This window comes from Flavobacterium longum, assembly GCF_965137575.1.
GTDB lineage: Bacteria > Bacteroidota > Bacteroidia > Flavobacteriales > Flavobacteriaceae > Flavobacterium > Flavobacterium longum.
The window spans coordinates 173,015-288,357 of record NZ_CBCRZJ010000004.1 but is presented as its reverse complement, the minus strand read 5'-3'; the positions used below and the strand labels follow the sequence as shown (position 1 = coordinate 288,357).

General features: G+C 48.3%; 107 protein-coding genes, 1 tRNA gene, 1 other RNA gene and 1 riboswitch (2 of these 110 running past the window's edge). Of the genes, 63 read left to right on the top strand and 46 right to left on the bottom strand.

The window, feature by feature from the left end; translation table 11 throughout:
• Positions 1–279, bottom strand: partial view of a YncE family protein gene (locus ACM9J1_RS09360; protein WP_415581768.1) — the start only. The gene continues 816 nt to the left of window position 1, outside the view; only the first 279 of its 1,095 coding nucleotides appear in the window; it begins with the start codon at positions 277–279; its stop codon lies off the left edge, out of view.
• A 3-nt stretch (positions 280–282) separates the two neighbouring features.
• Positions 283–2,115 (bottom strand): TonB-dependent receptor, encoded by a 1,833-nt coding sequence (locus ACM9J1_RS09355; RefSeq protein ID WP_415581767.1) that lies wholly within the window; start codon positions 2,113–2,115, stop codon positions 283–285.
• Positions 2,116–2,144: 29 nt separating this feature from the next.
• Positions 2,145–2,337, bottom strand: a riboswitch (cobalamin riboswitch).
• A 65-nt stretch (positions 2,338–2,402) separates the two neighbouring features.
• Here ACM9J1_RS09355 and ACM9J1_RS09350 point away from each other — a divergent pair.
• From ACM9J1_RS09350 to ACM9J1_RS09335, 4 genes are read left to right on the top strand one after another with little or no spacing between them, the layout of a single operon-like run.
• Positions 2,403–3,530, top strand: coding sequence for an ABC transporter substrate-binding protein (locus ACM9J1_RS09350; protein ID WP_415581766.1), 1,128 nt, complete (start codon positions 2,403–2,405; stop codon positions 3,528–3,530).
• Positions 3,530–4,552, top strand: coding sequence for an iron chelate uptake ABC transporter family permease subunit (locus ACM9J1_RS09345; RefSeq protein WP_415581821.1), 1,023 nt, complete (start codon positions 3,530–3,532; stop codon positions 4,550–4,552). The genes ACM9J1_RS09350 and ACM9J1_RS09345 overlap by 1 nt, the downstream gene beginning before the upstream one ends.
• Complete coding sequence (locus ACM9J1_RS09340; RefSeq protein ID WP_415581765.1) at positions 4,549–5,334, top strand: ABC transporter ATP-binding protein; 786 nt, start codon at positions 4,549–4,551, stop codon at positions 5,332–5,334. Before ACM9J1_RS09345 ends, ACM9J1_RS09340 begins: the two co-directional genes overlap by 4 nt.
• Positions 5,335–5,374: 40 nt before the next feature.
• Positions 5,375–5,863 carry a hypothetical protein gene (locus ACM9J1_RS09335; protein ID WP_415581764.1) on the top strand — a complete coding sequence of 163 codons (489 nt, stop codon included), beginning with the start codon at positions 5,375–5,377 and terminating at the stop codon, positions 5,861–5,863.
• On the opposite strand, the gene ACM9J1_RS09330 is transcribed toward ACM9J1_RS09335, so the two are convergent.
• The 5 genes from ACM9J1_RS09330 to ACM9J1_RS09310 are packed head-to-tail and all read right to left on the bottom strand — an operon-like array spanning position 5,854 to position 10,638.
• Positions 5,854–7,458: a class I SAM-dependent methyltransferase gene (locus ACM9J1_RS09330; RefSeq protein WP_415581763.1), complete on the bottom strand. Its 1,605-nt coding sequence runs from the start codon at positions 7,456–7,458 to the stop codon at positions 5,854–5,856. The two genes, ACM9J1_RS09335 and ACM9J1_RS09330, sit on opposite strands and share 10 nt — an antisense overlap.
• A 60-nt stretch (positions 7,459–7,518) precedes the next feature.
• Positions 7,519–8,334 carry a hypothetical protein gene (locus ACM9J1_RS09325; protein ID WP_415581762.1) on the bottom strand — a complete coding sequence of 272 codons (816 nt, stop codon included), beginning with the start codon at positions 8,332–8,334 and terminating at the stop codon, positions 7,519–7,521.
• Complete coding sequence (locus ACM9J1_RS09320) at positions 8,334–8,783, bottom strand: tRNA (cytidine(34)-2'-O)-methyltransferase (RefSeq protein WP_415581761.1); 450 nt, start codon at positions 8,781–8,783, stop codon at positions 8,334–8,336. Before ACM9J1_RS09320 ends, ACM9J1_RS09325 begins: the two co-directional genes overlap by 1 nt.
• Complete coding sequence (locus tag ACM9J1_RS09315) at positions 8,783–10,075, bottom strand: hypothetical protein (protein ID WP_415581760.1); 1,293 nt, start codon at positions 10,073–10,075, stop codon at positions 8,783–8,785. Before ACM9J1_RS09315 ends, ACM9J1_RS09320 begins: the two co-directional genes overlap by 1 nt.
• Complete coding sequence (locus ACM9J1_RS09310; protein ID WP_415581759.1) at positions 10,072–10,638, bottom strand: pseudouridine synthase; 567 nt, start codon at positions 10,636–10,638, stop codon at positions 10,072–10,074. Before ACM9J1_RS09310 ends, ACM9J1_RS09315 begins: the two co-directional genes overlap by 4 nt.
• A gap of 337 nt (positions 10,639–10,975) precedes the next feature.
• Between ACM9J1_RS09310 and ACM9J1_RS09305 the strand changes: the two genes are divergently transcribed.
• The 10 genes from ACM9J1_RS09305 to ACM9J1_RS09260 all read left to right on the top strand — a co-directional run bounded on the left by ACM9J1_RS09305 (position 10,976) and on the right by ACM9J1_RS09260 (position 23,961).
• Positions 10,976–11,311, top strand: coding sequence for a hypothetical protein (locus ACM9J1_RS09305; protein ID WP_415581758.1), 336 nt, complete (start codon positions 10,976–10,978; stop codon positions 11,309–11,311).
• A 154-nt stretch (positions 11,312–11,465) separates the two neighbouring features.
• Positions 11,466–12,887: an MATE family efflux transporter gene (locus tag ACM9J1_RS09300; RefSeq protein WP_415581757.1), complete on the top strand. Its 1,422-nt coding sequence runs from the start codon at positions 11,466–11,468 to the stop codon at positions 12,885–12,887.
• A 124-nt stretch (positions 12,888–13,011) separates the two neighbouring features.
• A complete protein-coding gene (locus ACM9J1_RS09295; protein ID WP_415581756.1) occupies positions 13,012–15,165 on the top strand; it encodes an N-6 DNA methylase in 2,154 nt (717 codons plus the stop codon).
• Positions 15,165–16,589 carry a restriction endonuclease subunit S gene (locus ACM9J1_RS09290; protein WP_415581755.1) on the top strand — a complete coding sequence of 475 codons (1,425 nt, stop codon included), beginning with the start codon at positions 15,165–15,167 and terminating at the stop codon, positions 16,587–16,589. The genes ACM9J1_RS09295 and ACM9J1_RS09290 overlap by 1 nt, the downstream gene beginning before the upstream one ends.
• Before the next feature lie 475 nt (positions 16,590–17,064).
• Positions 17,065–17,328 (top strand): hypothetical protein, encoded by a 264-nt coding sequence (locus tag ACM9J1_RS09285; RefSeq protein WP_415581754.1) that lies wholly within the window; start codon positions 17,065–17,067, stop codon positions 17,326–17,328.
• A gap of 116 nt (positions 17,329–17,444) precedes the next feature.
• A complete protein-coding gene (locus tag ACM9J1_RS09280) occupies positions 17,445–18,815 on the top strand; it encodes a DNA recombination protein RmuC (RefSeq protein ID WP_415581753.1) in 1,371 nt (456 codons plus the stop codon).
• A 101-nt stretch (positions 18,816–18,916) separates the two neighbouring features.
• The gene (locus ACM9J1_RS09275) at positions 18,917–20,056 is read left to right on the top strand and encodes a hypothetical protein (protein WP_415581752.1); all 1,140 of its coding nucleotides are present in this window, start codon (positions 18,917–18,919) and stop codon (positions 20,054–20,056) included.
• A gap of 64 nt (positions 20,057–20,120) precedes the next feature.
• On the top strand, positions 20,121–21,242 hold the full coding sequence (locus ACM9J1_RS09270; RefSeq protein WP_415581751.1) for a hypothetical protein: 1,122 nt from the start codon (positions 20,121–20,123) through the stop codon (positions 21,240–21,242).
• A 24-nt stretch (positions 21,243–21,266) separates the two neighbouring features.
• On the top strand, positions 21,267–23,303 hold the full coding sequence (locus tag ACM9J1_RS09265) for an FG-GAP-like repeat-containing protein (protein WP_415581750.1): 2,037 nt from the start codon (positions 21,267–21,269) through the stop codon (positions 23,301–23,303).
• Between the two features lie 124 nt (positions 23,304–23,427).
• Positions 23,428–23,961, top strand: coding sequence for a YceI family protein (locus ACM9J1_RS09260; protein ID WP_415581749.1), 534 nt, complete (start codon positions 23,428–23,430; stop codon positions 23,959–23,961).
• 2 nt (positions 23,962–23,963) lie between these two features.
• On the opposite strand, the gene ACM9J1_RS09255 is transcribed toward ACM9J1_RS09260, so the two are convergent.
• The gene (locus tag ACM9J1_RS09255) at positions 23,964–24,926 is read right to left on the bottom strand and encodes an ion channel (RefSeq protein ID WP_415581748.1); all 963 of its coding nucleotides are present in this window, start codon (positions 24,924–24,926) and stop codon (positions 23,964–23,966) included.
• Between the two features lie 231 nt (positions 24,927–25,157).
• On the opposite strand from ACM9J1_RS09255, the gene ACM9J1_RS09250 reads away from it, so the two are divergent.
• The 6 genes from ACM9J1_RS09250 to ACM9J1_RS09225 all read left to right on the top strand — a co-directional run bounded on the left by ACM9J1_RS09250 (position 25,158) and on the right by ACM9J1_RS09225 (position 34,876).
• Positions 25,158–27,077 (top strand): tetratricopeptide repeat protein, encoded by a 1,920-nt coding sequence (locus ACM9J1_RS09250; protein WP_415581747.1) that lies wholly within the window; start codon positions 25,158–25,160, stop codon positions 27,075–27,077.
• Between the two features lies 1 nt (position 27,078).
• Complete coding sequence (locus ACM9J1_RS09245; protein ID WP_415581746.1) at positions 27,079–27,840, top strand: LytR/AlgR family response regulator transcription factor; 762 nt, start codon at positions 27,079–27,081, stop codon at positions 27,838–27,840.
• 27 nt (positions 27,841–27,867) lie between these two features.
• Positions 27,868–30,672: a DUF7619 domain-containing protein gene (locus ACM9J1_RS09240; RefSeq protein WP_415581745.1), complete on the top strand. Its 2,805-nt coding sequence runs from the start codon at positions 27,868–27,870 to the stop codon at positions 30,670–30,672.
• Positions 30,673–30,690: 18 nt separating this feature from the next.
• Positions 30,691–33,897, top strand: coding sequence for a DUF7619 domain-containing protein (locus ACM9J1_RS09235; protein ID WP_415581744.1), 3,207 nt, complete (start codon positions 30,691–30,693; stop codon positions 33,895–33,897).
• 121 nt (positions 33,898–34,018) lie between these two features.
• Complete coding sequence (locus ACM9J1_RS09230; RefSeq protein WP_415581743.1) at positions 34,019–34,447, top strand: hypothetical protein; 429 nt, start codon at positions 34,019–34,021, stop codon at positions 34,445–34,447.
• A 9-nt stretch (positions 34,448–34,456) separates the two neighbouring features.
• Positions 34,457–34,876, top strand: a complete 420-nt coding sequence (locus ACM9J1_RS09225) for an SRPBCC domain-containing protein (protein ID WP_415581742.1) — start codon at positions 34,457–34,459, stop codon at positions 34,874–34,876.
• Between the two features lie 157 nt (positions 34,877–35,033).
• Here ACM9J1_RS09225 and ACM9J1_RS09220 read toward each other — a convergent pair whose 3' ends face one another.
• The 3 genes from ACM9J1_RS09220 to rpmH all read right to left on the bottom strand — a co-directional run bounded on the left by ACM9J1_RS09220 (position 35,034) and on the right by rpmH (position 38,617).
• On the bottom strand, positions 35,034–35,252 hold the full coding sequence (locus ACM9J1_RS09220) for a hypothetical protein (RefSeq protein ID WP_415581741.1): 219 nt from the start codon (positions 35,250–35,252) through the stop codon (positions 35,034–35,036).
• 66 nt (positions 35,253–35,318) lie between these two features.
• Positions 35,319–38,171: a carbamoyl-phosphate synthase large subunit gene (gene carB / locus ACM9J1_RS09215; RefSeq protein WP_415581740.1), complete on the bottom strand. Its 2,853-nt coding sequence runs from the start codon at positions 38,169–38,171 to the stop codon at positions 35,319–35,321.
• A 284-nt stretch (positions 38,172–38,455) separates the two neighbouring features.
• Complete coding sequence (rpmH, locus tag ACM9J1_RS09210) at positions 38,456–38,617, bottom strand: 50S ribosomal protein L34 (protein WP_026979292.1); 162 nt, start codon at positions 38,615–38,617, stop codon at positions 38,456–38,458.
• 721 nt (positions 38,618–39,338) lie between these two features.
• Between rpmH and ACM9J1_RS09205 the strand changes: the two genes are divergently transcribed.
• Positions 39,339–39,854, top strand: a complete 516-nt coding sequence (locus ACM9J1_RS09205; RefSeq protein WP_415581739.1) for a DUF2892 domain-containing protein — start codon at positions 39,339–39,341, stop codon at positions 39,852–39,854.
• A 150-nt stretch (positions 39,855–40,004) separates the two neighbouring features.
• The gene (locus ACM9J1_RS09200) at positions 40,005–40,739 is read left to right on the top strand and encodes a TlpA family protein disulfide reductase (protein ID WP_415581738.1); all 735 of its coding nucleotides are present in this window, start codon (positions 40,005–40,007) and stop codon (positions 40,737–40,739) included.
• On the opposite strand, the gene ACM9J1_RS09195 is transcribed toward ACM9J1_RS09200, so the two are convergent.
• The 3 genes from ACM9J1_RS09195 to ACM9J1_RS09185 are packed head-to-tail and all read right to left on the bottom strand — an operon-like array spanning position 40,740 to position 42,725.
• Positions 40,740–41,114 (bottom strand): sulfite exporter TauE/SafE family protein, encoded by a 375-nt coding sequence (locus ACM9J1_RS09195; protein ID WP_415581737.1) that lies wholly within the window; start codon positions 41,112–41,114, stop codon positions 40,740–40,742.
• A gap of 1 nt (position 41,115) precedes the next feature.
• Entirely contained in the window at positions 41,116–42,015 is a 900-nt protein-coding gene (locus tag ACM9J1_RS09190) for a lytic transglycosylase domain-containing protein (RefSeq protein ID WP_415581736.1), read from the bottom strand.
• A 44-nt stretch (positions 42,016–42,059) separates the two neighbouring features.
• Complete coding sequence (locus ACM9J1_RS09185; RefSeq protein ID WP_415581735.1) at positions 42,060–42,725, bottom strand: alpha/beta fold hydrolase; 666 nt, start codon at positions 42,723–42,725, stop codon at positions 42,060–42,062.
• Positions 42,726–42,857: 132 nt separating this feature from the next.
• On the opposite strand from ACM9J1_RS09185, the gene ACM9J1_RS09180 reads away from it, so the two are divergent.
• The 4 genes from ACM9J1_RS09180 (at position 42,858) to ACM9J1_RS09165 (ending at position 45,112) form a co-directional block, all read left to right on the top strand.
• Positions 42,858–43,142, top strand: coding sequence for a GNAT family N-acetyltransferase (locus ACM9J1_RS09180; RefSeq protein ID WP_415581820.1), 285 nt, complete (start codon positions 42,858–42,860; stop codon positions 43,140–43,142).
• 132 nt (positions 43,143–43,274) lie between these two features.
• On the top strand, positions 43,275–43,610 hold the full coding sequence (locus tag ACM9J1_RS09175) for a hypothetical protein (RefSeq protein WP_415581734.1): 336 nt from the start codon (positions 43,275–43,277) through the stop codon (positions 43,608–43,610).
• A complete protein-coding gene (gene nudK, locus ACM9J1_RS09170) occupies positions 43,610–44,188 on the top strand; it encodes a GDP-mannose pyrophosphatase NudK (protein ID WP_415581733.1) in 579 nt (192 codons plus the stop codon). Before ACM9J1_RS09175 ends, nudK begins: the two co-directional genes overlap by 1 nt.
• 6 nt (positions 44,189–44,194) lie before the next feature.
• Positions 44,195–45,112: an OmpA family protein gene (locus ACM9J1_RS09165; RefSeq protein ID WP_415581732.1), complete on the top strand. Its 918-nt coding sequence runs from the start codon at positions 44,195–44,197 to the stop codon at positions 45,110–45,112.
• Here the strand turns inward: ACM9J1_RS09165 and mtaB are convergent.
• Complete coding sequence (gene mtaB / locus ACM9J1_RS09160; RefSeq protein WP_415581819.1) at positions 45,109–46,437, bottom strand: tRNA (N(6)-L-threonylcarbamoyladenosine(37)-C(2))-methylthiotransferase MtaB; 1,329 nt, start codon at positions 46,435–46,437, stop codon at positions 45,109–45,111. The genes ACM9J1_RS09165 and mtaB overlap by 4 nt on opposite strands.
• A 306-nt stretch (positions 46,438–46,743) precedes the next feature.
• Between mtaB and ACM9J1_RS09155 the strand changes: the two genes are divergently transcribed.
• Positions 46,744–47,172: a PepSY-like domain-containing protein gene (locus tag ACM9J1_RS09155; RefSeq protein WP_415581731.1), complete on the top strand. Its 429-nt coding sequence runs from the start codon at positions 46,744–46,746 to the stop codon at positions 47,170–47,172.
• Positions 47,173–47,191: 19 nt separating this feature from the next.
• Here ACM9J1_RS09155 and ACM9J1_RS09150 read toward each other — a convergent pair whose 3' ends face one another.
• From ACM9J1_RS09150 to ACM9J1_RS09140, 3 genes are all read right to left on the bottom strand, one after another.
• On the bottom strand, positions 47,192–48,589 hold the full coding sequence (locus ACM9J1_RS09150) for an RCC1 domain-containing protein (RefSeq protein WP_415581730.1): 1,398 nt from the start codon (positions 48,587–48,589) through the stop codon (positions 47,192–47,194).
• Positions 48,552–49,727, bottom strand: coding sequence for a GlmU family protein (locus ACM9J1_RS09145; protein ID WP_415581729.1), 1,176 nt, complete (start codon positions 49,725–49,727; stop codon positions 48,552–48,554). Before ACM9J1_RS09145 ends, ACM9J1_RS09150 begins: the two co-directional genes overlap by 38 nt.
• Positions 49,728–49,867: 140 nt before the next feature.
• Positions 49,868–50,119, bottom strand: coding sequence for a type B 50S ribosomal protein L31 (locus tag ACM9J1_RS09140; protein WP_415581728.1), 252 nt, complete (start codon positions 50,117–50,119; stop codon positions 49,868–49,870).
• 222 nt (positions 50,120–50,341) lie between these two features.
• Between ACM9J1_RS09140 and ACM9J1_RS09135 the strand changes: the two genes are divergently transcribed.
• The 5 genes from ACM9J1_RS09135 to ACM9J1_RS09115 all read left to right on the top strand — a co-directional run bounded on the left by ACM9J1_RS09135 (position 50,342) and on the right by ACM9J1_RS09115 (position 56,425).
• Entirely contained in the window at positions 50,342–50,887 is a 546-nt protein-coding gene (locus tag ACM9J1_RS09135) for a DUF4199 domain-containing protein (protein WP_415581727.1), read from the top strand.
• Between the two features lie 3 nt (positions 50,888–50,890).
• On the top strand, positions 50,891–51,847 hold the full coding sequence (locus ACM9J1_RS09130; protein ID WP_415581726.1) for a glycosyltransferase family 2 protein: 957 nt from the start codon (positions 50,891–50,893) through the stop codon (positions 51,845–51,847).
• A 147-nt stretch (positions 51,848–51,994) separates the two neighbouring features.
• Positions 51,995–53,722, top strand: coding sequence for a phospho-sugar mutase (locus ACM9J1_RS09125; protein WP_415581725.1), 1,728 nt, complete (start codon positions 51,995–51,997; stop codon positions 53,720–53,722).
• Positions 53,722–55,554, top strand: coding sequence for an ABC transporter ATP-binding protein (locus ACM9J1_RS09120; protein ID WP_415581724.1), 1,833 nt, complete (start codon positions 53,722–53,724; stop codon positions 55,552–55,554). The genes ACM9J1_RS09125 and ACM9J1_RS09120 overlap by 1 nt, the downstream gene beginning before the upstream one ends.
• Positions 55,555–55,726: 172 nt before the next feature.
• The gene (locus ACM9J1_RS09115; RefSeq protein WP_415581723.1) at positions 55,727–56,425 is read left to right on the top strand and encodes a hypothetical protein; all 699 of its coding nucleotides are present in this window, start codon (positions 55,727–55,729) and stop codon (positions 56,423–56,425) included.
• Here the strand turns inward: ACM9J1_RS09115 and ACM9J1_RS09110 are convergent, their stop codons facing one another.
• The 4 genes from ACM9J1_RS09110 to ACM9J1_RS09095 all read right to left on the bottom strand — a co-directional run bounded on the left by ACM9J1_RS09110 (position 56,426) and on the right by ACM9J1_RS09095 (position 61,654).
• On the bottom strand, positions 56,426–56,644 hold the full coding sequence (locus ACM9J1_RS09110) for a putative signal transducing protein (protein ID WP_415581722.1): 219 nt from the start codon (positions 56,642–56,644) through the stop codon (positions 56,426–56,428).
• A gap of 30 nt (positions 56,645–56,674) precedes the next feature.
• On the bottom strand, positions 56,675–57,385 hold the full coding sequence (locus ACM9J1_RS09105; RefSeq protein WP_415581721.1) for a hypothetical protein: 711 nt from the start codon (positions 57,383–57,385) through the stop codon (positions 56,675–56,677).
• A 48-nt stretch (positions 57,386–57,433) separates the two neighbouring features.
• On the bottom strand, positions 57,434–59,845 hold the full coding sequence (locus ACM9J1_RS09100) for a TonB-dependent receptor (RefSeq protein WP_415581818.1): 2,412 nt from the start codon (positions 59,843–59,845) through the stop codon (positions 57,434–57,436).
• A gap of 123 nt (positions 59,846–59,968) precedes the next feature.
• Positions 59,969–61,654: a M23 family metallopeptidase gene (locus ACM9J1_RS09095; protein WP_415581720.1), complete on the bottom strand. Its 1,686-nt coding sequence runs from the start codon at positions 61,652–61,654 to the stop codon at positions 59,969–59,971.
• A gap of 226 nt (positions 61,655–61,880) precedes the next feature.
• Here ACM9J1_RS09095 and ACM9J1_RS09090 point away from each other — a divergent pair, with 226 nt between their 5' ends.
• The 4 genes from ACM9J1_RS09090 to rny all read left to right on the top strand — a co-directional run bounded on the left by ACM9J1_RS09090 (position 61,881) and on the right by rny (position 64,263).
• Complete coding sequence (locus ACM9J1_RS09090) at positions 61,881–62,171, top strand: hypothetical protein (RefSeq protein ID WP_415581719.1); 291 nt, start codon at positions 61,881–61,883, stop codon at positions 62,169–62,171.
• A gap of 1 nt (position 62,172) precedes the next feature.
• Complete coding sequence (locus ACM9J1_RS09085) at positions 62,173–62,466, top strand: cell division protein ZapA (protein ID WP_415581718.1); 294 nt, start codon at positions 62,173–62,175, stop codon at positions 62,464–62,466.
• Between the two features lie 48 nt (positions 62,467–62,514).
• Positions 62,515–62,621: non-coding RNA, 6S RNA (ssrS, locus tag ACM9J1_RS09080), on the top strand.
• A gap of 76 nt (positions 62,622–62,697) precedes the next feature.
• Positions 62,698–64,263, top strand: a complete 1,566-nt coding sequence (gene rny, locus ACM9J1_RS09075; protein ID WP_415581717.1) for a ribonuclease Y — start codon at positions 62,698–62,700, stop codon at positions 64,261–64,263.
• Between the two features lie 223 nt (positions 64,264–64,486).
• On the opposite strand, the gene xerD is transcribed toward rny, so the two are convergent.
• Positions 64,487–65,386 (bottom strand): site-specific tyrosine recombinase XerD, encoded by a 900-nt coding sequence (gene xerD, locus ACM9J1_RS09070; protein WP_415581716.1) that lies wholly within the window; start codon positions 65,384–65,386, stop codon positions 64,487–64,489.
• Positions 65,387–65,474: 88 nt separating this feature from the next.
• On the opposite strand from xerD, the gene ACM9J1_RS09065 reads away from it, so the two are divergent.
• Complete coding sequence (locus ACM9J1_RS09065; protein WP_415581715.1) at positions 65,475–66,095, top strand: porin family protein; 621 nt, start codon at positions 65,475–65,477, stop codon at positions 66,093–66,095.
• 66 nt (positions 66,096–66,161) lie between these two features.
• Here ACM9J1_RS09065 and ACM9J1_RS09060 read toward each other — a convergent pair whose 3' ends face one another.
• Positions 66,162–66,752, bottom strand: a complete 591-nt coding sequence (locus tag ACM9J1_RS09060) for an outer membrane beta-barrel protein (protein ID WP_415581714.1) — start codon at positions 66,750–66,752, stop codon at positions 66,162–66,164.
• A gap of 301 nt (positions 66,753–67,053) precedes the next feature.
• Here ACM9J1_RS09060 and ACM9J1_RS09055 point away from each other — a divergent pair, with 301 nt between their 5' ends.
• The 3 genes from ACM9J1_RS09055 to ACM9J1_RS09045 all read left to right on the top strand — a co-directional run bounded on the left by ACM9J1_RS09055 (position 67,054) and on the right by ACM9J1_RS09045 (position 70,589).
• Entirely contained in the window at positions 67,054–67,593 is a 540-nt protein-coding gene (locus ACM9J1_RS09055) for a porin family protein (protein WP_415581713.1), read from the top strand.
• A 108-nt stretch (positions 67,594–67,701) separates the two neighbouring features.
• Positions 67,702–68,121, top strand: a complete 420-nt coding sequence (gene aroQ / locus ACM9J1_RS09050; protein ID WP_415581712.1) for a type II 3-dehydroquinate dehydratase — start codon at positions 67,702–67,704, stop codon at positions 68,119–68,121.
• The gene (locus ACM9J1_RS09045; RefSeq protein ID WP_415581711.1) at positions 68,118–70,589 is read left to right on the top strand and encodes a DUF5686 and carboxypeptidase regulatory-like domain-containing protein; all 2,472 of its coding nucleotides are present in this window, start codon (positions 68,118–68,120) and stop codon (positions 70,587–70,589) included. Before aroQ ends, ACM9J1_RS09045 begins: the two co-directional genes overlap by 4 nt.
• Before the next feature lie 75 nt (positions 70,590–70,664).
• On the opposite strand, the gene murA is transcribed toward ACM9J1_RS09045, so the two are convergent.
• The 3 genes from murA to ACM9J1_RS09030 are packed head-to-tail and all read right to left on the bottom strand — an operon-like array spanning position 70,665 to position 72,991.
• Entirely contained in the window at positions 70,665–71,972 is a 1,308-nt protein-coding gene (gene murA / locus ACM9J1_RS09040; RefSeq protein ID WP_415581710.1) for a UDP-N-acetylglucosamine 1-carboxyvinyltransferase, read from the bottom strand.
• A gap of 36 nt (positions 71,973–72,008) precedes the next feature.
• A complete protein-coding gene (locus tag ACM9J1_RS09035) occupies positions 72,009–72,704 on the bottom strand; it encodes a DUF4290 domain-containing protein (protein WP_415581709.1) in 696 nt (231 codons plus the stop codon).
• Positions 72,705–72,706: 2 nt separating this feature from the next.
• Positions 72,707–72,991, bottom strand: coding sequence for a DUF493 family protein (locus ACM9J1_RS09030; protein ID WP_415581708.1), 285 nt, complete (start codon positions 72,989–72,991; stop codon positions 72,707–72,709).
• Between the two features lie 190 nt (positions 72,992–73,181).
• Between ACM9J1_RS09030 and ACM9J1_RS09025 the strand changes: the two genes are divergently transcribed.
• The 5 genes from ACM9J1_RS09025 to ACM9J1_RS09005 all read left to right on the top strand — a co-directional run bounded on the left by ACM9J1_RS09025 (position 73,182) and on the right by ACM9J1_RS09005 (position 77,714).
• Complete coding sequence (locus ACM9J1_RS09025; RefSeq protein ID WP_415581707.1) at positions 73,182–73,724, top strand: AAA family ATPase; 543 nt, start codon at positions 73,182–73,184, stop codon at positions 73,722–73,724.
• A 55-nt stretch (positions 73,725–73,779) separates the two neighbouring features.
• Complete coding sequence (locus tag ACM9J1_RS09020) at positions 73,780–75,666, top strand: RecQ family ATP-dependent DNA helicase (RefSeq protein WP_415581706.1); 1,887 nt, start codon at positions 73,780–73,782, stop codon at positions 75,664–75,666.
• A gap of 3 nt (positions 75,667–75,669) precedes the next feature.
• On the top strand, positions 75,670–76,617 hold the full coding sequence (gene fmt, locus ACM9J1_RS09015) for a methionyl-tRNA formyltransferase (RefSeq protein ID WP_415581705.1): 948 nt from the start codon (positions 75,670–75,672) through the stop codon (positions 76,615–76,617).
• 138 nt (positions 76,618–76,755) lie between these two features.
• Entirely contained in the window at positions 76,756–77,034 is a 279-nt protein-coding gene (locus ACM9J1_RS09010) for an HU family DNA-binding protein (protein ID WP_415581704.1), read from the top strand.
• Between the two features lie 119 nt (positions 77,035–77,153).
• On the top strand, positions 77,154–77,714 hold the full coding sequence (locus ACM9J1_RS09005; protein ID WP_415581703.1) for a YqgE/AlgH family protein: 561 nt from the start codon (positions 77,154–77,156) through the stop codon (positions 77,712–77,714).
• A gap of 45 nt (positions 77,715–77,759) precedes the next feature.
• Here the strand turns inward: ACM9J1_RS09005 and ACM9J1_RS09000 are convergent, their stop codons facing one another.
• The gene (locus tag ACM9J1_RS09000) at positions 77,760–78,599 is read right to left on the bottom strand and encodes an aminotransferase class IV (RefSeq protein WP_415581702.1); all 840 of its coding nucleotides are present in this window, start codon (positions 78,597–78,599) and stop codon (positions 77,760–77,762) included.
• 45 nt (positions 78,600–78,644) lie between these two features.
• Positions 78,645–79,037, bottom strand: coding sequence for an START-like domain-containing protein (locus ACM9J1_RS08995; RefSeq protein ID WP_415581701.1), 393 nt, complete (start codon positions 79,035–79,037; stop codon positions 78,645–78,647).
• 145 nt (positions 79,038–79,182) lie between these two features.
• Here ACM9J1_RS08995 and ACM9J1_RS08990 point away from each other — a divergent pair.
• Positions 79,183–79,256, top strand: a tRNA-Met gene (locus ACM9J1_RS08990).
• 85 nt (positions 79,257–79,341) lie between these two features.
• On the opposite strand, the gene ACM9J1_RS08985 is transcribed toward ACM9J1_RS08990, so the two are convergent.
• The 7 genes from ACM9J1_RS08985 to ACM9J1_RS08955 all read right to left on the bottom strand — a co-directional run bounded on the left by ACM9J1_RS08985 (position 79,342) and on the right by ACM9J1_RS08955 (position 83,900).
• Positions 79,342–81,114 carry a sensor histidine kinase gene (locus tag ACM9J1_RS08985; RefSeq protein ID WP_415581700.1) on the bottom strand — a complete coding sequence of 591 codons (1,773 nt, stop codon included), beginning with the start codon at positions 81,112–81,114 and terminating at the stop codon, positions 79,342–79,344.
• 3 nt (positions 81,115–81,117) lie between these two features.
• Positions 81,118–81,585: a response regulator gene (locus ACM9J1_RS08980; protein ID WP_415581699.1), complete on the bottom strand. Its 468-nt coding sequence runs from the start codon at positions 81,583–81,585 to the stop codon at positions 81,118–81,120.
• Between the two features lie 11 nt (positions 81,586–81,596).
• Positions 81,597–82,154 (bottom strand): helix-turn-helix domain-containing protein, encoded by a 558-nt coding sequence (locus ACM9J1_RS08975; protein WP_415581698.1) that lies wholly within the window; start codon positions 82,152–82,154, stop codon positions 81,597–81,599.
• A 201-nt stretch (positions 82,155–82,355) separates the two neighbouring features.
• Complete coding sequence (locus tag ACM9J1_RS08970) at positions 82,356–82,787, bottom strand: hypothetical protein (protein WP_415581697.1); 432 nt, start codon at positions 82,785–82,787, stop codon at positions 82,356–82,358.
• Position 82,788: 1 nt separating this feature from the next.
• Positions 82,789–83,142: a phage holin family protein gene (locus tag ACM9J1_RS08965; RefSeq protein WP_415581696.1), complete on the bottom strand. Its 354-nt coding sequence runs from the start codon at positions 83,140–83,142 to the stop codon at positions 82,789–82,791.
• 17 nt (positions 83,143–83,159) lie between these two features.
• Positions 83,160–83,450, bottom strand: a complete 291-nt coding sequence (locus ACM9J1_RS08960; RefSeq protein WP_415581695.1) for a YtxH domain-containing protein — start codon at positions 83,448–83,450, stop codon at positions 83,160–83,162.
• 174 nt (positions 83,451–83,624) lie between these two features.
• Positions 83,625–83,900, bottom strand: coding sequence for a hypothetical protein (locus ACM9J1_RS08955; protein ID WP_415581694.1), 276 nt, complete (start codon positions 83,898–83,900; stop codon positions 83,625–83,627).
• A 387-nt stretch (positions 83,901–84,287) separates the two neighbouring features.
• Between ACM9J1_RS08955 and ACM9J1_RS08950 the strand changes: the two genes are divergently transcribed.
• Positions 84,288–90,002 (top strand): choice-of-anchor D domain-containing protein, encoded by a 5,715-nt coding sequence (locus ACM9J1_RS08950; protein ID WP_415581693.1) that lies wholly within the window; start codon positions 84,288–84,290, stop codon positions 90,000–90,002.
• Between the two features lie 119 nt (positions 90,003–90,121).
• On the opposite strand, the gene hisS is transcribed toward ACM9J1_RS08950, so the two are convergent.
• The gene (gene hisS, locus ACM9J1_RS08945; RefSeq protein ID WP_415581692.1) at positions 90,122–91,492 is read right to left on the bottom strand and encodes a histidine--tRNA ligase; all 1,371 of its coding nucleotides are present in this window, start codon (positions 91,490–91,492) and stop codon (positions 90,122–90,124) included.
• A gap of 62 nt (positions 91,493–91,554) precedes the next feature.
• Here hisS and ACM9J1_RS08940 point away from each other — a divergent pair.
• Both ACM9J1_RS08940 and ACM9J1_RS08935 read left to right on the top strand, forming a co-directional pair.
• Positions 91,555–91,740, top strand: a 186-nt coding sequence (locus ACM9J1_RS08940) for a hypothetical protein (RefSeq protein ID WP_415581691.1), incomplete at its 5' end; no start/stop codon positions are given.
• A gap of 27 nt (positions 91,741–91,767) precedes the next feature.
• The gene (locus tag ACM9J1_RS08935) at positions 91,768–93,006 is read left to right on the top strand and encodes an ABC transporter permease (RefSeq protein WP_415581690.1); all 1,239 of its coding nucleotides are present in this window, start codon (positions 91,768–91,770) and stop codon (positions 93,004–93,006) included.
• A 13-nt stretch (positions 93,007–93,019) separates the two neighbouring features.
• Here ACM9J1_RS08935 and prmC read toward each other — a convergent pair whose 3' ends face one another.
• On the bottom strand, positions 93,020–93,898 hold the full coding sequence (gene prmC / locus ACM9J1_RS08930) for a peptide chain release factor N(5)-glutamine methyltransferase (RefSeq protein WP_415581689.1): 879 nt from the start codon (positions 93,896–93,898) through the stop codon (positions 93,020–93,022).
• Positions 93,895–94,377 (bottom strand): GNAT family N-acetyltransferase, encoded by a 483-nt coding sequence (locus ACM9J1_RS08925; protein WP_415581688.1) that lies wholly within the window; start codon positions 94,375–94,377, stop codon positions 93,895–93,897. Before ACM9J1_RS08925 ends, prmC begins: the two co-directional genes overlap by 4 nt.
• Positions 94,378–94,413: 36 nt before the next feature.
• Between ACM9J1_RS08925 and ribD the strand changes: the two genes are divergently transcribed.
• The 5 genes from ribD (at position 94,414) to ACM9J1_RS08900 (ending at position 99,732) form a co-directional block, all read left to right on the top strand.
• Complete coding sequence (gene ribD / locus ACM9J1_RS08920; protein WP_415581687.1) at positions 94,414–95,454, top strand: bifunctional diaminohydroxyphosphoribosylaminopyrimidine deaminase/5-amino-6-(5-phosphoribosylamino)uracil reductase RibD; 1,041 nt, start codon at positions 94,414–94,416, stop codon at positions 95,452–95,454.
• Positions 95,451–96,059: an HAD family hydrolase gene (locus tag ACM9J1_RS08915; protein WP_415581686.1), complete on the top strand. Its 609-nt coding sequence runs from the start codon at positions 95,451–95,453 to the stop codon at positions 96,057–96,059. Before ribD ends, ACM9J1_RS08915 begins: the two co-directional genes overlap by 4 nt.
• The gene (locus tag ACM9J1_RS08910) at positions 96,060–96,662 is read left to right on the top strand and encodes an IMPACT family protein (protein WP_415581685.1); all 603 of its coding nucleotides are present in this window, start codon (positions 96,060–96,062) and stop codon (positions 96,660–96,662) included.
• A 65-nt stretch (positions 96,663–96,727) separates the two neighbouring features.
• Positions 96,728–98,146, top strand: coding sequence for a M43 family zinc metalloprotease (locus tag ACM9J1_RS08905; protein ID WP_415581684.1), 1,419 nt, complete (start codon positions 96,728–96,730; stop codon positions 98,144–98,146).
• 11 nt (positions 98,147–98,157) lie between these two features.
• Positions 98,158–99,732, top strand: a complete 1,575-nt coding sequence (locus tag ACM9J1_RS08900; protein WP_415581683.1) for a T9SS type A sorting domain-containing protein — start codon at positions 98,158–98,160, stop codon at positions 99,730–99,732.
• Here ACM9J1_RS08900 and ACM9J1_RS08895 read toward each other — a convergent pair.
• The gene (locus tag ACM9J1_RS08895; RefSeq protein ID WP_415581682.1) at positions 99,707–100,129 is read right to left on the bottom strand and encodes an acyl-CoA thioesterase; all 423 of its coding nucleotides are present in this window, start codon (positions 100,127–100,129) and stop codon (positions 99,707–99,709) included. The two genes, ACM9J1_RS08900 and ACM9J1_RS08895, sit on opposite strands and share 26 nt — an antisense overlap.
• A 187-nt stretch (positions 100,130–100,316) precedes the next feature.
• Between ACM9J1_RS08895 and dnaA the strand changes: the two genes are divergently transcribed.
• The 3 genes from dnaA (at position 100,317) to ACM9J1_RS08880 (ending at position 103,019) form a co-directional block, all read left to right on the top strand.
• A complete protein-coding gene (gene dnaA / locus ACM9J1_RS08890; RefSeq protein ID WP_415581681.1) occupies positions 100,317–101,744 on the top strand; it encodes a chromosomal replication initiator protein DnaA in 1,428 nt (475 codons plus the stop codon).
• A 97-nt stretch (positions 101,745–101,841) separates the two neighbouring features.
• A complete protein-coding gene (locus ACM9J1_RS08885) occupies positions 101,842–102,309 on the top strand; it encodes a low molecular weight protein-tyrosine-phosphatase (RefSeq protein ID WP_415581680.1) in 468 nt (155 codons plus the stop codon).
• Positions 102,306–103,019, top strand: a complete 714-nt coding sequence (locus ACM9J1_RS08880; protein ID WP_415581679.1) for an SAM-dependent methyltransferase — start codon at positions 102,306–102,308, stop codon at positions 103,017–103,019. The genes ACM9J1_RS08885 and ACM9J1_RS08880 overlap by 4 nt, the downstream gene beginning before the upstream one ends.
• Before the next feature lie 126 nt (positions 103,020–103,145).
• Here the strand turns inward: ACM9J1_RS08880 and ACM9J1_RS08875 are convergent, their stop codons facing one another.
• From ACM9J1_RS08875 to dapF, 5 genes are all read right to left on the bottom strand, one after another.
• Entirely contained in the window at positions 103,146–103,808 is a 663-nt protein-coding gene (locus ACM9J1_RS08875; RefSeq protein WP_415581678.1) for a peptidoglycan-binding protein LysM, read from the bottom strand.
• Between the two features lie 71 nt (positions 103,809–103,879).
• Entirely contained in the window at positions 103,880–104,773 is an 894-nt protein-coding gene (locus ACM9J1_RS08870) for a DUF2279 domain-containing protein (protein ID WP_415581817.1), read from the bottom strand.
• A 26-nt stretch (positions 104,774–104,799) separates the two neighbouring features.
• Positions 104,800–105,840 carry an endolytic transglycosylase MltG gene (gene mltG, locus ACM9J1_RS08865; protein ID WP_415581677.1) on the bottom strand — a complete coding sequence of 347 codons (1,041 nt, stop codon included), beginning with the start codon at positions 105,838–105,840 and terminating at the stop codon, positions 104,800–104,802.
• A 9-nt stretch (positions 105,841–105,849) separates the two neighbouring features.
• On the bottom strand, positions 105,850–106,380 hold the full coding sequence (locus tag ACM9J1_RS08860) for a GNAT family N-acetyltransferase (RefSeq protein WP_415581676.1): 531 nt from the start codon (positions 106,378–106,380) through the stop codon (positions 105,850–105,852).
• Positions 106,377–107,159: a diaminopimelate epimerase gene (gene dapF / locus ACM9J1_RS08855; protein ID WP_415581675.1), complete on the bottom strand. Its 783-nt coding sequence runs from the start codon at positions 107,157–107,159 to the stop codon at positions 106,377–106,379. Before dapF ends, ACM9J1_RS08860 begins: the two co-directional genes overlap by 4 nt.
• A gap of 126 nt (positions 107,160–107,285) precedes the next feature.
• Here dapF and ACM9J1_RS08850 point away from each other — a divergent pair, with 126 nt between their 5' ends.
• The 3 genes from ACM9J1_RS08850 to ACM9J1_RS08840 all read left to right on the top strand — a co-directional run bounded on the left by ACM9J1_RS08850 (position 107,286) and on the right by ACM9J1_RS08840 (position 111,054).
• Positions 107,286–108,677, top strand: coding sequence for a trypsin-like peptidase domain-containing protein (locus ACM9J1_RS08850; protein ID WP_415581674.1), 1,392 nt, complete (start codon positions 107,286–107,288; stop codon positions 108,675–108,677).
• Between the two features lie 134 nt (positions 108,678–108,811).
• Entirely contained in the window at positions 108,812–110,254 is a 1,443-nt protein-coding gene (locus tag ACM9J1_RS08845) for a glyceraldehyde-3-phosphate dehydrogenase (RefSeq protein ID WP_415581673.1), read from the top strand.
• A gap of 89 nt (positions 110,255–110,343) precedes the next feature.
• Complete coding sequence (locus ACM9J1_RS08840) at positions 110,344–111,054, top strand: DUF4328 domain-containing protein (RefSeq protein ID WP_415581672.1); 711 nt, start codon at positions 110,344–110,346, stop codon at positions 111,052–111,054.
• 8 nt (positions 111,055–111,062) lie between these two features.
• On the opposite strand, the gene ACM9J1_RS08835 is transcribed toward ACM9J1_RS08840, so the two are convergent.
• Positions 111,063–112,490 carry an APC family permease gene (locus ACM9J1_RS08835; RefSeq protein WP_415581671.1) on the bottom strand — a complete coding sequence of 476 codons (1,428 nt, stop codon included), beginning with the start codon at positions 112,488–112,490 and terminating at the stop codon, positions 111,063–111,065.
• 176 nt (positions 112,491–112,666) lie between these two features.
• On the opposite strand from ACM9J1_RS08835, the gene ACM9J1_RS08830 reads away from it, so the two are divergent.
• The 3 genes in view from ACM9J1_RS08830 to ACM9J1_RS08820 are tightly spaced (at most 15 nt apart) and all read left to right on the top strand, a layout consistent with a single transcriptional unit that may run on beyond the window.
• The gene (locus tag ACM9J1_RS08830; protein ID WP_415581670.1) at positions 112,667–114,742 is read left to right on the top strand and encodes a pectate lyase family protein; all 2,076 of its coding nucleotides are present in this window, start codon (positions 112,667–112,669) and stop codon (positions 114,740–114,742) included.
• A gap of 15 nt (positions 114,743–114,757) precedes the next feature.
• Positions 114,758–115,165: a T9SS type A sorting domain-containing protein gene (locus ACM9J1_RS08825; protein ID WP_415581669.1), complete on the top strand. Its 408-nt coding sequence runs from the start codon at positions 114,758–114,760 to the stop codon at positions 115,163–115,165.
• Between the two features lie 14 nt (positions 115,166–115,179).
• Positions 115,180–115,343: the 5' portion of a right-handed parallel beta-helix repeat-containing protein gene (locus tag ACM9J1_RS08820; protein ID WP_415581668.1), read on the top strand. The gene runs 1,909 nt beyond the window's last position; 164 of the gene's 2,073 nt are visible here — the first part of the coding sequence; its start codon is at positions 115,180–115,182; its stop codon lies beyond the right edge, outside the window.

Below are 115,343 nucleotides of genomic sequence, written 5' to 3'. Positions count from 1 at the left end.
GATAATGTATGCTTTATCGCCATCCATGAAGATCGACTGGGTATAACCGCCGATGGATTGGCTGCTGCCGTTGACGTTTGTAAAAACATCTTGTTCTACCGTGGCCAGATCATTTGAGATGTAGGTTATTGAGCCGGACACCGCGTCGCCTTCATTGAGGACGAGCACGCCATTGTCATATTGCCCGAGCGGTTCATCGCTGCCGCCGCCATCATCGCTGCTGCACGACCAGAGCAGCGTGATACAAAAAGCCGACAGGAATAGTTTGTTGATTTTCATGAGTTAAAATTTAAGGTTCAAAAATACATTATAATTTCGTCCCGGAAATGGCCGTCCGGCCACAACCTGGTAATTTTCGTCGAAAAGGTTCAGGACACGCGCACCGACACGAACCATCTGCTGCTTCCCGAAACCATAGGAAATACCGATATTGGAAACGGTATACGCATTAAGATTGTAGCGCGCATCATTGTCAGACCGGGTAAACACTTCGCCCACATACAAGATTTGATAGTCGGCTGAAATATTTCGCCAGGTATACGCCAACGCACCGGTGGTTTTGTGGAATGGCACATAAATCAGTTGCTTGCCGGTGCGGTCGTTTTCGGAAATCGTGTAGGCGTACGTGCCGAAGATTTTCCAATGCCCGGACGCGGTCTTCCGTTCCCATTCCAAGGTGTTTTCCACGCCGTATGACGTTACTTTGTTGACATTCTCCGGGCGCCAAGTCGTCACCGTGCCAGGCAGCCACTGGATCATGTCGTCGATGACGATGTAGTAGCCCGTGACGCGCAGCTTCCAGTTGCGGTAGCTGAATTGGTTCCCGATTTCACCTTGCAACGAAGTTTCCGGGCGTAGCGCCGGGTTTCCGCCATCGAACCAATACAAATCGTTGAACGTTGGTATCCTGAAATTTTTGGACCCGCTGATTTTCAAGCCATAGCACCGAAAAACTTGCCACTCGATGCCTGCCGAAAACAACAATGGGCTGTCATAATTCGCTGTGATTTCCTGTCGCAAACCCGCTTCGAACAGCCATTTTTTCCAGGGGCGGCTTTTCACAAGTACGGCCAGTGATGATATCTGGCGCGATGGTTTCCCGACATCTGAACCTGTTGCATCGGTTTGCGTGAAATCGGCCGAGGCGTTGATTTGGGTCGATGCATTGAACGCATATCGGCCATCGTATTTCGCAACGAAAGTCTGCGCCTGCCCATAATTGCTTGCAGGATTGTCAATCTGTCCGAAATAATCGTAGCGCTCGGTAAGGAAAGCCGCTTTCAACCGAGATGAAAAGGCACCGGAAACGTTTTGCCATTCCAGCATCGTCCTAGTGTTGAAATCGTGGTATTTCGTACGGGTATCGGTAGGCGAAATCAACGAAAAATAGCGGTCGCCATCAAAAATGACACTGTGCAGATACACGAGATTGTCTTCGTTTATTTTATAGCCGAGACTGAACTGGCCCGACGTATTGTAATATTGTCCGTTCTCATTGCGGCGGCCTTCCTGCGGAAACTCAAAATCGTTGCTGGATTGCTGGCGCGATATTCCGGCCTGCACCGCCCAACGGTTCGAGCCTGTGGCAATCCTGTAGTTGGCCCCAACCGTACTGAAGCTGCCGTACGAACCTCGAAATTCGTTCGTAAAACGTGTTCCGAACCTGAGGGCATTGTCCAGATGCACACTGCCGCCAATCGCACTGCTGCCGTACAACACGCTGCCACCTCCGGGACGCACGATGACGCCGTCGAAATTCTGTGTGTTCACCGCGTTGAAATCGGTTTGGCCGTTGAACTGCGAATTGATGTTAAGCCCGTTCCAGACGACGGCCGTATGTTGCGCCGTTGTCCCGCGGAACGACGGTGAGGCCACCATGCCCAGGCCGTTTTCCTTAAAGTAAATCGTTGAATTATAATTGAGTAACGACACCAGCGCAGAACCGTTCTTCTCTATGACCGAATCGTTTAGGACCAAAACGGATTGGGCTGTTGTATATTCCCGCAATTGCCGGTCAGAGACAATGACTTCGCGCAGCGCGAACAGGTCGCCTTGTGCAAAAATACAATGGCACCAAAAAAAGATGCCCAATAAAAGATAGTTTTTCTTTGTCATCCAGTCAACATCTTTGTCCCCGAAGATGTACTCGTTTGTGCGATAAGGCAGGTCTCCTGGCTTGCGTCCTGCCGCGGCCTTCCCGTTTTTCACAGTGGCATTGCGGAGCGGCAGTCTTTGTAGCTTACAGTTGCGGGTACAGCCCAGGATTTCCACCTGGTTCCCTTTTCATGCGGTCCTGGATAATGAGGCAGGACGGCAACCTTAAGGCGATGCAAATATAGGCCAAATATTGTTCACCCGACGACAAAAACATACTTTTGCACTTCGCATCCAAAACCATGTCCATGACCAGACTACTGTTTTTGTTATTCGTCTTACCGACCGTCATCGGGTGCCGACAGGATATTTCGAAAGAGCCGGACACGAAGACTAACGGAAGGAATGAGGTGCGTTTCGCGTCCGGTTTTTCGATAGTGGCCTACAAAGATTATTCACTGCTTACGGTCACGCAGCCTTGGCCTAACGCCGAAAAAACATTTGCTTACGTCCTGAAAAAAAAGGATGCCATCGTGCCGGATAGCCTCAAAGGTTTTCCGTCGGTCGTTGTCCCAATCAACAAAATCATCGTCACCTCGACCACGCACATCCCGTCGCTGGAAATGCTCGGTGTGGCGCAGACGCTTGTGGGGTTCCCGAACCTGAAATACATTTCGTCCGAAAAAATACTTGACCGCGCGGCTGCCGGAAAAATCCGCGAACTCGGATCAAACCAATCGCTCAATACCGAGGTCGTGCTCGACCTCAACCCGGACGTGCTCATCGGATACGGCATCGACAACCACAATCCTGCGTTGGACAATTTGCAAAATGCCGGGATCAAAGTCGTACTCAACGGCGACTGGAACGAGCAAAACCCGCTGGGAAAAGCCGAATGGATCAAGCTTTTCGGCGTGCTGTACGGAAAAGAAGAACAAGCAGATTCCATCTTTAACGCAGTTGTTTCGGGATATGAAAAAGCCATCGCACTGGCGCGTTCGGCCAAGCAAAGACCAGTCGTGCTCATGGGCGGCCTTTTCGAGAACAAATGGAATGTAGCCAGTGGCGAGAGTTGGGGCGCGCGGTTCATCAAGGACGCGAATGGGCAATATCCTTGGGCCGAAACCAAAGGTACGGGCAGCCAATCGCTCCCGTTTGAAGCCGTGCTGGAAAAAGCCGGGAATGCCGATGTCTGGATCGCGCCAGGGCAATTCTCTACACTGGCCGAAGTCCTTGAAAGCAACCCGCATTACGACCAGTTCAAAGCCTTCCGCAACAAAAATGTTTATACCTTTAAAGTCGGGAAAAACCGCGGCATCCTTTATTACGAACTCGCGCCGAACCGCCCCGACTTGGTCTTACAGGATGTCATCAAAATGCTGCACCCGGAATTGTTGCCCAATCACAAACTCGTCTTTTTCGAAAAAATGAAATGATGCGATCCAGGACGTCCACCACATTAATCTTTACCGCGCTGTTGCTGGCTGTGGTATTGTTGTTTTTGGTGAACATCAGTCTTGGTTCCGTACGCATACCGATTGCAGAAACTTTCCAACGTCTGGCGGGCGGACAAACCTCACGCGAAACCTGGGATTACATCATCGTGAATTACCGTTTGCCCAAAGCCGTAACCGCCGTACTGGCCGGCGTGGGATTATCCGTAGCCGGATTGCTGATGCAGACGTTGTTCCGCAACCCGTTGGCCGGGCCGTACGTTTTGGGCCTGAGCTCCGGCTCGAGTTTGGGCGTTGCCGTTGTCGTTATGGGCGCGGGTTTGCTTCCCGCCACGTCTTGGATGCTGTCCTCGTATGGGATTGTCGTGGCGTCCTGTCTTGGAAGTTTTCTCGTGTTGTTGGCCGTGATGGCAGTGTCGCAAAAATTGCGCGATACGGCGGCAATCTTGATCGTAGGGTTGATGTTCGGGAGTTTTACCAGCGCATTCGTGGGCGTCCTGACGTATTTCAGTTCGGCGGAACAATTGCAGAAATTCATGTTCTGGTCACTCGGGAATCTCGGCAACCTGTCGTGGCTTTCCGTGGGGATTCTCGCTAGTGCGGTGGTTGGCGGACTGTCGCTGGCCGTGTACAGCATCAAGCCGCTCAACGCGCTGTTGTTGGGCGAAAACTATGCGAAAAGCCTTGGGTTGGATTATCGGAAATCGACTTTTGTCATCGTTGTGGCCACGAGCCTTTTGGCCGGCAGCATTACGGCTTTTGCCGGTCCGATCGCCTTTGTAGGGCTGGCCGTACCGCACATCGCCCGATTGGTTTTCCAGACCAGCAACCACAATATCCTTTTTTGGGCGACACTCTTGCTCGGCGCTATCGTCATGCTGGTGTGCGACTTGTTTTCGCAAGTACCGGGAACCGACGTGACATTGCCCATCAACGCGATCACCTCGATTATTGGTGCGCCGGTCGTGGTCTGGCTTATCCTCAAAAAACGCAAACTCACGTGAACCCGATACTGCTCCATACCGAAAACCTCAGCATCGGCTACCCAAACAAACAAGGCGCAAACGTCATTGCATCGGGCGTTTCGTTGGGTTTTATGCCCGGAAAACTCATCGCGTTGATTGGGGCAAACGGCATCGGAAAGTCAACCTTGCTTCGGACGCTTACTGGCATCCAACGGCCGTTGAACGGCGTGGTATCGCTCCACGGGAAAAACGTTTCGGATTATACTTCCGCAGCACTGGCGCAAGAACTTGCCTTGGTACTAACCGAAAAACTCCCGCCGAGCAACCTTACCGTTTTTGAATTGGTGGCACTCGGCAGACAGCCCTACACGAACTGGCTGGGTACGCTTACACCCGACGACTTGGCGCAGATTGACGAAGCGATGTTGCTTACCGATACGTCGTGGCTCGCCAAAAAAAAACACTACGAACTCTCAGACGGACAACTGCAAAAAGTGTTGGTTGCGCGCGCGTTGGCCCAAGACACACCGCTGATCGTGCTCGATGAACCCACGACACATCTGGATTTCCAACACAAAATCTCGTTGTTCAGGCTTTTGCGGAAATTGGCGCACAACGCCGGGAAATGCATCGTATTTTCAACGCACGACATCGAAATGGCGATGGAAATAAGCGACGAAATCGTACTGATGACCGGGGAAAAAATCACCCAGGCGACGCCACAGGAACTCATGACCAGCAAAGCGCTCGACGGTCTGTTCACCGATCCGAACATCAGGTTCGATGCCGAAAAAGTTAAGTTTGTCTTTACGGATTTGTAAACCCCGGCGCATTGGGTTAAATTGACTAAAATTTGTTGCAATGAAACACCTGTACATGCTATTTCTTTTGACCGCATCACTGGCCACTGCGCAAGGATTTGAACTCACCCCGCGCGGTTTCGAACCTGTGGAAATCCAGCGTCCGAACCGTCCAAACGAAAAGCTCATCGACCTTACGAAGGCCTGGGCTGACTACTATTTCAAACAACAATACGACATTTACAATGTAACGGCCAATGGTTTGGACATCGATGTATACAAGGAAAACGGTTTCTTTTACCACAACCTCGGCGAATTGTTTTCGCACCGCATCAAATACACTTTGAAGATTGAATTTCTGGAAGCATCATGCCGCCTCCGGTTTACCGTTCGGGAAATCTATGCGAAGAAAACGTTGCTCAAGATGACACCACAGGATTTTTTTGGGCCAGACGGACAGCTCAAGGACGACATGGACGAAGCCAAATCATCGCTAGAGAAAACTGCGAACAACGCGCTGACTTCTTATATGAAATTCATTCAGGGCTGACCTTTCAACAAATTGATGCTGACCGTGGCCAAATCTGAATCCGGAAAACGGCGGAACACGGCCGGATCCGGGAACAAACCGGCTTCCGACGCAATTTTGTTGAAGACGTCGATTTCCACGATGTACTGATCTGAAAACCCATGCGTGGCATCGTAAGCCGTAGCCGATGTACGTCCAAGATTCGCCGCGGTCAAATGAGGCGCGATGGTGTGCAACTCAATGAGCAACAAGCCAAACTTCTTTACATACGGCGACCATTTCTGGAGGTGTTCGAGCAGGTTGTCCTCGACCAAATGATTCGGGATGCGTCGTCCGCGATGGGCAAATGCGCCGGTTGACGCGCTGATGCGGCCCGCTGTTATATGAGTCGGATCGGTCCAGATGCGGTTGTGGTCCAGAAATGTCCTGACGTTGAGCAAATCCTTGAGGTCGATGCTGTAATTTTCCATCAAATCGTGGGCGAGCACATCCGGACGGCCAATATCGCCCCAGATGACTTTCGCCCAAATATCGGCCTTGATCAAATTGGCGCGCGTGACTTTGAGTGCGGCTTGGTTATAGTCAACCCCGACCAGGAACAACGGATGCTCGTCGAGCATTTTCCCACGCAGGGTTTGCCGGTCAATGACCTCGAAAATATGTTGCAGGAAAGCGCCGTTTCCGCAGCCCATATCCAAAATGCCCTTGGGTTGCTGCTCGATCGGGCGGTTGAACAATTCCACAAGGATTTCATCGACGACCTTAAAATACGTATCGTGCGCACCACCGCTGCCCCAAACATTCATTTCCCGATCTACGTGGCGTTCGTCTTCGCCTTCACCGACGCGCAATACCGCCGGGTTTCCGAACATGAGTTCATCCACTTTCGCAAACGTCGGCAAGTACGAAACCGTTACGCCATAAGCCGAGGCGCGCTTGGCGAAGAACAGGCCGGTTTCGGTGAACTGGAAATTCCCGTTCTTCTCGTTGAACCAGCCCAACCATGCAAAAAAACTCAGGATTTTCTGGAACAAGTCTGGCGATTTGTGGAATTCCTCCGGGCGGAAAGACGTTTCCATGAAATATTTGTGGAACATGCCGCTCATGCCCAGCCTTACGAGCGTCGGGCCAACCAAATGGCCTTCGATGTGTTTGAGGATTTGCTGCTGGATGCCGCGGGTCATGTCGTCGTCAGCTAAAGTGACGTAGCCTGATTTGTATTTTTCGAAAATGGCATCGAGCCTGCCAAACGGCGCTTCGTCAAACAACCGCGGATGGAAATCCTGGGAGAATTTCAGGAGTTCGACCACGTCTTTGTAAAAATGCGCATGCGAAAAAGCCGGCTTCGATTGCTCGGTCACGCGGAAGGAAATCACATCGTTTTCCGCATCGAGATGGTAATCCAAAAAACCTTGTGAACACAACACGCGCAGCCCGACATTCAGATAACCTTCGTTGGCCTTGAAGGTTTCGGTGAGTTCGGCGAGCGTTGCCTGCCCGCGATCGAGAAGGTAATCGAGTACGCCTTTCTCGTGTAGCGCAAAGGCTACGGGCGCGGTGACCAAGCCGTCAAGGTGTTTGAAAATGGTGCTGCGGAGGTTGTGTTTGTCGATCATAAGAAATCATTGTTCATCAAATATATGAAATTTGACAAGCAACGTCAGTCTTTGAACATGTTACGCACGCAGATGACGCGCGCGATACACCTGCAGCAAATGATCGAGCACATCCGGTGAACAAGACAAATTGGTGAGTTCCATGTCGAGCCGCCCATGGTCGGTAACGATGTCAAGCCAGTAATGGGGTTGGTTTCCGTTTTGCCGTTTCACAATCCTGACGCGATCTACCGACGCCCAGCCCACAAACGGATGGTTGTAAAGTTGGATACCGGACGCGTTCAAGATCATCTTGGGTTTTCGTTGGGCCAGTTGTCTCCAAGCGATGTTCAGGAACACGACGGCCAGAACAAAACTGCCTGCCACATATCCCCACGGATTTTCGTGGTTGTGCAGCAAAATGTAATCACTGGCGGCTACCGCCAAAATCCCAAGGACCAGCGCCAAAATGGTGGACTTGCGGGAATAATTGATTTGGGTTTCGGGTGGCACGGATGTGTCGTCCTGCAAAATATCCGGGTGCTGAAATTTTTCCTCCAATGCCTTAAGTGCGGCGCGTTGGGCGGCGGTCGAAAAAGCCAGTCGCCCGAAGAAGCTGCCGTCTGGATGTAGGATTTTGTGGTTGATGGCTTTCGCTTGCAACTCATGCACGTTGCGGACTTGGCCGAAAGCCCATATTTTCCAGCTTGTGACCCGCAAAGCCCAATACAACCATGCCAAAACAAAACCCAAGGGAAAGCCAACGATGAACGGCCAAGGCGCGTCAAAGTAGGCGCAAAGAAACGCGCCGCCCAGCATCAATGACAGGAAGATCGTCATCGGCACATATACCAGTGCGCGTTTTCCGTGGCGGATGGCTTTGTAAACGGGCAACATTACAAACCGATTTGCCTTCTCGCCTCGCCTACTGCAAACGCGACTGCATTCGCCAGATTAAAACTGCGGGCCAACGGCGATATGGGTATCGTCAGATGATTTTCGAAAAGCGCCAAAACGTCAGTTGAAAGCCCGACGCTTTCCTTCCCGAAAACCAGCCAATCGCCGTCGCGGAATTCTTGCGCATAATAAGATTTGTCGGTTCGCGCACTAAAAAGAAACACGCGGGATTTGTCTGGAATGACATTTACCCAAGCGTCAACGCTGTCATACTGATGCCAATCAAGATGTACCCAATAATCCATGCCGGCGCGTTTGAGGTTGGCATCGGTAATCTTGAACCCGAACGGATGGATCAGGTGCAAACGGCAGCCCGTGCCCACGCACAAACGGCCAATGTTTCCGGTATTGTTCGGGATTTCTGGTTCAACCAGGACGATGTTAAGCATTAGTCGGCGGTTTGGAATTCGATGAGATACGGTTTGAGCCGTGTGCCGTCGGCCATTCGGAAATTGTTCGAGATCAGGATCTGGTATTTCATGTTGGGTTTCAGATCGGCTTCGAATGTCCAGGATGTGCCGTCGCCGGACCAAATCCTTTCAGACGAAATCTTAGGGCACGCCCAGGCACCGAGCGGCCCGAAATCTATACCTGTATGGTAACCGTTCAGCGGCTGTGAAAAGTTCAAGGTGATTTTCGTCAGGCCCGAAGGAATGTCTTTCGCTCCGTTCACAAAAGGCGACATGGAAACAACGGTCGGGCGTTTGGCCTCGTAATCGGCGTACAACTGTGCAACGGGTTTCGGGAACAATTGTGCGGCGTCAATGATGCGCTCAACGGCGGCTTCGTCGGTAAAATCGAGTTCGATCAGTTGCGCAATGGCAGCGGGCTTGTCTTCGGATTGCATATAAAAACGCTCACAAATTTCATAGCCGATGTAATAACCCAAATCACGCACTTTCAGTTCATTTTGATTTTCGCCCCAAATCCAATTGTAGTCATTGCTCATCAAGTACATATCGGCGACGAATTTTTCTACGACCTGTCTTTCATTGGCTTTCCCGAAAGCGATGGCCGGCGCGTTTGACGGTTTTCCGGTGGCGAAACAGGAGACGAACTCGGCAACGCCTTCGTACAGGCATTTAGACAAAAGGTTCTCGACCAATGGCTTTTGTTGCGTGTGGACATATTCGTGCGTACACAGCAGCGACAATCCGGCCACCGGAGACGACTCCTTGTAAAACGGACGGCGCCAATCGGGCAATTCATCTACAAAAGTCTTGGAATCGGCCAGCGCGGTTTCGCACCCGATGAGCACTTTGCCTTCGTGGACGGTGCCATTGGTACGGAAACATCCCACGGAAAAATAAATCGGGGCAGGTTTCAATGCCGGATACAGCGTTTTGAGCTTGGCGATGTCGGCTTCGATTTCGGGGAAATACTTTTGCGGCGTCATATTTTTCCGGACCGATTTCCAGAACTTCGGAAATTTCCGGATGGAATAAATATACAATTGGTCCGAATAGCCGCGAACCTGCATCAGGCTTTTCAATCCTGGCGTGGCTTTGTCGAGATACAATTCCTGTAGCGCCCGATATTGCCGTGAGGAATCCGGCGTCTTGCCGATTTGGTCATAGGCTTTCCAAAAATGCTGGACGTCGGCCACGATGAATTCCTGACGAAACTCTCGCGCCGACAACAGCCCGGAAGCCAGCAACAATAAAAGGACGGTATTTCTCATGAGACTAAAATACTAACTTCCCGCACTTCTCCCGACTTTAAATCGTCTAAAATTTGGTCGCCCACTCGCACACGCACCAAACGCAACGTCGGGAAACCCACGGCGGCCGTCATTTTGCGCACTTGGCGAAATTTGCCTTCGCGGATGGTCACCGAAATCCAACTGGTCGGGCCGTGGCGTTCATCGCGTATTTTCTGGGAACGCGCTGGAAAATCTGGCGGTTGTGGCAAAATACATGCTTCGCATGGGCGCGTCTGGTATTTCTTGCCGTTAAAACCTATGAGTACTCCGCCTTTTAGGGTTTCAATGGCTTCGGGCGTAATCAAGCCATCAACCTGTACGTAATATTCTTTTTCAACCTTCTTGCTCCGGACGATTTCGCTCATCATGCCGTCTGTGGTGAGCAACAACAAACCTTCAGAATCTTCATCGAGCCGCCCGATGGCCATAATGCCTTCAGGAAAATCATACAGTTCGCCCAGGAGTTTCTTTTTGCGCTTCAATTCATAGACGAACTGGCTCAGGTAACCGTAGGGCTTGTGGATGAGGAAATGCCGGTGCATGCGCAAAGATAGGTTTGTTTAGGCAATGTTAAATGCCATTTGATTCTCCCGAATTACAGCTAACTTAAGGTTGCGGTAAAAGAGGAGTGGCGGATTGGCCTGTAAAGCAACCAATATAGTTTTTTCAAGGCTGGCAGTTTTATGAAAAACTACGGTTTTCCCGCCATGGCTTTGCTGCGGAAAAAATTAATTTTAACCTATGGGTAGGGGAACATGGGTTATCCCAATAAATCATTGCTGCCAAACGCCATTACGTGAAAACCGTACATTATGTTAAGCAACCGCCCCAACCGAAAATTGTCAAACCCGATTCACTGATTCTAAATAACAAACTACTATGGAAACCAACAAAAACCCCGGTGACAAAACCTGGAACAACGAATTAAACGAGGGCTTCAGCGGGCGAAACCTGCCTGAAGATTATAACAACGATAACACGCGATTGACCTCGGAAATCGAAACCGACGAAGCAGGCAACGAAAAAGAAGTGAAGCGCGCGCGGTTCCCACACCGGCAAGACGATGCTTCGCTGTTTCCGCCGCCGGACAATTCGGTGATCGAGAACAAGAAGTCCTTGGAAAACCGTGACCGCAATTATGACATCGCCAACAATCGCTACCCACATTCGCATCCCGAAAGCCACCGCGACCGCAACATGAAACTCGATGAGTAACCGCCAATCGGCGGTTTTTTTGTGGCCACATTGGCCACAGGAAAATTCTTTTATATTTGCTTTTCAATTTTTGGAACCGCCCAGCCATCCGGTTTAATCCGGAAACCCTACTGGCAAGCTGCGGAAAATTGTCGCTTCACACAAATCAAACAATATGTCCACAACTGCTGCAACAGGAAAACTGTCTTTATTATGGTCGGTCATCAAGAAATCGCTTCGGGGCGAACCGGTCGATTTCACCACCGAAAGCATCCGGATGTCCATCGTACTGTTGGCCGTGCCGATGATGTTGGAAATGATGATGGAATCCGTATTCGCGCTCGTTGATTTATATTTCGTGGGCCATTTGGAGCACAGCAGTTTTGCCATACAAACCGTTGGGCTGACCGAATCTGTCCTGACAATCATCTACTCATTGGCCATCGGGATCAGCATGGCCGCAACGGCAGTCGTGGCACGCCGCGTGGGCGAAAAAGATCCGGTGGCTGCCGCGAAAGCCGGTATGCAGGCGATTTTAGTGGCTTTTGCAATCAACACCATTATCAGTATTCTAGGATTTATTTACGGCACCGAAATCTTGTTGTTCATGGGCGCATCTCCGGAAGCCGCAGCACACGGCACACCGTTCATCAAGATCATGATGGGCGGCAGCATCGTGATCATGTTACTTTTTCTGATCAACGGGATTTTCCGCGGTGCGGGAAGTGCGGCCATTGCGATGAAAAGCCTCTGGATTGCAAATCTTGCGAACATCATCCTCTGCCCGATTTTCATCAACGGGATGGGCTCGTTTGAAGGTTTCGGGCTTACCGGCGCTGCGATTGCCACTACGATTGGCCGTGGCATCGGCGTGTTTTACCAAGCATACCATCTGTTCAACGGAAAACACATGATCAAGATGACAATGGCCTACCTGACGCCAGACTGGGAGCAGATTCGGGCCATCGTGAAGATTGCATCGCCGGCCGTGTTGCAGTTCGTGATTGCCTCTTGCAGTTGGATCTTCATGACGCAATTGGTGGCGACATCGGGTGGCGATATTGCTTCGGCGGGTTACCAGACGGCCATGCGGTTGATGATGTTTTTCCTGTTGCCGGCTTGGGGTTTGAGCAATTCGGCGGCGACGATGGTGGGCCAGAATCTCGGTGCGCAATCGCCGGAACGGGCCGAACAAGCTGTTTTGAAGACCGCCAAATACAACGCGATTTACATGGGTTCCGTAATGTTGATCTCACTATTGGGCGCCGAAATATTGACGGCATTTTTTACGAATAACACCGAAGTCCAGGCCGTGGCGATTGAAGCGCTTCGCATCATTGCGTCGGGTTACGTATTCTACGGGATAGGAATGGTCATGATTAATGCGTTCAACGGCGCGGGCGACACTTGGACGCCGACCAAAATAAACGTGTTCGGGTTTTGGTTGTTCCAGATTCCGTTGGCGTATGTGCTGGCGAAATACTTCCTGCTCGGGCCAACGGGCGTTTTCATTGCGATTCCGGTATCGGAGACGCTGATTGCGCTGGCCGGATTGATTTTATTCAGACGCGGGAAATGGAAAACGGTGAAGTTGTAGGGGTTGGTGGCTGACCACAAACGACAACCCCGATATTGGGAGAACGGAGTGTTGAATAGCTTTTTGACAATAACGGGTTTAAAAACTTAACTTAGCGACCTAAAACAAATACTTGAGCAGTAGGATGAGTTTAATAGAAACGGGCATAGAAAAAGGACTTATTCGGTTTGACGAAGACCAAAACTTTATCACCTATATTCATCAAAACAAAAAAAGGAATTACAACAATCCCGAAGAAAAAGTTCAAGCTGAAACTTTCCTGACTTTGACTTTAATTTACGGGTATCCAGAAAACAGGATCAAGCAGTTCATTCCGGTTCAAATGGGTTCGGAGACAAAGGAAGCTGACATTGTAGTCTATTCAGACGACGATTGCGAAGAAACTTACATATTGGTTGAATGCAAAAAACAAGAACTCACCGACCAGCAATTTAACATCGCGGTCGACCAAGCTTACAGTTATGCCGTTGCAGAAGGAGCAAAATACGTTTGGACAACTTCGCGAATTAAAAATCAATACTACGAGGTTCCCGACAGAAAACCTAAAAGCAGAATCGAAATCCCTGATATCCCGCAATTTGGCATCAAAAAACTGGCACCCTACAAATATGTGAAAGGTGGCATCTCGCAAACTGACACAGATCACTCCAGGATAGTTTCAGAATCTGACCCGAACGTAAGACAGAAATTTTTTGAACTTCAAGTCGTAAACGAAAGCGAACTTACCAAGATTTTTATTCAATCGCATCAAGCCCTCTGGGGCGGCGGACAGCGAAATCCAAGCGTTGCGTTTGATGAATTGGACAAACTCATCTTCTGCAAAATTTGGGACGAGAAACATCCGAGAAAAACGGGTGAACCATACGACTTTCAAATTTTCCGGGACGAAGATCCGGAAGACTTGTTGAAGCGTATCAAGAAAATTTATGCTATTGGTGAAAAAGAAGCTCCCGAAGTTTTCAAGGATGGTATTACACTCTCGGCTCAAGAAACATTGACTATTGTAAAGTATTTCCAACGCATCAACCTCAACAAGACCGACCTTGATAGCAAAGGCAAAGCGTTTGAGACTTTTATGGGTAGTTATTTCAGAGGTGACTTTGGACAGTATTTTACACCACGCCCAATTGTAAAGTTTATCGTTGACAGTTTGCCCATTACGCATAAATCAAGAGTGCTTGACACCAGTTGCGGAAGCGGTGGTTTTTTGCTTTACGCTTTGGACAAAGTGAGAGAACAAGCCAACGAATTCTACGACCCCATCAAAGATGAAAAAGACCATTACAAATATTGGCACGATTTCGCAGAGAAAAACCTCTTTGGCATCGAGATAAACGACCAAATTGCACGAACCGCCAAAATGAATATGATTATTCACGACGATGGACATACCAACGTAATTGCATCAGACGGACTTTTAAGCGATACTGAAATGCAGGCCAAGTCGGGCAATAAAGAGTTTAAATATAATTCGTTTGATTTTATCATAACCAATCCGCCTTTTGGAAGTAGCATTAAACAAACCGAAAAGGCCTACATGAACCAATACAATTTGGCCATTAAAGAAGTGGATTGGCTCAATACGACCGCAAGCGGTAAAACCGTTTTGCGGGACAGTCAAAGTACGGAAGTCTTGTTCTTGGAGCAGTGTCATAAATTCTTAACCGAATACGGTTATTTGGCCGTTGTAATTCCTGACGGTATTCTTACCAACAGCAGTTTACAATATGTGCGAGACAACATTGAAGAAATGTATCGGATTGTTGCGGTTGTTTCTATGCCCCAAACCGCTTTTAGCGCTACAGGTGCAGGCGTAAAAAGCTCTGTCTTGTTTTTGCGTAAGCACAAAAACAAACAAACCTCCGACATCAGCAACCAAAAGGCAAAACTGAAAGAACAGATAAAAACTGACAGCAAGTATGCTGCTAACGTTGAGAACTGGGAAAAGGAAAAAGCAGATGCCATCAAGAAATTGGAAGCAGATGCAAAAGCCAGAAACCCGAAAGCCAACAAAAAAGAAATTGCAGAAATGATACAAGCTGATAAATCGGCTGTTCAGTCTGCATTTACAGACAAAGTGAATTTGCTAAAAGAAGAACTGACCGAAAAATACTTTTTAGCAAAACAAACCGCGTTAGACGACTACCCTATTTTTATGGCAATAGCCGAAGATATCGGCTATGATGCCACAGGCAGAACCACCAACAACAACGAGTTGATTGAAATAGGCAAAGAGTTATCAAAGTTTATTGCTCACATTAACGAGACAGAAAATTGATGAGCGGTTATACTATTTCACCAACACTCAACAAAAGTCGCGTGTTCATTTTGCAAAAAAGCGAATTGGAAAAACGCTTCGATCCTTTCTTTTACGTTCCCGAACTTTTGGAACTTGAAAAGAAAGTTTTAGCAAAGAAACCAAAGAAGCTAAGAGACTATGTAAAAGGTTTGGCAAGCGGTGCCACACCAAAGACAACTGAAAGTGAAAAATATTATGCCGAAAAAGAAACCGGAATACCTTTTTTAAGAGTGCAAAACCTTTCGCCAACAGGAGTTTTAGAATTTGAGGATTGCAAGTACATCAACGAAGGAACACATAACGGAATGCTGAAAAGAAGCCAAGTTTCAGCAGGTGATTTATTGGTTAAAATTACAGGCGTCGGACGAATGGCGGTTGCGTCAGTTGCACCTGAAGGATTTGAAGGTAATATCAATCAGCACGTTTGTGTAATCAAAACAGGTAGTAAGGAAATTAGCAAAATGCTTGCAGCGTTTCTAAATTCTGAAATTGGTGAAAAATTGGCAAGCCGGAGAAGCACAGGCGGAACACGGCCAGCATTAGATTATCCTGCCTTATTATCAATTCCAATCATTGAAGACAAACGCATTTTACAAATTACCGACAAAGTAACCGCCCAAAAACAAAAGAACGAAGCAGAGGCCGACAAATTACTTTCAAGCATTGACGATTATTTGTTGAAGGAGTTAGGCATAAATCTACCCGAACCGCCTGAAAATACTTTGAAGAATAGATTGTTTACAAGGACTTTATCGGACATTCAAAACAAACGAGTTGACCCATTTTTCTATCAAGACAAATTCATAAATAATCTAATTGCTATTTCTGACGGAAAATATCCTGTTAAACAACTTCGTGAAATAATATCAGGGAATTTAACAAAAGGAAGTTTACCAAAGCAAGATGAAAAAGATGGAGAATGTTCAGTTGTTCAGATTAACTCAATTAACGCTGACGGAACAATTGCACTTGATGATTTGCTAACAGCAAAGAACATTTTCAGTAAACAACAGAAGTTAAAAATCGGAGATGTTTTAGTTGTAATAACAGGAGCAACAATTGGAAAGATTGCCTTTTGGAATTATGAAGGAGATTATTTTTTAGGTGGTGATATTGTAAAGTTTCAAACAAACTCATTATCAGATAACGCTTTTGTTTACCATTTTTTACGTTGCAGTTTAATGCAAACAGAAATTAAAAGAAATGTTACAGGAGCAACAAATGGACATTTAGCACCAGAAGACATTTCACATTTACCAATTCCCGTTCCACCACTTGACAAACAAAAAGAAATAGCGGAACACATTACAGGCATCAGGCAACAAGCCCAACAACTCAAAGACAAGACAAGTGAACTCTTGAAAAAAGCGAGTAAAGAAATCGAAGAAATCCTCTTGCACTAAAGCAAACCGCATTGGCCCATCTTCTTTTGTCTCGAAATCCGACATCGGCCAACCCAAACCATTAAACTTCGCCGCTTATCTTTCCACGTCTGTCGTTCGACATTCGACGTTTGACGTTGGCCCGCGTTAGGGATTGGAGCGTAAATCCTTTTATGGAATGTAATGGAATAAAAGATTGCAGCGGAAAGCCCGGCGCTTGCGCAACGCCCAAACCTTGAAAGCCAATGTTACAATACCGCCCGTTAATAGGTTCTTCTAGCCACTAACAACTAGCCACTAACAACTAGCCACTAGCCATTAACAACTAGCCACTAGCCATTAACAACTAGCCACTAGCCACTAACAACTAGCCACTTAAACACTAAATGTTAAATTATATAATACATTCTTAAAATTGTGTAAACGCTTTCAAACGCTGTCAGACTAATTTAGCATCAACGATAAAAGCAAAATGCTAACTTAAAAACCAAATGTGATGAAAGCCTTAATCTTAATTGTATCGACGGTTGTTTTCCTGGTGTCAGGGTACGTGCTTTTTACCGATGTAAACCTGGCCGCTGGGCTGAATGAATATATTTATATGAGCCTTTTGTTGATCCTGATGCTGATTTGCGTAGTAGGCATGTTGTTTAACGTACCGCTGATGCTCGAGGAAAAGCGCCGGGTGAAAGTGTTCGTGAACAAGAAAATAGACAAAGCGTTGGGCGAATCTGGCCCGGAGCTTACCTTCCAGACCTAACAACTCTCTATAACCAAAACCCTAAAAGAGCGGACTGATTTTCAGCCCGCTTTTTTTATGAACATCAAACCGGCAGGCGGCAATTTTCATTACTTTTACCTTTTCCAGAAACCGTAATGAATACCTTACTTGTCCTACTTGTTTTCGTGGCCGGGATTGTTGCCGGCGTTGTCATTGGTAAATTGTTGTTTGCGGCCGGCGCGAAGGCTGAAAAGGCATCGCTTGAGGAACGGCTCGCGTCTTTGACGGCGCAATTCCAGTATTTGAAAGACCAGTTTGCGGCCGAAAAGACGGCGCTGGAAAAGGCGCTGACGCAATTGAACGCCGAAAAGGAAACCATCCGCACCGAAAAGGACTCGCTGGCCATACGCTTGACGAAAAAGGAAACCGACTTCGAGAATTTGTGGCAGAAAACGCTCGAACAGAAAGAGGAAGTGGAAAAACTTCAGGAGAAGTTCACCAAGGATTTCGAAAACCTCGCCAACAAAATCATGGAAGAAAAGTCGGCGAAGTTTACCCAGCAGAATAAAGAAAACCTTGCCACGATCCTAACGCCTTTGCAGGAAAAAATCCATCTTTTCGAGAAGAAAGTGGAAGACACGCACAAGGAAAGCATTGACTATCACGCGGCATTGCGGCAACAAATCCTTGGGCTTCGCGAAATGAACGAACAGATGAGCCGCGAAACGGTAAACCTGACCAAAGCGCTCAAAGGCGACAGCAAAATGCAGGGCAATTGGGGCGAATTGGTGCTGGAGCGCGTGCTCGAGAAATCGGGCTTGGAGAAAGACCGCGAGTATTTCATCCAGCAGGCGTTCACGACCGACGACGGCCAGCGCGTGTTCCCGGATGTCGTGATCAACCTGCCCGACGGGAAAAAGATGATCGTGGATTCTAAGGTATCGCTGACGGCATACGAGAAATTTGCCAACGAGGAGGACGAAGCCCTGAAAGCGGTCTTTTTGAAAGAGCACGTGAACTCGATCAGACGCCATGTGGAACAACTCGGCGAGAAGAATTACCACGATTTGTACCAGATGGAAAGCCCGGATTTCGTGTTGCTGTTCATCCCGATCGAGCCGGCATTTGCCTTTGCGCTGCGCGAGGATGCGACGCTGTACAACAAGGCGTTCGAACGCAACATCGTGATTGTGACGCCGTCGACCTTATTGGCGACGTTGCGGACGATCGATTCCATGTGGACCAACCAGAAGCAACAGGAAAACGCCGTGGAAATTGCGCGGCAGGCTGGTGCTTTGTACGACAAATTTTACGGATTGCTCACCGATTTGATCACGGTCGGGAAAAGGCTTGACGATGCCAAATCAGGCTACGCCGATGCGATGAACAAACTCACCGAAGGAAAAGGCAACCTGATCACGAGCGTGGAGCGGCTCAAGAAAATGGGCGCGAAAGCCAAAAAAGCGCTTCCTGAAAATGTACTGAAACGCGCGGAAGCGGAGGAAATCGGACAAATCGAGGAATAGTTGCGGATTTGACAAGGCGTTGTGATTTTTTTTGAACACATCGCATTCTTAACGCGTTACTTATAAAAATTTTGTTATTTTTGGAACGCATTTTTACAACTATGAAAAAGAACTACTTATTGCTGCTGCTGTTCGCTGCGGCATTCGCCTTTAATTCCTGTAATGGCGGCGACGAAAACGACTACGAACCCGTATCGCCTGTGGTGCTGGATGTTACGCAAGTGCCGTACGCCAAACTCTCGGACTACCGTTTTTTCGAGGGCGACATGAAAAACCTTCAACCTGCGTACGGGGTAATTCCTTACAAACCCAACAGCGAATTGTTTACGGATTATGCCAAGAAAGCGCGTTTCGTATGGATGCCGGCCGGAACAAACGCCACATACGTTTCCGACGACAGCCCGTTGGATTTCCCGGTTGGCGCGGTACTCATCAAGAATTTTTACTACGACGAAGTTTTGCCGGGCAACACAAAGCGTATCATTGAAACCCGTTTGCTCATTAAAGTGTCCGAAGGAATTGAAGAAACCGACAGCACACCCGCTGATTCTGGCTGGAAACTATTCGATTACATCTGGAACGATGAGCAGACCGACGCACTGTTGAATGTTTCGGGTGCCGGCCACACGGTGCCCATCAGTTTCGTGGTGAATGGCGAAACCAAAAACACCAACTACTGGATTCCTTCTGACGGTCAATGTTTCACATGCCATAAAGCGAATCCTGATATGACGCCTTTTGGCGAAGTAAAAGTTCCGATTGGGCCGAAGCCGCAAAACCTGAATTTCACATATGATTACGGGACGTCGCAACAAAACCAGTTGGAGAAATGGCAGGCCTTCGGTTACCTAGACAATTCTGTTCCGGGAAGCATTGTGTCCACAGTAGATTACACCGATGACTCACAACCATTAGAGCTCCGCGCCCGCTCTTATTTGGACGCCAATTGTGCACATTGTCATAAAACCGGCGGCGCATGCAGCTACGTGCCGCTAAGATTTGCTTACAGCACTACAGACCCATATTTAGTGGGCGTCTGTATGGAGGCGCAAGCACCAATAGGCGGACCTTATACGCACATTGTCGCCAAAGGTAATTTTGCCAGATCGGACATAGGTTACCGGATGACAACAAATAACGGGGGCGAAATGATGCCGCTTATTGGCCGCACCATGACGCATACTGAAGGCGTTGCTTTAATTCAAGAATGGATTATGTCCATGCCAGGGCCTTGTGAATAAAATTGCTTAGCCGCTGATTATCATACCGATATATTTTCTATATTTGGACTGCTATAAAAAAATAATGAAAAAGAATTACCTGTTGTTTCTGGCCGTTTTGTGGATGTCATTCTTTATGGTGTCCTGTTCGGGCTCGGATGACTATGAGGAAGTTTCGCCGGTGACGGTGGATTTGAGCCTCGTACCTTATCCGAAGTTGTCAGATTACATGTTTTTCAAGGGTGAGCTGAAAAATCTCGACCCTGCTTTGCACGTACTTCCTTACCAACCCTCAAGTTCTTTGTTTGCCGACTACTCACACAAGAAACGATTCGTTTGGATGCCTGTGGGCGCGAAAGCAACGTTCAACAGCAACAATACCGTTCTGGATTTGCCGGTAGGCGCCGTACTCATAAAGACCTTTTACTACGAAGATGTGCAAAACATCACACCGGTTGGCGGAGAACGCATCATCGAAACCCGGCTGATGATCCGGAAGTCAACAGGTTGGATTTTCGCCAACTATGTTTGGAACGCCGAGCAGACCGAAGCTTTCTTTGACAACGAAGGCAGTTTTACGGAAATCTCGTTTATGCATGAAGGCACCATTAAAAGCACCAACTACAAAATCCCTGCACACGAACAATGTGTGGTTTGCCATAAAAGACGTCAGGAAATTGTGGGGGGCGGCGAAGAGACGATTTTCACACCCATCGGGATCAAGCCACAGAACCTCAACTGGTGTTACAACTACGCCGACGGTTCCAAAAACCAACTGTCGAAATGGGTTGAAGCGGGCTATCTTGAAAGTGGCTTTACGATGCCGTCTGCAGACCAGAGCGTGGTAAATTACGAAGACACGTCAAAACCTTTGGAGCTCCGTGTACGCGGGTACTTTGACAGCAACTGTTCGCACTGCCACAGCGATATGCGGCATTGCGATTACCGTCCGATGCGGTTTGCTTATGCAGATTCCGGCAACCGGACGAACATGGGCGTTTGCGTACCTACTCAGGACATGCAAGATTTTCCGCCTGCATTGGGTACGATTGTCACACCTGGAAACGTAAACCGGTCAATGTTGTTTCACCGGATCAATACCACGGACGAAACCGTGCGTATGCCGCTACACGGCCGCACCCTTATCCACGATGAAGGCGTTGCCATGATTGCCGAATGGATTAATTCATTAACACCTTGCGAATAATAACAACCAAAAAAAAATGACCTCATGAAAAAAATTACGCTAATGTTCGGATTGCTCCTCGCTGCGCAATTCTCCACTGCACAAGACACCTGTGCCGCTGCCTTCCCTATTACGGCAGAAGGCTCGTTCGTGGTGACTGCGGTAAACGGAACGCAAGTTCCGATGCCTATTTGCGCTGACAACGGTGAAGGCGCTACCGCAGGCGAATGGTACAAGTACACACCTTCACAGGATTACACCGTTACCGTGACCTCCAACCTTGCGGTAAATAACGGGAAAGATACCCGCGTTCACATCTACACCGGAACCTGCGGCGCTTTGGCGTGCTACGCCGGAGATGACGACAGTGGCAACGGCTTCTTGTCTGTGGCTACATTCAACGTCGTGGGCGGAACCACATACTACATCGCTTGGGACAACCATTGGAGTTCTTTAGGATTTACCTTTGAAGTCCAGGAGAACGACGTAGTGGTGCCACCACCAACACCTGTGAGCTACAACAATACGCCGATTGGCACCGTAAACAGCAGCTACAATATGTGTATCGTTGACATGAATGGCGACCATCTGGACGACATCGTGGGCGTAAGCGCCAACAACATGCGGGTGCATTTCCAGCAGGCTGGCGGCACATTCAATATCACCGATTTCCCGATTTCGGGTACGAGCTTTATGCCGGGCTGGAGCATCGCGGCCGGTGACCTCAACAAAGACGGCTACAACGACTTGCTTTTGGGCAGCGGCAGCGGTCTTACCTTCTGGCAATCCAACAGCACAGGTACGGCTTATTCGAACATTACGCCTGGGCAATACATTTTCTGTCAGCGCACCAATTTCCAAGACTTAAACAACGATGGCAACCTGGATGCTTTTTCTTGCCACGACGTAGATCCTAACGTTTATTACATCAACGACGGCGCTGGAAACTACACGTACTATCAATCTGGCGTTACGCCGGGCGCTTACAATCTCGGAGTGCTCATGAGCGGCGGAAATTATGCGTCATTGTGGACTGATTTTGATAACGACGGCGATTCAGACATGTTCGTCTCTAAATGTTCTGGCCCGCCGTGCGAATTGCACCGTAATGATGGCGCGGCAGGTTATACCGACGTGTCTGCTTTTGCCGCAATCAATGCACAACCGGTACAATCTTGGTCTTCGGCCATTGCCGACTTTGACAACGATGGCGACATGGACATCTTGGTGGGCTCGAACGGCGGCACCGGAAACTTCTTGTATCGCAACAATGTTGACGCTGGAAACACATTGGTTCCGTTTACAAATATCACTGACGGTTCTGGCTGGGAAACCAACGTCCCGCACCGTGATTATTATGCATACGACTTCGACAACGACGGCTTTGTAGATGTATTGGGCGGCGGCAACAGAATTATGTTCAACCAAGGCGATTTGAAATTCGCTCCAGTATCGTATACCAATATCAGTGCAGGTGCAGTTGGCGACCTCAATAACGATGGTTTCCTTGACATCATGAACGGCAACACCGTACGTTATGCCGTTCCAAATGGCAACAATTGGTTTAAGATTGCTTTGCAGGGCATTGCCAGCAACAGCAACGGCATTGGCGCACGCGTTGAATTGTTCGGGCCTTGGGGCAAGCAAATCCGCGATGTGCGTGCCGGTGAAGGCTTTGGCTACATGTCAACGTTGAATACCCATTTCGGTCTTGGAACTGCTACCGAAATCGAAAAAGCGGTCATCCACTGGCCGTCAGGAACGGTGGACGTGATCATGAACCCAACGCCGAATCAGCAACTTTTTGTGGTCGAAGGGTCAAGCCCGCTTAGCGTTAACGAGCCAAATAGCAATGCATTCGCGATTTATCCGAACCCTGCATCATCGGCCCTGAACATCACAGCGCTCAATGGCGTAGCAGCCAAGCATGCCCGCATCTTCGATTTGACCGGCAGGTTGGTATTGTCTTCAGAAGTGATGAACAACACCATCGCCATCGAAAAACTGGCTACCGGAAGCTATGTCCTGTTGTTGGAAGATAGCAACAGCAAAACCTTCTCACAGAAATTCATCAAGGAATAACCACCTTAACCGAATAAAGAAAGTCCCGCCAATGTGCGGGATTTTTTTTTTGAAAGAATGAGAAATGTCAATCGTTGCAAAACGAATATTGGTTAAATTTGAGAAACACCAACAACTTTGCGCCATGCTCAGGATTGTCTCACTCCTATTACTCCTCGGGCTCACCACGACCGACGAGAAACTACGAACCAATTCTGGGCAAATTACCTTCGAGGCATCGGTGCCGGCATTTGAAGAAGTGACCGCCACCAGCAAATCGGGAAACTGCGTGCTGCACACCAAAACCGGCGACATCACAACGGAAGTGAAAATGACGACCTTCAAATTCAGGCTGGCGCTCATGGAAGAACATTTCAACAAGAATTATGTGGAAAGCCACCGCTACCCGAAGGCGTATTTCAAAGGCAGAATCAACGACTTTAATTTTTTTAAACTGTCGCCCATCGCAAAAAGCTTCACCATTCAAGGCAAAATGGAACTGCATGGCGAAACCAAAGACGTGACGATGCAAGCCCAAATCCGGAAAGTGGACAACGGCGTGGAAATCAAATCCAGTTTCATCCTCAACACCGACGACTTCAATATTGACATCCCGGCGGTCATCAAGACCAAAGTGTCAAAGCAGGTGAATGTGCGCAGTGTCTTTACGGTGAAGTGATATCAGTCTATCGAGACTTTGCTGTAACTATTGAGTTTATCCAGGTGTAAAATCGTGCGGGTGTTGGCCTGATTCTCTGAATACATCAAATTGAATTTGGCACCATACACCATTTCGGAAAAAGTATAGGACGTTCCGGCCGCCACGGTTGTACTGAACAAATCGTCAAATGCTTTTACGGACACAATAAGTTCGCCCTCGGCTTGGCTGAAATCCTCGGCACCGAAACCAAACAACGGACTGCTTTCCGTAATTGGGTGCACCAACGTCCAACTCAAATTCAAGGAGTTGATTTTTGCCATTTCCATATCTAGGAAAAAGAACTTGGTCACGGGTTTTCCGTTTTCGGTCACGACCATCGCCAAAGTCATCTTCGCTTCGGCATCTGTAAGGTTGTTGTTTTTATACGGCGCCATGCGTACCATGAGCGCTTTGATCCCATTGTATGGCGCGACAACCGCGTGGGCCGAAAACCGTAAGAAAGCCTTCGGTTTGCTGAAACGCGCATAAAACAAACCCGTGGCAATGGCAAAACTGAGCAACCCGACAAGTGCTTCGCCCGCCGCGAGCGTACTGGTCAGGAATCCGCTTGGGCTGATGTGTCCGTAGCCTACCGTAGTAAAAGTTTGTGCGCTGAAAAAGTAAGCCTTCCAGAATTGGTTCCAGGCCGAACCGGTGGTTTCAATGCCGTCAAGGTACTCGATACCTATGATGAAATACAATGTCGCGAAAATCAAGTTGACGCCTGCATAAAAAGCGAAAATCACCAGCATGAACCGCCAGCGCGGCATGTTGATCATGGTATGGTACCAACTCACGCGGTCCAGCCAACCGCTGCCTCTTTTGGACACATTGGCTGTCCCGTCTTTGTTGACGAAACGTCCGCCGTAGTTCGACGGATTCGTCCCGAAGCCCGAATTCGCTTCGGCCTTCGCCCTGCTGTTGAAAGTCTTTTTAAGATCCATAACCCCGTTTGTGCAAATGTAAATGTTTCGCCCTGACGTCGTACGGGCAAAATCCATATATTTGAAAGAGTGGCCACCTAACGATGCGAATCTACGGCGACTGCGACACCGGCCGACCGGTCCGAAAAAACCAAATCCGTGGAATAATAATCCGGAATCAGGAAATAATCAGCGCCCCGAAATTGCCCAAAAGTCCTGTCTATATTTGATTTCAAATTAAATGTATCGGTTTTGAAAAACTTCATCTACATAGCGGCCTTTTTACTTTCGGTGGCTTCTGCGGCGCAAACGGCCAAAACCGACAGCCTGACCAGAATGCTGAAAGTAGTCCGGACAGACTCGGCCAAAGCCAACCTGCTCAACAAACTTTCGGTGCAATGGCGTGAGATTTCACCAGATTCAGCGATGGTTTATGCGAAACGTGCCGCAGCATTATCGCAAAAAAACGGATACGATCTCGGTGCCGCCAACGCCCAAATCAACCTTGGCAACACAAACATAATCCTTGGCAACTACCGTGCAGCCAAAGCGCATTTCGAAAGTGCGAAGCAGATGTTCGAAAACATCCGAGAAGACCAACCCGACAACAACATCATCAAGATTCATCTGGCCCGCGCCTGTGCAAGCCTGGGTGTGGTTTATTCAGAGGAAAGCAACTACTATCTGGCGCTCGAACATTATCAGAAGGCCGCCGTTTTATACCAAGACTCCGGTGAAAACCAAGGCCTGTCCAAGGTGTACAACAACATGGCTGTGGTTTATAAATCACAACAAAACTATTCGAAAGCGCTCGAATTCCTCAAGAAAGCGCTTCCCATACAACAGCAAACCGGCGAAAGTACGGTGCCGGTAACGCTCACCAACATCGGGGCAATCCATGCCGAAACCGGGCAATGGAATGATGCCTTCCGCTACTACCAGCAGGCCGAAAAATTATTCAAATCCTATGACAATCCGCGTGGCTTCGCGCTCCTGACGAACTATCTGGGCGACTACCATCGGCAAAAAAGCCATTTGGACGAAGCCGAAAAATACTACCGGCAATCGCTTTCGCTCAACGAGCAGATGCAACACAAATTCGGGGCAGCATTGGCGCTCTACAACTTGGGGCAATTGTATTTCCAACAGAAACGGTATGCCGAAGCCTTGCCGATGGCCGAAAAATCATTGGCGTACGCGAACCAAATCGGGGTGTTGGACCAAACCTACCACAGCGAAAAACTGCTGAGCGATTTGTATCACGCTACCGGGAAACCCAATGAAGCATTCGCCCATTACAAGAACTACATCGCGGCGCGCGACAGCATCACCAATCTGGAAAACACCAAGAAGCTGGCGCAGGCCGAAATGAAATACGACTACCAGAAAAAAGAAGCGCTGTTGAACGAACGGAACAAACGCCAAACACAGCTCACCATTTTTGCGGTGCTCGGAACGGTCTTACTCATCGGCCTCATCTTGTTAGCCTACAACCGCCGGCAAGTCAAGAAAAGGCTCACACTGGAAAAAGAAGTGGCGGAGTATGAGCAGAAAGCGCTGCATTTGCAAATGAACCCACATTTCGTGTTCAACTGCTTGAGCTCCATATCGAGTTTCATCGTACAGAACGGTACCGATCAGGCGTTGAAATACCTATCGAAGTTCTCGAAACTGATGCGCTTGACGCTCGAATATTCGAAAGACGCGCTGATCCCGATCGACAAGGAAATCGAAAGCCTACAGAATTACCTGGAACTCGAGCAATTGCGTTTCCACAACAAATTCACTTTCAACATCCAGGCGAGCGACAATGTCGAATTCAACATGGGCTTGCCGCCGCTGCTGGTGCAACCGTTTGTGGAGAACGCCATATTGCACGGCGTGGTCCCGAAAGACGACGGTGGCAAAATCGAGATTTACTTTGATGTGGAGGGCGGCCAACTGACCTGTACCGTAACCGACAACGGCATCGGGCTGCAGGAATCGAAAACCCTCAAGGAACATTCGGTAACGGCGCACAAATCGATGGCGCTGGACATCACCCGAAAAAGGCTGGACATCATGGAAACGACGACCTCCAAATCGGCCCAAATCGAGATTACCGACCTGAAAAACGAAAACAAAAATGGGACGCGCGTCAAGTTGCGCCTGCCCGTACAATACATTCCATAAGATGATATCAGCCATTTTAATAGACGACGACCAACATTTGCGCACCGGCCTGAAAGCGCTCCTGGACCGGTACACCAACGACATTGAAATCATTGGCGAGGCCGAAAGTGTCAAGACCGGAATTGCGGTGATCGAGAAACTGCGGCCGCAGGTAATTTTCCTCGACATCCATCTCAACGACGGCACCGGCTTCGACATCCTTGAAAAATTGGCCAACAAGGATGGCAAGATCAAATCGCACATCGTGTTCATCACGGCGCACGAACAGTATGCGGTAAAAGCGTTTAAGTTTAGCGCGCTTGATTTCATCTTGAAACCCGTCGATCCGGAGGAATTGCAGCGTACGATGGCGAAAATTAAGGATGCCGTAGGCCAAACGAACTCGTTTGAACACATTGATTTGTTGTTGGAAAACATTCGCAAAAAGGTTGATAATTTCAAACGGATTGCGCTCTCGACGTCGGACGGCATCCATTTGTTTGACGTGGCGGACATCATCAGGTGCGAAGCGAAAGTCAATTACACGCAGTTTTACATCAAGAACCACAAACCGGTGTTGATTTCCCGGACACTCAAGGAATACGAGGAATTGCTGACCGAACACGGATTCGAGCGCATCCACCAGTCGCACCTCATCAATTTGGCCTATCTGAAATCATACATCAAGAACGACGGCGGATACGTGATTATGGCCGACAACACGAACATCCCGATTGCGCAGAGCAAGAAGGAACGATTGCAAGAACTCATCAAAGCACTCTAAACCAGAATGAAAAAACACCACCATATCATGAAGAAAATTACGCTGCTCCTATTGTTTTTTGCCGGGATGGTAAATGCGCAAATCCTGACGTTTACCGACCCCGCGTTAAAAAGCAACTTGCTGCTGTCTGATGTCAACAATGCCGTGGCGCTCAATTTTGCCGATCAACAAATGAAAATCGACGTGAACAGCAACGGTGAAATCGACCAATTTGAAGCCAACCTGGTCAAGAAACTTTTCATTACAGACAATGCCATCACGAGCGTTGGTGGCCTTGAAGATTTTGCGAACCTGCAAATCCTCTGGATTTGGAATCCGGCAATCACAAATCTTTCGTTGACGATGCCGACAATTAAAGAACTGGATGTCCGAAATACCGGTGCATTGGTTTCCATCGACGGTACGGGCATGACGGCACTCGAAAAGGTATATTGTACGTTAAACAACGCCTCGCTGGCTGCTTTGGACTTTTCAGGATGCACGGCACTCAACGATGTATACGCACCGAGCAATCCTTTACTGGCGACGGTAAACCTCACCGGTTGCAGCGCGCTCGCCACTGTCGACGTGAATTCCTGTGCATTGACCCAATTGACCTTGGCAGGCTGCAGCGCCCTGAGTTCTTTACATTGCAACGGCAATCAAATCACTGCACTGGACCTTACGGATGCCGTTGCTTTGCAGACTTTGAATGCCTTATCGGTTACGACGTCGAGTATTATCCTCAATGCGCCGAATACGCTGCAAACGGCTTGGTTCTACACCGACCAGCCCTCATTGGATTTATCCAATTATACGGTGCTCGTAGATCTGGACCTGCGCGGCAACCTACCGATCAACGTCAATCTGCAAGGCTGTACCGCACTGGATTCGCCAGACTTTCAATCGAATGTCGTGAATCTGGATCTTTCCGGCTGCACATCGCTCGTCACGCTCGGGATGGCAGGGCCAATATTGGAATCCGTAAATCTGGAAAACACGCCGCAATTATTGAGTGTATCTTTTTCTTCAGCTACGCCCAATACCACAATGTCTGGCCTTGATGTGTCAAACCACCCGAATTTGTTGTACTTGATCGTCGATAATTTTGCCTTGGATTCGCTGCTCATGGACAATTGCCCCGCATTGACTGAGCTGCGCCTTTGGAAGACGACTTTGCCGACCATTGACTTGAACGGACATCCTGCCCTGGGACAACTCATTGTAACAGAAAATCCGGTGATGACCGAACTGGACCTGTCGACACTTGAATTGCCGAACGCGTTTTTGTGGATTGCAGACAACCCGGTGTTGACTTATATCAATTTAAAAAATGGTATCGCCGAAAATTTCAACCTGGTCTCGAACTTCGGCCACGAAATCTTCATTTGCCAGGATGAGCAATACGTCGCCCAGACGTTAGCCAATATTCTTCCCGAAGACACGCCCGACCCCGTCAATTGCAATTCGTATTGTTCATTCGTTCCAGGCGGCGATTACAACACCATCACCGGAAGAATTCTGTTCGACGGCAACAATAATGGCTGCGACAGCGGCGACACACCGCGTCCAGACATTAAGCTGTCTATTAATGATGGTACCGAAACGGGCAGCACGTTTTCCTCAAATACCGGAAATTACCACTTTTACACCGGCGCCGGCAGTTTTGACGTGTGGGCCGATTTTGAGAACGCTGCATTTTTTAACCTATCGCCCGCAACGGCTGCCGTTTCTTTTGCCGACGACAACAACAACGTGGCGACACAGGATTTCTGCCTGACGGCCAACGGCATCCATCCCGACGTAGAAATCGCCGTGGCGCCTATCGTGCCGGCACGGCCAGGATTCGTTGCCGTCTATCAGATTGTCCTCAAGAACAAAGGAAATCAGACACTATCAGGCAATTTCAACCTTACTTTTGATGACGACGTGCTGGAATTCAGTTCCGCAACGCCGGCTACAAGCTCGCAAGCTACCGGATCGTTGAATTGGAACTACGTGAATCTTGCGCCGTTTGAAAACCGGTCTGTGTATGTTTCGCTCAATGTGAACACACCAACCCAAACGCCAGCGGTTAATGCCGGTGACATCCTGACCTTCACCGCTACGGCCAACCCGATTGCCGGTGATGAACATCCGGGCGACAACCAACTTGTCCTGCAACAAACCGTTGTCAATTCTTTTGACCCGAACGACATTACCTGCCTGGAAGGCGAAGTGGTCTCGCCGGCCCAAATCGGAAACTATTTGCACTACATCCTGAATTTCGAAAACCTGGGTTCGGCCGAAGCGGCGAACGTGGTGGCAAGGATTGACATCGACGAGAGCCAATTTGACATCAGTTCTTTACAAGTCCTCAACACGTCTGCTGAGAGTTACATCCGAGTATCGAACAGTACGGTCGAATTCATTTTCCAGGACATCAACCTCGCGCCGGCCGCCGGCGATCCACCAGTGGGCGGACACGGCAACGTCTTGTTCAAAATCAAATCGAACGGCCAACTGACGACAGGCGATGTTGTGGGGAAGAAATCTGACATCTATTTCGATTACAACTTTCCGGTGGCTACCAATATGGCACTCACGACATTCCAATTGTTGGGCAATCCTGCCGTACCGGTTGATCCCAGCATCAGTGTCTATCCGAATCCTGCGCAGGATCAGGTAAACATCAGCTGCGGGAATGCTGTCCATTCCGTGGAAATATTTGACATCCAAGGCCGCATCCTGCAAATTTCGTCACCAAACAGCAGCCAGGCGGTCATTGACCTTTCAAACCGGGCATCGGGCACTTATTTCTTCAGGATACGCAGCGAAGCCGGTACCATAGTCACTAAAGTCATCAAAGACTAACACAAACACAAAAACGACATGAAAAAACTATTATCCATATTGCTGCTGGCTTCGGGCTTGATGTCGGCGCAAATCGTAACGATCCCAGACGCCAATTTCAAAACGGTTTTGCTTTCGGCAAATGCCACCAATAACATCGCACAGGGCGCAACCATCGACGCCAATGCCGATGGCGAAATACAAGTGTCCGAAGCGGCGGCCATTGTCTTTCTAGATGTACAAGGCGCAAGCATCGCTGATTTGACCGGAATCCAATCGTTTACTGGACTGGAGTTGCTGTTTTGCGGAAACAACCTGCTCACCACCATCGACGTGAGCGGGATGCCAGCCTTAAAAGTACTGGTGGCCGACCACAACCAGATTACGTCAATCAACGTGGCAAGCCTAGTCAATCTGGAAAGCATCGAACTGAGTAACAACCAATTGACCTCATTGGCGCTGAACGGACAAGGTTTGTCCAGCCTGCGCGGGGTGAGCGTCGGGAACAACCAGTTGACGTCCATCAATGTAAGCGGCATTTCGACCTTGGAGAATTACAGTTTTCCGAACAACCAGATGACCACACTGAATTTGAGCGGGTTGGCCAATCTGAAATCTCTGGACTGCTCCGGCAACCAACTCACATCATTGGCCATCAACAATTTATTGAATATGGAATTGCTGTCTTGTTACGGCAATGCCTTGACGTCATTGACTTTTTCGGGTGCGATGCTCAATTTCAACAGCATCAATTGTTCGCAGAATCAGCTCACGTCGCTCAACGTCGGCAACCTGACCAATCTTGTTGAACTGCGTGTGAACAACAATACGCTGACAACGCTCAACACCACTGGCCTGACCAGTTTGAAAACACTGGACTGCAACGTGAACAACTTTTCGGCAATCAATGTGACGGGATTGACCGCTTTGGAATTTTTCAGCATCGATCAAAACGAACTGCCGTCATTGACCATTGACGGGTTGCCGAATCTGAAATCGATCAGCCTAATGGAAAACCAATTGACCACGCTCAATTTAAGCAACTTGCCCGCACTCACGCAATTGAACTGCGGCAAAAACCTCTTGACATCCGCTGATTTCACCAATTTGCCGTCGCTGGAATATCTGTTTTGCGAACAAAACGCCTTGGCCTCGCTTACGGTCGCGGGTATGCCTAATCTGCAGCGTCTTTTCTGCCATCTCAACGACTTGACCAGCCTCAACTTGAGCAACCTTCCTAATTTACAGATTCTTTGGTGCGATGACAACCAATTGACCACGCTGGATTTGTCTGACCTGCCGCTGCTGACACAATTGCAGTGTTCGAATAACATACTCAATACGCTCGATTTGGCGCCGGTGACCAACTTGGAGTATTTGTATTGCCCGAACAACCAATTGACAGCACTCGACTTGACCGGGCTGAACGCCTTGCAATTGCTCTGGTGTAGCCAAAACGCACTGACGGCCTTGGACATTTCAGGCATGACCACACTGCGCGAACTCCATTGCGACAACAATTCCATCCCTGTGCTCAACACGACTGGTTTGGTGAATCTCGAGAGATTGTTTTGCCGCAACAACCAGATTCCTGTGTTGGACTTGAACGGACTGACCAAATTGGTACAGCTTGATTGTGCTGGAAATCTCCTGACGACGTTGGATGCGAGCACTTGTACGGATCTGGTGCTGAGCATCGACTGTGGCAACAACCAATTGCAAACCCTTTTCGTGAAAAATGGCGCGTATGAGAGCGTGGCTTTCTATGACAATCCGGACCTGCTCTATATCTGCGGCGATGAAGTCCAGATCGGCGACCTTCAGATTGCCGCCATCACGAACAACCCTGCTACGGTGGTAAGTTCCTATTGTTCTTTTACGCCCGGTGGCGATGTCAACAAAATCACGGGCATGATCCGATTCGACGAAAACAATGATGGTTGCAACGCAGTTGACGTGCCCGGATACGACGTGCGCTTCAACCTCACCGGTCCGGAACAGAGCGGCACGTTCGCCAATGTGTTAGGAGAATACACGCTTTATACTTTGGTGGGCGATTATACGCTGAACGCAAGCCTCGAAAACCCGTCATACTTTAATTTGTCGCCGACGACTGCCAGTTTTAATTTTCCGGTGCTGGACAATTCCGTACAAACCCAGGATTTTTGTTTGACGGCCAATGGCGCGCATCCGGATCTGGAAATCGTAATCATGCCTTTCGGCGTGGCGCGGCCTGGTTTTGATGCAGACTACATGGTCGTGTACAAAAACAAGGGCAACCAAACGTTGTCCGGGACGGTGAATGTGGTTTTCGACGCTGACCTTACCGATTTCGTATCTGCGACGCCGACCGCCGATAACATAAGTACGAGTGCGTTGCTGTGGAATTTTGCCGACTTGCATCCGTTTGAAACGCGCACGATCTACTTTACCCTGAACGTGAATACGCCATTGGAAACCCCGGCGGTTGATTCGGGCGATGTGCTGGACTTCACGGCGAGCATCAACTTTGCATCCGGCGACGACACGCCGCAGGACAATGTTTTTGGACTGAAACAAACCGTGGTGAACTCATTTGACCCGAACGCCAAGACTTGTCTCGAAGGCGATGTGGTTTCGCCGGAGCGCATCGGGCAGTACCTGCATTACAATATCGAATTTGAAAACCTGGGTACGGGCGAAGCGATCAATGTCGTCGTGAAGGACATCATCGATACGAGTAAATTTGACATCTCGACCCTGCAGGTATTGCAATCATCGCATCCGATGCGTGCCAGCATCAAAGACAATGTGGTGGAATTCTACTTTGAAAATATCAATTTGGCACCCGCGGCCGGCGATCCACCGGTAGGCGGCCACGGTAATGTGCTGTTCAAGATCAAGACGTTGGAAACACTTACCGTTGGTGACGAAGTAGAAAACAAGGCCGACATCTATTTTGATTACAATGCCCCGATCCTGACCGATGTGGCCAGAACGTCCTTCCAATTGTTGTCTAACCCGGACGTAGCAACCGACACAAGCATCATCGTCTATCCAAATCCGGTGCGCGATATCGTGAATCTGTCTTGCGCAACAACCATACAAACCGTCGAAGTATATGACGTCGGTGGGCGGCTTTTGCGGACGGCGATCGTCAACGCAGGTTTGGGAAGTTTAGACCTCTCGCAACAGGCTTCGGGAATCTACTTCCTGAAAGTCACCTCCGACACAGGGCAATACATTGGCAAGGTTGTCAAAAAATAACCTGAAAATCCCGAGTTGCTTCGGGATTTTTTTATGACCTTTTTTAACGCACCGGCGGCTGGTCTAAAAAATAGAAATGTGTAAATTTGGAAGAAGCCGAAAAAAATCGGCACTAAAGATTATGGACAGTTTTATCTTGGACGAGAATATTCCAATCATGTACGTCACGGCCCAGCGGTTTCCGGAAGGTATCGAGGCCGCATTCGACATCTTGTATAACACCGTCCCACAAAAGGAAGAAAGGCGTTATTTCGGCGTGTCAAGACCTGAAAATGGTACCATCGTGTATCGCGCGGCGGCTGAAATTTTGGGCAACGAAGATGCCGCGTCATTCGGATTGGCGTCGATGGTCATCAAAGGCGGTTCGTACAATACCTACTACATCAAGGATTATCGTGAAAACACCCAGGCCATCGGCGACTGTTTCCAGCTATTGTTAGGCCAGGCCGAAGTAGATCCCGACGGGTTTTGTGTGGAATGGTACATCGGAGAAGATGACGTGAAGTGCATGGTGCGATGCAACGACCAAGATTACCCGGTAGACAACTAAACAACAATTATGGATACAAACAAAGCAATCACAGTAGAAACGATGGTGAAAGCGCCTATCGAAAAAGTTTGGAAACATTGGAACAACCCTGACAGCATCAACCAATGGTGTAGCGCATCGCCCGATTGGGAAACCGTTAATGCGCAAAATGATTTGCGTGTGGGCGGTGAATTCTCAAGCCGGATGCAGGCCAAAGACGGCAGCATGGGTTTTGACTTTGGCGGCATCTACACAGATGTTATCCCGAACCAATTCATCGCCTACCGGATGGCCGACGGTCGAAAGGTGGAAATAGCGTTCCGTGAAGAGAATGGGCTCACACACATCCGCGAGACGTTCGAGAAGGAAGACCAAAATCCTGAGGACTTGCAGCGCGGCGGCTGGCAGGCGATTTTGGAAAGCTTCCGTGACTTTACCGAGAACAACTAAACGCTTGTGGATTTGAAGCCGCGAATTCGCGAATGGTTTGCCGTTCGTGAATTCGCGGTCTTTTTTTGTTGGCACGCCCGTGCCCACCCTGTGGGCAAAAATAGCCCCATTTCACCTTCCCCATTACGGCTAACCCGCAGCAATGGTTAATTCCTTTTCACTCCTTCGCCTTCCCTACTGCATACACGCCGCCTGCTAAACAAGCCAGCGCCAACACGAGATAAACGATGCCTTGCGTCTGGCCTGATTCGTTCGACGCGTCAATCTTTAGCCCCAAAAAGTTGATTTCCTTCGTACTGTCGGCCAGCTTGTTTGCGCCGATGTAGCCAACGCCCAAAGCGATGACAATCAACAAAATTCCGATTGCTTTTTTCATGATTTTGGTTTTTGGCCAAATTAGAAAAAGGCAATCGGAACCGTTTTATACAATTTCCGAAAAAAATTATTTGCTCAAATACATCTTGCGGCGCGAATACAAGTCGTAGAATTGGTCGTCCTTTAAGTCATCGATGAACAGAATGCTCTCGCCGGTCGATTTCATTTCAGGGCCGAGCGCTTTGTTCACATTCGGGAATTTGCTGAACGAGAACACCGGTTGCTTGATGGCGTAACCCTTCAATTGCGGATTATAGGTGAAGTCGGTGACTTTATTGTGGCCCAGCATGATCTTCGTGGCGTAATTCACATACGGTTCGCCATACGCCTTTGCGATGAAAGGCACCGTACGCGACGCGCGCGGGTTGGCTTCGATGATGTAAACCGTATCGTCCTTGATGGCAAACTGGATGTTGATGAGCCCAACCGTGCGCAATGCCAGCGCGATTTTCTTTGTGTGGTCTTTGATCTGTTGCATCACGAATTCGCCCAGGTTGAACGGCGGCAACGTGGCGTTCGAGTCGCCGGAGTGGATGCCGCAAGGTTCGATGTGTTCCATGATACCGATGATGTAAACATTCTCGCCGTCGCAGATCGCGTCCGCTTCAGCTTCTATGGCGCCGTCGAGATAATGGTCCAGAAGGAGTTTGTTGCCCGGGATATTTTTGAGCAAATCGATGACGTGCTCTTCCAATTCCTGTTTGTTGATGACGATTTTCATGCCTTGGCCGCCCAATACATACGACGGGCGCACCAGCAGCGGAAAGTCGAGCACATCGGCCAGTGCGGAAGCCTGTTCGGCATTCTCGGCCACACCAAATCTCGGGAACGGAATCTTGAGTTCTTCCAGAAGTTGCGAAAAACGGCCGCGGTCTTCAGCCAAATCAAGCGCATCGAAACTGGTACCGAGGATTTTGATGCCGTAACGGTCGAGTTTCTCGGCCAACTTCAGGGCCGTTTGCCCGCCCAATTGTACAATGACGCCTTCGGGTTTTTCATGTTGGATGATGTCGTAGATGTGTTCCCAGAACACCGGTTCGAAATAGAGTTTGTCGGCCGTGTCGAAATCCGTGGAAACCGTTTCCGGGTTGCAGTTGATCATGATGGTTTCATAACCACATTCCTTGGCCGCCAATACGCCGTGCACACACGAATAATCGAACTCGATGCCCTGCCCGATGCGGTTCGGGCCAGAGCCCAAAACAACTACTTTCTTACGGTCGGAAACAACGCTTTCATTGGACACATATTTCTGCCCGTCGGCGGTTTCAATTTCCGCCTCGAAAGTCGAGTAATAGTACGGCGTTTGCGCTTTGAATTCGGCGGCGCACGTATCCACGAGTTTATAGACACGCTTGATGTTCATCTCCTGGCGCAGTTTGTACACCTGGCTTTCCAGACAGCCCATCATGTGCGCAATCTGGCGGTCGCCGTAGCCTTTTTGCTTGGCTTCCAGCAACAATTCGCGCGGCAAAGTATCTACTTTGTATTGGGCGATTTCGCGCTCGAGCAAATACAGTTCTTCATACTGGCGCAAAAACCACATGTCAATACGCGTGATTTCATGGATGCGCGACAGCGGGATACCCATGGCGATGGCGTCGTAGATCACGAAAACGCGGTCCCAACTGGCATAGGTGAGTTTCTCGATAATCTGTTCGTAGTTCTTATAGCCTTTGCCGTCGGCCCCGATGCCGTTACGCTTGATTTCGAGTGATTGCGTGGCTTTGTGCAACGCTTCCTGGAACGAACGCCCAATGCCCATGACCTCGCCGACTGATTTCATCTGCAGGCCGAGTGTACGGTCTGAACCTTCGAATTTGTCGAAGTTCCAGCGTGGGATTTTCACGATGACGTAATCTAAAGTGGGTTCGAATAAAGCCGATGTCGATTTCGTGATTTGGTTTTGGAGTTCGTCGAGCGTATAACCAAGCGCCAATTTAGACGCGATTTTAGCGATGGGATAACCCGTAGCTTTTGAGGCGAGCGCCGATGAACGCGACACGCGCGGGTTGATCTCGATGGCGACGATGTCTTCTTTTTCATCTGGCGATACCGCAAACTGCACGTTGCAACCGCCGGCGAAATTCCCGATGGAACGCATCATCAAAATGGCCATGTCGCGCATTTTCTGGAACGTCGTGTCAGACAACGTCATGGCCGGAGCCACGGTAATTGAATCGCCGGTGTGGATGCCCATCGGGTCCATGTTTTCGATGGAACAGATGATGACCACATTGTCATTCTTGTCGCGAAGCAACTCCAGTTCGTATTCCTTCCAACCAAACAAGGCTTTGTCGATCAAGACCTCGTGGATGGGCGAAGCTTCGAGGCCGCGCGTGAGCAACTCATCGAAGTCTTCTTTTTTATGGACGAAAGCCGCGCCCGTACCGCCCAGCGTGAATGATGGCCGGATGACGAGTGGAAAACCGAACTCCTGCGCGATTTCCTTGCCTTTCAAAAACGAGTTGGCTGTTTTGGCCGGTGCCGCCGGAACGCCGATGCGCTCGAGCAGCTGCTTGAATTGTTCGCGGTCTTCGGTGACATTGATGGCGTTGATATCGACCCCGATCATGCGGACGTTGAAATCTTCCCAAATGCCTTTCTCGTCGGCTTCCAGACACAGGTTGAGCGCCGTTTGCCCGCCCATAGTGGGCAACACCGCATCGATTTGCGGGTTTTCCTTGAGGATTTTGACGATGGATTTGGTGGTAAGCGGCAACAGGTACACGCGGTCGGCCATGGCCGGATCGGTCATGATCGTGGCGGGGTTGGAATTGATGAGGATGACCTCGATGCCTTCTTCGCGGATGGAACGTGCCGACTGTGAACCGGCATAGTCAAATTCGCATGCCTGCCCGATGACGATTGGACCTGAACCGATGATGAGGACGGATTTGATGGAGTTGTCTTTTGGCATTGTAGTTAGTGGCTAGCGGTTAGTGGCTAGCGGCTGGATAAGTGTTGTTGTATAGTTGCATTTTCCTAGCCCGGATGGCCGCGGATAGCCTTTTGAAAAAAACTGCTTTGTTTTTTGGCGTTGTGACGGCGACCAACGGAAGCCGGAAGAAAGCGAAAAAAACAGCGGATTTTGAAAAAGCTATGAGCAAACAGCCGGATTAGCTTCAAAATAAATCAGTAAACGAAAGAACAAGGTATAAAAAAAGGCGCTACCAGGTAACGCCTCTTTGCTTTTCAAAGCAATTATTTCTTATGTCTTGGCTCAGAAGAGACAGTCAACTTGTGACGGCCTTTTGCCCTTCTGCGAGCGAGTACTTTCCTACCATTTGCAGAAGCCATTCTTTCCATAAAACCGTGCTTGTTTCTTCTTTTTCTTTTTGATGGTTGAAACGTTCTCTTGCTCATTGCTGTGTATCTTTAAAATCTTTGAATCTTTTGTTGGGGATTTTTGAGAATTGGTTTTCTCGTAAACCGGGTGCAAATATAGGAAGTTATTTTGTTTTGGCAAATGGTTTTGAAAAAAAATACATGTTCTTTTGTCTTGAAACAAAAGAACCAAAAATTCAAGGCTGATTTTAGTTTCCTTGGTTTCCACGGTTTCCTTGCGCCGTACGCCAGCCGAGCCGCTCGTCGTTCCTCCTCGTCTTTTGCGTCTGGCTGCTTGCAAGTAACATTGCACATCGTCTTTCAAGCGCAACGTCAACCGGGAAATCTACGAAAACTAAAATAGGCCGAAGAACCTAGCCGAGACCTTTCTGGAACCAATAGTAGTTTGTCTAACCGAAAGTTAATTTAGAAATGTTCTCTTTTCGGGCGCTGCGCCAGCAAGCCCGAATAAAAACCAATTCCACTTAGTGCGGCCTACGTGAAAATAGCGTAGAGAAAAACTGAGCAAGTGAGCGTTAAAAACTGCGGGCTGTCTGAGCGATAGCGAGTTCTCCGCAGTTTAGCGAAGGCAGCCAGTTTTTTAGCAATTTTCATGGGCCGCCGCGTTTTGTTACTTTGCCGCGACGCAAAGTAAGTCGCGCCGACAGGCGGCATGCAAACAATAGTAACGAAAAAACGCGAACCCTTTTGAGTTAAAAGAATAAAAGAAATACCTTTGCCACCGCAAATCCACACGACAATGTTCAATAAAAACATAAAACTGATCCTCGCTGTAGCGCTTTTTGCGTTTGCGATCTACGAGTTTACCGAGGGCGAAATCGGGAACGGCATTTTTCTGCTCCTGTTGACGATTCTTCCGATTGTATTGTATTTCAAGAACGAATTCATTTTGCTGGCGTTCCTGCGGCTGCGCAAACAGGATTTTCCCGGCGCGCAAAAATGGCTGGCCAAGATTTCGAATCCTGAAACTGCGCTCATCAAAAAACAGCAAGGTTACTTTTATTACCTGCACGGCATGATGACCATGCAAAGCAATCTGTTCGACGCCGAGAAACACTTTAAGAAAGCCGTGGCTTTGGGCTTGAATATGGATATGGACATGGCGGTGGCCAAATTGGGATTGGCGCAGGCAGCCATGGCCAGAAGACGTAAACTGGAAGCGACAAACCTCATCAATGAAGCCAGCAAGTTGGACAAACACAACATGATCAAAGACCAGATCAAGATGCTGAAAGACCAATTGAAGAAAATGTAAAATCTGAGACGATTTAATAAAATGAAAGGCTATTCTGTAACGAATGGCCTTTTTTGTTGCTTGATAACATAGAAATAATTATAAAATATTGACAATCAAATAATTTTTTATGTAAGTTTGCGCTGAGTGTAATCCTTAATTCCCCATATTATGCGATTAATATTACTCGGACTATTGCTTATTTTCTTCACGACGGCACGCAGCCAAAAAAAGTCGAGCCAGCAAGACGATTGGGCCGATCAGACCGTTTCGTTTTCTGACGCCATCAAGGCACATCTCAAAAAATACAACACACAAAGCGACATTGTTTTTGAAAAAGGCGACATCGCCAAAGGACAAGCGCTGTTTGATTCTTTGGTGCAGAACTATCTGGTCGGGTCGCGGTTCAATGATTTTTCACTGAAAAGCGTCAACAGCGGAAAAATCAAGTTGAGCAAACTCAAAAAGCCGGTTTTCATCATTACGTACGCTTCGTGGTGTGTCATGGATCGGGGCGAGATTGCCGCGCTCAACAAACTCTCGCGCAAATACGCCAAAGAAGTAAAATTCATTGTTTTGTTCTGGGACAAGAAATCGGAAGCGAAGAAATTCGGACGGAAATTCAGCGGCAGCATCGAGGTTTGTTATGCCAATGAATCTTACCGGAACGATGCGAAGATTGTCGCTACGCTAAAACATACGCTTGGCTTTCCGACATCGTATTTCCTGAACAGCAACCTGGAAGTGGTCGATATCAAACGCGGCGGTATCAAGGTAGCACCGCGTACGCCCTACCGCGAGTCGTTCACGCAGAACTACAACTTGTTCAACGAAAGGCTTACGGAATTTATGGTGAAAAAAGACCTCGTACACGAACAACTGGCCGCAGCACCCGACACCGACTGATTACTTCCCGAAGAGCATTCTCCCTGCTATCAGCAACAGCACCACGCCGAAGATTTTCTTGAGCGTTTTCTGGTCGATGTTCAGTGCAATCTTACTCCCAAAATAACTCCCGACAATAAAAAAGACCGCAATAATGGCCGCGTACCGCCAGTCTATGGCGCCGGCCTTATGGTAATTGATCACCGCAAGAAATGCCACTGGCGGCAACAAAACAGCGAGACTTGTGCCTTGCGCTTCTTGCTGGGTCAAACCCATATACAAAAGCATCGGAACGATAATGATGCCGCCGCCGATGCCGATAAGCCCGCTCAACAGACCAGCCGCCACGCCGATGGCCACCAAAATCAATACGGTGTTTACATCCATGGGCTTCATGCTAATATCCGCGCAACGGAATGTCTATGGTGTACTTCTTCTTGGCCGCGTTGCCCAACTTCTTGTCGCGCAACCACGGGTTGTGGATTTTCAGGATTTTATAATTGATGCCTTGCTGCATCGCAAAATCGGCCAAATCGGTCACGGTCGAATCGACTTCGACTTTACGCACCGGCAGGTTTTCGTATAGTTCTTCGGGCGATAAGGTAAAGCCGTACAACGCCGGGTTTTTCATGATTTCCTTGAGCGCCAGGATGCGGAAAACATAACGCGAGGTTTCGTCCGTCAGGAGCAAATCATAGTAATTGCTCACTTTCTGGATGCCGACTTGTTTCCCGACGCCGGCCAGCCCGCCGTTGTAAGACGCCGCGGCCATTGTCCAGGAACCAAAACGTTGTTTGGCCGCAAGCAAGTACCGGCAAGCCGCTTCGGTTGATTTCTCCAAATGGTAACGCTCATCGACTTCTCCGTTGATCTCCAAGCCATTTTCGCGGCCGGCGCCTTCCATGAACTGCCAGAAACCTCTCGCTCCCGCGGGCGACACGGCGTTGAGCAAGCCGCTTTCGGCAACGGCGAGGTATTTAAAATCATCCGGTACGCCGTATTTGGCGAGAATCGGCTCGATAATCGGGAACGAACGGTTCGCACGTTTGATGATGAGCAGCGTCGTGGCATCTAGATTCGCATTGACGATGAGCTCTCGCTCGAATCGTTCGCGGACATCGGCCACGTTTAGCGGTGCGGGCTCGCCAGCGAATTCGGCAGTGGCGGGAATGTACCGTTTGATGCCGTCGCTTTTTACGACAACTTCTTTTGCCGGGGTTTTGGGCACGGCGTTGATCAACAATCCGCTGACCAATAAGAGGAGAACGCCCAGTCCTGTGGTTCTAATCGCTTTCATCGTTAGTTGTTTTATGTTACTTGTAAACTTACGAAATGTCGGTTTTATTTTATCCCGTCGAGGATAATTTTGGGAAGATTTTCATTGAGCCAGCGGTAACGGTTGACGATCATGATGTGCGTGCCGCCCTTCACCGGAATGTAACCTTTGATATACTTCGCCGGAAACACTTCATCGGCATCGCCATGGATGTGGATGACGCTGTCGTCCGGTTCGCATCGGTCCCAAAGCATGACTTGTGCTATGGCCCATTCGAGGTATTTCAGGTCGCGCACGGAAAGATACTTTTCATACAGCTTAAGCCGCTGGTTGATTTTTGCCCCGAAAGAATACTTGGCCAAATCCTCAACTTTCAACAGCAACTTCAAAGGCAGCCATTTGTAAGCGCCGGTGGTTTTCGCAATCTTGAATTTTCGCGGATATTCAGTATTGCATTTCGCGCTGGAAATGATGATGGTTTTTCGCACCGGAATTATTTTCGCGATTTCCTGCACCAGTATGCCACCGAAGGAAACGCCTACCAACACAGGGTTTTCATGGGCAATTTTTTTTGCCATCCGCGCGGCATAATGTTTCAACGATTCATTTTCTTCGGGCAACATCCACTCGAGCAACACGGTTTCAAAAGTATCTTCCGGAAGCTTGATCCGTTCGAAAATCGTCGGGCTTGCCGCCAGACCGGGCATGAAATAAACAGGGATTCTTGCCATCGTTTTAACGTAACACTAACAGCGGTTCAGGATTTTATTCCGAACTTTGCAATATTAGCTTTTTACACGAAAGCGACATCGGTCTGCGTTTTATTTTATCAATAAATTATGATGTCCGAAAACCCTACATCGATGGAAATTAAAGACAATACCTTTCAACGGCAATTTGAGGCACTGCACAACGGCTCACTGGTTTCGGTGGAGTATTCGTTCCAGGAACGAAAGATTTTCCTGACACGCATTAACCTTCCGGCAGGGTTCAATGATGAGGAATTTGTCACCGAATTGCTCAAGAACATCATGGCCATTGCCGAAGAACGCAGGCTGAAAGTGGTGCCGACGTTCCCAAAAATAGCGGCATTTTTTCGGAAAAACCCACGCTACAAGGAATTGCTTCCGCCGGGTATCAAAATATAGAATACCGCGCGCTTTCAAAAAACAGGAGATTTGACGGACAATTTGGACAATTCGAAATCCTGAAATCCATGTTCGCCGTTCCATAATTATTTGCGGATTTTAGCGTTTTCAAAAAGAACGTATCTTTAAACGATGTCTGACACCCACGCGAAAGTCCTTGCTTTTTTCGAACACATCGACCAATATTATGGCCTGCATACCGAAATAACGGACGGGTTGTATTCGCGTTGGGACGATTTTGATGCCAATTTCACCACTTGGAATTTGTCGGAATTCACGTTGATCCGATCGGCATATCGCAAGAAAGGCGACCGCTTTATGATGGAAGGCGAAAAAATGTACTATGAAATTTCGGCCAAACTCATCGTCGATTTCAAACAGCCGGCGCGGCACACCTATGAGTTCGTGGAGTTATACGGCACCGACGTTTACCGGATCACCAAAATTAAATTCCATTCGAAATATTAATGATTGACAACGTCAAAATCATCAAAACCGAAGTATTGTCCGACAACTGGTATGTACTCCGAAAAGTCACTTACGAATACACCAAAAAAGACGGCAGCGTCCAGACACAGAGTCGCGAAGCCTATGATCGTGGCAATGGCGCAACGATTTTATTGTACAACAAGTCCCGCCGAACCGTTATACTGACGCGGCAATTCCGTATCCCGACGTATGTCAACGGAAACGCAAGCGGAATGTTGATTGAAGCCTGCGCGGGTTTGCTCGATAAAGACAATGCCGAAGACGCAATCCTACGTGAAACGCAGGAAGAAACCGGCTACAAAGTCTCGGATGTCAAGAAAATTTTCGAAGCCTATATGTCGCCGGGGTCGGTGACCGAAATCGTCCATTTCTTTGTCGCCGAATATGAGAAGGAAATGAAGATAGATGACGGCGGCGGCTTGGCAGACGAGGAAGAAAATATCGAAGTTTTGGAATTCAACATCGACGACGCACTAAATATGATTGAGACTGGCGAAATCAAGGACGGAAAAACGATCATGCTGCTGCAGCACGCGCGGTTGAAGAATCTGATTTAAAATATCATGAAATATTTGTCCATTTCCGTATTGGTTGCTTGCAGTTTAATGGCCATGGCGCAGACGGCAGAAACCCAATATGCCGACATTCTCGTCGATTCTTATTACTCGCAAGCCAACAAAAATTACGATGACTTTTACGGCGGCACGACCCGAGCGTTTCCCGTGTTGATCACACCTGAGGTCGTTCTCGGCGCCAACGAAACGTATTTCGTCAGCCTGCCCGAAAAAAGTTACGTTACGGTGCAGTTCACGGACAACCAGATTATCGATTTTCCCGATCAAGATGATATTTTCATCACCGAACTCGGCTGCAGCGGCGAAAAGGCGGAAGTTTTCGTCAGTTCGGACGGAAAAAGATTCATCAGGCTTGGCATTGTCGACGATTGTCGTGTGAGCTCGCTGGATCTGGCGGCCATCAATTTTAAAGCCGTCGTGCATTTCGTGAAAGTCGTCGGTATCGGAAATGCTGGCGGCTCGCCGGGTTTCGATTTGGTCAACATCAAAGGTTTGCCGAACGCGAACATTGAAAGCTACACTGACATCTCGGCAATTAGCGACTATTTCAATAATCCCGAAGGCAAGAAAATCATCCTTGAAAATGTTTATTTCGCCAGCAACCGTTTTGAATTGAATGACGATTCAAAACATTCGCTCGACGCACTTTTACGGCAGTTGAAAATGCATCCAAACGTCAGCATCAAAATCGTCGGGCATACAGATGATGTAGGAGATGAACAATCGAATCTAGACCTTTCGGCAAACCGCGCAAACGCTGTACGGGAATTTTTGGTCAAAAGCGGCATCAGCGACAACCGTATTGTATCCGAAGGCAAAGGCGAAACCCAACCCATCAAAAGCAATGGTTCGGATGACGGCAGAAAAACCAACCGCCGCGTCGAATTTGAAATCGTAGAAAATTAAACTGGAATTGCCGCGAATTCAAACCGCACACAGCCGTCTTCGTCGATCGTCGTCAAAGTCACTTCATGCAATGTATTGACCAACCCTGGATTCCACGGCGCTTTCACCTTGACGTAATTCTCGGTAAACCCGTGGATGTAGCCTTCTTTGTTTTCGCCCTCGAATAAAACGGTTCGCATCGTACCCAATTGGCTTTCGTAAAACGCCCGGCGCTTTTTCACGGACAATCCGCGCAACATTTTGGAACGTTTCGCACGAACGTTTCCGGGAACGACGCCTTCAAAAGCCGCCGCTTCGGTATTGTCGCGCTCGGAATACGTAAAAACATGCAAATACGAAATATCCAAATCATTCAAAAAATGATAGGTTTCCAAGAAATGTTCATCGGTTTCGCCCGGAAAACCCACGATGACATCAACGCCAATACAGGCATGCGGCATCACTTCCCGGATTTTTGCCACGCGTTCTGCATAGAGTTCCCGCAGGTAGCGGCGCTTCATCTTTTTTAAGATGTCGTTGCTGCCTGATTGCAACGGAATGTGGAAATGCGGCACGAACGTACGGCTTTTCGAGACGAAATCAATGGTTTCGTTCTTGAGCAAATTCGGTTCGATGGACGAAATCCGCAAACGCTCGATGCCTTCCACTTGGTCAAGGTTTTGCACCAATTCCAGAAACGTATGCTCGTGCTTTTTATTCCCGAACTCGCCTTTGCCATAATCGCCAATGTTCACGCCCGTCAGTACGATTTCCTTGATGTCTTGCGCCGAAATTTCCTTCGCATTTCGCAACACATTGTCCATCGTATCCGATCTCGAAATGCCGCGCGCCAACGGAATCGTGCAATACGTACACTTGTAATCACAACCGTCCTGCACTTTCAAAAAGGCGCGTGTCCGGTCGCCGATGGAATAGGAACCCACATAAAAATCCGCTTCCACGATTTCACAGGAATGCACCTCGCCCATGTCATTCTTGGACAGGTCATTCAAATAATCGGTAATCTTGAATTTTTCGGTCGCGCCCAGAACAAGGTCAACGCCATCAACCGCAGCGAGTTCTTCCGGTTTGAGCTGTGCGTAACAACCCACGGCCGCCACAAACGCCTTGTCGTTCTTTTTCATCGCCTGACGCACGACCTGCCTGAATTGCTTGTCGGCATTTTCGGTCACCGAACACGTGTTGATTACGTAAATGTCAGCAACGTCCTCAAAATCGACACGGTCAAAACCTTCCTGCTGAAACTGACGCGCAATCGTCGAGGTTTCAGAGAAGTTGAGCTTGCAGCCCAGTGTGTAGAAGGCGACTTTCTTTTTTTCCATAATGGCGTTCCGGCAGATTAATGTCCGGCCAATCCTCAAATTCACATGCTGCCGTCGCGGCTTTCGCTATTATCTTTTGCTCGTTGCCTCGCAAAAGGATAGCCGCTGCAGTCGCTAACGCATACTCCTAAAATTGAGCGTGCAAATTTACAACAAATATCAAATCGGCCGCGAATTCGCGAATTAAAAAATCTCTTCATCGCGATATTCCTGTCCAAGCTAATTCATTGAAGATTAAAGGTTTTCTTAAAAGCGTTGTCGCCGTCGTCTCGAATACTTAATTTTAGTCTGCAACCCAATAAAGCAATCATGAAAAACCTATTTCTTGCCGTAGCGCTGTTGGTGGCAGCGTCGGCACCGGCGCAAAAAAGAATCGAAATCACTGACTTGCCCAAACCGGCACTGGATTTCATCGAAAAACATTTCCACGGCATATCAGTCGATAAAGTCAAGAAAGACGCCGAACACGGCGAAAAAGGCTACGAAGTCATCCTCGGCGACGGCACCGAACTGGAATTCTGGAAAGACGGTTCTTACCGTGAGGTCGATGGTCGCGGAAAAGCCATTCCGACAGCGTTCATCGACCCGAAAATTGTGGATTACGTGACCAAGAATTATCCTGACCGAAAAATCACACACATCGACTACGGCCACAAAGACGTGGACGTAGACCTAACCGGAAAACTGGATTTGGAGTTTACGAAAGACGGCACATTCATAAAGGGCGAAAAGGATTAACAGCATCAGGCGAATCCATTCAGCTCTTCACGAATTTCTTGCATACCTGTTTAGTGTCGGCGGTGATCTTCATAATGTAAACGCCGCGCGGAAGATTTTCGAGCCTAATGTGCGCACTGGTACCTGAGTGGACTTTTCTCCCTGTAATGTCCACTATTTCTACCTTTATACCGTCCAGTTGTTCCAAGCCGTGAATATGTACATCAGTTGTTGCGGGATTAGGGTAAAATGTGACTTGAGGATTTGTCCTATCGGGGCTTGACAGCAATTCGCACGTGACGTTTGTCGGGACATAGCGGTCTTGGGTCGTACCGTCACCCAGTTGGCCCTGAGCATTCAGGCCCCACGCCCATATACTGTTATCAGACTTCATGGCGAACGACGATAATGTACCCGCCGCAATTTTGACCCAATTGTTATCGACACCCACACGCATCGGCAAATTTTGAAAGTCCGTGTTCCCCAGGCCCAACTGCCCGTTCGCATTGCCGCCCCAAGACCACAATGATCCGTCCGATTTAAGGCCCAGGGTATGTTGGAAACCGGCACTAATCTGCACCCAGTTGTTTCCTGTGCCAACCTGTGTTGGAACATATATGTAAGGTGTTGAAACGCCGAGTCCGAGTTCACCGGAGTTGTTATTGCCCCATGACCACAGCGTAAGGTCGGAACGTAACGCGAGGCTATGTGCACCTCCCGCAGCCACGGCAATCCATGTCCCCGCATCGATTTGTTGAGGCGTGTTAGTCACCGTATTAACAGCTGAGCCATTGCCCAACTGGCCGTTACTATCTAATCCCCAAGCCCACAACGTACCGTTGTTTTGGATTCCGACGATGTGGTGCATTCCGGTGGCAATGGAAAGCCACGACGCAGTTCCAATTTGTGTAGGCACGCCAGCTGCATTGTAGTTTCCGGTTCCAAGTTCGCCTTCAGTATTGTCTCCCCAACCCCATAACGTACCGTCGGTTCTGATGGCATAACTTTGATTGCTTCCCGCTATGACCTGTTGCCAGTCCTGATTTGTCCCGATTTGCGTCGGAACGACCACGCTCGCTTCACCTACATCGCCTGTAGCTTGGCCATACTGATTTAATCCCCAGCCCCAAATCGTCCCATCCGACTTCAAGGCGATGATACAGTGGCGTTGCATGCTGACTGATAACCAGCCCGGTCCGCCGTCCGAAGGTGACGGATAGAGGGCATTTCCAGACTCTGCAGTGCCCAGCTGCCCGTTATCATCTAAGCCCCATGTCCAGATGGTACCATCTTGACGCAAACCAACCGCGCTGACTGTTCCGCCTTGGACGCCATCCCAGCATTGGCCGGCCAATACAGTCGCGTAAAGCATAAAAATTAAACCAATAGCCTTTTTCAAATCATTCTTTCCTCCACTTCTTCGTTTCCTCAAAAACATGCTCCAAGATTTTCGCATCCTGCTCCGTAAATTCTACATGACGGCGAGACATCACGATTCGTGCGGTTTCAAACGCCTTCTTGGTAATGTAAGTGGTAAAGCCCGACGCGCCGCCCCAGGAAAAACTCGGAATAAAGTTCCGTGGAAAGCCGCTGCCGAAAATGTTTGAACTCACACCCACGACCGTTCCCGTATTGAACATGGTGTTGATGCCGCACTTGCTGTGGTCACCCATCATCAGCCCGCAGAACTGCAAGCCTGTAGGTTCAAAGCCGCCGGTCTCGTAGCTCCAGAGTTTCACGGCTTCGTAATTATTCTTAAGATTGGAATTGTTCGAGTCTGCGCCGATATTGCACCATTCGCCGAGTACGGCATTGCCCAAAAAGCCGTCGTGGCCTTTGTTGGAATACCCGAACATCACAATATTGTTCACTTCGCCACCCACACGGCATTCAGGGCCAATGGTGGTAGCGCCATACACTTTCGTGGCGAGTTTCACCTGCGCGCCTTCGCACAAAGCAAACGGTCCGCGGATGACAGAACCTTCCATGATCTCCGCATTCTTCCCTATGTAAATCGGGCCGGTAGAGGCATTCAGCGTCACGAACTCCAGCTTCGCGCCTTCTTCTATAAAAATATTTTCAGGCGCTATGACATTGACGCTCTTCGGGATGGGTTGCGAATGACGACCGTCGGTAACCAAGTCAAAATCTTCGCGCAAAGCCGCATCGTTCTTGGCGAAAATGTCCCAAGTGTGCTCCACGGTCAAACAATCGTCCTCATATTCAACGATTTCATATTTGTCGAAATCAATTTCCTCCTGCGTGTCTTTAGTGTAAAATGCCACGACTTCTTCGCCTTTGAGGATAAACTGGTCTGGTTCGAGGTTCATCACCATTTCGGCCAGCACGTCGTTCGGAAGGAATTTCGCGTTGATCATGACGTTTTCGGCCATTTCAACCATCGGGAATTTCTCAGACAAGTATTCTTCGGTGAGCGTTGTCGTGGTTGTTCCCAGGTATTTTTCCCATTTCTCGCGAATGGTTAAAATCCCGATCCGGATATCGGCTACTGGGCGCGTGAACGTAAATGGCAGTAAGGCGTTGCGGACGGTGCCGTCAAAAAGGATGTAGTTCATTTGGTTTGTTTGAAGTTCAAAGTTTAACGTTCTAGGTTAAAACCCAAACTTTAGACTTTGACCCAAAAATACAAACTTCCCGCAAATAAAAAAGCCTCCCCAATCCGGAAGGCTTTTCTATAAATTGAACACCGCAAAGATTACTTGCCGTGTTTGGCGTATTTCGTTTTGAACTTGTCGATACGGCCTGCAGTATCGATGAGTTTGGATTTACCAGTGTAAAAAGGGTGCGAAGTCCTCGATATCTCGAGTTTCACGACCGGATATTCAACGCCTTCGTGGATGATTGTTTCTTTCGTGTCAGCGGTTGACTTGGTGATGAATACATCATCATTAGACATGTCTTTAAAAGCGACCAGTCTGTAATTTTCCGGATGGGTTCCTTTTTTCATCTTGCTTATTGTTTGAACTGCACTTTCTTTTGAAGCTTTCCTTGTGCGGAAAGGTATAAATCAAATACAGCCTTTGTTTAAAAACTATTTATATTCGAGCGTGCAAATTTACACCTATTTTTTAAAAAACAAACGGTTTGGCGCTTTTTTATTCACGATTTGTTTTCAGGGCATATAGGCGGAATTGCTATATTTGTATCGTTTAATTTAAAACGCAACATCATGAACGAAATGTCTACTCCGTCGGCCATGAAACCGGCCATGCAATTCGGAATCCTCTTTGGCGTCATTATGGTGCTGGAATTCATCATCGGATACAGCATGAACATTGACCCAGCCACCAACAAGACCTATGGCTTGGTCATCAACTTACTCAACTATCTTATCTTGCCCATTGCCCTGATTACGATGGCCTGCAACGGATTCAAAAAATCAAATGGCGGATTTGTTTCATTCGGGCAATGTCTGAAAATCGGCGTCATTATTTGCTTGATCGCCGGCTTGATTTACGCGATCTTCTTTACAGTCTTTACACTCATTTTCCCTGAATTCATCCCTGAACTAATGGAAAAAATGAAAACCGTGATGCTGGAACAGAATTCAGAAATGACCGATGAGCAACTCGATATGGCCATTTCAATGACCGAAAAATTCATGAATCCGGTCATTATGGTACCGGTGACGCTCCTGATGTTTGCGTTCATCGGCTTGATTTGGTCACTGATTATTGGCGCCGTTGTCAAGAAAGAAAGGCCGGTTAGCTTATAATTGATGAATATATCTGTTGTTATTCCGCTGCTTAACGAAGAAGAATCGTTGCAGGAATTGCATGACTGGATTGTTTCGGTCATGGACAAAGGCGGCTATTCGTATGAAATCATTTTCATAGACGATGGCAGTACCGACGATTCCTGGAAAATCATTGAACGGTTCGCGGCGCAAAACCCCAACGTAAAGGGCATCCACTTCCATACGAACTTTGGGAAATCGCAGGCTTTGCACGCCGGATTTGCCAAGGCGCAAGGCGATGTCATCATTACCATGGACGCCGATTTGCAGGACAACCCGGACGAAATCCCGGAATTGTTCGCACTGATAGACAGCGGAAAATTTGACCTCGTGTCTGGCTGGAAGAAAAAACGCTACGATGCTGTGGTGACCAAGAATCTGCCTTCGAAATTGTTCAACTGGGCGGCGCGGCGCACGTCTGGCGTAAAACTCCACGACTTTAATTGCGGCCTGAAAGCTTACCGGAAAGATGTGGTGAAACACATTGAGGTTTCGGGCGAAATGCACCGCTACATTCCGGTGTTGGCGAAAAATGCGGGCTACCATAAAATCGGGGAAAAAGTCGTGAAACACCAGGCGCGCAAATACGGCGAAACCAAATTTGGGATGGATCGTTTCATCAACGGCTTCCTGGATTTGATCACGATTTGGTTTCTGTCGCGGTTCGGGAAACGCCCGATGCACTTGTTCGGACTGCTGGGTTCGCTCATGTTCGTGATTGGCTTCGTGGCTGCAGGTTACATCGGGTTCATGAAATTGTACCGCTTGTACCACAAAATGCCTTACGATTTGGTGACCAACAACCCGTGGTTTTACATTTCGTTGGCCACCATGGTCATCGGGACGCAGTTCTTCCTGGCAGGTTTCCTGGGCGAAATCATCTTGCGCACCCGCAGCAATGCCGAACGGTATACGGTATCGAAAACCGTGAATTTTTGATTAACTTTAATGGGTTTCCCATGGCCCGCGTTAGCGATAGAAGCGGCATCCTTTTGTGAAAACCCCAAAGGTTTTCAAAACCTTTGGGGTTTACCAAAAGATACAGCGGATAGCGCGGCCGCAGGCAACGCCCAAAAAAACATAGAAATGCACATTGAACAACATATCCTCAACGCAGTAAACGAATGGCTTACACCTGCGTTTGACGCGCAAACCCAAGCGGCAGTCAAAGACATGATGACCTCGTCGCCGAAATTATTGGAAGAAAGTTTCTACAAAAATCTCGAATTCGGTACGGGCGGCATGCGCGGCATCATGGGCGTGGGCACGAACCGCATCAACAAATACACGTTAGGCAAGAACACGCAAGGCTTGTCTGACTATCTGAAAAAATCGTTTCCGGGGCAGGACTTGAAAGTGGTCATAGCGTATGACTGCCGCCACAATTCGAACACGTTGGCAAAAACCGTGGCCGATGTTTTTTCGGCCAACGGCATTAAGGTTTTTCTTTTCTCGGACATGCGCCCTACGCCGGAATTGAGTTTTGCCTTGAAATATTTGGGCTGCCAATGCGGCATCGTGCTCACAGCGTCGCACAACCCGCCCGAATACAACGGCTATAAAGTGTATTGGCAAGACGGTGGGCAATTGGTGCCGCCGCAAGACAAGGAAATCATCGGGGTCATTGAGTCGTTGCAGTACAGCGACATTAAATTCTCCGCAAATGAAGATTTAATCGAATATATTGACACGGCCGTAGATGAAGCGTTCATCGCGTCAACCGTGGATAACGCCTCGTTCAACACGCCACAAGCCGCAAAAGACCAGTTGGTGATTGCCTATACGTCTTTGCATGGCACATCGATCAAGATGATTCCGGCGGTGTTGGAGAAAGCAGGCTACAAAAACCTGCACATTGTGGCCGAACAAGCCACACCGAATGGCGATTTCCCAACCGTGGTTTCGCCAAATCCGGAAGAACCTGAAGCGCTTACGATGGCATTGGCATTGGCCGAAAAAGTCAACGCCGATATCGTCATTGGCACCGACCCGGACTCTGATCGTTTGGGCGTAGCCGTGCGCGACACCAACGGGAAATTGATCTTGCTCAACGGCAACCAAACCATGGTCGTGATGACGGAATTCCTGTTGCGCCAGTGGAAATTGGCAGGCAAACTCAACGGCAAACAATTCATCGGCTCTACGATTGTGTCCACGCCGATGATGCTCGAACTCGCTTCGGCTTATGGCGTAGATTGCAAAGTCGGGCTGACGGGTTTCAAATGGATCGCAAAATTCATCAAGGATTTCCCGGACATGCAGTTCATTGGCGGCGGCGAGGAAAGTTTCGGCTTTATGGTAGGCGATGCGGTGCGCGACAAAGACGCCGTGGGTGCCACATTGCTCGTGTGCGAGATTGCGGCGCAGGCCAAGGCCAAAGGCAGTTCGCTGTACAAGGAATTGTTGCAGATGTACGTGGATTATGGTTTTTACAAGGAATATCTGGTGTCGTTGACCAAAAAAGGCATTGAAGGCGCGCAGGAAATCAAGCAGATGATGAACGATTTGCGCAACAATCCGGTGGCCGAAGTGGCCAACGAGCGCGTCATCATGGTGGAAGATTACCAAGCGTCATCGGCGAAAAACTTGGTCACCGGCGAATTGGAAACGCTCAACGTGCCAAAGTCTGACGTGTTGATTTACTATACGGAAGACGGTAGCAAAATCGCGGCACGCCCAAGCGGCACAGAGCCAAAAATAAAATTCTATGCGAGTGTGAACGCGCAGATTGACAGCGTGGATGAAGTGCCCGCCGCCGAAGCTTACCTCGACCAGAAAATCAAGAACATCCTCACGGATATGAACATCATTTAATGAATCCGTACTTCAAGAAAATCATGCGGTTTGCGTCGCCGTACAAAAAGTACGCCTACCTGAACATTCTATTCAACGTGTTCTATGCGTTGTTCAGTACGTTGTCGTTCGTATCGTTGATGCCGATGATGGACGTGCTGTTCAAGCAGGAAACCAAAATTTACAAAGAGCCACAATACAACGGCATCTTCGAGATCAAGAAGTACGCAGGCGATTATCTCAATTATTATTTGACGATGACGACCGAGAACTATGGCATCAGCCGTACGCTGGGCATTTTGGTGGTAGGCATCATCACCGTCTTTTTGTTGAAGAATGCCTGCGATTATTTCGCGAATTTCTTTATTACGTTCCTGCGCAACGGTGTCATCAAGGATTTGCGCGATACGATGTACCAAAAAACCGTATCGTTGCCGTTGGCTTTTTATTCTGAGAAACGCAAAGGCGACACGATTGCGCGTTTGTCAAATGATGTCAACGAAGTGCAGGCGTCGTTCCTGTCTATCCTGGAATTGATCATCAAAGAACCGCTCACGATTGTCTTTACCATTGGCGCCATGTTCATGATTTCGGTGAAACTGACAGTGTTCGTCTTCATCTTCATCCCGATTTCGGGTTATATCATCTCACTCGTCGGGAAGCAACTCAAGAAAAAATCGACGCGCGCGCAACAGGAACAAGGCCATATCTTGTCCACAATTGAGGAAACCGTTGGCGGATTGAAGGTCATCAAAGGCTACAACGCCGAAAACCATTTCACCAGGATTTTCAGGAATTCGACCGCGCGGTATTTTAAACTGTCCAACAGCATCATCAACCGCCAGAATCTTGCGTCGCCACTGAGCGAAATCATGGGCATTTCGGTTATCGCGACGTTGCTCTGGTACGGCGGCCACATGGTTTTGGTGGAAGAATCATTGAAAGGCGGCGCGTTTATTACCTACATGGGATTGGCTTACAACATCTTGACGCCGGCAAAAGCCATTTCGAAAGCTTCGTACGGCGTCAAGAAAGGCAACGCCGCGGCCGAGCGCATCCTGGAAGTCCTTGAACAGGAAAACCCGATCACCGACAAGCCGGACGCCATCGAGAAACACACATTCGAGCAAAACATACAGATTTCGGGTGTCGATTTCAGCTACAATGACGAACGGAAAATCATCGAGAATTTAACGCTCGACATCCGCAAAGGCCAAACGGTGGCGCTTGTTGGGCAATCGGGCAGCGGAAAAAGCACCATCACGAATTTGCTCATGCGTTTTTATGATGTAGACGGCGGCAGCATTTCTATTGACGGGACCGACATCCGCGACCTAAAAATGGAATCGGTCCGCGGGCTGATGGGCTTGGTGACGCAGGCGAACATTTTGTTCAACGACACGATTAGAAACAACGTAGCCCTCGGCAATCCTGACGCGACAGACCAGGAAGTGATCGACGCGCTCAAAGTGGCCAACGCCTATGAATTCGTTGAAAAACTGCCCAACGGCATCCATACCAACGTGGGCGACAGCGGCGGATTGCTTTCCGGCGGCCAGCAACAACGTTTGAGCATTGCGCGCGCCGTCCTGAAAAACCCGCCGATCATGATCTTGGACGAAGCCACCTCATCACTCGATGCAGAAAGCGAACGTTACGTACAGCAAGCATTGGAGAACATGATGCAACACCGCACGTCGATCGTCATCGCGCACCGTTTGTCGACCATTCAAAAGGCAGACAAGATTGTCGTGATGCAACAAGGAAAAATCATCGAGCAAGGCACCCATGACGAACTGCTGGCCAAAGGCGGTGCGTACCAGAAATTGGTGGCGATGCAGTCGTTTGAGTAGCGGCGAGTTGTTAGTTTTTAGTTGATAGTTGCTAGATAATTATTCTAAAATTAAACATCTGACTCTTATTCAACTTTGTTTAAAAACTGACTTTTATATCAATGATTTTTCGAAACTGAAATATCACGGCTAGCTCGAACATCTAGCAACTAGCAACTAACAACTATCAACTATGTTTACGCATCATCCAAACATCAATCTCCCGCATCCGGACACCGTTGTTTGGAAATACCTCGATTTGTCGAAGTTCCTGGATTTGTTGTTGTCGCACAAGTTGTTCATGTCGCGGTCGGACAAGTTCGAAGACCAATACGAAGGCACGTTCAGTGAGCCTACTTTTGAAGAAATTAAAAAACTCTCGGCAGATAATCCAGAATTCCTCGCGTACTACAAAACGCACCGCGAGAAAGTGGCTGTGAGCAGTTGGCACATCAACGAATACGAGTCGTTTGCGATGTGGCAGATTTTTACCGCCAGCAGCGAAGGTTTGGCCATTCGTTCTACCGTAGGCCGGTTGCAGAAAGCCGTTGCGCCGGAGCAACATTTCCCGCAGTACATCGGCGAGGTGAATTACATCGACTACAAAAAAGAATACATCCCGTTTGACGACGCTTTCTTCCCGTTCCTGTTCAAGCGGAAAAGTTTCCAGTATGAGCGTGAAATCCGGATTATTACCGATGTGACGCCGCACGACATGACCTTAAACGACGGGCTGAAGATTGCCGTGGACATCCACCAACTCATCGACAAAATCTACATCCATCCGAAGTCTGAAAACTGGTACAAAAGATTGGTGATTGAACTCTTGAAAAGACTGGATTTCGATTTCGACATTGAAAAGTCAGACCTCGAAAGCGACATCCTGATTTAACTAAAATCCGTTTCGGTATTGGTCGATTACTGCGCTGGCTTTCGCCACATCGGCATCATCGATCCGCAAAGTAGCCGCATCGAAACCACTCGCAGCAACCAGTCCAGGTTCAATGCTTGACATGTGTTCGTTGACCAGAAACACGCGGATGCCCGCATTTTCCAGCAAGTTTTTGACATTGACGGCCTCTGAGATATCGCTGCTGAAAATATCAGTCATGACGGAAGAATTTTCGGTTGGAAGTGAAGCTTAAATCGGCTGGTAGGCCACGGCTTTCCACTCTTTTTCGCCCAAATCGACATAGCTGTAATGCACCAAGTCTTCTTTGTCGAACTCGCCGTTTTTGTTTGCGTCCTCGATGGTCCGGAAATACAAGCGGTCGCGTTGTTCCACCAATCTCCAGTCAATTAATTCCCACATATCGGGCGACAACTTTGTAAAGCGCTCGCCGGAAACAGTGCTGATGTATAAAGATTTGATGTCGGCGGCGTCAATCTTGCCGTCTTTGTTGGTGTCCATGTCGGAGAGCGTATACACCAAAAGTTGCGGTTTGCCTTTGTCCGCAAATGCCTTCAGATAGCTTGCGGATTGGATCAGGACAGGTTTGTCGGTCAAAACAGTCAGCGAATCTGAACCTTTCGCCTGGAACTTCATGTTGCGCAGGTAACCCGTGATCTCGAATTCCGAATAATTGGAAATCCGGTAACTCACATCACTGCTGGCCGAACTTCCCGAATCATACTTCTTGTCGTAAATGCGGATGTCGCCAATGGGATGGATCAGGTAATCCGTGCCCGTAATCTGAACCGGCAAATCGGCAATGGCCACCGAAGAAGAATCGGGCTTCGGCGTTTCCGTTTTCGCCTTGGCGGCCGAGTCATAAGTCACTTTCGGCTTTTCTTTTTCTTCTTTACAGGAAACCAACAGCACGGCAACGGCGAGCAGGAAGTATTTTTTCATAAGATTCCGGATTGTACGCCCAAAGATAATTAATTCCGTGTTTGAAGCTTACAGCCTTGCGGAAACTTTCACATTAAAAACGCGCGTGGTCATGTAGTTCGGAATGCCGTATTGGTTCTTCGTATAGACGTCGCGCACCCAAGTATTGGTGATGGCGTTCTGGTTGTTGAACAAGTTGAAAATCTCAAACCCGACAGACAAATCCTTGTAACGCTTAAGCCAATGGCCGTCCGGACGATTTTTGTTGTTTTCGGTCAAGACGTACATGAACCCGACATCGGCACGGCGGTAATCGCGAAGGCGCGTCTGGTAATCATACGGGTTGGCGTACGACGGCGAACCGCCCGGCAATCCGGTGTTGTACACCATGTTCAGATACAATTTCACGCCCGGAATATTCTTCATGTAGTCCTGAAACAAGACACCGAATTTGAGGCGTTGGTCCGTCGGGCGCGGAATGTAACCCTGCCCGGCGATGTTTTCCTCGGTCTTCATATAACCGAAACTGAACCACGATTCGGTGCCCGGAACAAACTCGCCGTTGAGGCGCAAATCCAGCCCATAGGCGTATGCTTTGGCGTCGTTGTCTGCACTGTAACGGATCCGGACGTTGTCGAGCGTATAGGTATTCACATCTGAAAGTGACTTGTAGTACGCTTCTGAAACCAACTTGAACCTGCGGTCGCCGAGCCATCTGAAGCTGTAATCATTGGCCGCGACGATATGGATGGATTGCTGCGCCTTGACATCCGGACGCACCACGCCCGAAGAATCACGCAACTCGCGGTAAGACGGCGGCTGGTGGTACATGCCGCCAGAAAGCCGGAACACCATGTCTTTTTCCCAATTGGGCTTGATGGCAAACTGGGCGCGCGGGCTGAAAACGGTCTGCATCTTTCCGTCGATGTTGTCTCCAGAAACGAGCCAACTGTGCGTGCGCACGCCTGCATTGAGCCAAATCGCATGGCCGTTCCAAGTGGCGCGCTTGTTCCATTGCACATATCCCGAATAACGGTCAACGTTTGCGAAATTCTTCGCACGGACATTTTGGTACGGTACGAGCGGCCCGGTGTACGGATTGTACGGCTGGTCGCGCGGCACGTCGATAATCGGCGGGTTGATCGAGAAACCAGCAGAATCAATTACTTCCCATTCTACGATACGGTCGCGGATGTCTTCGCGGGTGAATTTCACGCCCCATTCTATCTCAGCCTCGCGCTGTAGTTTATGGAAACCTTTCACTTCTGCATTGACGATCAGCGCATCCAAATCATTCCGGGCGTGGTTGAGTTGCGTGCCGATGCCTTGGTTGAAGCTGACATCGCCCACGGTTTCCGAACCGATGTTCTGATCGACTTCGCCCAGGAAATACGCCGCAAAAATGTCGAAATATTCCTGCTCCACGGTATGATAGCCCGATAGGATGAACTTGAACGTGTTGTTTTCATTCATTTCGAAAACCGATTTCGCTGCACCAAAAAACGTCGTATAGCGGTCTTTTTCCTGCCCTTCGTAAAACACCTGAAGTGCAATAGGTTCGTCTATCGTGCCGAAATTGGTCTGGCGTGTGAGCGGCTGGTAATCGTATTTGTTCTGGGAAATGTTGCCGAGGAAACTCCACTGCCAGCGCGTTGACGGCGTGTAGGTGATATTCGCCTGGAAATCCAGAAACCGCGGACGGAAATTCGTGGAGGTTTCCTGACTGTTCACCAAAAGACTGTTGTCGCGGTAACGGAAACCGGCAATACCGGTCCACTTCTGGTTCTTCGATACCAGGTCAACGGATGCGCTGCCACCGAGGAAACTCGCTTCGGCCGACGCCCCGAATTTGGTGGGCCTGCGGTACTGGATGTCAAGCACCGACGAGAGTTTATCACCGTATTTTGCTTGGAAACCGCCCGCCGAGAAATCAACATTCTGAACCAAATCGGTATTGGTGAAACTCAAACCTTCTTGTTGCCCGGACCGAATCAAAAACGGGCGATACACTTCAACTTCGTTGACATAAACGAGGTTTTCGTCATAGTTGCCGCCGCGCACGGAATAAGCTGTACTCAAATCACTGTTTGACGATGCGCCGGGCAAGGTCTTTATGATGTTTTCGACGCCGGAATTCGCCCCCGGGATTTTCCGGATGACTTCGGGCGCAATATCCACGATGCCTTCTACCCTTTTCCGCGTGCCGCGCGTTACCGTTACGCCGCCCAGTTGCTCGGCATCGGTCATGAAAAAGTTGTATTCGTAATCTTCGTTTGTTTTTAGGCTGATCGGCAACACGACTTTCTTGAGCACGCTGTGGGTAAAGACGATGTTCAATTCTTTGTTCGCGGGCACATTCAAGAGGTAAAAACCGTTCTCGTTGGTGGTTGTGGTCTTGTCTTCGCAAACCACCGTTACGCCCGGAACCGGCTGGTTGGTTTCATCGAGGATGATGCCTTTTACCCGCGCCGTTTGCGCCATAGCAGTAAAACACAACAGGAAAAAAAGGACGGAAGGGATTAGATTTTGGATTTTCAAAGAGTTCTATTTTAGTCAGAAGTTGGTCGCCAAGCCAATGGGCCAGACCACGAACGTTCTCTATTATTATTGGCTTCTGAAAAAGTGCGTTTCAAAGATAGCAGAATTTCCCACATTGTCAGAAACGACCACTTTTAATTCATTGCGCCCTTCAGCCACGATGCCATCCTTGAAATCGTGCGTGAGTTTGCCATTTTTGTAGTTGTATTCCATCAAGATCCATTTGCCGTTCAGATAGGCGTCGTATTTCTTGATGCCCGACAAATCGTCTCGGATAAATACATTCAGATACCGTTGTTTGCTGAGCCATTTGCCTTGGATGGATTTTGCGAGCGTGATCTTCGGGGCGGTCGTGTCTTTGGCCAACCCGAATTTTCCGAGTACTTTGACCCGTGTCTGGAATGCGCCGTCTTTGTATTTAGTATCATTGTAGGTTGCCCTGTCTCCATTATAGGTGGCGATAAACGTCTTCTCACGCAGGTCGGGCGAAACGGAATTATCCTTTTTATAAATCGTATACGCCGAATGCACAGGCACGTTTTTGTTCTTGATATTCAAAAATCCGCCGGCCACGTCGAAGTCCAGATAAAAATCCTCGTAGAATGTGCCGGCCGGGAATTCGAAAGAAAAATCGCCCTGTTCGTACCGATGGTCTTTCGCAACATCCAGGAAATACGGTGTTTTGTTGACCGCAGCAACCGATGTCGGCGCAGCATCGGCATACTCGATCGGGATGGAAATCGTGCTCTTATTCCCGTTGAAATCGCTGGCTTCGATGCGATACACATTGTCGATGTTCGGCTGGACATTCAAAAAACCTTTGTTGGCATCGGGTTTTACGAGGCTGAAATCGTATCTGTTCTTCATGAACAACCGCTGGATGCGTTGCGATGTGGCTTTGTATCGCGGATAATCGATCAAGGCATTGACGTACCGCGTTTCGTTGAAATGGAACGTCGTAAACGCATAACCAAACGAAGGTTGTCCGTTTAGAAAGGAATTCACCTGGAAAATCCCGTTCGGGTTGCCGGAATTGTCGTCAGCGTCATAGCCCGCGAAGCCGAAACCGATCTTGCCTTTCGCAAAGACTTTCTCGGCGATGTACGAACCGTCGGCCAACTTCTTTACATCGAGCATCGTGGGCAGGTTAGACTTGTTCGCCACAGCATTCTCGTCGATCGGATAGACCATCAAACTGGTGATGACCGGTTTTTTCGTGTCCGGGATTTCCGTGGTAAACCCAAAGAAATAGGGGTTGATGATGTTCTCGGTCTTGGCGTCGCGGATCTCGAAATGCAAATGCGGCCCTTCAGAACCGCCGGTATTCCCTGAAAGCGCGATGATTTGGCCTTTCTTTACGGGCAACTCGTCCGGTTTCGGGAAATACTCAAATTCAAAAACCTGATTCTTATACTGGTAATTTTTGATGTAATCGTAAATCGGGCCGGCAGCGTCCTGCAAATGCCCGTAGAGTGACGTATAACCGTTTGGGTGCGTGATGTAAATCGCCTTTCCGTAACCATAAGTAGAATACTTGATGCGCGACACGTACCCATCGGCGGCGGCATAGACGTTAAATCCTTCTTTTTGTTGCGTGCGGAAATCAAAACCCGCGTGGAAATGGTTGTTCCGCAATTCCCCGAAATTCCCGGCGAGTTGCAGCGGAATGTCGAGCGGGCGGCGGAAATAATCCTTCGGATAATTCTGGGCGAATAAGAAAATCGGGAATAAAAGGCTGATAAAAAATCTCATGGTGGCGTTTTATGCGAAAATAATCAAAGCTTTTGAAATGGGTGTTGCGGTATAACCGTCAAATTTGTGAAATTATTGCGCCAGAATGATTTTCATACCGCGAATTCACGAATTGGAAAGTAAATAGTTCGCGGATTCGCGGTGAACCAAAAATTTCCAAACAAAAGATTGGCTTGTTTGGATGAGAATACTAAATTTGTAACCTAAGTAATGACCGAAGCCGGAAATGAGTGAAATTGCCGCAATAATTGATACTCTGGAAAGCAGGGTCGCCAAGCTGATCGCGAAAATCGACAGTCTTGAAGGCCAAATCGTTACCCTGAAACAGCAAATCGGGACGTCGGAAACGGCGGCCAGGAAACAAGTGGAAGAACTGGCTTCGATGAAGGAAGCCTACGAAACGCTGAAGACGGCCAACGCATTACTGGGCAGTGACGAAAATAAAAGAGAGACGAAGCTTAAGATAAATTCATTGATCCGCGACATCGATCATTGTATCGCGCAACTGGCAGATTAACATGAGTGAAAAGCTGAAAATCAAGATATCGATTGCCGACCGTGTGTACCCGCTGACGGTAGACATGGCGCAGGAAGAAGGCCTGAGAAGCGCCGCGAAGAAAATCGATATGATGATCAAGCAATTTGAGGAGAATTACGCCGTTCGCGACAAGCAAGACGTTCTGGCCATGTGTGCGCTGCAATTTGCCGCACAGGTTGAACAGAAGCAGATGGACAACGCGATCGACGGCACCGAAACCATCGGCCGCCTGGCGAAGCTCAATGATTTACTGGCGCAACATCTCGACAGATAATACGTTCTTATACACACGATACTGCCTACATTAGACCAAATTTGATAAACTCAACACTAACAATTTAGAATGAGCGAATCATCACTACTATAGCATGCCGCCCCGTCGCGGAAGCTTGAACAGTGAGTTAGCTCAAAACTTGTCTTTACGAGTTTATAAAATCTTTCTGATGTAGGCTTTTTTTTTATAAATAGCCGAAAGGCAACCAGTTCTTAACACACACAAACCAAAATGGACAGTACATTACTTATAATCATCATCGGAATCGTTGGTGCGGCAGCCGGGTTCGGCATCGCCAAATACCTTGAAAAAAGCAACGTTTCCAACCTGATCAAGAACGCGAAAAAAGAAGCGGCCGCGATCGTGAAAGAAGCCAACCTGCAGGCCGAAAATACCAAACAAGCAAAAATTCTTCAGGCGAAAGAGAAATTCATCGAAATGAAGGCCGAGCACGAACAAGTCATCCTGGCCCGCGACAAGAAAATCGCAGAAATCGAAAAACGCACGCGCGACAAGGAATCGCAAATCTCTTCGGAACTCGCCCGCGCCAAGAAAGCTGGCGACGATTTCGAAGCCAAAATGGCCGAATACCAATCTAAGGTTGAAATCCTTGACCGCAAACACCAGGAAGTCGAGCGCATGCACAAAAGCCAACTCGAGCAACTGGAAGTCATTTCAGGATTGTCTGCCGAAGACGCGCGCGACCAATTGGTGGAAGGCTTGAAGGCGGAAGCCAAGACCAAGGCGATGTCATACATCCAAGACACGTTGGAAGAAGCCAAAATGACCGCGCAGCAAGAAGCCAAGAAAGTCATCATCAACACCATCCAGCGCGTCGGAACCGAAGAAGCCGTCGAGAACTGCGTATCGGTATTCAACATTGAGTCCGACGACGTAAAAGGCCGTATCATTGGCCGCGAAGGAAGAAACATCCGCGCGATCGAAGCCGCTACCGGCGTGGAAATCATCGTGGACGACACGCCTGAAGCCATCATACTGTCGTGCTTTGACCCGGTGCGCCGCGAGATTGCCCGTTTGTCTTTGCACAAACTGGTTACCGATGGCCGTATTCACCCGGCGCGTATCGAGGAAGTCGTGGCCAAGACCACCAAGCAAATCGAGGAAGAAATCGCCGAAGTGGGCAAACGCACCGTCATCGATTTGGGCATCCACGGATTGCATCCTGAACTCATCCGCATTGTCGGACGCATGAAATACCGTTCGTCTTACGGCCAGAACCTGTTGCAGCACTCACGCGAGGTAGCCAAACTCTGCGGCATCATGGCAGCAGAATTGGGCTTGAACGTGAAACTGGCCAAACGCGCCGGATTGCTCCACGACATCGGCAAAGTACCCGATACCGAAAGCGACTTGCCACACGCACTTTTGGGCATGCAATGGGCCGAGAAATACGGCGAGAAAGAAGAAGTTTGCAACGCCATTGGCGCGCACCACGACGAAATCGAGATGAAGTATTTGATTTCACCGATTATCCAGGTGTGCGACGCGATTTCGGGCGCAAGGCCAGGCGCACGCCGCCAAGTGTTGGATTCATACATCCAGCGTTTGAAAGACCTCGAAGACATCGCCTTCGGGTTCAGCGGTGTGAAGAATGCCTACGCCATCCAGGCCGGCCGTGAATTGCGCGTCATCGTAGAAAGCGAAAAAGTAAACGACGAAAATGCCGCGAACATGTCGTTCGAGATTTCACAGAAAATCCAGACCGAGATGACGTATCCGGGGCAAGTGAAAGTAACGGTAATCCGTGAGACGCGTGCGGTGAACATCGCAAAATAAAAGTCGGACCGAAGTTCGAAGGCGAAACGATTAGATCAAAAAAAGAATCCGGGCATTGTTCCGGATTTTTTTTTGGCGTTGCCTTCGGCCGCGCTGTCCGCAGTACGCGGTACTTTGCTTCCATCGCTAACGCACGCGAACAGCCCAATCCAAAAACCTTGACCCAATTCCCCGCGTAGGCAGTCTTTCAGCGAAGCGGTCTTTGCTCTTTCCGCGAAGCAATCTATTTCCTTGGATGAAACTGCTGCATCACTTGCGTCAAATGCTTTCGGTCCAGATGCACGTAGATTTCGGTCGTCGTAATCGATTCATGGCCGAGCATCAATTGTATCGAACGCAGGTCGGCGCCATTTTCCAACAAATGCGTCGCAAAGGAATGCCGCAACGTGTGCGGGCTGATGTTCTTTTTAAGGCCGATTTTCACCGCCAACTCCTTGATGATCGTGAACACCATCGCGCGCGTGAGCTGTCGGCCGCGGCGGTTGAGGAACAACGTATCTTCAAACCCTTTCTGGATGGTCAGATGACTGCGGATGCCGTTGCGATAAAAATCAATGAACCGCTGCGTTTGCGGGCCAATAGGAACGAAACGTTGCTTGTTGCCTTTGCCCGTGACTTTGACGAAACCTTCATCGAAAAACAAATCCGACACTTTCAGCGACACGAGTTCCGAGACACGCAACCCGCAACCGTACAAGGTTTCCAGCATCGCGCGGTTTCTTTCGCCTTCCGGCAATGACAAATCAATCGCGCCGATGAGATTGTCGATGTCATCGACCGATAAGGTATCGGGAAGTTTGCGGCCGGTTTTGGGCGTTTCAATGAGCACCATCGGGTTGTCCTGACGGTAATCCTCAAAAATCAGCCAAGTAAAAAAGCTCTTCAGACCCGAAATGATCCGCGCCTGTGAACGCGCATTCAACTCGCCTGACACTTTATAAATGAACTGCTGCACAGTTTCTTCCTTGATGACAATGGGCGAAACCTCGATTTGTTGTTCAGCAAGAAAACTGCAAAGCCGCTCGATGTCAAAGGTATAATTCGCCACGGTATGCACACTCAAGCCGCGTTCGATCTTGAGATACGACTGGAAATTCTTGATGTACGACGACCAGCTTTTCATAGAATCCTGTAAAGCAAAATGCAAAAGTTGTAAGACTTACCCTAAACCAACAGGGTAATTTTGGCTTACTAACTTAAAATAAAAAACAATGAAAACTTTAAAAATCTTCGCAACTGCAATCGTATTCGCTTCTACCCTGACGGCAAACGCCCAAAATGAAGCTGACAACAAATCAGACAAATCTGCCAGCTTCGGCGTAAAAGGCGGTGTCAACTTCGCCACGATCACCGGTGACGACTTCGACAGCCCAGACATGCGCACCAGCTTTCACGTAGGCGCATTGGCCGAATTCCCATTGGCGGAGATGTTTTCCCTGCAGGTGGAAGGCTTGTATTCCAGTAAAGGTTTTAAGAGCGAAATCGACGGTGGTCTGGTAGGCGGCGATGGTGAGATTGAATACCAACTGGACTACATCGACGTTCCTGTGCTCGCGAAAATCTATGTCACGAAAGGCCTGAGTTTCGAGGTTGGCCCGCAGTTCAGCTTCTTGGTGAACGAGGAAATCGATGCCGACCCAACTGGCGACGGCGGTGATCTCGAAACCAGCGAGGCCGAAGATTTCGACTTCGGCGTTGCCGGCGGCCTTACGTTCCAGACAGAGATGGGCTTGTTCGCTACTGGCCGTTACACTTACGGTATGACGGAAATCATCAAGGACTCAGACGCGCACAACTCGGTCATCCAGGTTGGCATTGGCTATAAATTCTAAAAACCAATCGGTGTAAAAACAAAAAACCTCCCAAATTGGGAGGTTTTCTTTTATGATAAGTCCTGATTAGAACTTGTAGATGATACCGAAGTTGATATCTTCCATGTCAAGTCCAAGACCGAATGTAGTCCTGTTTTCAGCACCGTCAACGTCTTCTTTCTCAGACGAGAAGCCCAAAACTCCGATTGAAGCTTCGATAGCCCAGTTGTCAGACAAGAAGTAGCTTACACCCGGAGCCAAAGCAACTTCAAAACCGTTAGTTTTAATTTCAGCTTCGTCTTCAGCAGTACGGTAGTTCACACCCAATTGACCGAACAAAGAGAAATCGCTGGCAGGTGTCATGTAGTAACGACCGAAAGCACCGATAGTCAATGCGTTTGTTGTAGCATCATCCACACCGTTGTCAACTTTCGTAGACTCGTAACCGATTTGGCCACCGATAGCAATGTTCTCAGATACGAAGAAACCTACCCTTGGCATGATTTCGAAACCGTTAGTTTTCAAATCACCCTCTTTAGATGAGCTGATACCGAAAGAGCCAGAAATGAAAACGTCGCCATTAGCAAAACCTTTTCCACCTTCTGATTCTTTTTTGTCTTGTGCGTTAGCAAATCCGAAAGCGAACAATGCTGCAGCGGCAAAAATAATTTTTTTCATGTTTTGTTTTGTTTTAAAATTATGCGGCAAATGTATAAAAAAAATAATACGAAACTACTTACTAAAGAAATTTTCAGCATTACTTAATGAACACACATACCTAACACAACTTAGTTAATAATGGTCAAAATTAGATTTTACTAGCGTTTTGGGTTGCCCGAGACACGGCACTTTATCAACAAAGTTATTAACGGTTCCGGATACGTGCCTTAGATATCTTGTAATTCTTGTCCATTATTATATAACAAATGACCATGGGTTATCGTTAATTTTACCAAAATCATTAAAACGAATTAATCCGATGAAAAAAGCAATCTTCTCCTTATTGGCCGTTGTGGCGTTCGCGCTTCCAAGCCAAGCACAAGTGTTCAAACTCGGCATCAAGGCCGGCCCGAACTTCGCGAACTTTACAGGTAGCGACATCCAAACAAAGACACGCACGAGTTTCCATGCGGGCGGCGCGGCCGAAATTGGTATCTCCAAAAAATTCTCCGTGGCACCGGAACTGCTCTACACGTCTCAGGGCGCAGATGTTGAAGGTGTCGGCGATTTCAACCTCGACTATATTTCGGTACCGGTACTGGCCCGGATTTACATCGTCGAAGAAAAATTCAGCATTGACCTTGGCCCGCAGTTTTCGTTCCTACTCGATGGCGATGAGATTGCCGACGACATTGAGAATGAAGATTACGATTTTGCCGTGGCCGGCGGCGTAACGGTAAACATCACGAAAAGCCTTTTTGCCCAAGCGCGTTACGTAGCGGGTTTGACGGAAGCCTCGAAAGACGCCGAAGTCAAGAACTCGGTCGTGCAATTCTCGGTAGGTTATAATTTCCTTTAAGCCATCAATACCTGAAAAACCATTCCTTATATTAAGGAGTGGTTTTTTTATGCGCAGACGCAAACAGATAATATCCTATTTTTACGCTGCGGCAAAAGTAAAATCCCTATGAAAATCATCATCATCAACGGCCCAAACCTGAACTTGTTGGGCAAGCGCGAACCCGATGTGTACGGCAACCAGGACTTCGATTCGTACTTTGCGCAGTTAAAAGCCAATCATAGCAACGTAACATTGGAGTATTTCCAAAGCAATATTGAGGGCGAAATCATCAACAAATTGCAGGAAACCGGATTCAGTTACGACGGGATTATTCTCAATGCCGCCGCTTACACGCATACTTCCGTGGGCATTGGCGACGCCGTCAAAGCCATTGCCACGCCAGTCGTTGAAGTACATATTTCCAACACGTTTTCGCGCGAAGAATTTCGGCATCATTCGTACATCTCGGCGCATGCACGCGGGGTCATTCTCGGGTTCGGGCTCAAAAGCTACGAACTGGCCTTGCTTTCTTTCACCAATCCATGAAAAAAATCACCTTACTCTTGTTGTTCGTTTCGACAATCCTGACGGGGCAAATCCGCGGCACGGTGTCCGACGAAAAGGGCAATCCGTTGCCGTTCGTATCGATTGTGGTCGAAAACACCTACAACGGAACGACGACCAATGAGAGTGGCCAGTATGAAATCGCGGTCAAATCGTCCGGAAAATATGTGCTGGTGTTTCAGTATCTCGGCTTCAAGACCAAGAAAATCACCGCCAACGTGACGCAATTGCCGCATACGCTGGATGTGAAACTGGCCGAAGAAAGCATCGAACTGGCCGAACTCGTCCTGAATCCGAAAGACAACCCGGCCAACGCCATCATCAAAAAAGCCATTGCCGCCCGAAAGGAAAACGCCGCCAAAACCGCAAAATATCGGGCAGATTTTTATTCCCGTGGCATTTTCAGGATCAAAAATGCGCCGAAAACAGTCCTCGGGCAGAAGATCGATATGTTCGACGACATTCTGGATTCGACGCGAACCGGCATTTTATACCTGTCGGAAACCGTGTCGAAGATTGTCTACCAGAAACCCGACAAAATCAAGGAAACCATCATCGCCTCCAAGGTAAGCGGGAACGACAACGGCTTCAGTTTCAACAACGCCGCGTCTGTCGATTTCGACTTCTACGAAAATTACATTCCGTTCGATGTGAACATCATCTCGCCCATCGCGTCGAACGCCTTCAATTATTACAAGTATACCTTGGAAGGCACATTTTTCACCGAAAACCGGCAGCAAGTCAACAAAATCAAGTTCACGCCTAAGCGCGCGCTAGAACCTTGTTTTGAAGGTTACCTATATATATTGGACGATTCGTGGGCGATATACGCCGTAGATGTCAGCATCAAAGGCAGCCAAATGCAGGAGCCGGCCATCAACACACTCTGGATCAAGCAGAATTTCAATTACAACCCAGCCAACCAAATCTGGGTGCGCAACACGCAAACCATCGATTTCGAGGCAGGCATGCTCGGCATCAATGTCAACGGAAAGTTTACGTACGTCTATAGCAATTTCGAATTTGAAGACCGTTTTGAACGAAAAACCTTCGGGCCGGAAGTGTTGTCGTTTGAGAAAGGCGCGAACAAAAAAGATGACGCGTACTGGAACCAGATGCGCCCGGTGCCGCTTACCGAAGAAGAATCCGCGGATTACGTCAAGAAAGACAAACTACAAACCAAGAAAAAATCGCAGCCGTACCTCGATTCTATCGATGCGAAACGCAACAAATTTAAATGGTCTGCGCCGGTTACGGGCTACACGTTCCGGAATTCCTTTAAGAACTGGTCCATCACGTACGACGGCCTGCTCACCGGTATCGGGTTCAATACGGTGCAAGGTTATAATACGGCAACTGGGGTTTCCTACACCAAACGCAACCCGGACAAACGCACGTTTACGACCATTGGCAGCAATTTCAGCTACGGGTTTTCGGAAGACCGGTTCCGCGCTACCGGCTACGTCACAAGGAAATTCAACAATACCGATAATTTGCAGATGACTTTGTCCGGCGGCAGCAGCATCGAGCAATTCAACGCCGCCAAACCCATCAACCGCGTGGTGAATTCACTGGCCACGACGCTTTTCAGGAACAATTTCATGAAACTGTACGACCGCAACTTCATCGGGCTGCAGTTCTCCGACGAAATCGCCAACGGCTTTACATTACAGGCAAACGTGGAATACAACCGCCGAAAACCGCTGTTCAACAATACCGACGAGTCCATTTTACGCAACAGCAAAGGCTACACATCCAACAACCCGCTCGCGCCGGACGATTTCCTCACGCCGGCTTTTGAAACGCACCATCTGGCGAAAGCACTCTTGGTGGCACGCTTTAACTTCGGGCAACAATACTGGTCGCGGCCAGACGGGAAATACAACATCCCAAATGACCGTTACCCAGTCGTTTTTGTGGGCGCCGAAAAAGGTTTCGCCGCAAGCGAGAAAAAATATGAGTTTATGCACGCCATGACGCGGCTGGTGTATGACCTTGATTTGGGCAACAAAGGCGTTTTGGGGATGAACCTCAAAGCCGGAAAATTCTTTGATGCCGACAGCATTTCGTTCGTCGACTATAAGCATTTCAACGGCAACCGCACGCACATCGGGCAATCCGAGCGCTACCTCAATACTTTTAATTTATTGCCTTATTACACGGCCAGCACGAACGACCAATATTTTGAATCGCACTTTGAATACGATGACAACGGCTACCTCATCAACAAAATCCCGTTGCTCAACAAGCTCAAGGCGACGCTGGTCATTGGTGCGGCGAACCTCGCCGTTCCGGACCGCAAGCCTTACAACGAATTCAGCATCGGGCTTGACAATCTTGGCTTCGGAAAGTTCCGGATTTTCAGGTTTGACTACGTACGCGCCTACCAAGGCGGATTTCTGGAAGATGGCGTGGTGTTCGGGTTGAAATTTTTGAATATTTTGGATTAGTTTAAAGTGCAAGGTTCAAAGTTCAAAGTTGTTTTACCGTAACTTTAAACTTTGAACCTTACGCCTTGAACTTTTTTAAGCGCGGACAATCTTCGCTCCGATGGCGCGCAATCTTTCGTCGATGTTCTCGTAACCGCGGTCAATCTGCTCGATGTTCTGGATGGTGCTCGTGCCTTTGGCCGACAACGCCGCGATCAAGAGTGAAATACCCGCGCGGATATCCGGTGAAGACATGGTTGTGGCCTTGAGTTGCGACTGGAAATTATGCCCAATCACGACGGCGCGGTGCGGGTCGCACAAGATGATTTTTGCACCCATATCGATAAGTTTGTCCACGAAGAACAAACGGCTTTCAAACATTTTTTGGTGGATCAGGACATCGCCTTTGGCCTGTGTCGCCACGACGAGAATGATGCTCAGCAAATCCGGCGTAAAGCCAGGCCACGGCGCATCGGCTACGGTCAGGATGGAACCGTCGATGTCTGTTTTCACTTGGTAATTCTCATGCGTCGGGATGAAGATGTCGTCACCGCGGCGCTCGAGCGTAATGCCCAGTTTACGGAACGTGTTCGGGATGACGCCGAGGTTGTCCCAGCTCACATTCTTGATCGTGATTTCGCTGCGTGTCATCGCCGCCAAGCCGATCCACGACCCAATTTCAATCATGTCCGGCAAGATGCGGTGCTCACAACCTCGGAGGCTTTCCACACCTTCAATCGTCAGCAGGTTTGACCCGATGCCCGTGATTTTCGCGCCCATCGAATTGAGCATCTTGCACAATTGCTGCAGATACGGCTCGCAGGCCGCGTTGTAAATAGTCGTCGTGCCTTTGGCCAAAACAGCCGCCATGACGATGTTGGCCGTGCCGGTCACCGAGGCTTCGTCGAGCAACATGTCGGTTCCCGTCAAGCCTTCACTGGTTTCCACACCGTAGAAATGGTCTTCGCGGTTGTAGCGGAATTTCGCGCCAAGGTTGATGAATCCTTCAAAGTGCGTGTCCAACCTTCTGCGCCCGATTTTGTCGCCGCCCGGTTTCGGGATGTAACCGCGACCGAAACGTGCAAGCAACGGCCCGACAATCATGATTGAGCCACGGAGCGAACCGCCTTCTTTTTTGAACGCTTCCGTTTCGAGGTAACCCACATTGACTTCGTCAGCCTGGAACGTGATGGAACCTTTGCCATTCTTCTGGATTTTCACGCCCAGATTGCCCAGCAACGTGATGAGTTTGTTCACGTCAATGATATCCGGGATGTTGTTGATGGTGACTTTCTCTGGTGTCAGCAACACCGCGCACAAAATCTGTAATGCTTCATTCTTCGCGCCCTGCGGCGTGATTTCACCTTTCAGACGGTGGCCGCCCTCGATTTTAAAAACACTCATAAAGGTTCGTTTACGACTTAATATTCTATGCAGTGGTTACTGCTTTCTGTTCTTTTGCTTTTTCTGCTTTTGCTGCATCATCTTCTGCGGGCCTTGCTGCTGCATCTTGTTGGAGGTCTTCTTGTTGGTACGCATCAAATCGTTGGTGTTCAACAGTTCTTCCTCGCTTTGCGACAGGTTGATCTTGCCGCCCGAGAGTTCCAGTAAGTGCTCGAAAATGACGTGGTCTGTCACCGTATCTTTGTTCCAACTCAGGTAAGATTTCTTCATGTGGTTGGCGATGACCTTGATGAGCGCGCTTTTGAGTTCGCCGTCTTCCCAACTGTTGGCCACGTCAATCATGTACGTGATGTTGTTGCCGTAGAAACGATATTTCGGCGAACGTTGCGGATACGGCAGCGGGTCTGGCCTCAGCTGCAACACCTCACGCGACGGAATCGGGTACGGCGAATCTACATCGAGCCTGAAATTGGACATGATGAACAATTGGTCCCAGAGTTTGTGCTGGAAATCGGGCACATCGCGTAAATGCGGGTTCAAGCTGCCCATGACCTGAATGATGTAACGCGCCAATTTATTGCGTTCGTCACGGTCTTGCACCGCCACGGCCTGGTCAATCAGCTTTTGCAGGTGACGGCCATATTCAGGAATGATCAGCGGCGGGCGCTCTGCGTTGTACTCTAAATAATGTACAACATCTGCGGCGTTTTCCCTTTGGTATTTTGTAGCCATAATTACAAGGATATGATGCCTTCTATTTCGTAGACGGCAAGGTATTTTTCGATGACGTGATCGGGGTCGCGCATTTCCACGTTCACCGATACCGAAGTGTACTTTCCGTTCTTGGACTGGTTGGTGGTAATCACGGCACCCAATCCGTCAAACGCATTTTCGACAGCTTCTATTTTGTCACGGTCCGTAGGAACAATAAATTTGTAAAGGTATAACGCGGGCCAGTCTGCGCTACCCGCGAGCTCTTCCTTGAGGCGCAGGAAAAACGCTTCTCTATCTTTATCCATCAGCAAAAAATAAACGCAAATATACGCGATTGAACTGACAGTTGAGGCGCTGTTCCGATAGTTTTCACCAAATAATCAACATTCGTCAGCGGGTTTCGATTTGATGCACATCACTCCCGTAAATATCGCTTGACAACCATGCCTGTTGGTACCGACAATTTTATTAGCTTTGCGGCTTATTTTCGCAAACGTGCCAAAAGAAATCGTTGTCATTATCGGCGGGCCGGGAACGGGCAAAACCACAATCATTGACGAACTGGTCAATCGCGGGTATTGCTGTTACCCGGAGATTTCGCGCGAGGTGACGGCCGAGGCAAAAAAACAAGGCATCGAACAATTGTTCCTCGAAAACCCGTTGTTGTTCAGCGAATTGTTGCTGGAAGGCCGCAAGAGACAATTCCGGAGCGCACTTGAAGAACCACACGACTTGGTTTTCCTCGACCGCGGTATTCCCGATGTCTTGGCCTACATGCATTACATCGGCGATGCGTATCCGCCATTTTTTGACCAAGCGTGCCGCGAACACACCTACACCCGGATTTTCATTTTACCGCCGTGGCAGGAAATTTACATATCCGATGCGGAGCGGTACGAGAATTTCGAGCAGGCCAAGCTCATCTATGGCCATCTCACGGAAACCTACCGCGGCTACGGTTATGATTTGATCGAAGTCCCGAAAGGCAGCGTGGACGAGCGCATCGATTTTATCCTTTCTTCACTCGACCAAAAGTAATTTTACGGGAAAGCCGTAATTTTATAGGGTCATATTGCCGACCTTTGGACTAGCCATGCAACCCGTAGACATCTTAAAGAAATATTGGGGTTTTGACCAATTCCGCGAGCCGCAGCTGGCCGTGATCGAGTCTGTACGGTCAGGGAAAGACACGTTCGCGCTCATGCCGACCGGCGGTGGAAAATCCATCTGTTTCCAAGTGCCGGCATTGATGGACGACGGCATCTGTCTGGTGGTTTCGCCACTCGTCGCCTTGATGAAAGACCAGGTATCGAACCTGCAGCAACGCGGCATCAAAGCCATCGCACTTACCGGCGGTTTGTCTGAGAACGAAACGAGCGACTTGCTCGACAACTGCCAATTTGGGAACTACAAATTTCTCTATCTGTCGCCCGAACGCCTGCAGGCCGATTGGATTGTGGACCGCATCAAGGCGCTGCCCATAAACCTCATTGCCATAGACGAAGCGCATTGCGTGTCACAATGGGGCCATGATTTCCGGCCGGCTTACCTGAAGCTTTCGGCATTGAAGGGATTTTTCCCGAAAGTACCGTTTCTTGCGCTCACGGCGTCGGCGACGTTACGCGTCCGGGAAGACATCGTACAACAATTGAAACTCCATGCGCCCGCAATATTCGTCAAGTCATTCGCGCGCGACAACTTGGCTTATATGGTGCTGGAAGCGGAAGACAAACTGTTCAGGATCGAGCAAATCCTGAAGAAACATCCGCAGCCTTCCATAATATATGTACGCAACCGCAAGGCGTGCATCGATTGGGCTACGCAACTCGAAGCGCTGGGTTTTACCGCGACATTTTACCACGGCGGATTGACATCGGGCGACAAGGCCAAAAACATGCAGCGATGGATGGACGAAAAGGCGCAGGTCATGGTGGCCACGAACGCCTTCGGCATGGGCATCGACAAAGCCAACGTGAAAACAGTCATCCATACGCAGTATCCGGAAAATCTGGAAAGCTACTACCAGGAAGCCGGACGCGCCGGACGAAACGCCGAGAAAGCGTATGCGGTTTTGCTGTCGGGGCCGTCGGACGCGATGGCCGCGCAAAGCCAATTTCTGTCAATGCTGCCCGATAAGGCATTTTTGTCTGCGGTCTATGTAAAACTGTGCAACTATTTTCAAGTAGCGTATGGCGAAGGCTTGGATGAAGAATTTTCATTCAACCTCAACCAGTTTTGCCTGCAGTACGATTTCCCTGCGGTGCGCACCTTCAACGCGCTGCAGTTCCTGGACCGGCAAGGCGTGTTGACGTTTTCGCAGGAATTTTCGGAAAAAGTGTCGCTTCAGTTCCTGATTGAATCCCGCGAAGTGTTGCGTTACATGAGTTTGAACCCGGCCGACGAAGAAATCATGCTCGCGATTTTACGGACGTATCCAGGCGTTTACGAACACCGGACGGCACTGAATATTCCGCTGTTGTCCAAAAAAGCGCACACATCGGGTGAAACCATCATGCAACTGTTGGCCAAATTGGAAAAGCAGCAAATCATTGCTTATCAGGCGCGGCAAAACGACGCTACAATTACCTTTAATGAAGTCCGCGAAGACGAACACACCATCAACCGCATTTCAAAATTCTTGGAATCTCAGAACGCGCTTAAACACGACCAATTACAATCGGTGATTGCGTATGTCATCGATAAGACAAAATGCAAAAGCCAGATGCTGTTGTCGTATTTTGGCGAGAAAGACAGCCAGCCGTGCGGTATTTGTTCGTTTTGCACGTCGAAAGACAAACCAAAGTCCGAAGCCCGCCTGCCTGAAAAAATACTGGCCTTGCTCAAAACCGGCGATCTGGATTCGAGAAGCATCCAAAAAATAACGGAAAGCCCGGAAACGGATATTATCTTTGCGCTACAGGATTTGTTGGACAACGACTTGATATCGGTGAAACCCAACAACCATTACACTTTGAAATAATACATGGAGAAACTCAGAATCGTGTTCATGGGCACACCCGAATTTGCATCGGGAATCTTGGATGCCATCGTGAAAGCACACTATGAAGTGGTTGGCGTGATTACCGCACCCGACAAACCGGCCGGCCGCGGACAAAAGATAAAATATTCGGCTGTGAAGGAGTACGCGCTCGAACACGGGCTTCATTTGCTGCAACCCACCAACCTCAAGAACGAAGGTTTCCTGGCCGAACTCCAAGCCTTGGACGCGAACCTGCAAGTAGTTGTAGCGTTCCGTATGTTGCCTGAAGTCGTGTGGCGTATGCCGAAACTGGGCACGTTCAACCTACACGCCTCGCTCCTGCCCGATTACCGCGGCGCGGCGCCCATCAACTGGGCTATCATCAATGGCGAAACCAAAACCGGCGTAACGACATTCTTCATCGACGACCAGATTGATACAGGGGCGATGATCTTGAGCCGCGAGACAGCCATCGGACCCAGTGAAAATGCCGGGCAACTGCACGACCGCTTGATGGATATCGGGAAAGATGTCGTGATTGAAACATTGAAAAGAATTGAAAGCGGCCAAGCAAGCCCGACGATACAACCCAATCACCCGGATTTGAAAACCGCCTACAAGCTCAACCGCGATAATTGCCATATCGACTGGAACCAAACATCCCAGAACATTTTTAATCTCATCCGCGGCCTGTCGCCCTATCCGGCGGCCTGGACTTTCTTCGCGGACGGTGACCAAGAATGGAACGTCAAGATCTACGAGGCAAGAATGACGATGGAAGGCCACCACCATCCGGCTGGAAAAGTCATGGTAACAAGGAAAAACATCAAGGTAGCGGTTGCGGGCGGTTTCCTGGAGATCACATCGCTGCAATTCCCTGGAAAAAAGCGCATGAATGCCGCAGAATTGCTTAATGGAATGTCATTTTCCGAGCAAATACGGGCGTTTTAGGTCGCCTTTATCAACAAAAGGGTTAACTTATCAACAAATTTCCGTAATTCAGCCGCGAACCGTTGCGTGGTAAGGAATTCCTTTTAAATTTGTTACTATTAACGTATGTTTAACCAACAATTTATAACTTTTTAAATCATGAACAAATCAGAATTAATCGATGCAATGGCTGCAGACGCAGGTGTAAGCAAAGGGCAAGCAAAAGCAGCTCTTGAGTCATTTTTGAATAATGTAAGCGGAACGCTGAAAAAAGGCGGAAGGGTATCTCTGGTAGGTTTCGGTTCTTGGTCAGTTTCTTCTAGGGCTGCAAGGGACGGAAGAAACCCACAAACTGGTAAAGCAATCAAAATTGCTGCTAAGAAAGTAGTGAAGTTCAAAGGCGGTGCAGAATTGGACGCAGCCGTGAACAAAAAATAATATAATTACCTCTTGTGAAAAGCCTTTCGTCCTGAAAGGCTTTTTTTTTTGGACATTTCATATCATAAAATTTGGTTTTTAATCTTTTTTATTTACATTTAATTCCAAATTGCAGTTAAATGATCTCGGAGAAATTAAAAAAAGGACAATTGCTGATCGCCGAACCTTCCATCATCGGCGACTTGTCTTTTAACCGGTCGGTCATTTTACTTGCAGATCACAACGACGAAGGTTCGGTAGGCTTCATCATCAACAAACCGTTGCGCTACACCATCAATGACCTTGTTCCGGACGTCGAGGCCAACTTCAAGATTTATAACGGCGGCCCGGTGGAACAAGACAATCTGTATTTCATTCACAACATCCCGGATTTAATCCCTGAAAGCATCGAGATTTCAAGCGGTATTTTCTGGGGCGGCGATTTTGAGCTGACGAAAAACCTCATCAACGAAGGCAAAATCAAGAAAGAAAACATCCGGTTTTTCCTAGGTTATAGCGGTTGGGGCGCGAACCAACTGGAGAGTGAAATGCAAGCCAACTCTTGGATCATCACCGAAAATCCTTACCACAACAAAATCATCGGCAAATCCACTACAGATTTCTGGAAAGAAAAAATCCTGGAATTGGGCGGCGATTATCCCATCTGGTCCAACGCGCCGGAGAATCCTTTGCTGAATTAAGCACCGATTTACAAGGACTTTTCGATTGTTTAAACTAACGCAAGCCTATTCTTGTGCTATTGTGGCATTGAGTTTATCCGTTAGGTTGCGCGCCAAGTCAGATACGTACGCCTTTTTCCGGTATTGGGTAATCGGTCGGATGCCTTGGATGACATTGGTGATGAAAAGTTCGTCTGCTTTCTGTAGGTCAAATGGCGAAATGATGCTTTCGGACACCACAATACCGTCTATTTCCCTGGCCAATTTCAGGACTTGCTTGCGCATGATGCCGTTGAGGCAACCTTCAGAAACCGGAGGCGTAACGAGTTGGTCGCCAGAGAGCATGAAGAGGTTTCCCTGCAACGCTTCCACGACATTCTTGTTTTCGTTAAGCAGCAGGCAGTTGTCCAGACCATTTTCATCGGCGAAAATACTGCCTGTTATGTTGACCATCCGGTTGGTGGTCTTTATCGTAGACAATAGTTGTGCGGTCACATAAAAATCCTTGAATATATCGACCTCGTAATTAGAGTCATCAAATGTATATCCAGCATTTTCTAATGGCGAAGCCGTAATCACCCACGACACATGGCGGTCGGTCGGGAGATAAAAACCGCCGGGATTGCGGAATACCGTAATGCGTGCACGACCCGAATCTTGGACGCGCTGTGCCTCGGCAACTTTCAGGATTTGTGACTCGAAGAACTCCAAGGTAAAATCCATCGGAATTTCCATCCGGACAATCCGCATGGCCGACATCAGCCTGAAATAATGGTCTTCGAGAAATAAAATGCGACCCGAGGAGATTTTTACCGTTTCAAAAACGCCGTCGCCAAACAAGAAAGCGCGGTTGTCTGCCCCGAGCACATCGGTTGTGGCAATAAGGTTTCCGTTGAGATTAATCATAAAAAAAGCCCCAAAATGTGGGGCAAAGATAAGTTTTATATTTGGCTATACCGAGCCGATGACGTGTTTCAAATCGGCGACCTGGTTTTCCCAAAGCAGTTTTGATTCATCGAGTTCGTCTTCGTCTGCATAGTCAATGACCATCAGGGAAACGTCTTTGGTGATTTCGTCTTCCAGGATGCGCATCTCAAAATACAGGTCGGTGTCCTGATCGTGGTCATCGACCCAGCGGAACTTGACTTTCTCTCCCGTCTTCTTCGATACCAAACGCGCCTTTTGTTGCATGTCGTCCCAGATGAATGTAAAAAACTCACCGCGCGAATTGACGTTGTCCGCAAACCATTCAGACAATCCGGAAGGCGTCGAAATATATTGGTAAAGCAACTGCGGTGACGAGTTCAACGGAAACTCCAGTTCATATCGCACTTTTACATCCATGAGGCATAATTTTCGTGAAATATATAGAATTATAAACCAATATAAAAGTGTTTCCGGAAATAAAATTTTTTTCTGGCCTTACGCTTGCGACTGCCGATTTTAGTCTTATATTTGCACCCGCATTACAGGCGCGCCTGTAGTTCTTGGCGAGGTAGCTCAGTCGGTTAGAGCGCAGGATTCATAACCCTGAGGTCACGGGTTCAACTCCCGTCCTCGCTACTTGAAAAAGAGGTCCGTAGTTTTCTGCGGACTTTTTCTTTTTAGATGCTTTATAAAATTAGATTAAGCGAATATCTTAGGACATTTACTTAGGCAGATAAATAGAAAACTTCGCCCCTTTCCCGCGGCGGCCTTCGGCGGTGATAAAACCGTTATGGTTTTCGGTGATTTTCTTGCAGATGGCCAGCCCGATGCCGGTGCCGTCATAAGTTTCCTTTTCCAGTCGGCGGAATAGTAAGAAAATCTTATCGGCAAACTCTTGGTCAAACCCGATGCCTTTGTCGGCAAACACAATTTTCACGAATTCCTTATCGGAAATCGCCACGCCGTTGCATTGCTCGTCATCGGAAATCTTTTCCTGCGACACCTTGATTTGCGGCGGTACGCCCGGCTCGGTGAATTTGAGCGCGTTGGTCATCAGGTTCACGAAAAGCTGGTGGATTTGCGCCGGTATGCCGTGTATGGTAGGCAAATTCCCGACTTTTACGACGGCATTTCGCTCTTCGATATTCAGAGAAAGTTCCTGCACTACATCCTGCATGGCATCGGTGAGATTGATGTCTGCAAAGGCCTTGTCGCCTTTCATCGCCCGGGAATAATTCACCAGATCGATCAATAAGTTCTGCATCCGGTTGGCCGAAAATGCAATCCTTTTGAAATAATCCTGCCCAGTCGGCGAAATCGCTTCGAATTCCTGTTCTTCAATCCTCGAAATGAACATTTGGATCTTCCGGAGTGGTTCCTGCAAATCGTGCGAGACGATGTTGTTGAACGACTCCAGTTCGGCATTGATGGCCCGCAAGTGCTTGTTGCTTTCCTCCAAATTGGCGGTGTTGGCGTATTGTTCGGTGATGTCGTAATTGACGCCGATCATGACCAATTCGCCCTTGGAATTCTCGGCAAAACTGCTCACCGTGCGGATGTATTTCATCTGTCCGTTGGCCGGAAACAACCTGAATATAAGTGAAGTAGGTGTTTTTTTCGCGACAGCGTCCGTGTACATTTGTACGAGACGTTCACGGTCGTCCGGATGTATAAAAGGCAGAATATTTTCCAGCGATGGGGCAAACTTTTCCGCGACGACACCGATAAGGTTGTAGAAGTTTTCCGAAAACCAATAGGCGCGGTTTTGCAGGTTGTATTTCCAATGGCTGATGCCCGCGATTTTCTCCGCGGTGTTAAACGTGTAATTCAAAAACCTGAGTTCGTCGTTGAGTTTTTTCATCGAACGCAAATCGGCGCTGATGCGGGAAATCGATATCAACAAAATAAAAAGCGCGATCGTCACCAAGAGGAACGACGTGATAATCGAAGTGTCGATCTCGTAATTGTGATTAATCCGATTGACCTTGACGTTCGACGCCTCGCCTTCGAGCGAATGCTGGATGTACAAACGGACCTGGTCTGAAATGGAATCGCTCTGGGCCATGATTGCCGCCACTTCACGGTGATTTGTGCCCTTTTTTCGGGCCATTTCTATGGTTTGGAGATAGAGTGCGTATCGTTTCTTGAGCAGCACCCGCAACGAATCCGTGCTGAAATTGGGTGTCGGATGCAGTTCTTCCAGATTCAGCAACTGGGGTTCTATGAACCGTTCAGACCGAAATCGTTCCCTGAGATACACGCTGTCGCCGGTAATCAGGTAACTTCTCACGCTCGATTCATTGGCCGTCACCGCCGAAAGGATTTTCTCGAGTTCCAGCAACCGGCGGCTCGACACCGACATCGAATCGACCGACCGGCTCAGGTTCTGCATTTGGTTGAAGAACACAAACGTGATATAGGCAATGAGCAGAATGGCCGTACCCAAAGCGATCTTTATGACTAAAGATGACTTGTATAGGTACGTGTTTTTCATGGATTAAATGCTGAAAAGGAACGTTTCCAAATTCATTCCCGACGAATGGAACTGGAAATTCATATTGACGACGTCCTTGATGACTTTCTTGAGTGTCGCGAAATCATTGGGTTTGCGGATGTAGATATTCGCCCCGCCGATGAATGTTTCCTCGATGTCTTTTTCGGACGACGACGTAGAATAAATCGCTACCGACAAATTGTTGAACTTCGGATTCTTCCGGATGGCGCGCAAACAGTCGAAACCGGTGATGTACGGCATGTTCAAGTCAAGGAACAAAATATGTGGAAAATCTTCATCTTCTCTGTCCGGACTTTCGAGATGTTCCATGAGTTCGCGGCCGTCGCGGAAAACGGTCAAAGTGTGCTGAAGCTTAAGTTCGTGAATGGCCTCTGAAAAAAACTGACGGTCATCGGCATCGTCATCGGCCAGTAAAATGTGAAATGGATCCTGATCGCGGGTAGTCGGCATAATGTCTTGGTTTAACTGGTTTTGGCTGAAAGACGTCTTCTTTCGATGATTCGTTTGAACATGGACGGTGTCAATCCGGTAGTTTTCTTAAACTGGCCCGACAAGTGGGCTACACTACTGTAATTGAGCATGTAAGAGATTTCGGTGAGCGTCAATTCTTCTTCAATGATGAGTTTCTTCGCGCGCTCAATTTTTTGGATGATGAAGTAATTTTCGATGGAACTATACGTGTACTCCGAAAATACGTTCGAGATGTAGCCGTAGCTCAGGTTGAGTTTCTCGGACAAATACACCGAAATGGTCGTGAGCGGCATATCAGGTTCGTGGACCAATTCTACGATGGTGTCCTTGATGCGCTGGATGAGCTGATTTTTCGGGTTGCTGACAATCTCGATGCTGTAACGCGCCAGGTCTTTCTGGAGTTTGTCGAAATCAGCTTCCGAGATTTTGTTATTGATGATGATTTCGCCTAGACTCAACATTTCGTACTTAATACCAAGTGCGTCAAGATGTTCCCTGACGATTACTTTGCAAGCGGCGATACCATCGAATTTGATGTAAAACTTCATACACTTTTGGTTAATTCACTTTTTAAATATAACACAAAAAAACCTTACGCAATGGGCATTTTGCAAATATTTTAACGGTTTCAGATGTCATTTTTTAACAATTCAAGACGCGTTCACAAAAAAAACGACCTTACAGAATAAGATCGTTTTTTCCCCTAGAACAAAACAAAAAATTATTGCTTACAATAATTACGCTTGGCGTCACAAAACGGCGCCCGATGTGGGGTCGTCGTGTTGGTCTTCGCTTGATTTTATTTTCATAGCGCGCAGGGTTTTCGCGAAAAACGAAAGCCCGTCGTCTTTTACTTTATCTGGCACCGCGATCGCGGCTTTCGTCATGAGGGCCGGCACTGCGGTTGCGAGAATTGCCCGCAACGGCCCGCTGACTTTCCCCAACAACAATTTATTCGTAAGGAATCCGGTGGCCAACCCGATGCCGCCTTGCAGCAAATCAGCCTTCAGGCCTGGTGTTTCCTTGATGGATTTAAACGCGTTGCGCAATACGTTGGCTGGCGTCAGGCTTTCAATCAATTCATTGACTTCATTGGCGACAGCGTTTTTATTCGCTTCTTGCTTTTGCGACAGCCGGGCAATTTCGGCATCGAGCGTTGTCAAGTCTGTTATCTTTCCCATATCAATCCTTAAAAATCTGCCTGATGATGAAACTGTTGATTTTGGCTTTCAAACATTTGATACGCAATACGTATATGATAATCCCGACCAGGGCGTAAACCCCTGTGACGATGAAAAACCCATAATGCCATGCACCCATTAGTGCGCCCAACCAAAATGCAACCCCGATACTTAGGAAAACCAGGAAAAAGGAAATGACAACCCAAATGATGAACCCCGTAGCGACCGCCGCAAACACATCCGAGAACACCTTGATGGCTTTCAACCTGTAAAGCGCTACAGTGGTTTGTGCATATTCTTCTACGTGTTCGTAAATCCTTTCGGTAAACGATTTCTCCTCTTCCTTGTCTTCCATAGTAATTGGTTATTGGTTTATCGCGTTACAGCGGATTTGGCTTCACTCACTGCGTGCCTGCCGTTCTGCGCCAACTCTTCGCCCTTTGCGGCCAAAGAATCGAGTTTGTCTGCAGCGTTGTCCAGCGCGGAGTTGTATTTCCCTTTCAGGTTGTCGAATTTGCCTTTCAGATTGTCGGCCAAGTCGTCTTTTTTCTTTGCGAGTTTTTTGCGGGTTTCCGAACCCTTATCCGGCGCGAGCAATACGCCTAAAGCGGCACCTACTGCCAAACCTGCCACTGCGCCCAAAATGATTTTACCTGTACTCATGATTCTTGATTATAAAGTTAATATTTAGTGTTGATTTTCGAAGGACTATATCACAGCAATTTTCCCCGAATGTTTGTTTTTACAAAGTTGCTTTTATTCTCTTTGAACGTTGTTACATAAATATTTTTATATGTTACAACATTTACAGATGACGGAAAAACAACCCCGACAACCTTATATAAAATAATAAACATCGTCCCGATTGGCTTCTTTATACGAATCCCGGTCGTCAAAAACATCATCTTCTTGATGCGCGTACAATCCGTCTTGATCTTCTTCAGGGAAATTCATGAGTGAGTGGTACGTTGGCTCGTCATCCAAGATGGAATTGTACACATCGCTCTCGGCGAAATTGCGATCATGTTCAAGCCGTTCCAGATCATTATCCAGAATACTTTCGTGAGGCCAAGGCAATTCGTGCCCAGGATGCTCGTGTGTAAATCGTGTCATAGCAATGGATTTAGTTGTTCTTACAAAATTGCTTGGGCAGCTATCAGAAACCGTTACACAATTCTGGGACATTCTTATAAAGTTCACACCGAAGCCCTAGTATTAAAATAATGGAATGGTTATTCGACCCAATCAAAGCCATTTCGTTTGATTTCTGATTGTCAAAGCCTTATACATATGTTAAAACGACTCATAAAATTAACATTTGTATCATCTTATTCTTACATATTTGGAAAAATAGTGCATTTCGTCGATGTTTTATGCATTTTATCGATGAAAAATTTTTTTATTTAAGAGCGCCTACATACTTTTGGTTCGTCAAACATTTAAAACCAAATCAGACCATAAACGGTTTGTTCTAAAGTACAGAGCTAAAAAATGAAGATCATGGAAAACATTACATTATCTAGAAAAGGCTTCTTACCAATCCTACTTCTGCTCTTGTTGCCAGTCATCGGCTTCGCGCAGAATTTCGATTCGAACGGTTCTTACCTCGTTCCTGCCGGTGTGACGAGCATCACAATCGAAGCCTGGGGCGGCGGCGGTAAGGGCGGAACACGTACCACCAACGGTGTATCCGGCGGCGGCGGCGGTGGCGGCTATTCGAGAAAGACTTTCGCCGTCACAGCGGGGCAATCGTACGACTTTGTCATTGGCGTAGGTGCCACGACAACCGCTAACGGTACCAATACAACTGTTTCCCTCAGCGGAACAACCCTCATGACTGCACGCGGCGGCAACAGCGTAGCCAATAACACGGCAACTGGAGCTGCAGGCGGTACTGCGACTGGCGGCGACTTTAATTATACCGGCGGAACTGGTGCCACAGGAAGCAGCGGTAGCTACTCAGGCGGCGGCGGCTCTTCTGGCGGAACCGGCAGCAACGGCGGCAACGGAAACAACCAAAACGGCGGCACTGCTACAGGCGCCGGAGATGGCGGTAACGGTCGTACCAGTTCCGGAGACGGGCAAACGGTAACGCTTTTGGCCGATGGTCCTGGCGGCGGCGGCGGCGGTGCATACCGTAGCGGCGGCGGCTCCACGCGTAACGGCGGCAACGGCGCGAACGGTCGCGTCAGAGTAACGGTGAATGCACCTGAAATCAATCTACAGGGCAACAGTACAAACATTGCCGATGGCGACAACTCACCAACAACTGCAGATCATACAGACTTTGGCTCGACTGACATAACTTCGGGTTCCATTGTGCGCACCTTCACGATTCAAAATACTGGAACAGCCACCTTGACCATTTCAAGTGTTGGCATCACGGGCACACACGCCGCTGATTTCAGCATTACCTCCTTCCCGTCTGGCACAGTGGCAGCCGGCGGAAGTACTACGTTTCAAGTTACATTTAACCCATCGGCAGTTGGTGTTCGTAATGCAGTAGTAACCGTAAACAATGATGACAGCACCGAAGCGGTGTATGACTTTGCCATTACGGGCACCGGTACCATTGCTCCCGAGGTGAATATCCAAGGAAACGGCATCACCATCGTTGACGGTGACGGCACGCCATCTACTGCAGATTGGACAAACTTTGGCGACGCGGAAATCACGCTCGGAACTGTACCAAGGACATTTACCATCTTCAATACGGGATCCGGCACGTTAACCTTGGGCGCCATCACAATCGGTGGTACACACGCATCAAACTTTACTATTACGTCTTCACCCGCAGCATCCGTTGCTCCGGGCGGCAGTACCACATTTACCATCACATTCAATCCAAGCGCCACCGGTACGCGCAGTGCTACTTTCAGCATCGTGACCAATGACAGCGACGAAAACCCCTATAATTTCAGTATTCAGGGTACGGGTACATCACCTGAAATTAATGTTCAAGGCAACTTTACAAACATCGTTAATGGCGATGGTTCTGCTTCGATTACGGACGATACCGACTTTGGTACGGCTTCTATTGACGCAGGGTCAATCTTGGTAACTTTCACTATCCAAAACACAGGCACAGGCAACCTGAACCTCGGATCTATTTATTTCACAGGCGTGAATGCTGCAGATTTTTCCGTAAACATTCCTCCTGCGGCTGTGGTTGCATCTGGAAGCTCAACAACGGTAACGATAAGCTTCAATCCTACAACCGTAGGAAACAAAGTCGCTTACTTGTATATTCCGAGTGATGATGCCAACGAAAATCCTTACTATTTCCAAATCATTGGCTTGGGTGTTCGTACCTATCCAGATACTGACGGCGACAATGTATCAGACAACTTCGATATTGACGACGACAACGATGGCATCATCGACTCAACCGAACAAGCGCAATGTATCTTGTCTCCATTGTCCGGTTCTGTTACCAATACATTCCTTAACGAAACATTCGGAACGGGAACTGTGCGCGGCTATATCAATGTGAATATCCCAGGCGCATCTTGTACGTACTGTTTTGAAGACGGCGTTGCATCAGCAGACTATGGCACTTGTACATACCAATATCTGGGCAGTTTGAATGACGGCGAATACACCGTAGTAGACAAAATATTTGACCACGGCTGGACCGCTCCGGAAGACCACACGCCAAGCGATACCAACGGACGTATGGCAGTGTTTAACGCGAGTTATGACCCGGGCACCTTCTACGAAACTACCATTACCGGTGTCATGCCGAACTCCCCGATTACCTACAGTTTCTGGGTATTGAACATCATGCCGCAGGTAAACTATCCTGGAAGCATCTTGCCGAACATTACGGTAGAATTCCTTGACACATCGAACAACGTTTTGTCTACGTACAACACAGGCGATATCGGCCGATGCAACGGCGGTACCGGCGTAAATACCTGCGTCGCGAACGAATGGCAACAATACTCTACTACCGTGAACCTGGGCGCAGTAACAGATTTCACCATCCGTTTCAAGAACAATGCACCCGGCGGCGGCGGTAATGACTTGGCCATTGACGACATTGTGCTCAGGCAACAATATTGCGACCGCGATGGCGACGGTGTAGCCGATCTTTTCGACCTGGATTCAGACAATGATGGTATTCCGGATATTGAAGAAGCCGGTTACAAAGCACTCAGCTCAGGAAAATCGACCATGGACCGTACTTTGGGTTCATGGGCCGATGCCAACAGCAACGGCACGGCAGATTCCATCGACGCACAAATTGCCGCGAGCACTTATAACATTCCAGATACAGATGGCGACAGCGTAAAGGATTTCCATGACTTGGATTCAGACAACGACGCACAATTTGACGTGGACGAAGCCAACTTGCTCAATGGCGATGGCGACATCAACGGCGATGGCTTTGGCGACGGTGCTGATACTGACCTAGACGGCATCCTGAACCTGTACGACAACCTTGTGGGGTATGGCACTACAGCGCGTGCCTACGGCGACGATACAGACGGCGACGGCATTGCGAACTATCGCGAAATAGATGCGAATACCGATGGCGTAAAAGATATATTGACCACATTATATGGCTCATTCGATGCAAACCTCGATGGCGTAATTGACGGCAGCACCGACGTGGACAAAGACGGCATTCTCGATACTTTCGACACCAACACAGCAAGATACGGTTCGCCACGCGACCTAAACCGGAAATTGTTCCTGGACTTCGATGGCCGCAACGACTACGGCGAAGGACCACAGTTTTTGAGTAGCAGGGCGTCGGCGACCATTATGGGCTGGATCAAATTAACTGCACCATTTACGAGTACGGGTTATGTGATCGGACAAGACAATTTCTCCATCAGGGTTGATATGACTTCTGGTTCCCCTAAAGTGATCTTGCGTGGCAATGGTGGTGTATCGGCTACATATAGCGTAAACCTATCACCAAACCGTTGGTATCATATCTGCGGCGTGTATGACGGTGCGAGTGCCACGGAGAAAATGAAACTTTACATCAACGGCAGACTGGAAGTAATTGAAAACAGTGGCGCATTGGCTGGCACATTGGCTGCCAGCACCGGAAAATTCACATTCGGGCGCAATCCGTCGGCTGCCAGTGGATACTTCAAAGGATCGATTGACGAAGTGCGTGTATTCAGTACAGCGCTCACCACCGACCAAATCCAGAAAATGGTCTACCAGGAAATCAGGCAACAAGGCACGGCCATCCGTGGGGAAATCATTCCGAAAAACATTGAGTCAACCTTGTGGTTCAACGTCTTGGGTTACTACCGGATGGATGCGTACAAAGACGACGTCATCGACAACTACTTTACAGCAGGAATTGACACGCCAGCGAGCGCCACTACTGCGAGAATTTACAACCACAAAGTTATTGCACAACAACTGGCTCCAATGCCTTTCGTTACCACGCAAACCGGTGGCTTGAGTGCAGCGGTGAGCCAAAACAACTTTGTCTTCGGTGATGACATTTACAACTATGATTGGTCTATCATCCAGGTGAAACACAACAGCACTGCCGCTTTCAACTTAACAGGCGTAGGATTGATTGTTGATCCATCGGTAACCTTGGTGGCCAATAACGACAACAAAATACAGAACACCTGGTATATGCGCCTCAATGGTAAGCTGGATCTTGAAGGCAGGTCACAATTGGTGCAGACCGCTACCAGTGACTTGGATCCTTTGAGCTCAGGTTCACTCGAAAGAGACCAGCAAGGCCAAACCAACAAGTTCAACTATAACTATTGGGCAATGCCGGTGGGTGCCATCAACGCAACCACCAACAACAACCCGCAGACCGTTGCTTCCTTGATGAAAGACGGCACGAACCCGGCCAGTCCGCAATCGCTCCAATGGACGACAGGTCTGAACAGTTCGGCCACCAGCCCTATCACATTGAGCAGCTACTGGATCTTTAAATTCCAGAACGTATCAAACAGTTATGCAAACTGGTCTAGCGTTGGCCCGAACGGCACATTGACTGCAGGCCAAGGTTTTACGATGAAAGGAAGTAACGCCCTTTCGGCCACCCAGAACTACACGTTCCAAGGGAAACCGAACAACGGCAGCATTACATTGCCTATCGCAGCCAACAATTTGAACCTGTGTGGAAACCCATATGCTTCGGCCATTGATGCCAATGCATTCATCACGGACAACCTCAGTTCATTGACTGGTACACTGTACTTCTGGGAACATTTCAGCACCAACACGTCACACGTCCTGCAAAACTACCAAGGCGGCTATGCGACACGTACACTTGTGGGCGGTACGCCACCGGTATCACCATCTGGTATTTCCGGATTGGGCAGCAGCACCAAAACACCTGGCCGATTTATTCCAGTAGGACAAGGATTCTTTGTCACTGGTAGTGCGACTGGCGGAACCATCACATTCAACAACGGTCAACGGACGTTTGTCAAGGAAACCGATGCGAACTCCAACACGATGTTCAGGCAAACTGCAGCGCATCCACGTGAGCAAAATGCCCTCAGCAACAGCGAAGATGTCCACGAAGAAGGCGTGTTTGCAAAACTCAGGATTGGGTACAATTCGAGCAACAATTTCCACAGGCAGATTCTGCTTGGGTTCATGGACAACCTTGCCACGCCGGACTATGATCCAGGTTACGATGCGAAACATATCGATAGCCAGCCGAACGACATGTATTTCGTATTGGGTTATAATTTCTTGAACATCCAGGGCGACGGATTCTTCAACACTTCAAAAGTGTATCCGCTCGGGGTTAAGAATGAAACCGCAGGACACATCAGCTTTACCTTGGATGGAACCGAAAACTTCGATGAAAACCAAGCAATCTACATCCATGACAATGAAACGGGCTTGTACCACGACATCCGTCAGGAAGCGTTTGAGCTGAACATGCCGGCCGGAACCAACAATACGAGGTTCGAACTCACGTTTACCAACGGTGCCGCAGCGAGCAGGACAACAGCAATCGAGGAAGGTATTTTCGTGGCCTATGCCACTGCGAACAGCACCATCAACATCAAAAACAATATGGATGATACAACCGTGAAATCTGTAGCCTTGTTCAATATGCTGGGCCAATCTATCCTATCTTGGGACGTGGAAACCCGCGACCAGCAACACATCCAGATTCCGGTGAAAAACCTTTCAACAGGCACTTACATCGTTAAGATGATCACTACCAACGGTGACTTGAGCAAAAAAGTCATCATCAAATAACCACTCTTTTTGCCCCAACAAAAAGATGCTAAAAAGGCTTCCCGTGGAATTTCGGGAAGCCTTTGCTTTTTCTATCGAATCGATATTCGGGTGTGCTCGGAAATGTCTTGTATAAATGATTACGACAACGCTTTCTTCAAGTTTTCCAAATCAAGTAATTCCTGCTGGCCGCTCTTGAGGTTTTTCAATTGGTATTTACCTTGTTCGATCTCGGACGTTCCGGCCATGACCGCAAACGGAATATTCCGGCGGTCTGCGTATTTGAATTGCTTGTCCATTTTAACGTTCTCCGGAAACAATTCGGTCTTGATGCCCGCCGTGCGCAGTTGCTGGATCGCCTTCATGGCATACTGCGCTTCGCTTTCACCGAAGTTGAAGAAGATCGCTGTCGTGGATGACGCGACGGCTTCCGGAAAAAGATCCAGTTGTTCCAACACCAGGTAAATCCGGTCGAGACCAAATGAAATCCCCACACCGCTCACGTCTTTCAATCCGAAAATACCGGTCAAATCATCGTAACGGCCGCCGCCGCCTATAGAACCCATTTTTACCGATTCCGGTGCCGCGACTTCCAGGATTGCTCCCGTATAATAATTCAGGCCGCGCGCCAAAGTGACATCGAGATCGAGTGTACATTTGGCCAATCCCAGTTGTGTGATATTCTGGCAGATAAAGCCAAGTTCCTCGATGCCTTTGCGGCCTTCTTCCGAGGCAGAAAGCATTTGCGATAGCTTGGCCAGTTTCTCGTTGACGGTTCCCGAAAAGTGAAACAGCGGCTGGACTTTTTCGATGGCCGATGCAGAAATCCCTTTTTCGAGCATTTCTTTTTTCACGCCATCCTCGCCTATTTTATCAAGTTTGTCCAGGGCAACGGTAAAATCGATGAGCTTGTCCTTGGCACCGATCACCTCTGCAATGCCCGACAATATCTTACGGTTGTTGATTTTGATGGTCACGCCTTCCAACCCGAGTTCAGAAAACACAGCATCATACAATTGCACCAATTCAACTTCCTGCCACAATGATTTTGACCCGACCACATCGGCATCGCACTGGTAAAACTCCCGGAAACGCCCATTCTGCGGACGATCGGCGCGCCAAACCGGTTGGATTTGGTAGCGTTTGAACGGAAACACAATGTCGTTCTGGTGTTGCACGACATACCGCGCGAAAGGCACGGTCAAATCATAGCGGAGTGCTTTTTCCGAAATGGATGCGGTAAGCCGCAAACTGTCTTTGGCAGTTAAATATTCTTCGTTGGCCTTAGACAGGTAATCGCCGGAATTCAAGATCTTGAAAATCAACCGGTCGCCTTCTTCGCCATATTTACCCATCAGGGTTTCGGAATTCTCGAACGACGGCGTTTCAATCGGCATATAGCCGTACAACTCAAAGTTCTTGCGGATGATGCCGAAAATATACTGCCGGCGCGCTACTTCTTCAGGTGAAAAATCGCGGGTGCCTTTCGGGATGGACGGTTTCTGGGCCATGGGTTTGAAATTTGGATGCAAATATCGGCAATAACTGAATTAATAATTGATAATTAATAATNAATAATGAAACAGAAAACTCCCGAAGCAGTTCTTTGCTTATGGATGGCCGCGAACCAGAAGCCCAAGCCCAACTGGTAGAAGCAAATCTTTTTTGGACGCCGAGCGCGCCATTTCCTTTGCATTCACAATGGATTGCTCCAGACGGCCACATGCGGATGCGCGACACCCAAATTATTAACTATTAATTATTCATTATTAATTATTTTCGCGTCATGTTTAAACTCCTCCGCGAAAACATCCGTATTGCATTGGGTTCCATCAGGACGCAATTGCTACGTACAATCTTGACGGTACTCATTATTGCCATCGGGATTACGGCGTTGGTGTGCATCCTGACGGTGGTTTCGGCGTTGGAATACACCATTTCCGGGAAATTCGCGTCGATGGGTTCAAACACGTTCAACATCACACAGTACGATTTTTCGGAGCAGATCGATGCCGAAGCCGACGACAAACCGCACCCGATCATTACCTATCCGCAGGCCAAAGCGTTCGCGGCGGCGTATAAATACCCGGACACGCGGGTTTCCATTTCGTTTACGGCCACAAGTATTGCCGAAGTGAAATTCGAATCCAAGAAAACCGACCCGGAAATTACCGTAGAAGGCGTGGACGACAATTACCTGCTCAATTCCGGTTCAGAAGTGACGCAAGGCCGCAACTTTACACCGTTTGACGTCTTGAACAACGCGCCGGTGTGCATCGTCGGGTCTGATTTCGAGAAAGATTTGCTGAAAGACGTGAACCCGATAGACAAGGTCATTTCCATTCGTGGGGCGAAATTCCGGGTCATCGGCGTGCTCAAGGAAAAAGGTTCGACCTTCGGCAACAGCCAGGATTTGCGCGTTTTGATCCCGATCCAAGTGGCGCGATCGCTCTTTACGATGCCGAACATCAATTACGACGTTTCGGTCATGACAGACCACAAAGAATTTTTAGAAAATGCCGTGGAACAAGCCACGATTACCATGCGGCAGGTCCGGAAATTGAGCCCGGTAGAAGCCAACGATTTCGGGATTTCACGCTCCGACGACCTCATCAACAGGATTCTGTCGATTACCGATTATCTCGGCTGGGCGGCCTGGATCATCAGCGTGATCACGATTTTCGGATCGTCCATCGCGCTCATGAACATCATGCTGGTTTCGGTCACGGAACGCACACGCGAAATCGGTGTCCGAAAAGCGCTTGGGGCAAAACGCGGTACGATAGCCACACAATTTTTCATTGAAACGCTTGTGGTTGGTCAATTGGGCGGACTGCTCGGCACGATACTCGGGATTTTGCTTGGATTTGTATTGGCCAGCGCACTCGATTTCTCTTTTACGATTCCGTGGGCGGCCATCACTTGGGCATTCATCATTACATTCATCGTCGCCATCGTGTCCGGTTCCTATCCGGCAATCAAAGCGTCAAAGCTTGACCCGATCGAAGCGCTGCGGTACGAGTAATTGTGGAGATTTGCTAATCTGTCGTTCGACGTTCGACATTTGACCACTGAAGCTTGCGCGCCAAAACCATCCGGTCATTCCCATAAATATCCTGCCGCAATTCCAGATAGCCAAAGCCTTTCTGTTCCAGCATGTCCATGGTTTCCTTTGCCAGGTATTGGTTGATTTCGAAAAACAAACTGCCGTTTTCCGATAGGTTTCCCAGCGCCAGATCAGCGATTTTCCGATAGAATACAAGCGCGTCGTCGTCGGGTACGAAAAGCGCCAGATGTGGCTCATTTGCCAGCACATTGGGTTTTATTTCGGCCTTTTCGAGTTCGCGCACATACGGCGGATTCGAAACGATGATGTCAAACAATTGGTCCAGATTGCCCGTGGCCAAGATGTCCTTTTCGATGAACGTCACGCGCGCGTCGTTTCGTTGGGCATTCCCGCTGGCCATCCGCAACGCCGACGTTGATACATCAATCGCAAAAACTTCAGCGTCGGGCAAATGCGTCGCCAGCGCAATGGCAATGCAGCCGCTTCCGGTACCGATATCCAATATTCTTATCGGTCCGGCCGGCGAAATGTTCAAAATCCATTGTACCAATTCCTCGGTTTCCGGCCGCGGGATCAGAACATGGTCATTCACTTGGAACACCAATCCGAAAAAATGCGCCTTACCTAGTATATATTGTATCGGAATTTCTTTGTGCAACTGCGCCAGGACAAAATCCCATTGCGGGGTTTCCTCTTCCGACAGTGTCAGGTCGGGCTGCAGCGCAAGGTCGGAACGCTTCATGCCACGGAAGTCTTCCAGCACCAAATAGAAAAAACTCTCGGCTTCTTCCCTGCCGTATTGTGGCGTCAATGCGCCAATAAAGTTTTCCTTGTATGCCCTGATTTTCATAAGTCTTTAATCATCCAGACCGGGCAGGCCGTATGTCCGGTATTGCCCATCGGCGAACAAACGTAATCGAAACCCGAATTCCGGTACAATGACTGGGCCGACTGCATATTGGGCATCGTTTCAAGATAGCATTTTTGGTAACCGAACGACTTCGCGGCCTCGAGGCATTGCGTCATCATTTCCTTCCCGATGCCACGGCCTCTTGCTTTGGGCATAAAGTACATTTTCTGCAATTCACAGATGGTTTCATCCTCATTTTCCAACCGATAAATACCTGCACCGCCTACGATGTCTCCGTCCATTTCAACCACAAAATAGGCTGCCCGCGGCACGTTGTAGGCTTCAAACATAAAGTCCAATTGCGGGTCGGCATAGGCAGTCCCGACTTTGGGCACATCGTGTTCGATAAGCACATCGCGAATGATTTGGGCAATGGCCACATTGTCTTTTTCCGTGATCGGGCGGATCGTGAATTCCATCGTCAGATTCGAATAGTAATTGACTATTTTTGCTTCATGCACCACGAACTGTACATGAAACGTTGTTTGCAACTCGCCGAAAACGGCTTGGGAACAACCTATCCAAACCCGCTCGTGGGCAGTGTCATCGTGCACAAAGATACGATAATCGGCGAAGGCTGGCACCGCAAATCCGGCGAGCCGCACGCCGAGGTGAACGCCGTTCGTTCGGTGAAGGACCAATCGCTGCTGAAAAACTCGACGTTGTATGTGAATCTCGAACCATGTAGCCATTTCGGGAAAACGCCACCATGCAGTGATTTAATTGTTTCATTGGGCATTCCGGAGGTGGTCATCGGAACCATGGACCCGCATGAAAAAGTAGCAGGGAAAGGCATAGAGCGACTGCGGGCGGCGGGCGTCAAAGTTACCGTTGGCGTACTGGAGCAGGAATGCCTCGCACTCAACAAGCGGTTCTTCACGTTCCACAACCAACAACGGCCGTACGTTATTTTAAAGTGGGCTGAAAGCGCCGACGGATTCATTGCGCCGCTGCACAAAGAAACGCCGCAACCGGTTTGGATTTCGGGCGAAGTGTCACGGCAACTCGTCCACAAATGGCGCAGTGAAGAACAATCGATCTTGGTCGGGACGCAAACCGTCATTGACGACAACCCGAGACTTAACGTACGCGATTGGGCAGGAAATAATCAACCAATCCGGCTAGTTATCGACAAATCCGGACGCATTCCGGCGCGAAGCCATATATTTGATAACCAGCAGCCAACCGTTGTTTTTTCGGGAAAATCGGTATCGTCAGGCGAAGAAAATATTATCTTTGAACGGCTCGATTTCGACCAAGACACCGTACCGAAACTGGTGAAAGCCTTGTATTCGCGCGGCATACAGTCGGTTATCGTCGAAGGCGGACGCCAAACGCTGCAGTCATTCATCGATGCCGGATTATGGGATGAAGCCCGGATTTTCGTGGGCGGCGCATCGCTGAAACAAGGGATTTCGGCACCAACATTACACCGGGAAAACGCAACAAGATATTCAGTAGGCCATGACGAACTTTTAATCCTTAGCAAGCCATGATCAACACCATCATTTTCGATTTCGGGGACGTATTTGTCAACCTCAACAAGGAAACTTCCATTGAAGCGTTCAAAAAGCTTGGGCTCGACGGCCCGAACGAGGAATTGCTGGCGCTCAATACGCAATTCGAGACCGGAAAAATCAGCGAGGAACAGTTCCTGGACGGTTTCCGGAAGTTTATCCCAAATGCGCAACTCCAAGACATCAAGGCGGCGTGGAATTCCCTGATTGGCGATTTTCCGCTGCACCGGCTGGAATTCCTGCAATTGCTCTGCGGAAAATACCGCCTGTTCCTTTTGACCAACACCGATTCCATCCATATCGAATATTTCGAGCAACATGTTGGAATGACGTTCTCACGAGATTTCTACGGTTGTTTCGAGAAAGTATATTATTCTTACGAAATGGGCAGGCGCAAGCCCGACCGCGAGGTTTTCGAATACATCATCCGCAAACACGGGCTGAACCCAGCAAGGACGTTGTTCGTGGACGACAAGAAAGAAAACACCGAAGCTGCCGCCGCCGCCGGATTGCGCGTCTGGAACCTGCAACCAGGCGTGGAAGATGTGGTTGATTTGTTCGAGAAAAAATACCACATGGCTTAATTGGACACGTACAAGACGATCTCGGCGCCCTCGGACGAAATCCTGCTGAAGGAAAAAAACAGCAAATTTTTCGGATACGCTTTCCCGATTACGGCAGAAAGTGAGGTGAAAGCCCATTTGGAACGGCTGAAGAAACAGCACGTCGGCGCGGTGCATTGGTGTTACGCCTGGCAAATCGGGACCGAATCTGTATCATGGCGCGCCAACGACGACGGCGAACCGTCGAACACGGCGGGCATGCCTATCTACGGGCAAATACAATCTTTTGGAATAACCAATGTGCTGGTGGTCATCGTCCGGTTTTTCGGAGGCGTGAAACTCGGCGTCGGCGGGCTGATTGCCGCTTACCGCGAAGCCGCCAGGATGACGCTCGACGCTTCCGACATCGTGGAGAAAACCATCGACATCCACTTTAAGATATCGTTCGGTTACGCCGACATGAACCGCGTGATGCGCGTCATCCGGGAGAAAAACCTAGACATCGTGTCGCAAAAAATGGACTTGGACTGCGAAATGTCGGTCCGGGTACCGCGAAAAGACGTTGCATTCGTGACCGACGCTCTTGATCACTTGAAATCTGTTTTGATAACCGTCGTGGAATGAATATTTCACAGTTGTCCTAGCGATCGGTTTTTTTTATAAATTTGAAATACATCAAACCAAATAACATGAAAAAACTACTAACTTTCTTGTTCTTTTCGCTTCCCTATTTCGCCACCTGCCAAGAAGTTATTGAATGTGGGTCGGGCGAGGATGTTGCCCAACTGACAATTACAAGCGCTTCGAAAAACGCAATTGCGCAAATGCAAAATCCTGAACCCTTAGTTTTCAATATCTATTTTCATCTCGTAAAAGGCGACAATGGTAATTGGATTCCAAGCCCAAGTGACCCTAATTGTTGTTTCAACACCAATGAACCTTCAATCATGCAAGCGGTTGCTTTTCTGAACATTTCATACAACCCGTATAACATCTACTTTAAATTTCTGGGCTGGGACGAAATTCATTCTGATAACTATACCGCTCTAGGAACTGAATATCAGGCTCTCGACAATGAATACGGACGGCCCGATGCCATAGACGTGTATGTCGTTGACCACTTTACAAATTTTGGTTCATTTCCACCGGGTGCTTACGTTCCTTCCAATCCCGCATATTCAACTTCTATATTTTTCCAACATTACGGCTTTTCCGATGCGCATTACACCAATACCACAATGCTTCATGAAGTCGGTCACGTATTGAACCTGAAACATGTATTTGAAAATTACAACAATGCAAATGCAGAAAGAGTCACGCGCGACACTAACAATCCGGTATACAATGCAGACACTCATGGCGACCTGGTCGAAGATACACCCGCGCAGCCCAAAAACCCATATGCCACCGGCAATGTAGATTGTGCGGAACCGTTTGACATGACGGCCACAAATTACTATAACGAGCCATATGAGGACATCATTGCTGGCAACTTTATGTCATATACCGTGAATTGCAACCGCCACCTATCTGAAGGTCAAATTGCGAGGATAAGGGAGTCTGTTCAAAGTAATCCCGATCATTATGGGCCGCTGATGAATACTTTGGCTAGTTTGTACCAACCTTGGGAAGTGACGCCCATTGCCGGTGATCACATTGTAAGCGTCGAAGAAATTCCCGAAAACACCGCGATGCTTAAAGTGTGCAGAAATTTATTGCTGCGGCATCGATTCCAGACCGGATTCAATTACCAATTTCCAGACTGTTCCTGGCCTGATACTATTGCTTCTACACCTTATGTCATCCCTGTCGTCAAAATGGAAACTTTTGACTTTCCAGTTATCATTCAGCAAATTAGTAACGAAGCAACAGAGATTGTCAAAGTAAATTGTACACGCGGTGTAATTTGCGCTGAGGAACCAATCGTAGGAGGGGTTTTGATTTCAACACAGGTACTCGGCTCAATGAATATAACAGTTGAAGAGCTTACGAAAATTCAGGCTTCAGACCCCAGTTTATTCGAAACACTTATGTCAGAATACTACTATATACTCAAAAAAATGACAGAAACGGGTGTGGTCAAAGAGCGCTACTTTTATAAACCGTAATTTACACCATTATGATTGTACGCCTTTTTTTTCTTTTTACTTCATTTGCGTTGTGTGCACAAGCGCCACCGATAGATTGGCAAAAAACTTACGGCGGAAGCAATTCAGATGATGTTTCTTCTATCCTGGGCGTGGCGGATGGCTTTCTCGTTGCGGGCTCGTCGAATTCGCCTGTATCAGGCGACAAAACGATATTTAATGGATTGACCGACGCTTGGCTTATAAAATTTGATAATGCCGGCAATGAATTCTGGCAAAATAGCTATGCCAATAATACATTTACGGCAATGTATTTACCTCAAATCATATCTGTTAGCGGCTTTCCCAACGAAAATATATTAGTTGGCAGTACGAAACCTGAAATTGACACTTATCACATGAGTCTCATCTTGACGGATTCCGAGGGTACGATAGCGCAAAATGGGAGTACCGGCGTATCATCCGACTGTCCAACGGATAGCAACGGGTTCGGGACAAGTTTGGTAAACCTATTCTTCACCGGTGACGGTAGTTTTATAAGCAGCGGCACTTTCAGTTCGCCATTTTCGTTGTGCGTCGACGGAGAAAGCTATTACATTGAAAAAAGAAGTTCAATTGATTCTTCCGGTCCGCCCGCTTTTGCAAAATATATTGGCGGTGATAGCGCCGATATCTTAACGTCTTGCATCGAGACGACCGAGGGAAATATCTTGCTTCTGGGTTATTCGGACTCATCGATCTCGGGCGACAAAAGTGATCAGTCCCGTGGATTTGCTGATTATTGGTTGGTCGAATTAGCGTCCAACGGCAATATCATTTGGCAAAAAACGATTGGCGGAAGCGAGATAGAACAATCGACAAATGCCATTGAAACACCCGACGGAGGATATATTGTGGGTGGCTCATCAAATTCCAACATTTCAGGCGATAAAGTTGACGATTCAAAAGGTGGCTACGATTATTGGATCGTTAAACTTTCGCCGTCCGGAACCATTGAATGGCAAAAAACTATAGGCGGCGCTCTCGACGACAAATTGGCGAAAATCAGGATTACGAACGACGGTGGCTACATACTCTGCGGAACCTCGAATTCTCCGGCATCTGGAGACAAATCGGAAAACGCAAGGGGAGCAAGTGACGTATGGCTGGTAAAAATTGACGGCGACGGAAACGTGCAATGGGACAAAACCATCGGCGGTTCGGGAATTGATTCCGGCGCTGACGTCCTACAAGCCGAGGACAACGGCTTTATTATTGCCGCCACCTCCGCGTCATCTGCCTCTGGCGATAAAACCGAAAATTCCCGCGGCGATAACGATTATTGGATTATTAAATTGTTACCTGAAGACCTATCGACCAACGAAAACCCGATTGAATCCTTTGCCATATATCCGAACCCGTTCTACAATGAAATTACCATTAAATCACCAAACGGCGAATACTTTCAATTAACTGTTTTTGATACGCTGGGCCGGCTTATTTTCGACGAAAAACTAACGGGTATGCAAACAATTGCCGTCGATGGTGCAGCCGGAGTTTATTTTGTAGAGGTTCACGACCAATCCGGTCAGAAAAAAACATTCACGTTGGTGAAGCACCTGCCGTAACTTTTTCTAGAATCCGTTTTATATGCTCAGGCGGTGGAATCGGACGTCCGGCCTTTACATCGACAAAAACCAATAGGAAGTACGCTGTTGTTAATAACTCTCCGGCCTGAGAATAGATTTCACAATCGAACTCCAATTTCACGGAGGTCTGACTTTTGAATTTGGTTTTTATGGTGAGTAAATCATCATAGCGCGCCGGCTTTTTATAGTTGAGTGTCATCGACACAATTGGGAGCGCAATTCCGTCGTCTTCGAGGCTCTTGTAAGAAACCCCTTGAGCCCGAAGCCATTCCACCCGGCCGATCTCAAAATAGGGTATATAATTGCCGTGGTAAACCACGCCCATTTGGTCTGTTTCTGAATACCTGACACGCACGTCAATCGAGTGTTCACGCATGATTCCGCTTGTTATTTTGAATGGTTAAAAATTCTTCCTTACGACAATATTTCTGAAAAATCAACGTCCAAAAAATTTTTTTTTAACGATAATTGTTCACATATTTGTTCTCCCCTAAAGCCTTATAAAAGACCTCCAATTCTTTTGTAAGAGAACCTTTAATAAAAACACAAATTACAGCGATTTTATGAATAAAACTGCGCAATCAGTATGGGAAAACTGTCTGTCGTTTATAAAGGACAATATCCAGGAGCAAGCTTACAAGACCTGGTTTGAACCTATAAAGTCAGTCGAGCTTACCGACAATGCGCTGTACATTCAGGTGCCGAGCAAATTCTTCTATGAATGGCTCGAAGAACACTACGTAAAATTGCTGAAAGTTGCCCTTACCAAAGAACTCGGAAAAAACGCGAAGTTACTTTATAAAATCAAGATGGAAAACACCTACGGCAACAAACAGCCCTTTACGGAGCAGTTGCCCAGTGCCCATCGCAGTCCGGTGAAAACGCAAGAAGTGGATGCACCGTACAAAAACCTCAGCCCTGAACTGAAAAACCCGTTCGTGATTCCAGGCATCCGCAATGTCAAGATCGAATCACAACTCAACCCGAATTACAGTTTCGATAATTTCCTGGAAGGCGATTCCAACCGATTGGCGCGTTCTGCCGGTATGGCCGTCGCGAACAAACCGGGCGGTACGTCGTTTAATCCGCTGCTCATTTTTGGCGGTGTTGGTTTGGGGAAGACACATTTGGCGCATGCCATCGGGGTTGAAATCAAGGACAAATACCCGGAGAAAACCGTGCTGTATATTTCAGCCGAAGTGTTCACCCAACAATACATCGATTCAGTCAAGAAAAACAGCCGCAACGATTTCATCCATTTTTACCAGCTGATCGACGTACTCATCATTGATGACGTACAATTCCTTTCGGGTAAATCAGGCACGCAGGACGTATTCTTCCACATCTTCAACTACTTGCACCAAAACGGCAAACAGGTGATTTTGACTTCGGACAAAGCGCCGGTTGACATGCAGGACATCGAACAGCGTTTGCTTTCGCGTTTCAAATGGGGATTGTCTGCGGAATTGCACCAGCCTGATTACGAAACCCGCGTTTCGATCTTGAAAAACATCCTCTACCGCGACGGCGTGGAAATGCCCGACGAAATCGTGGAGTATGTCGCGCGCAACATCAAATCGAACGTACGCGAATTGGAAGGCGCCATCATTTCCTTAATTGCGCAGTCGTCGTTCAATAAAAAGGAAGTCACGATTGACCTCGCTAAACATGTGGTTGAAAAATTCGTCAAGAATATCAAACGCGAGATTTCCATCGAATACATCCAGAAAGTGGTTTCCGATTACTTCCAGCTGGACATTGACACGCTGCAATCCAAGACGCGCAAACGCCATGTCGTCCAGGCGCGGCAACTGGCGATGTTTTTCGCGAAGAAATTCACCAAGGCGTCTTTGGCCAACATCGGTTCGCAAATCGGCGACCGCGACCACGCCACAGTATTGCACGCTTGTAAAACGGTGGACAATCTGGTTTCTACCGACAAGCAGTTCAAGAAGTTCGTTGACGACATTCATAAGAAACTTTCTTTGTAATACAGCCGACTTCGCGTCGGTTTTTTTATTGACTTTTGCGACCTTTGCAAACCTAGTGCAAACAGCAAGAAAAAAATTACGGTAAAACCACATATTTATGTCCGTTAAAATATTAATGGTCTGTCTCGGAAACATCTGTCGGTCACCGCTGGCCGAAGGAATCCTGGCGTCAAAACTCCCAAAAGATAAATTCACCGTTGACTCGGCCGGAACAGGACACTGGCACATCGGTCACCAACCCGATAAACGTTCGCTCGAAACGGCGCTTCGCAACGGATTGGACATTTCACACCAACGCGGCCGGCAATTCAGCGCAGCCGATTTTGACGCGTTCGACTATATCTATGTCATGGACAACAGCAACTACGCAGACGTCATCGCGCTGGCCCAAACCGACGAGCACCGCGCAAAAGTCAGGCTTATCCTGGATGAAATGTTTCCGGGTGAAAATGTGGATGTGCCCGACCCATATTACGGCATGCAAAACGGGTTTGACATGGTTTACCGCATGTTGGACGAAACCTGCGACATCGTGGCGAAAAGGTTAATGGAAAAGCATCCATGAGTCACGGAAAATTATACCTCATCCCAGTCACGCTGGGCGAAATGCAAGCCGATGATGTCTTGCCGCACACGGTGAAACGCGCCATCGGATTCATCGACCATTACATCGTGGAAAATGAAAAAACGGCACGGCGTTCCATCAAGGCAATAATGCCCGAAAAAGTACAGTCGTCACTTCACCTGAGCACGCTCAACAAACACACGGATGTTGCCGCGCACAACGAAATGCTCAAGCCTTGTTTTGAAGGAATACATGTTGGCTTAATGTCTGAAGCGGGTTGCCCTGGCATTGCAGATCCGGGCGCAGCCATCGTAAAACTGGCACACGAAAAAGGCATCCAGGTCGTGCCGCTGGTTGGCCCGTCGTCGATACTGCTGGCGATGATGGCATCGGGCATGAACGGCCAGAGTTTTACTTTTCACGGTTACCTACCGATTGATAAAGGTGAAAGGAAATCGGCACTAAAGAATCTGGAAAAATTATCATCGGACAAAGACCAATCGCAACTGTTTATCGAAACGCCCTATCGCAACAACAAGATGCTGGAAGATTTGCTGCAGACCCTGCAACCCAATACGCACCTTTGCATCGCGGCCGACATTACGCTGCCTTCAGAATTCATCAAGACGCACCGGATTGCCGATTGGAAAAAAATGAAAGTGGACCTGGACAAGCGACCGGCGATTTTCATCATCCATAAAATGAACTAAGCGTTCCCAACTTTTCACGCCCGTGCCTACCCTATGGGCAGAGTTAACCGCTAAACCGCTTCCCCACGACGGTTATCCCATAAAAAAAGCCCGGCAACACCGAGCTTCTCTTTATATTGTTTAGGCTTACTGCACCGATGCGTCGGCGTCGGCCACAATCGCGCCGGTTTCATACCCCCCGAATTTTCGCATGTAGGTTTTGATCGACGTGCCGTATCCGTCGCGGAAATGACGCGTGCCGTTGCTTTTGAAGAATCGCTTCACGGTAGTCACGCCGCCCAAATGGGCCGCAGCCAAAATCCCGGATTCGGTGACGTGGATGCCGCCGATAACCATTCCGGAGTATTTTGCGATTTCGTCGCGCAACAGCCATTTGTTCTTGGCCAGCAGCGCGATGAATGCTTTCTCCTGCAACACCGGACTTTTCATGAACGCCGCATGGTTGTTCACCCCGATGCTTCGCAAGGTTTCCGGGCTGAATTGGTATTTGCCCATCATCCCGAACGAATTAACTTTTGAGTATTTGCCTTGGGATTCGCGGAAAGCGATGGCTTCTTTGTATCCGATAAAGAATTTTCCTGTAAAAGGAATGTTGAGATTGGCATAATCTGCCTGATTTTTTGACGGAAAGTGGTAGAGGATTTCGTCGTCTTCGCCCAAGAGGAACCAGTCGTGATTCTGTTTTTTAAAAGGTTTGAAGCCAAAACAGATAAAGGCTACAATAGAAAGGATGCTAATATAATATGTCCATTTCTTGATCATACTTTGGATTTCTTCCAGCGCTGTCACCACTGAAAATTTCTGCGGGCCAAAGATACGACTTTTATATTAATGCTGAAAATCAATCAGTTAAATAATACCTAAAAATAAACAGTGTGAAATTTAGTAGTCCCTTTCGTGTTTATTTCCAGCGCTGGCGCGGGAATCTTGATTGTGTTGAACACCGAAAAAACCGTCTTAAGCAGGTGCGATTTGGTTTCGATTTTCGATAAGTCAACGTCAAGACTTAGGTAAAATTGTCTGAAACGTTCCTGTTCCGGTAGAAAAACGGTGTTCACGAAACGGTCGTTTCCGGTAACCATTCCTTCGGCACCATACCCGACGGCCACGTTGAGCCATTTCGGGATTTTGGACGATTTCGCGAAAGAATGAAGGTTGATTGACAACCAATATGTCTGCCCGTTGTAATCCTTGAGCACTTGTTCCCGGACGGCTTCGCCCAACACTTCAGGCCTTGCCGAGGCATAAGGCGTGGTGTGGAAGGAAAATTTCGGGATGATGCGCTGTTCTTTCCAGAGCAGTTGCTGCGAAACAAACAGCGCCGTTCCGCCAGCGTTGGCTGCGACGTCGCCCCAAGACGCGCCCCATTCCGCCGAATAGCCGTCAAAAATCTCGACTGTCGACAGAAATGCAAAGCCTAACGTGGAACCATACAACAAACGGTCTTTTTCGCGAACGCCGCTCCAGGCCAATGCCTCGTAGCCGAAACGCCCGAGATGATACGAAGAATATACGTGACCGGCCTTGTCCATCTGCAGCCATTGGGCATTGTCGTTCACGAAATGAAAATCGGATTTTTCGTAATCGCTGTACCAGACTTGGGCCAAGCCTAACAAAGCGCCGGCGGCCAAGCCAGATTCGGTCCAGATGACGCCGTTTCGTCGCGCCTTGTTCAGCGTGTCCGACGGTTTGAGGAAAAGTTCCGGTTGCCGGATTTCAACCTGCGCGGAAACCGACAACCCGAGGAGCAACATCCATATGGCGAGTGCGCGTGTCAAAGTTATCTTTTGATGCCTTGTGCGTTAATCCAAGCCACGTACTTCTGGCGGTTCACTTCATGTTGCGCCGGGGTAACGGCAAATTCGTGGTAGCCGAAATTTGTCACGCTCGCGCAGAAAAACAAATAGTTGTGGCTTTCCGGATTGAGCACGGCATCGATGGCGGAAATGTCCGGCATCGCGATCGGACCCGGTGGCAAGCCTTCATACATATAAGTATTGTAAGGTGAGTTGGTAAGCAAATCCTTGTTGAGCACGCGCTTGACGACGAGCGAAAAATCGTTCGCCTGCTTCTTCATAGCATAAATCACGGTCGGGTCGGCTTCGAGCTTGATGCCTTGTTTCAGTCGGTTCAAATACACGCCAGCCACACGCGGACGCTCGTCGGTCTTGACGGTTTCCTTGTGGACAATCGATGCCAGGATATAAACTTCTATCGGTGTCAAACCCAACTTTTCCGCTTTGGCCGTCCGATCGGGGTTCCAGAATTTTCGGTATTCCTTAGCCATGCGGTCGCGGAATTTCTCGGCCGAAATGTTCCAGAAAAACTCATATGAGTTCGGGACATACATACAAAGCGCATTGCTTTCATTGAACCCGTTTTCTTTTAAGAACGCGGCATCGGTAAAAGCCGCCATCAGTTTCAGGCTATCCGGTTCGAGTTGCGAGGCCACGCGTCCGGCGAAATCTTCCATCCGCTCCTGGTTGTTAAAAGCCAGTTGCACGGGCACATTCTGGCGCAGCGCGTTGACGATGTCATTGCTGTTCATCCCTTTCTTCAAAAGGAAATGCCCGGCCTTGACGTTGGTCGGGTAAGACTTTTTGGCCGCCGTTTTCTCGAAGCGTTCCATGTCTTCCACATAGGTTGCCATGATGTTTTTTACGTCCTCGAAAGTCGCGTCGGTCGGGATGTTGACGAAAATTTCCTTCTCGCTGAATTTGGTGTTCCCGGCAAAAATCTGCCGGTACATGATGTAGCCGTAAATGATCAATCCCGCAGCAACGACCACGGAAACGATGCCAATGATTTTCTTTAAGTTCAAGGTAAGAAGTTATTGATGATTGATGCGCTGGAACATGGCTTCGTCACGGTATTTGCCCGAAAACAGGTTCCAGTCTTTTTTCACTCCGATTTTTTCGAAACCAAATTTAGTAAAAAGCGTTATACTCGCTTCATTCTGGACATCGATATTTGCGTAGAGTTGGTGCAGCTCCAATTTACTGAAGGCATAATCGATGAGCAACTCCAAGGCTTCGCTGCCTACACCTTGCCTGCGGTCCAGCGGATGACGGATGACAATCCCGATGCCGGCGCGTTTGTTCCTTGGGTCGAAATCAAACAAATCGATCAGCCCGATGGCCCGGAAATCCTTGTCTTTACAGATGGCCAGCCGGAGTTGTTTGGCTTCGTAAATATCTTGCTGCGCATTCTCCAAATAACGTTTGATCAGGAATTTGCTGTACGGCGTCTGGGTGTTGCTCACTTCCCAAACGGTTTCGTCGTTCTCGATTTTGTAGAGGAATTCAAGGTCTTCGGGTTCGAGCGCACGAAGCCAGATGCTTGGTCCTTTGAGCGTAATCATACGATAAATGTTCCTTTAAAGACGAACTCGGCCGGGCCAATCAAATAGACCTTCGAGTATTTCCCGTCTCGCACTTCGAATGACACTTCCAGCGTGCCGCCTTCTACGTTGAGCTTGACGGTTTCGCTCTTGGTTTTTCCGAGGTAATGCACCGCGATGGCAACTGCCGTAACGCCTGTTCCACAGGACAATGTTTCGTCTTCCACGCCGCGTTCATACGTGCGGACGGAAAATCTCCCGTCGGCTTCAGGTTTTACGAAATTGACATTGCTGCCTGCGCTTCCGTACATATCACTATACCGGATTTTGGCGCCCAGCTCGGCCACATTCACCTGACGGACATCTTCCACGAATTCCACGTGATGCGGCGAACCGGTATCCAGGAAAATATAGCCGTTGCCGGTTTTGATATGGTCAACGTCTTTCATATGGAGCGATACAATTCCATCGGCATCTATAGTCGCATCATGTAAACCGTCGGTAGCCATGAAGCGCGTGCTGTTTTCAATCAAACCGAGGCTTTTCGCAAAGGCGACAATGCAGCGTCCGCCGTTGCCGCACATGGAGCTGGTGTTGCCGTCTGAATTGTAATACACCATCCGGAAATCTGACGTTTCGTCATTTTCCAGCAAAATCAATCCGTCGGCACCAATGCCAAAACGTCGGTCGCAAAGCTTCGCAACCAATTCGGTATTTTCTTTGGGAAATGACAAATCACGATTGTCGATCATGACAAAGTCGTTTCCGGTGCCTTGGTATTTGTAAAAATTGAGTTCCATTCGTGACGCAAAAGTAGCAATATAAATTGGAAGTAAGGCTTTGTTAAACACGCGTTAAACCGCATTTTACGAAAAAATAAACCCTATAATTTTACGTTCGTTAATTTCAAAACAATGCAAAAGACCATGAAAAAATTTTCAAGCTTATTGTTAGTGTCATTGCTGAGCGGCGCCATGACTTTGGGCGGCTACAAATTGCTGGTCGAGAACAACGACAGCAAAAAATCCATCATCACCGATGCGGCGGCATCTTCGTATACCCGACCGGTTGGCCTGACGGCTGAAAATCTTGATTTCACCGAAGCGGCAGACAAAGCCGTACATTATGTCGTTCACGTGAAAAACGTGTCGTACCGTACGGTTACCAACCCGATTATGGAATTCATTTACGGCTACCGCGGCGGCCAGCAACAAGAACAAGTGGGAACGGGTTCGGGCGTCATCATTTCCGAAGACGGCTATATCGTAACCAACAACCACGTGGTGAAAGACGCACAAGACCTTGAAGTTACCCTGAACAACAAAAAAGTGTACAAAGCCAAGCTCGTCGGTACGGATTCCAAGATGGACATCGCCCTGTTGAAAATCGACAGCGACGAGAAATTACCTTATACGACATTTGCCAATTCAGACAATGTAAAAGTGGGCGAATGGGTTTTGGCCGTGGGCAACCCGTACAATCTTAACTCTACGGTCACCGCGGGCATCGTGTCGGCCAAAGCACGTAACCTCGGCGAAAACAGCATCCAATCGTTCATCCAGACAGACGCGGCGGTGAATCCGGGCAATAGTGGCGGCGCACTGGTCAATACGAACGGCGAACTCATCGGCATCAACACCATGATTTCATCAATGACCGGATCGTACGTGGGCTACTCTTTTGCGGTGCCGTCTAACGTGACCAAGAAAATCGTGGAAGACATCATGGAATTCGGGAACGTACAACGCGGCATTCTCGGAATTGAAGGCGGCGAATTAAATGCGGCCGCATCAAAAGAACTGGGCGTGAACGATACCAACGGTTTCTACGTGAATCGCGTCAGCAAAGGTTCGGGCGCCGAGAAATCCGGGTTGAAAAAAGGCGACATCATCGTTAAAGTGGACGAGGCAGCCATTGCATCGTATGCCGATATCCAGAACGTGCTCAACACCAAACGCCCGAACGACCAAGTGAAAGTAACGTTCAAACGCGACGGCAAACTGATGACGGTTCCGGTATCGCTCAGCAAGAACGATACATTTTCGACCGAAATCAAAGGATTGAAACTGGAGAATATCGACGCCACAGACAAACGAAGCTTCGGTTTGAACTACGGTGTGAAAATCAGTGAAATCAATAACGGTAGGCTCAAGCCATATGCCGATGACCTTGAAGGCGGCATCATCCTGAGCATCGGCAATGTGAAAGCCACCAATGTGGAAACCGTGTCTCGCGCACTCGAAAATCTGGGTGAAGACCAAAGTGTACAAGTGGACATGATCACCAAAAACGGCCAGAGGCTGCGGTTGATCATCTAAAATTCCAATAAAAACAACGAAAAGCCTGCTCAAACGATCAGGCTTTTTTTATTGGTAAAATTGTCGTGAAAATATTTTACGAAAACGTTTGAAATCTATACTTTTGCGCCAAATTAAAAAAAACTTCCAAACCAATGAGCAACACACAATTGTACGAGAAGGAAATCGCGAAACAAGCTGACCGTCGTCGGGCTTGCGTCGAACTGATCAAGACCATCAGCGATTTGTGGTATGACAAATCCACGGAAATGGTTTTGTTCCGCAACCAACTCATCAACCGCAACGTGAGCGATATCATCAACCTGCATGAGTACGCCGGAGAATTTGTCGGGAAGCCGATCTCTATTTTTGATTCGGTCGAAATCGGCAAAGCCATCCTTTCGTCTGATTTGCCTCCGGCCAAACTGGATCTGGGCAAGTTAACGTATGAATTCTCCACTGGAAACTACAGCGATGCGCGCCGTTTTGTCCTCGACAAATTGAGTGATGCCAAGGATTTCAAGAACAACCAACCGAAAGATGTTGTGTTGTACGGTTTCGGACGCATTGGCCGTCTGCTGGCCCGCGAACTGATGTCGAAAGCCGGAAAAGGCACGCAATTGCGCCTTCGTGCGATTGTGACCAGAGATAAAAACGATGCAGTGTCGTTGGAAAAACGTGCTTCCTTGTTGCGTTACGACTCGATCCACGGAGATTTCGAAGGTTCTGTCGTGGCGGATGTCGAAAACCAGGCGCTCATCATTAATGGCACCACGGTTCACGTCATCACGGCAAACGCTCCTGAAGACATCGACTATACGAAATACGGTTTCGACAATGCGCTGGTGATCGACAACACAGGCGCGTTTACGACCAAGGAAGCACTCGAAAGACATTTGACCTCGAAAGGCGTCGATAAAGTACTGTTGACCGCACCGGGCAAAGGCGTTCCAAACATCGTGCACGGTGTGAACCAAAACGAGTACAACCCGGACGAAGTGAAGATTTTCTCTGCGGCTTCTTGTACGACCAACGCGATTACGCCAATCCTGAAAGCCGTAGAAGACACGCTCGGCGTCGTGAAAGGCCATTTGGAAACCATCCACGCCTACACCAACGACCAAAACCTGGTGGACAACATGCACAAGAAATACCGTCGTGGCCGCGCCGCTGCGCTCAATATGGTCATCACCGAAACCGGAGCCGGAAGCGCCGTGGCCAAAGCGTTGCCTTCATTGGCCGGAAAACTCACCTCGAACGCCATCCGCGTACCGGTGCCGAACGGCTCATTGGTCGTCTTGAACCTCGAAGTGGGCAAAACCACGTCGGCTGACGAAGTGAATGCCATTATGAAGAAATACGCGCTCGAAGGCGACTTGGTGGAACAAATCAAATACTCGCTCAACAATGAATTGGTATCATCAGACATCGTGGGCACTTCGGCGCCTGCCATTTTCGACAGCAACGCCACCATCGTTTCAGCAGATGGCAAGAACATCGTACTTTACGTTTGGTATGACAACGAATACGGTTACAGCCACCAAGTAATCAGGCTGGCGAAATACATCGCGAAAGTAAGACGCTACACCTACTATTAATAGTCCGCCCGATTGGCTTTCCATATGAAGAATCCGTTTCACCTAGAGACGGATTTTTTTATATTCGCACCAAACCAATTATTTATTTTATGGAAATCAGACCGAACCAGCAGCGCACCAGGACGGCCATTATTATGATTTGCGCGGTATTGGCGATTGAAATCTTCATGCTCATTTCAGATTATATGCAGTATAATCTACTGGTCGAAGTCCAAAATGGCGGATTTGTGGAGCCGACGGCAGCCGAAAACAATGATTTACGCCAACAAATTCTTGGCTTTATTTACCTTGCCGTTTTCATCACATCTATCGTTACGTTCATCAATTGGTTCAGGCGCGCCTTTTACAATCTTGAGCAACGTATGGACGGCCGCAACCTGAAATTTACGAATCAAGAAGCGGGAATTTCATGGTTTATCCCGATTGTGAGTTTGTTTAAGCCCTACCAGATCATGCGGGAAATGTTCCGAAAGACGGAAATATACATGGGTGCGCAAATCAAGGGCTACATTCCGCAAACAACACCGAGTCTTGGCTGGTGGTGGGCATTCTGGATCATCAACAACATCTTGGGAAATCTCCTTTTTAGCATGGCCCGTAAAGCGGAAACCCTCGACCAGTTGCTTGACTACACCACTATGAGCATGGCATCCGCATTCATTGGGATACCATTAGCGTTGCTGGCCATATTAGTGATACAGAATTATTCGGAAAAAGAAGTCGCGATGGAACGCATTTCCACACAAAAAAGCGCTGACGATGAACCCGAAATCCTACCCGAAATCCTACCTGAATCTTAAAATCCCAACTACTCTTTTTTGTTGATGATGTAATAAATCGGAATCCCGATGAGCATAATCAATACGCCCCAGCCGCAGGTGCTGGTTTTCCAGATGAGTAGCGCCAGGGAAATTGCCGTTGCGACTGCGATATACAACAGCGGTAAAATCGGGTAGCCGAAAGCCTTGTACGGACGCTCTGCATCGGGCATCGACTTGCGTAACCTGAAAATGCCGTAAATCGTCAAGATGTAAAAAATCAATACGATGATGACCACAAAGTCGAGCAAGTCACCGTATTTTCCGGTCAGGCAAAGTGCAGATGCCCAAACACATTGCACCCACAACGCCCATGCGGGAACCCCGGCGTCATTGAGATGTCCGGCTTTTTTGAAGAACAGACCGTCGTTGGCCATTGTATAATACACGCGCGCGCCGGCCATAATCAGCCCGTTGTTACACGCGAAAGTGGAAATCATGATCATTATGGCGATGATGATCGTTCCGATACCGCCGAAAATATACTGTGAGGCAACAACCGCTACCCGATCAGACGGGGCGGTCGCGATTTCATTGAGCGGCACGACGGCCAGGTACATCACGTTGGCCAGTACATAAATCAGGCTTACGATTAATGTCCCGAAAAACAAGCTCAACCCCACATTGCGTTGCGGGTTTTTGATTTCGCCTGCAATAAATGTCACGCCATTCCAAGCATCGCTCGAAAACAAGGAGCCGACCATCGCGGCAGAAATTCCGGCCAGAAGTGCGGTACCGCTTATCGAAGACCAAATTCCGGTATCGGGATTGAGACTTTTCGTGGACCAGGCGTCGGCCCAGTTCGCCTGCCAGATGTCTGCCTTTGCGGCGAGCATCAACCCAAAGACAATCAATCCTGCCAAAGACAAAATCTTGATGATGGATAAAAACGTCTGCAATTTCTTGCTGTTCTTGACGCCGCGGCTATTCAAGTAAGTCAGGAAAACAATAGTAATGATGGACACGACCTGCGCCGCATTAAGCTTGAACGACCCGATATTGAACAGAATGTTCTGGTCGCTGAGCGGTTCGTACAAATACGCCGCGAATTTCGAAAAAGCCACACCTACGGCGGCAATCGTCCCGGTTTGAATGACGGCGAAAAAACTCCAGCCGTATAAGAACGCAATGAGTTTGTTGTAAGCTTCCTTGAGGTATACATATTGGCCGCCCGCTTTCGGGAACATCGCGCTCAACTCGCCATAACTCACAGCCGCGACAACAGTAATCAAACCGGTCAGTGCCCAAAGCAGGATAAGCCATCCAGCCGACCCGACTTGCCTAACCATATCTGAACTCACGATAAAAATTCCTGACCCGATCATGGAACCCACAACGAGCATGGTGCCGTCGAGTAAACCGAGTTCGCGTTTAAAGTGTTCGTTTTCGGTTGATTCAATAGGATTGTCTTGGTTCATCTTGTTTGATTTTAGTGTCCGAAAGATAGGTAAAAAGAAAGCCAACTGGCAATCTGTTAACGAAAGATGTAATTCATCGATATGTTCAAAACTTTTACAATTCTTAATTTTTTGTGAAAAAATACCCATTAAATTTATAAGGAAATTCCTCTTTTTTTAACCAAAAACAACACACTATGAAGCAAAAAATTTACTTGTTATTGCTGTGGCTTTGCTGTTTAAACTCGTACGCACAGCCGCCGCAGGGCATTGGTTATCAATCAATAGCCCGAAACGTTTCAGGAGCTGTCCTTACCGGCACGACCATCGCCGTAAAAATTAGTATTCTCAACGCAGACACTTCCGTCGCTTATCGTGAAACGCATCACCCGATGACCAATGCAAATGGTTATTACAGCCTGACGATTGGTTCAATAACACCGCCCGATGTAGGCGTCTTTGCCAGTATAGATTGGAAAGCCAATAACAAATTATTGAAAGTAGAGATTGATCCTGCCAATGGCACGACGTTTCCGGCGGGTTTGACTTCTACTACACCATTCATGAGTGTTCCGTATGCATTTTTCGCAAAAACAGCCCTAAATATTACGGCATTTACAATCCGCGACAATATGGCTGCGCTCAAAACGAATGCAGGGACAAAAAATAATGAGCTTTGTTACATCAGGGGATACACCTGGTTTGGTGACGGCGGCGAAGGCCTATTCATTTGGAAAACCGATCCCGTTTTCAAAACCAATAATGGTGTAGGTGTGGCTTCCGGATATTATCATCAAGGAAATGATGGAACAATTGTCCAGGCAGCCACTAATGGCGTACCTAATGATACAGGCCGTTGGGTAAGATTGTATGACGATTATATCAGCGTTGCTTATTTTGGCGCGAATGGCTATTGGGGAAACCAGACTGCCACCATCCAGGCGGCGATCGACTTTGCCAAGCTGGTAGCCAACGGAAGTAGCGATTACCAATCCCATTTTGCCAGTACAACGGTTTTCATCCCGAGCGGAATTTATCCGATTGACAAAATAACCCTGAAAGACGGTGTTGACATTGTCGGCGAAAGCATCGATCGTACTATGATTATGGCACTTCCTGACGGTACGGCTCCGTGCCTGATTGATATGGAAGCTGGCATGGTACACACGAATGTGTCAAACCTTCACCTTTATGGTAAATATCCGGGAACAAACGGCAGCAATAAAACCGCAATGTTTTTCAAAGGCCAGGTTGGCCCATACGGAGCAGGCGGGTTGACCAATTCGACTTTCAGGAATATCATTGTCGAATTTTTTAAAGGACATGGCATTCATATGAGTGCCGGCACAACCGGAAGTTTACCTAACGATACAACAATCTTCGAAAACGTCAGGATATTCCGTTTTTATGGCGTTACGCCCGCCATCCATTCGTTGTATATAGACAATGATAACCGCTTATACAGTTTCATTAACTGCCAGTTCGATGGCGGCGGAGGCGGTGAAAGTTTTTATATGGCATCGACCGGGTCAAACGTATACATCGACGGTAATGGCAGTAGTGATTATGCCCTGCCGCATTCAATTAATTTCTTAAATACCACCATACAGAATGGCGATTACGGCGTATACATCAACGGTGCAGACAACGTCAATTTCGACACCTGTTGGTTTGAAAACCTCGGCACTGGTGTCTATGCCGACGGTACGTTGCGTCCCTGCAAAGGAATTAATATAACCAACAGCCGTTTTGCGAATGTTGCTGGTTATGGCGCATTTTCCCAATATCTCGATGCCAATTATATGATTTCTACAGGTTATTGCATCGAATCGAAAAATTCCGTGGTGAACGCAACCAATAATCTGATGGTGGGCGGCGACCCATGTACAAACTGCGGCTTTTCAAAGGCGCATCCGGGCAATTTAGGACTGAACCTGTCGATGAATAGTTTCACACAGGACAATTTGGCAAAAATGACCGGCGTCATGCAAACAGCTACGCAATCGGGCTCGACATTAGATTGCAAACAGAATAATGAAATCAGCGCAACCGGTTCCGGAACCATAACTACCATTTCTTCTACAATCAATACCGGTGAAGTGGTACTGATCAAGGCTGCCAGTTCATTGACCTTTAGTAGGGCTCCGGGAAGCAATATAACTTTTCCGGGCTCATCAACGACCTTGACGCTGACAACCGGTGAAATGGCCGAATTCATGAAAACTGATTTTGGCGGTTTGGAAAAATTCCAGCTCGTAAGAATCAAGCGATAACACAAGACATCCGATATGAAAAAAATATTCTCATTCCTATTTTTCTTTGCGGGTTGGAGCCTTGCGGCACAACCTCAGACGCAAGCTCAGGCAAACAGTGGCTCTTTCAGCCAAAACACCAGTAACACGTCGACATTTATCGTGGGGACGATTTACGTCAAATATCAAAATATTTCCGGCAGAATGGAACAGCCTGTCGTGGTCAATGATGTTCTTTTTACGCCCAACCCAGTGAAAGATTATCTGAGTTTTACTAAAAATTCAGACATAAAATCAATTCGGATTTTCGATCTCGGCGGACGCCAGATGATTGAAGCACAAGTACGCGACAACATGGTAAACCTCTCTGCCCTGCCGAAAGGTTGTTATGTAATGATTACCGATACAGACAGTTCAAAAGGCTATAAACTTTTTAAAGAATAATCATGGAAAGACTTATGAAGAGATTCGTTTTGAGTTTTGTGCTCTGCCTGTGTTTCACCTTTGCTTATGCACAACCACCTCAAGGCATAAACTATCAAGGAGTGGCATTGAACAGTACGCTTACCGCACCCTTGGCATCGGGTGTCAGCATTGGTGTTCGTATCACTATCTGGGACAA

Excerpts from the sequence above, each read along its gene's own strand:
- ACM9J1_RS09355 (WP_415581767.1), bottom strand. The coding sequence starts at position 2,115 with ATGACAAAGAAAAACTATCTTTTATTGGGCATCTTTTTTTGGTGCCAT.
- ACM9J1_RS09350 (WP_415581766.1), top strand. The coding sequence starts at position 2,403 with ATGACCAGACTACTGTTTTTGTTATTCGTCTTACCGACCGTCATCGGG.
- ACM9J1_RS09345 (WP_415581821.1), top strand. The coding sequence starts at position 3,530 with ATGCGATCCAGGACGTCCACCACATTAATCTTTACCGCGCTGTTGCTG.
- ACM9J1_RS09335 (WP_415581764.1), top strand. The coding sequence starts at position 5,375 with ATGAAACACCTGTACATGCTATTTCTTTTGACCGCATCACTGGCCACT.
- ACM9J1_RS09330 (WP_415581763.1), bottom strand. The coding sequence starts at position 7,458 with ATGATCGACAAACACAACCTCCGCAGCACCATTTTCAAACACCTTGAC.
- ACM9J1_RS09325 (WP_415581762.1), bottom strand. The coding sequence starts at position 8,334 with ATGTTGCCCGTTTACAAAGCCATCCGCCACGGAAAACGCGCACTGGTA.
- ACM9J1_RS09320 (WP_415581761.1), bottom strand. The coding sequence starts at position 8,783 with ATGCTTAACATCGTCCTGGTTGAACCAGAAATCCCGAACAATACCGGA.
- ACM9J1_RS09315 (WP_415581760.1), bottom strand. The coding sequence starts at position 10,075 with ATGAGAAATACCGTCCTTTTATTGTTGCTGGCTTCCGGGCTGTTGTCG.
- ACM9J1_RS09310 (WP_415581759.1), bottom strand. The coding sequence starts at position 10,638 with ATGCACCGGCATTTCCTCATCCACAAGCCCTACGGTTACCTGAGCCAG.
- ACM9J1_RS09305 (WP_415581758.1), top strand. The coding sequence starts at position 10,976 with ATGGAAACCAACAAAAACCCCGGTGACAAAACCTGGAACAACGAATTA.
- ACM9J1_RS09300 (WP_415581757.1), top strand. The coding sequence starts at position 11,466 with ATGTCCACAACTGCTGCAACAGGAAAACTGTCTTTATTATGGTCGGTC.
- ACM9J1_RS09295 (WP_415581756.1), top strand. The coding sequence starts at position 13,012 with ATGAGTTTAATAGAAACGGGCATAGAAAAAGGACTTATTCGGTTTGAC.
- ACM9J1_RS09290 (WP_415581755.1), top strand. The coding sequence starts at position 15,165 with ATGAGCGGTTATACTATTTCACCAACACTCAACAAAAGTCGCGTGTTC.
- ACM9J1_RS09285 (WP_415581754.1), top strand. The coding sequence starts at position 17,065 with ATGAAAGCCTTAATCTTAATTGTATCGACGGTTGTTTTCCTGGTGTCA.
- ACM9J1_RS09280 (WP_415581753.1), top strand. The coding sequence starts at position 17,445 with ATGAATACCTTACTTGTCCTACTTGTTTTCGTGGCCGGGATTGTTGCC.
- ACM9J1_RS09275 (WP_415581752.1), top strand. The coding sequence starts at position 18,917 with ATGAAAAAGAACTACTTATTGCTGCTGCTGTTCGCTGCGGCATTCGCC.
- ACM9J1_RS09270 (WP_415581751.1), top strand. The coding sequence starts at position 20,121 with ATGAAAAAGAATTACCTGTTGTTTCTGGCCGTTTTGTGGATGTCATTC.
- ACM9J1_RS09265 (WP_415581750.1), top strand. The coding sequence starts at position 21,267 with ATGAAAAAAATTACGCTAATGTTCGGATTGCTCCTCGCTGCGCAATTC.
- ACM9J1_RS09260 (WP_415581749.1), top strand. The coding sequence starts at position 23,428 with ATGCTCAGGATTGTCTCACTCCTATTACTCCTCGGGCTCACCACGACC.
- ACM9J1_RS09255 (WP_415581748.1), bottom strand. The coding sequence starts at position 24,926 with ATGGATCTTAAAAAGACTTTCAACAGCAGGGCGAAGGCCGAAGCGAAT.
- ACM9J1_RS09245 (WP_415581746.1), top strand. The coding sequence starts at position 27,079 with ATGATATCAGCCATTTTAATAGACGACGACCAACATTTGCGCACCGGC.
- ACM9J1_RS09240 (WP_415581745.1), top strand. The coding sequence starts at position 27,868 with ATGAAGAAAATTACGCTGCTCCTATTGTTTTTTGCCGGGATGGTAAAT.
- ACM9J1_RS09235 (WP_415581744.1), top strand. The coding sequence starts at position 30,691 with ATGAAAAAACTATTATCCATATTGCTGCTGGCTTCGGGCTTGATGTCG.
- ACM9J1_RS09230 (WP_415581743.1), top strand. The coding sequence starts at position 34,019 with ATGGACAGTTTTATCTTGGACGAGAATATTCCAATCATGTACGTCACG.
- ACM9J1_RS09225 (WP_415581742.1), top strand. The coding sequence starts at position 34,457 with ATGGATACAAACAAAGCAATCACAGTAGAAACGATGGTGAAAGCGCCT.
- ACM9J1_RS09220 (WP_415581741.1), bottom strand. The coding sequence starts at position 35,252 with ATGAAAAAAGCAATCGGAATTTTGTTGATTGTCATCGCTTTGGGCGTT.
- carB (WP_415581740.1), bottom strand. The coding sequence starts at position 38,171 with ATGCCAAAAGACAACTCCATCAAATCCGTCCTCATCATCGGTTCAGGT.
- rpmH (WP_026979292.1), bottom strand. The coding sequence starts at position 38,617 with ATGAGCAAGAGAACGTTTCAACCATCAAAAAGAAAAAGAAGAAACAAG.
- ACM9J1_RS09205 (WP_415581739.1), top strand. The coding sequence starts at position 39,339 with ATGTTCAATAAAAACATAAAACTGATCCTCGCTGTAGCGCTTTTTGCG.
- ACM9J1_RS09200 (WP_415581738.1), top strand. The coding sequence starts at position 40,005 with ATGCGATTAATATTACTCGGACTATTGCTTATTTTCTTCACGACGGCA.
- ACM9J1_RS09195 (WP_415581737.1), bottom strand. The coding sequence starts at position 41,114 with ATGAAGCCCATGGATGTAAACACCGTATTGATTTTGGTGGCCATCGGC.
- ACM9J1_RS09190 (WP_415581736.1), bottom strand. The coding sequence starts at position 42,015 with ATGAAAGCGATTAGAACCACAGGACTGGGCGTTCTCCTCTTATTGGTC.
- ACM9J1_RS09185 (WP_415581735.1), bottom strand. The coding sequence starts at position 42,725 with ATGGCAAGAATCCCTGTTTATTTCATGCCCGGTCTGGCGGCAAGCCCG.
- ACM9J1_RS09180 (WP_415581820.1), top strand. The coding sequence starts at position 42,858 with ATGGAAATTAAAGACAATACCTTTCAACGGCAATTTGAGGCACTGCAC.
- ACM9J1_RS09175 (WP_415581734.1), top strand. The coding sequence starts at position 43,275 with ATGTCTGACACCCACGCGAAAGTCCTTGCTTTTTTCGAACACATCGAC.
- nudK (WP_415581733.1), top strand. The coding sequence starts at position 43,610 with ATGATTGACAACGTCAAAATCATCAAAACCGAAGTATTGTCCGACAAC.
- ACM9J1_RS09165 (WP_415581732.1), top strand. The coding sequence starts at position 44,195 with ATGAAATATTTGTCCATTTCCGTATTGGTTGCTTGCAGTTTAATGGCC.
- ACM9J1_RS09155 (WP_415581731.1), top strand. The coding sequence starts at position 46,744 with ATGAAAAACCTATTTCTTGCCGTAGCGCTGTTGGTGGCAGCGTCGGCA.
- ACM9J1_RS09150 (WP_415581730.1), bottom strand. The coding sequence starts at position 48,589 with ATGTTTTTGAGGAAACGAAGAAGTGGAGGAAAGAATGATTTGAAAAAG.
- ACM9J1_RS09145 (WP_415581729.1), bottom strand. The coding sequence starts at position 49,727 with ATGAACTACATCCTTTTTGACGGCACCGTCCGCAACGCCTTACTGCCA.
- ACM9J1_RS09140 (WP_415581728.1), bottom strand. The coding sequence starts at position 50,119 with ATGAAAAAAGGAACCCATCCGGAAAATTACAGACTGGTCGCTTTTAAA.
- ACM9J1_RS09135 (WP_415581727.1), top strand. The coding sequence starts at position 50,342 with ATGAACGAAATGTCTACTCCGTCGGCCATGAAACCGGCCATGCAATTC.
- ACM9J1_RS09130 (WP_415581726.1), top strand. The coding sequence starts at position 50,891 with ATGAATATATCTGTTGTTATTCCGCTGCTTAACGAAGAAGAATCGTTG.
- ACM9J1_RS09125 (WP_415581725.1), top strand. The coding sequence starts at position 51,995 with ATGCACATTGAACAACATATCCTCAACGCAGTAAACGAATGGCTTACA.
- ACM9J1_RS09120 (WP_415581724.1), top strand. The coding sequence starts at position 53,722 with ATGAATCCGTACTTCAAGAAAATCATGCGGTTTGCGTCGCCGTACAAA.
- ACM9J1_RS09115 (WP_415581723.1), top strand. The coding sequence starts at position 55,727 with ATGTTTACGCATCATCCAAACATCAATCTCCCGCATCCGGACACCGTT.
- ACM9J1_RS09110 (WP_415581722.1), bottom strand. The coding sequence starts at position 56,644 with ATGACTGATATTTTCAGCAGCGATATCTCAGAGGCCGTCAATGTCAAA.
- ACM9J1_RS09105 (WP_415581721.1), bottom strand. The coding sequence starts at position 57,385 with ATGAAAAAATACTTCCTGCTCGCCGTTGCCGTGCTGTTGGTTTCCTGT.
- ACM9J1_RS09100 (WP_415581818.1), bottom strand. The coding sequence starts at position 59,845 with ATGGCGCAAACGGCGCGGGTAAAAGGCATCATCCTCGATGAAACCAAC.
- ACM9J1_RS09095 (WP_415581720.1), bottom strand. The coding sequence starts at position 61,654 with ATGAGATTTTTTATCAGCCTTTTATTCCCGATTTTCTTATTCGCCCAG.
- ACM9J1_RS09090 (WP_415581719.1), top strand. The coding sequence starts at position 61,881 with ATGAGTGAAATTGCCGCAATAATTGATACTCTGGAAAGCAGGGTCGCC.
- ACM9J1_RS09085 (WP_415581718.1), top strand. The coding sequence starts at position 62,173 with ATGAGTGAAAAGCTGAAAATCAAGATATCGATTGCCGACCGTGTGTAC.
- rny (WP_415581717.1), top strand. The coding sequence starts at position 62,698 with ATGGACAGTACATTACTTATAATCATCATCGGAATCGTTGGTGCGGCA.
- xerD (WP_415581716.1), bottom strand. The coding sequence starts at position 65,386 with ATGAAAAGCTGGTCGTCGTACATCAAGAATTTCCAGTCGTATCTCAAG.
- ACM9J1_RS09065 (WP_415581715.1), top strand. The coding sequence starts at position 65,475 with ATGAAAACTTTAAAAATCTTCGCAACTGCAATCGTATTCGCTTCTACC.
- ACM9J1_RS09060 (WP_415581714.1), bottom strand. The coding sequence starts at position 66,752 with ATGAAAAAAATTATTTTTGCCGCTGCAGCATTGTTCGCTTTCGGATTT.
- ACM9J1_RS09055 (WP_415581713.1), top strand. The coding sequence starts at position 67,054 with ATGAAAAAAGCAATCTTCTCCTTATTGGCCGTTGTGGCGTTCGCGCTT.
- aroQ (WP_415581712.1), top strand. The coding sequence starts at position 67,702 with ATGAAAATCATCATCATCAACGGCCCAAACCTGAACTTGTTGGGCAAG.
- ACM9J1_RS09045 (WP_415581711.1), top strand. The coding sequence starts at position 68,118 with ATGAAAAAAATCACCTTACTCTTGTTGTTCGTTTCGACAATCCTGACG.
- murA (WP_415581710.1), bottom strand. The coding sequence starts at position 71,972 with ATGAGTGTTTTTAAAATCGAGGGCGGCCACCGTCTGAAAGGTGAAATC.
- ACM9J1_RS09035 (WP_415581709.1), bottom strand. The coding sequence starts at position 72,704 with ATGGCTACAAAATACCAAAGGGAAAACGCCGCAGATGTTGTACATTAT.
- ACM9J1_RS09030 (WP_415581708.1), bottom strand. The coding sequence starts at position 72,991 with ATGGATAAAGATAGAGAAGCGTTTTTCCTGCGCCTCAAGGAAGAGCTC.
- ACM9J1_RS09020 (WP_415581706.1), top strand. The coding sequence starts at position 73,780 with ATGCAACCCGTAGACATCTTAAAGAAATATTGGGGTTTTGACCAATTC.
- fmt (WP_415581705.1), top strand. The coding sequence starts at position 75,670 with ATGGAGAAACTCAGAATCGTGTTCATGGGCACACCCGAATTTGCATCG.
- ACM9J1_RS09010 (WP_415581704.1), top strand. The coding sequence starts at position 76,756 with ATGAACAAATCAGAATTAATCGATGCAATGGCTGCAGACGCAGGTGTA.
- ACM9J1_RS09005 (WP_415581703.1), top strand. The coding sequence starts at position 77,154 with ATGATCTCGGAGAAATTAAAAAAAGGACAATTGCTGATCGCCGAACCT.
- ACM9J1_RS09000 (WP_415581702.1), bottom strand. The coding sequence starts at position 78,599 with ATGATTAATCTCAACGGAAACCTTATTGCCACAACCGATGTGCTCGGG.
- ACM9J1_RS08995 (WP_415581701.1), bottom strand. The coding sequence starts at position 79,037 with ATGGATGTAAAAGTGCGATATGAACTGGAGTTTCCGTTGAACTCGTCA.
- ACM9J1_RS08985 (WP_415581700.1), bottom strand. The coding sequence starts at position 81,114 with ATGAAAAACACGTACCTATACAAGTCATCTTTAGTCATAAAGATCGCT.
- ACM9J1_RS08980 (WP_415581699.1), bottom strand. The coding sequence starts at position 81,585 with ATGCCGACTACCCGCGATCAGGATCCATTTCACATTTTACTGGCCGAT.
- ACM9J1_RS08975 (WP_415581698.1), bottom strand. The coding sequence starts at position 82,154 with ATGAAGTTTTACATCAAATTCGATGGTATCGCCGCTTGCAAAGTAATC.
- ACM9J1_RS08970 (WP_415581697.1), bottom strand. The coding sequence starts at position 82,787 with ATGGGAAAGATAACAGACTTGACAACGCTCGATGCCGAAATTGCCCGG.
- ACM9J1_RS08965 (WP_415581696.1), bottom strand. The coding sequence starts at position 83,142 with ATGGAAGACAAGGAAGAGGAGAAATCGTTTACCGAAAGGATTTACGAA.
- ACM9J1_RS08960 (WP_415581695.1), bottom strand. The coding sequence starts at position 83,450 with ATGAGTACAGGTAAAATCATTTTGGGCGCAGTGGCAGGTTTGGCAGTA.
- ACM9J1_RS08955 (WP_415581694.1), bottom strand. The coding sequence starts at position 83,900 with ATGACACGATTTACACACGAGCATCCTGGGCACGAATTGCCTTGGCCT.
- ACM9J1_RS08950 (WP_415581693.1), top strand. The coding sequence starts at position 84,288 with ATGGAAAACATTACATTATCTAGAAAAGGCTTCTTACCAATCCTACTT.
- hisS (WP_415581692.1), bottom strand. The coding sequence starts at position 91,492 with ATGGCCCAGAAACCGTCCATCCCGAAAGGCACCCGCGATTTTTCACCT.
- ACM9J1_RS08935 (WP_415581690.1), top strand. The coding sequence starts at position 91,768 with ATGTTTAAACTCCTCCGCGAAAACATCCGTATTGCATTGGGTTCCATC.
- prmC (WP_415581689.1), bottom strand. The coding sequence starts at position 93,898 with ATGAAAATCAGGGCATACAAGGAAAACTTTATTGGCGCATTGACGCCA.
- ACM9J1_RS08925 (WP_415581688.1), bottom strand. The coding sequence starts at position 94,377 with ATGGAATTCACGATCCGCCCGATCACGGAAAAAGACAATGTGGCCATT.
- ribD (WP_415581687.1), top strand. The coding sequence starts at position 94,414 with ATGCACCACGAACTGTACATGAAACGTTGTTTGCAACTCGCCGAAAAC.
- ACM9J1_RS08915 (WP_415581686.1), top strand. The coding sequence starts at position 95,451 with ATGATCAACACCATCATTTTCGATTTCGGGGACGTATTTGTCAACCTC.
- ACM9J1_RS08905 (WP_415581684.1), top strand. The coding sequence starts at position 96,728 with ATGAAAAAACTACTAACTTTCTTGTTCTTTTCGCTTCCCTATTTCGCC.
- ACM9J1_RS08900 (WP_415581683.1), top strand. The coding sequence starts at position 98,158 with ATGATTGTACGCCTTTTTTTTCTTTTTACTTCATTTGCGTTGTGTGCA.
- ACM9J1_RS08895 (WP_415581682.1), bottom strand. The coding sequence starts at position 100,129 with ATGCGTGAACACTCGATTGACGTGCGTGTCAGGTATTCAGAAACAGAC.
- dnaA (WP_415581681.1), top strand. The coding sequence starts at position 100,317 with ATGAATAAAACTGCGCAATCAGTATGGGAAAACTGTCTGTCGTTTATA.
- ACM9J1_RS08885 (WP_415581680.1), top strand. The coding sequence starts at position 101,842 with ATGTCCGTTAAAATATTAATGGTCTGTCTCGGAAACATCTGTCGGTCA.
- ACM9J1_RS08880 (WP_415581679.1), top strand. The coding sequence starts at position 102,306 with ATGAGTCACGGAAAATTATACCTCATCCCAGTCACGCTGGGCGAAATG.
- ACM9J1_RS08870 (WP_415581817.1), bottom strand. The coding sequence starts at position 104,773 with ATGTTGCTCCTCGGGTTGTCGGTTTCCGCGCAGGTTGAAATCCGGCAA.
- ACM9J1_RS08860 (WP_415581676.1), bottom strand. The coding sequence starts at position 106,380 with ATGATTACGCTCAAAGGACCAAGCATCTGGCTTCGTGCGCTCGAACCC.
- dapF (WP_415581675.1), bottom strand. The coding sequence starts at position 107,159 with ATGGAACTCAATTTTTACAAATACCAAGGCACCGGAAACGACTTTGTC.
- ACM9J1_RS08850 (WP_415581674.1), top strand. The coding sequence starts at position 107,286 with ATGAAAAAATTTTCAAGCTTATTGTTAGTGTCATTGCTGAGCGGCGCC.
- ACM9J1_RS08845 (WP_415581673.1), top strand. The coding sequence starts at position 108,812 with ATGAGCAACACACAATTGTACGAGAAGGAAATCGCGAAACAAGCTGAC.
- ACM9J1_RS08840 (WP_415581672.1), top strand. The coding sequence starts at position 110,344 with ATGGAAATCAGACCGAACCAGCAGCGCACCAGGACGGCCATTATTATG.
- ACM9J1_RS08835 (WP_415581671.1), bottom strand. The coding sequence starts at position 112,490 with ATGAACCAAGACAATCCTATTGAATCAACCGAAAACGAACACTTTAAA.
- ACM9J1_RS08830 (WP_415581670.1), top strand. The coding sequence starts at position 112,667 with ATGAAGCAAAAAATTTACTTGTTATTGCTGTGGCTTTGCTGTTTAAAC.
- ACM9J1_RS08825 (WP_415581669.1), top strand. The coding sequence starts at position 114,758 with ATGAAAAAAATATTCTCATTCCTATTTTTCTTTGCGGGTTGGAGCCTT.